This window comes from Falsiruegeria mediterranea M17, from assembly GCF_900302455.1.
In the GTDB taxonomy this organism is placed as follows: domain Bacteria; phylum Pseudomonadota; class Alphaproteobacteria; order Rhodobacterales; family Rhodobacteraceae; genus Falsiruegeria; species Falsiruegeria mediterranea.
In genome coordinates this window covers 1-113162 of record NZ_ONZG01000010.1, presented here as the reverse complement: position 1 = coordinate 113162, position 113162 = coordinate 1, and the positions used below count along the sequence as shown (strand labels likewise).

At 60.2% G+C, this 113162-nt stretch carries 107 protein-coding genes, 2 tRNA genes, 1 pseudogene and 1 riboswitch (1 of these 111 running past the window's edge); of the genes and pseudogenes, 42 read left to right on the top strand and 68 right to left on the bottom strand.

The genetic code is table 11. From position 1 onward, the window contains the following. Positions 1–2430: the 5' portion of a bifunctional proline dehydrogenase/L-glutamate gamma-semialdehyde dehydrogenase PutA gene (gene putA / locus TRM7615_RS18605; RefSeq protein WP_108790408.1), read on the bottom strand. 972 nt of this gene lie to the left of the window's left edge; the window shows 2430 of its 3402 coding nt (coding positions 1–2430); the start codon lies at positions 2428–2430; its stop codon lies off the left edge, out of view. Between the two features lie 103 nt (positions 2431–2533). Between putA and TRM7615_RS18600 the strand changes: the two genes are divergently transcribed. From TRM7615_RS18600 to TRM7615_RS18580, 5 genes are all read left to right on the top strand, one after another. Continuing rightward, positions 2534–3022 (top strand): Lrp/AsnC family transcriptional regulator, encoded by a 489-nt coding sequence (locus TRM7615_RS18600; protein ID WP_108790654.1) that lies wholly within the window; start codon positions 2534–2536, stop codon positions 3020–3022. 30 nt (positions 3023–3052) lie between these two features. Then, positions 3053–3619 (top strand): tetratricopeptide repeat protein, encoded by a 567-nt coding sequence (locus TRM7615_RS18595; protein WP_108790405.1) that lies wholly within the window; start codon positions 3053–3055, stop codon positions 3617–3619. 111 nt (positions 3620–3730) lie between these two features. Continuing rightward, positions 3731–3815: transfer RNA gene (locus TRM7615_RS18590), tRNA-Leu, on the top strand. A 138-nt stretch (positions 3816–3953) separates the two neighbouring features. Further along, the gene (locus tag TRM7615_RS18585) at positions 3954–4346 is read left to right on the top strand and encodes a rhodanese-like domain-containing protein (protein ID WP_108790402.1); all 393 of its coding nucleotides are present in this window, start codon (positions 3954–3956) and stop codon (positions 4344–4346) included. Positions 4347–4418: 72 nt separating this feature from the next. After that, positions 4419–4601 carry a hypothetical protein gene (locus TRM7615_RS18580; protein ID WP_108790399.1) on the top strand — a complete coding sequence of 61 codons (183 nt, stop codon included), beginning with the start codon at positions 4419–4421 and terminating at the stop codon, positions 4599–4601. A 3-nt stretch (positions 4602–4604) separates the two neighbouring features. Here TRM7615_RS18580 and TRM7615_RS18575 read toward each other — a convergent pair whose 3' ends face one another. Then, on the bottom strand, positions 4605–5405 hold the full coding sequence (locus tag TRM7615_RS18575) for an alpha/beta fold hydrolase (RefSeq protein ID WP_235824138.1): 801 nt from the start codon (positions 5403–5405) through the stop codon (positions 4605–4607). A 45-nt stretch (positions 5406–5450) separates the two neighbouring features. Between TRM7615_RS18575 and TRM7615_RS18570 the strand changes: the two genes are divergently transcribed. The 4 genes from TRM7615_RS18570 to TRM7615_RS18555 all read left to right on the top strand — a co-directional run bounded on the left by TRM7615_RS18570 (position 5451) and on the right by TRM7615_RS18555 (position 7610). After that, a complete protein-coding gene (locus tag TRM7615_RS18570) occupies positions 5451–5825 on the top strand; it encodes a hypothetical protein (protein WP_108790396.1) in 375 nt (124 codons plus the stop codon). Between the two features lie 73 nt (positions 5826–5898). Next, entirely contained in the window at positions 5899–6489 is a 591-nt protein-coding gene (locus tag TRM7615_RS18565; RefSeq protein ID WP_108790650.1) for a TetR/AcrR family transcriptional regulator, read from the top strand. Positions 6490–6583: 94 nt separating this feature from the next. After that, on the top strand, positions 6584–7255 hold the full coding sequence (locus TRM7615_RS18560) for a PspA/IM30 family protein (protein ID WP_108790393.1): 672 nt from the start codon (positions 6584–6586) through the stop codon (positions 7253–7255). A gap of 70 nt (positions 7256–7325) precedes the next feature. Further along, positions 7326–7610: a YiaA/YiaB family inner membrane protein gene (locus TRM7615_RS18555; protein ID WP_108790390.1), complete on the top strand. Its 285-nt coding sequence runs from the start codon at positions 7326–7328 to the stop codon at positions 7608–7610. Between the two features lie 152 nt (positions 7611–7762). Here the strand turns inward: TRM7615_RS18555 and glyA are convergent, their stop codons facing one another. Then, complete coding sequence (glyA, locus tag TRM7615_RS18550) at positions 7763–9058, bottom strand: serine hydroxymethyltransferase (RefSeq protein ID WP_108790387.1); 1296 nt, start codon at positions 9056–9058, stop codon at positions 7763–7765. A gap of 170 nt (positions 9059–9228) precedes the next feature. Here glyA and TRM7615_RS18545 point away from each other — a divergent pair, with 170 nt between their 5' ends. Continuing rightward, the gene (locus TRM7615_RS18545) at positions 9229–9990 is read left to right on the top strand and encodes an NAD kinase (RefSeq protein ID WP_108790648.1); all 762 of its coding nucleotides are present in this window, start codon (positions 9229–9231) and stop codon (positions 9988–9990) included. A 436-nt stretch (positions 9991–10426) separates the two neighbouring features. Here TRM7615_RS18545 and TRM7615_RS18540 read toward each other — a convergent pair whose 3' ends face one another. The 3 genes from TRM7615_RS18540 to prpE form a co-directional block, all read right to left on the bottom strand. Continuing rightward, entirely contained in the window at positions 10427–11986 is a 1560-nt protein-coding gene (locus TRM7615_RS18540) for an acyl-CoA synthetase (protein ID WP_108790384.1), read from the bottom strand. A 25-nt stretch (positions 11987–12011) separates the two neighbouring features. Further along, the gene (locus tag TRM7615_RS18535) at positions 12012–13442 is read right to left on the bottom strand and encodes an amidase family protein (protein WP_108790381.1); all 1431 of its coding nucleotides are present in this window, start codon (positions 13440–13442) and stop codon (positions 12012–12014) included. A gap of 208 nt (positions 13443–13650) precedes the next feature. Next, the gene (gene prpE / locus TRM7615_RS18530) at positions 13651–15540 is read right to left on the bottom strand and encodes a propionate-CoA ligase PrpE (RefSeq protein ID WP_108790378.1); all 1890 of its coding nucleotides are present in this window, start codon (positions 15538–15540) and stop codon (positions 13651–13653) included. Between the two features lie 419 nt (positions 15541–15959). On the opposite strand from prpE, the gene TRM7615_RS18525 reads away from it, so the two are divergent. Continuing rightward, positions 15960–16325, top strand: coding sequence for an OmpA family protein (locus tag TRM7615_RS18525; RefSeq protein WP_108790376.1), 366 nt, complete (start codon positions 15960–15962; stop codon positions 16323–16325). A gap of 52 nt (positions 16326–16377) precedes the next feature. Here the strand turns inward: TRM7615_RS18525 and TRM7615_RS18520 are convergent, their stop codons facing one another. After that, the gene (locus TRM7615_RS18520; protein ID WP_108790373.1) at positions 16378–18651 is read right to left on the bottom strand and encodes an NADP-dependent malic enzyme; all 2274 of its coding nucleotides are present in this window, start codon (positions 18649–18651) and stop codon (positions 16378–16380) included. A gap of 157 nt (positions 18652–18808) precedes the next feature. Here TRM7615_RS18520 and TRM7615_RS18515 point away from each other — a divergent pair, with 157 nt between their 5' ends. The 6 genes from TRM7615_RS18515 (at position 18809) to upp (ending at position 24582) form a co-directional block, all read left to right on the top strand. Further along, positions 18809–19894, top strand: a complete 1086-nt coding sequence (locus tag TRM7615_RS18515; protein ID WP_108790370.1) for a cupin domain-containing protein — start codon at positions 18809–18811, stop codon at positions 19892–19894. Between the two features lie 163 nt (positions 19895–20057). Next, positions 20058–20450, top strand: coding sequence for a cytidine deaminase (locus tag TRM7615_RS18510; RefSeq protein ID WP_165821474.1), 393 nt, complete (start codon positions 20058–20060; stop codon positions 20448–20450). Positions 20451–20454: 4 nt separating this feature from the next. Then, complete coding sequence (locus tag TRM7615_RS18505) at positions 20455–21762, top strand: thymidine phosphorylase (protein ID WP_108790365.1); 1308 nt, start codon at positions 20455–20457, stop codon at positions 21760–21762. Then, positions 21759–22970 carry a phosphopentomutase gene (locus TRM7615_RS18500; protein WP_108790360.1) on the top strand — a complete coding sequence of 404 codons (1212 nt, stop codon included), beginning with the start codon at positions 21759–21761 and terminating at the stop codon, positions 22968–22970. The genes TRM7615_RS18505 and TRM7615_RS18500 overlap by 4 nt, the downstream gene beginning before the upstream one ends. Then, the gene (locus tag TRM7615_RS18495; protein WP_108790356.1) at positions 22967–23953 is read left to right on the top strand and encodes an adenosine deaminase; all 987 of its coding nucleotides are present in this window, start codon (positions 22967–22969) and stop codon (positions 23951–23953) included. The genes TRM7615_RS18500 and TRM7615_RS18495 overlap by 4 nt, the downstream gene beginning before the upstream one ends. Then, positions 23950–24582, top strand: coding sequence for a uracil phosphoribosyltransferase (upp, locus tag TRM7615_RS18490; RefSeq protein ID WP_108790353.1), 633 nt, complete (start codon positions 23950–23952; stop codon positions 24580–24582). Before TRM7615_RS18495 ends, upp begins: the two co-directional genes overlap by 4 nt. A gap of 308 nt (positions 24583–24890) precedes the next feature. Here upp and TRM7615_RS25975 read toward each other — a convergent pair whose 3' ends face one another. Then, positions 24891–25253 carry a hypothetical protein gene (locus TRM7615_RS25975; protein ID WP_235824137.1) on the bottom strand — a complete coding sequence of 121 codons (363 nt, stop codon included), beginning with the start codon at positions 25251–25253 and terminating at the stop codon, positions 24891–24893. Here TRM7615_RS25975 and TRM7615_RS25970 point away from each other — a divergent pair. Continuing rightward, positions 25237–26088, top strand: coding sequence for an SPOR domain-containing protein (locus TRM7615_RS25970; RefSeq protein ID WP_235824136.1), 852 nt, complete (start codon positions 25237–25239; stop codon positions 26086–26088). The genes TRM7615_RS25975 and TRM7615_RS25970 overlap by 17 nt on opposite strands. A 36-nt stretch (positions 26089–26124) precedes the next feature. Here TRM7615_RS25970 and TRM7615_RS18480 read toward each other — a convergent pair whose 3' ends face one another. After that, complete coding sequence (locus TRM7615_RS18480; protein WP_108790347.1) at positions 26125–27138, bottom strand: hypothetical protein; 1014 nt, start codon at positions 27136–27138, stop codon at positions 26125–26127. A 161-nt stretch (positions 27139–27299) separates the two neighbouring features. Here TRM7615_RS18480 and TRM7615_RS18475 point away from each other — a divergent pair, with 161 nt between their 5' ends. From TRM7615_RS18475 to TRM7615_RS18465, 3 genes are all read left to right on the top strand, one after another. Next, the gene (locus tag TRM7615_RS18475; protein WP_108790344.1) at positions 27300–28211 is read left to right on the top strand and encodes a DMT family transporter; all 912 of its coding nucleotides are present in this window, start codon (positions 27300–27302) and stop codon (positions 28209–28211) included. Positions 28212–28248: 37 nt separating this feature from the next. After that, positions 28249–28905, top strand: a complete 657-nt coding sequence (locus tag TRM7615_RS18470) for a sulfotransferase family 2 domain-containing protein (protein WP_108790341.1) — start codon at positions 28249–28251, stop codon at positions 28903–28905. A gap of 232 nt (positions 28906–29137) precedes the next feature. Further along, the gene (locus tag TRM7615_RS18465) at positions 29138–29812 is read left to right on the top strand and encodes a Hint domain-containing protein (protein WP_108790338.1); all 675 of its coding nucleotides are present in this window, start codon (positions 29138–29140) and stop codon (positions 29810–29812) included. Positions 29813–29910: 98 nt separating this feature from the next. On the opposite strand, the gene TRM7615_RS18460 is transcribed toward TRM7615_RS18465, so the two are convergent. The 8 genes from TRM7615_RS18460 to TRM7615_RS18425 form a co-directional block, all read right to left on the bottom strand. Then, positions 29911–32112, bottom strand: coding sequence for a 3-hydroxyacyl-CoA dehydrogenase NAD-binding domain-containing protein (locus TRM7615_RS18460; protein ID WP_108790335.1), 2202 nt, complete (start codon positions 32110–32112; stop codon positions 29911–29913). Between the two features lie 24 nt (positions 32113–32136). Then, positions 32137–33348, bottom strand: a complete 1212-nt coding sequence (locus TRM7615_RS18455) for an acetyl-CoA C-acetyltransferase (protein WP_108790332.1) — start codon at positions 33346–33348, stop codon at positions 32137–32139. Positions 33349–33360: 12 nt separating this feature from the next. After that, entirely contained in the window at positions 33361–33999 is a 639-nt protein-coding gene (locus tag TRM7615_RS18450; protein ID WP_108790330.1) for a glutathione S-transferase family protein, read from the bottom strand. Positions 34000–34184: 185 nt separating this feature from the next. Then, positions 34185–34397: a hypothetical protein gene (locus TRM7615_RS18445; protein ID WP_085796647.1), complete on the bottom strand. Its 213-nt coding sequence runs from the start codon at positions 34395–34397 to the stop codon at positions 34185–34187. A 58-nt stretch (positions 34398–34455) separates the two neighbouring features. Then, positions 34456–36234, bottom strand: coding sequence for an acyl-CoA dehydrogenase C-terminal domain-containing protein (locus TRM7615_RS18440; protein WP_108790327.1), 1779 nt, complete (start codon positions 36232–36234; stop codon positions 34456–34458). 51 nt (positions 36235–36285) lie between these two features. Continuing rightward, a complete protein-coding gene (locus tag TRM7615_RS18435) occupies positions 36286–36687 on the bottom strand; it encodes a MerR family transcriptional regulator (protein ID WP_108790325.1) in 402 nt (133 codons plus the stop codon). A 207-nt stretch (positions 36688–36894) separates the two neighbouring features. Further along, entirely contained in the window at positions 36895–37080 is a 186-nt protein-coding gene (locus tag TRM7615_RS18430) for a hypothetical protein (protein ID WP_108790322.1), read from the bottom strand. Between the two features lie 154 nt (positions 37081–37234). Then, positions 37235–37618, bottom strand: coding sequence for a MerR family transcriptional regulator (locus tag TRM7615_RS18425; RefSeq protein ID WP_108790319.1), 384 nt, complete (start codon positions 37616–37618; stop codon positions 37235–37237). A 117-nt stretch (positions 37619–37735) separates the two neighbouring features. Between TRM7615_RS18425 and TRM7615_RS18420 the strand changes: the two genes are divergently transcribed. Genes TRM7615_RS18420 through TRM7615_RS18410 form a run of 3 tightly spaced genes read left to right on the top strand, consistent with a single transcriptional unit; the run spans position 37736 to position 39982 of the window. Then, a complete protein-coding gene (locus TRM7615_RS18420) occupies positions 37736–38155 on the top strand; it encodes a PaaI family thioesterase (RefSeq protein ID WP_108790646.1) in 420 nt (139 codons plus the stop codon). Then, positions 38155–38667: a PaaI family thioesterase gene (locus TRM7615_RS18415; protein WP_108790316.1), complete on the top strand. Its 513-nt coding sequence runs from the start codon at positions 38155–38157 to the stop codon at positions 38665–38667. The genes TRM7615_RS18420 and TRM7615_RS18415 overlap by 1 nt, the downstream gene beginning before the upstream one ends. Before the next feature lie 4 nt (positions 38668–38671). Then, positions 38672–39982, top strand: a complete 1311-nt coding sequence (locus TRM7615_RS18410) for an MATE family efflux transporter (RefSeq protein WP_108790313.1) — start codon at positions 38672–38674, stop codon at positions 39980–39982. Between the two features lie 136 nt (positions 39983–40118). On the opposite strand, the gene arsC is transcribed toward TRM7615_RS18410, so the two are convergent. From arsC to TRM7615_RS18390, 4 genes are read right to left on the bottom strand one after another with little or no spacing between them, the layout of a single operon-like run. After that, positions 40119–40460, bottom strand: coding sequence for an arsenate reductase (glutaredoxin) (arsC, locus tag TRM7615_RS18405; protein ID WP_108790644.1), 342 nt, complete (start codon positions 40458–40460; stop codon positions 40119–40121). Then, positions 40457–41515, bottom strand: a complete 1059-nt coding sequence (locus TRM7615_RS18400) for a quinone-dependent dihydroorotate dehydrogenase (protein ID WP_108790310.1) — start codon at positions 41513–41515, stop codon at positions 40457–40459. The genes arsC and TRM7615_RS18400 overlap by 4 nt, the downstream gene beginning before the upstream one ends. Beyond that, positions 41512–41946, bottom strand: a complete 435-nt coding sequence (locus TRM7615_RS18395) for a DUF1330 domain-containing protein (RefSeq protein WP_108790307.1) — start codon at positions 41944–41946, stop codon at positions 41512–41514. The genes TRM7615_RS18400 and TRM7615_RS18395 overlap by 4 nt, the downstream gene beginning before the upstream one ends. Beyond that, positions 41943–42281: a DUF952 domain-containing protein gene (locus TRM7615_RS18390; RefSeq protein ID WP_108790642.1), complete on the bottom strand. Its 339-nt coding sequence runs from the start codon at positions 42279–42281 to the stop codon at positions 41943–41945. The genes TRM7615_RS18395 and TRM7615_RS18390 overlap by 4 nt, the downstream gene beginning before the upstream one ends. A gap of 143 nt (positions 42282–42424) precedes the next feature. Here TRM7615_RS18390 and TRM7615_RS18385 point away from each other — a divergent pair, with 143 nt between their 5' ends. After that, a complete protein-coding gene (locus TRM7615_RS18385; RefSeq protein ID WP_108790304.1) occupies positions 42425–44002 on the top strand; it encodes a bifunctional metallophosphatase/5'-nucleotidase in 1578 nt (525 codons plus the stop codon). A 397-nt stretch (positions 44003–44399) separates the two neighbouring features. Next, the gene (locus TRM7615_RS18375; RefSeq protein ID WP_108790299.1) at positions 44400–45089 is read left to right on the top strand and encodes an SOS response-associated peptidase; all 690 of its coding nucleotides are present in this window, start codon (positions 44400–44402) and stop codon (positions 45087–45089) included. Between the two features lie 27 nt (positions 45090–45116). On the opposite strand, the gene TRM7615_RS18370 is transcribed toward TRM7615_RS18375, so the two are convergent. After that, positions 45117–45611 carry a MarR family winged helix-turn-helix transcriptional regulator gene (locus TRM7615_RS18370; protein ID WP_207775247.1) on the bottom strand — a complete coding sequence of 165 codons (495 nt, stop codon included), beginning with the start codon at positions 45609–45611 and terminating at the stop codon, positions 45117–45119. 141 nt (positions 45612–45752) lie between these two features. Between TRM7615_RS18370 and mnmH the strand changes: the two genes are divergently transcribed. Then, positions 45753–46805, top strand: coding sequence for a tRNA 2-selenouridine(34) synthase MnmH (gene mnmH, locus TRM7615_RS18365; RefSeq protein ID WP_108790638.1), 1053 nt, complete (start codon positions 45753–45755; stop codon positions 46803–46805). 169 nt (positions 46806–46974) lie between these two features. Here the strand turns inward: mnmH and selD are convergent, their stop codons facing one another. The 7 genes from selD to TRM7615_RS18330 are packed head-to-tail and all read right to left on the bottom strand — an operon-like array spanning position 46975 to position 55082. After that, entirely contained in the window at positions 46975–49131 is a 2157-nt protein-coding gene (gene selD, locus TRM7615_RS18360) for a selenide, water dikinase SelD (protein ID WP_108790296.1), read from the bottom strand. A 15-nt stretch (positions 49132–49146) separates the two neighbouring features. Next, a complete protein-coding gene (locus TRM7615_RS18355; RefSeq protein WP_108790292.1) occupies positions 49147–49539 on the bottom strand; it encodes a Na+/H+ antiporter subunit G in 393 nt (130 codons plus the stop codon). Positions 49540–49552: 13 nt separating this feature from the next. Then, the gene (locus TRM7615_RS18350) at positions 49553–49822 is read right to left on the bottom strand and encodes a K+/H+ antiporter subunit F (protein WP_108790289.1); all 270 of its coding nucleotides are present in this window, start codon (positions 49820–49822) and stop codon (positions 49553–49555) included. Beyond that, positions 49819–50316: a Na+/H+ antiporter subunit E gene (locus TRM7615_RS18345; RefSeq protein ID WP_108790286.1), complete on the bottom strand. Its 498-nt coding sequence runs from the start codon at positions 50314–50316 to the stop codon at positions 49819–49821. Before TRM7615_RS18345 ends, TRM7615_RS18350 begins: the two co-directional genes overlap by 4 nt. Continuing rightward, positions 50313–51875 carry a monovalent cation/H+ antiporter subunit D gene (locus tag TRM7615_RS18340; RefSeq protein ID WP_108790283.1) on the bottom strand — a complete coding sequence of 521 codons (1563 nt, stop codon included), beginning with the start codon at positions 51873–51875 and terminating at the stop codon, positions 50313–50315. The genes TRM7615_RS18345 and TRM7615_RS18340 overlap by 4 nt, the downstream gene beginning before the upstream one ends. Further along, positions 51872–52216 carry a Na+/H+ antiporter subunit C gene (locus TRM7615_RS18335; RefSeq protein ID WP_108790280.1) on the bottom strand — a complete coding sequence of 115 codons (345 nt, stop codon included), beginning with the start codon at positions 52214–52216 and terminating at the stop codon, positions 51872–51874. The genes TRM7615_RS18340 and TRM7615_RS18335 overlap by 4 nt, the downstream gene beginning before the upstream one ends. Before the next feature lies 1 nt (position 52217). Next, on the bottom strand, positions 52218–55082 hold the full coding sequence (locus TRM7615_RS18330; RefSeq protein ID WP_108790277.1) for a monovalent cation/H+ antiporter subunit A: 2865 nt from the start codon (positions 55080–55082) through the stop codon (positions 52218–52220). A gap of 225 nt (positions 55083–55307) precedes the next feature. On the opposite strand from TRM7615_RS18330, the gene TRM7615_RS18325 reads away from it, so the two are divergent. Further along, positions 55308–55778, top strand: coding sequence for a rhodanese-like domain-containing protein (locus tag TRM7615_RS18325; protein ID WP_108790274.1), 471 nt, complete (start codon positions 55308–55310; stop codon positions 55776–55778). Then, positions 55775–56596, top strand: a complete 822-nt coding sequence (locus tag TRM7615_RS18320; RefSeq protein WP_108790271.1) for a CE1 family esterase — start codon at positions 55775–55777, stop codon at positions 56594–56596. The genes TRM7615_RS18325 and TRM7615_RS18320 overlap by 4 nt, the downstream gene beginning before the upstream one ends. A 271-nt stretch (positions 56597–56867) precedes the next feature. Here the strand turns inward: TRM7615_RS18320 and mdoH are convergent, their stop codons facing one another. The 7 genes from mdoH to TRM7615_RS18285 all read right to left on the bottom strand — a co-directional run bounded on the left by mdoH (position 56868) and on the right by TRM7615_RS18285 (position 66369). Continuing rightward, positions 56868–58694, bottom strand: coding sequence for a glucans biosynthesis glucosyltransferase MdoH (mdoH, locus tag TRM7615_RS18315; protein ID WP_235824144.1), 1827 nt, complete (start codon positions 58692–58694; stop codon positions 56868–56870). A 41-nt stretch (positions 58695–58735) separates the two neighbouring features. After that, positions 58736–60238: an OpgD/OpgG family glucan biosynthesis protein gene (locus tag TRM7615_RS18310; protein WP_108790268.1), complete on the bottom strand. Its 1503-nt coding sequence runs from the start codon at positions 60236–60238 to the stop codon at positions 58736–58738. Continuing rightward, entirely contained in the window at positions 60235–61458 is a 1224-nt protein-coding gene (locus TRM7615_RS18305) for an OpgC family protein (protein ID WP_108790264.1), read from the bottom strand. Before TRM7615_RS18305 ends, TRM7615_RS18310 begins: the two co-directional genes overlap by 4 nt. A 22-nt stretch (positions 61459–61480) precedes the next feature. Then, positions 61481–62851, bottom strand: coding sequence for a tetratricopeptide repeat protein (locus TRM7615_RS18300; RefSeq protein ID WP_108790261.1), 1371 nt, complete (start codon positions 62849–62851; stop codon positions 61481–61483). A gap of 178 nt (positions 62852–63029) precedes the next feature. Next, positions 63030–64214: a CaiB/BaiF CoA transferase family protein gene (locus TRM7615_RS18295; RefSeq protein WP_108790258.1), complete on the bottom strand. Its 1185-nt coding sequence runs from the start codon at positions 64212–64214 to the stop codon at positions 63030–63032. Then, a complete protein-coding gene (locus TRM7615_RS18290; RefSeq protein ID WP_108790255.1) occupies positions 64201–65820 on the bottom strand; it encodes a thiamine pyrophosphate-binding protein in 1620 nt (539 codons plus the stop codon). Before TRM7615_RS18290 ends, TRM7615_RS18295 begins: the two co-directional genes overlap by 14 nt. 69 nt (positions 65821–65889) lie before the next feature. Next, complete coding sequence (locus TRM7615_RS18285) at positions 65890–66369, bottom strand: DUF302 domain-containing protein (RefSeq protein ID WP_108790252.1); 480 nt, start codon at positions 66367–66369, stop codon at positions 65890–65892. A 128-nt stretch (positions 66370–66497) separates the two neighbouring features. On the opposite strand from TRM7615_RS18285, the gene TRM7615_RS18280 reads away from it, so the two are divergent. Further along, positions 66498–68039, top strand: coding sequence for an acetolactate synthase large subunit (locus tag TRM7615_RS18280; protein WP_165821480.1), 1542 nt, complete (start codon positions 66498–66500; stop codon positions 68037–68039). A 518-nt stretch (positions 68040–68557) separates the two neighbouring features. Here the strand turns inward: TRM7615_RS18280 and cobF are convergent. The 6 genes from cobF to cbiE are packed head-to-tail and all read right to left on the bottom strand — an operon-like array spanning position 68558 to position 73725. Beyond that, complete coding sequence (cobF, locus tag TRM7615_RS18275; RefSeq protein WP_108790247.1) at positions 68558–69295, bottom strand: precorrin-6A synthase (deacetylating); 738 nt, start codon at positions 69293–69295, stop codon at positions 68558–68560. After that, on the bottom strand, positions 69288–70016 hold the full coding sequence (gene cobA, locus TRM7615_RS18270) for a uroporphyrinogen-III C-methyltransferase (RefSeq protein ID WP_108790245.1): 729 nt from the start codon (positions 70014–70016) through the stop codon (positions 69288–69290). Before cobA ends, cobF begins: the two co-directional genes overlap by 8 nt. Next, a complete protein-coding gene (locus tag TRM7615_RS18265) occupies positions 70013–71353 on the bottom strand; it encodes a cobyrinic acid a,c-diamide synthase CobB (RefSeq protein WP_108790634.1) in 1341 nt (446 codons plus the stop codon). Before TRM7615_RS18265 ends, cobA begins: the two co-directional genes overlap by 4 nt. After that, a complete protein-coding gene (gene cobM / locus TRM7615_RS18260; RefSeq protein ID WP_108790241.1) occupies positions 71346–72140 on the bottom strand; it encodes a precorrin-4 C(11)-methyltransferase in 795 nt (264 codons plus the stop codon). Before cobM ends, TRM7615_RS18265 begins: the two co-directional genes overlap by 8 nt. Further along, on the bottom strand, positions 72137–72517 hold the full coding sequence (locus TRM7615_RS18255; protein ID WP_108790238.1) for a cobalamin biosynthesis protein: 381 nt from the start codon (positions 72515–72517) through the stop codon (positions 72137–72139). Before TRM7615_RS18255 ends, cobM begins: the two co-directional genes overlap by 4 nt. Beyond that, a complete protein-coding gene (cbiE, locus tag TRM7615_RS18250) occupies positions 72514–73725 on the bottom strand; it encodes a precorrin-6y C5,15-methyltransferase (decarboxylating) subunit CbiE (RefSeq protein WP_108790235.1) in 1212 nt (403 codons plus the stop codon). Before cbiE ends, TRM7615_RS18255 begins: the two co-directional genes overlap by 4 nt. Here cbiE and TRM7615_RS18245 point away from each other — a divergent pair. Continuing rightward, positions 73724–74461 carry a cobalt-precorrin-6A reductase gene (locus tag TRM7615_RS18245; RefSeq protein ID WP_108790232.1) on the top strand — a complete coding sequence of 246 codons (738 nt, stop codon included), beginning with the start codon at positions 73724–73726 and terminating at the stop codon, positions 74459–74461. The genes cbiE and TRM7615_RS18245 overlap by 2 nt on opposite strands. Here the strand turns inward: TRM7615_RS18245 and cobJ are convergent. The 8 genes from cobJ to TRM7615_RS18205 form a co-directional block, all read right to left on the bottom strand. Beyond that, positions 74458–75219 (bottom strand): precorrin-3B C(17)-methyltransferase, encoded by a 762-nt coding sequence (gene cobJ, locus TRM7615_RS18240; RefSeq protein WP_108790229.1) that lies wholly within the window; start codon positions 75217–75219, stop codon positions 74458–74460. The genes TRM7615_RS18245 and cobJ overlap by 4 nt on opposite strands. Beyond that, positions 75216–75944 (bottom strand): precorrin-2 C(20)-methyltransferase, encoded by a 729-nt coding sequence (locus TRM7615_RS18235; RefSeq protein ID WP_108790225.1) that lies wholly within the window; start codon positions 75942–75944, stop codon positions 75216–75218. Before TRM7615_RS18235 ends, cobJ begins: the two co-directional genes overlap by 4 nt. After that, positions 75941–76570, bottom strand: coding sequence for a precorrin-8X methylmutase (locus TRM7615_RS18230; RefSeq protein ID WP_108790222.1), 630 nt, complete (start codon positions 76568–76570; stop codon positions 75941–75943). The genes TRM7615_RS18235 and TRM7615_RS18230 overlap by 4 nt, the downstream gene beginning before the upstream one ends. Then, complete coding sequence (locus TRM7615_RS18225; RefSeq protein WP_108790219.1) at positions 76570–77697, bottom strand: ferredoxin-like domain-containing protein; 1128 nt, start codon at positions 77695–77697, stop codon at positions 76570–76572. The genes TRM7615_RS18230 and TRM7615_RS18225 overlap by 1 nt, the downstream gene beginning before the upstream one ends. Further along, the gene (gene cobN, locus TRM7615_RS18220) at positions 77694–80987 is read right to left on the bottom strand and encodes a cobaltochelatase subunit CobN (RefSeq protein WP_108790216.1); all 3294 of its coding nucleotides are present in this window, start codon (positions 80985–80987) and stop codon (positions 77694–77696) included. The genes TRM7615_RS18225 and cobN overlap by 4 nt, the downstream gene beginning before the upstream one ends. 15 nt (positions 80988–81002) lie before the next feature. Beyond that, complete coding sequence (cobW, locus tag TRM7615_RS18215) at positions 81003–82058, bottom strand: cobalamin biosynthesis protein CobW (RefSeq protein ID WP_108790213.1); 1056 nt, start codon at positions 82056–82058, stop codon at positions 81003–81005. Positions 82059–82060: 2 nt separating this feature from the next. Further along, positions 82061–82444 (bottom strand): DUF1636 family protein, encoded by a 384-nt coding sequence (locus TRM7615_RS18210; RefSeq protein WP_108790209.1) that lies wholly within the window; start codon positions 82442–82444, stop codon positions 82061–82063. A 69-nt stretch (positions 82445–82513) separates the two neighbouring features. Further along, positions 82514–82726: riboswitch (cobalamin riboswitch) on the bottom strand. 72 nt (positions 82727–82798) lie between these two features. Then, positions 82799–83683 (bottom strand): LysR substrate-binding domain-containing protein, encoded by an 885-nt coding sequence (locus TRM7615_RS18205; protein ID WP_108790206.1) that lies wholly within the window; start codon positions 83681–83683, stop codon positions 82799–82801. Positions 83684–83806: 123 nt separating this feature from the next. Here TRM7615_RS18205 and TRM7615_RS18200 point away from each other — a divergent pair, with 123 nt between their 5' ends. Continuing rightward, positions 83807–84772 carry an NAD(P)-dependent oxidoreductase gene (locus TRM7615_RS18200; protein WP_108790203.1) on the top strand — a complete coding sequence of 322 codons (966 nt, stop codon included), beginning with the start codon at positions 83807–83809 and terminating at the stop codon, positions 84770–84772. Positions 84773–84841: 69 nt separating this feature from the next. Here TRM7615_RS18200 and TRM7615_RS18195 read toward each other — a convergent pair whose 3' ends face one another. Beyond that, a complete protein-coding gene (locus tag TRM7615_RS18195) occupies positions 84842–85258 on the bottom strand; it encodes a VOC family protein (protein WP_108790632.1) in 417 nt (138 codons plus the stop codon). 208 nt (positions 85259–85466) lie between these two features. Between TRM7615_RS18195 and TRM7615_RS18190 the strand changes: the two genes are divergently transcribed. Genes TRM7615_RS18190 through TRM7615_RS18180 form a run of 3 tightly spaced genes read left to right on the top strand, consistent with a single transcriptional unit; the run spans position 85467 to position 88002 of the window. Next, entirely contained in the window at positions 85467–86879 is a 1413-nt protein-coding gene (locus TRM7615_RS18190) for a cytochrome ubiquinol oxidase subunit I (protein ID WP_108790200.1), read from the top strand. A gap of 11 nt (positions 86880–86890) precedes the next feature. Next, positions 86891–87892 (top strand): cytochrome d ubiquinol oxidase subunit II, encoded by a 1002-nt coding sequence (gene cydB, locus TRM7615_RS18185; RefSeq protein ID WP_108790197.1) that lies wholly within the window; start codon positions 86891–86893, stop codon positions 87890–87892. Continuing rightward, positions 87892–88002: a DUF2474 family protein gene (locus tag TRM7615_RS18180; RefSeq protein WP_108790194.1), complete on the top strand. Its 111-nt coding sequence runs from the start codon at positions 87892–87894 to the stop codon at positions 88000–88002. Before cydB ends, TRM7615_RS18180 begins: the two co-directional genes overlap by 1 nt. Here the strand turns inward: TRM7615_RS18180 and TRM7615_RS18175 are convergent. The 7 genes from TRM7615_RS18175 to TRM7615_RS18145 are packed head-to-tail and all read right to left on the bottom strand — an operon-like array spanning position 87999 to position 94248. Then, the gene (locus TRM7615_RS18175; protein WP_108790191.1) at positions 87999–88790 is read right to left on the bottom strand and encodes an SDR family NAD(P)-dependent oxidoreductase; all 792 of its coding nucleotides are present in this window, start codon (positions 88788–88790) and stop codon (positions 87999–88001) included. The two genes, TRM7615_RS18180 and TRM7615_RS18175, sit on opposite strands and share 4 nt — an antisense overlap. 1 nt (position 88791) lies before the next feature. After that, the gene (locus tag TRM7615_RS18170) at positions 88792–89340 is read right to left on the bottom strand and encodes a DUF3833 family protein (protein ID WP_108790189.1); all 549 of its coding nucleotides are present in this window, start codon (positions 89338–89340) and stop codon (positions 88792–88794) included. Then, the gene (locus TRM7615_RS18165; protein ID WP_108790186.1) at positions 89337–90554 is read right to left on the bottom strand and encodes an MFS transporter; all 1218 of its coding nucleotides are present in this window, start codon (positions 90552–90554) and stop codon (positions 89337–89339) included. The genes TRM7615_RS18170 and TRM7615_RS18165 overlap by 4 nt, the downstream gene beginning before the upstream one ends. Beyond that, positions 90554–91072 carry a chalcone isomerase family protein gene (locus tag TRM7615_RS18160; RefSeq protein WP_165821473.1) on the bottom strand — a complete coding sequence of 173 codons (519 nt, stop codon included), beginning with the start codon at positions 91070–91072 and terminating at the stop codon, positions 90554–90556. Before TRM7615_RS18160 ends, TRM7615_RS18165 begins: the two co-directional genes overlap by 1 nt. Further along, positions 91065–92222 (bottom strand): SAM-dependent methyltransferase, encoded by a 1158-nt coding sequence (locus TRM7615_RS18155; protein ID WP_108790180.1) that lies wholly within the window; start codon positions 92220–92222, stop codon positions 91065–91067. Before TRM7615_RS18155 ends, TRM7615_RS18160 begins: the two co-directional genes overlap by 8 nt. Next, on the bottom strand, positions 92198–92971 hold the full coding sequence (locus TRM7615_RS18150; protein ID WP_108790177.1) for a DUF1365 domain-containing protein: 774 nt from the start codon (positions 92969–92971) through the stop codon (positions 92198–92200). The genes TRM7615_RS18155 and TRM7615_RS18150 overlap by 25 nt, the downstream gene beginning before the upstream one ends. Beyond that, positions 92968–94248, bottom strand: coding sequence for an NAD(P)/FAD-dependent oxidoreductase (locus TRM7615_RS18145; RefSeq protein ID WP_108790174.1), 1281 nt, complete (start codon positions 94246–94248; stop codon positions 92968–92970). The genes TRM7615_RS18150 and TRM7615_RS18145 overlap by 4 nt, the downstream gene beginning before the upstream one ends. 239 nt (positions 94249–94487) lie before the next feature. Here TRM7615_RS18145 and TRM7615_RS18140 point away from each other — a divergent pair, with 239 nt between their 5' ends. The 3 genes from TRM7615_RS18140 to TRM7615_RS18130 all read left to right on the top strand — a co-directional run bounded on the left by TRM7615_RS18140 (position 94488) and on the right by TRM7615_RS18130 (position 95946). Further along, positions 94488–95009 carry a sigma-70 family RNA polymerase sigma factor gene (locus TRM7615_RS18140; protein ID WP_108790171.1) on the top strand — a complete coding sequence of 174 codons (522 nt, stop codon included), beginning with the start codon at positions 94488–94490 and terminating at the stop codon, positions 95007–95009. Next, the gene (locus TRM7615_RS18135; RefSeq protein ID WP_108790168.1) at positions 95006–95641 is read left to right on the top strand and encodes a ChrR family anti-sigma-E factor; all 636 of its coding nucleotides are present in this window, start codon (positions 95006–95008) and stop codon (positions 95639–95641) included. The genes TRM7615_RS18140 and TRM7615_RS18135 overlap by 4 nt, the downstream gene beginning before the upstream one ends. Before the next feature lie 229 nt (positions 95642–95870). Then, positions 95871–95946: transfer RNA gene (locus TRM7615_RS18130), tRNA-Thr, on the top strand. A gap of 200 nt (positions 95947–96146) precedes the next feature. On the opposite strand, the gene TRM7615_RS18125 is transcribed toward TRM7615_RS18130, so the two are convergent. Further along, positions 96147–96494, bottom strand: coding sequence for a hypothetical protein (locus TRM7615_RS18125; RefSeq protein WP_108790165.1), 348 nt, complete (start codon positions 96492–96494; stop codon positions 96147–96149). A gap of 131 nt (positions 96495–96625) precedes the next feature. Further along, complete coding sequence (locus TRM7615_RS18120) at positions 96626–96952, bottom strand: hypothetical protein (RefSeq protein ID WP_108790162.1); 327 nt, start codon at positions 96950–96952, stop codon at positions 96626–96628. Between the two features lie 977 nt (positions 96953–97929). Here TRM7615_RS18120 and TRM7615_RS18110 point away from each other — a divergent pair. The 3 genes from TRM7615_RS18110 (at position 97930) to TRM7615_RS18100 (ending at position 102550) form a co-directional block, all read left to right on the top strand. Then, positions 97930–99765, top strand: coding sequence for a DUF3604 domain-containing protein (locus TRM7615_RS18110; protein ID WP_108790155.1), 1836 nt, complete (start codon positions 97930–97932; stop codon positions 99763–99765). Positions 99766–99769: 4 nt separating this feature from the next. Next, complete coding sequence (locus TRM7615_RS18105; RefSeq protein WP_108790152.1) at positions 99770–101560, top strand: DUF3604 domain-containing protein; 1791 nt, start codon at positions 99770–99772, stop codon at positions 101558–101560. A gap of 288 nt (positions 101561–101848) precedes the next feature. Further along, entirely contained in the window at positions 101849–102550 is a 702-nt protein-coding gene (locus TRM7615_RS18100; RefSeq protein ID WP_108790149.1) for a SphA family protein, read from the top strand. 585 nt (positions 102551–103135) lie between these two features. Here TRM7615_RS18100 and TRM7615_RS18095 read toward each other — a convergent pair. The 8 genes and pseudogenes from TRM7615_RS18095 to TRM7615_RS18060 form a co-directional block, all read right to left on the bottom strand. Beyond that, positions 103136–103828: pseudogene (locus TRM7615_RS18095) on the bottom strand (SDR family oxidoreductase). Positions 103829–103832: 4 nt separating this feature from the next. Continuing rightward, entirely contained in the window at positions 103833–104672 is an 840-nt protein-coding gene (locus TRM7615_RS18090; protein WP_108790146.1) for an NAD-dependent epimerase/dehydratase family protein, read from the bottom strand. Continuing rightward, positions 104669–105883 carry a pyridoxal phosphate-dependent aminotransferase gene (locus tag TRM7615_RS18085; RefSeq protein WP_108790143.1) on the bottom strand — a complete coding sequence of 405 codons (1215 nt, stop codon included), beginning with the start codon at positions 105881–105883 and terminating at the stop codon, positions 104669–104671. The genes TRM7615_RS18090 and TRM7615_RS18085 overlap by 4 nt, the downstream gene beginning before the upstream one ends. Beyond that, positions 105880–106653: an HpcH/HpaI aldolase family protein gene (locus TRM7615_RS18080; RefSeq protein WP_108790139.1), complete on the bottom strand. Its 774-nt coding sequence runs from the start codon at positions 106651–106653 to the stop codon at positions 105880–105882. Before TRM7615_RS18080 ends, TRM7615_RS18085 begins: the two co-directional genes overlap by 4 nt. Beyond that, on the bottom strand, positions 106653–107864 hold the full coding sequence (locus tag TRM7615_RS18075; RefSeq protein WP_108790136.1) for an NAD(P)/FAD-dependent oxidoreductase: 1212 nt from the start codon (positions 107862–107864) through the stop codon (positions 106653–106655). The genes TRM7615_RS18080 and TRM7615_RS18075 overlap by 1 nt, the downstream gene beginning before the upstream one ends. Beyond that, complete coding sequence (locus TRM7615_RS18070; protein WP_108790133.1) at positions 107861–109570, bottom strand: hydantoinase B/oxoprolinase family protein; 1710 nt, start codon at positions 109568–109570, stop codon at positions 107861–107863. The genes TRM7615_RS18075 and TRM7615_RS18070 overlap by 4 nt, the downstream gene beginning before the upstream one ends. Then, the gene (locus TRM7615_RS18065; RefSeq protein WP_108790130.1) at positions 109567–111654 is read right to left on the bottom strand and encodes a hydantoinase/oxoprolinase family protein; all 2088 of its coding nucleotides are present in this window, start codon (positions 111652–111654) and stop codon (positions 109567–109569) included. Before TRM7615_RS18065 ends, TRM7615_RS18070 begins: the two co-directional genes overlap by 4 nt. A gap of 84 nt (positions 111655–111738) precedes the next feature. Beyond that, positions 111739–112671: a LysR family transcriptional regulator gene (locus TRM7615_RS18060; RefSeq protein WP_235824135.1), complete on the bottom strand. Its 933-nt coding sequence runs from the start codon at positions 112669–112671 to the stop codon at positions 111739–111741. Positions 112672–113002: 331 nt separating this feature from the next. Here TRM7615_RS18060 and TRM7615_RS18055 point away from each other — a divergent pair. After that, on the top strand, positions 113003–113162 hold a 160-nt coding region (locus TRM7615_RS18055; RefSeq protein ID WP_133241813.1), incomplete at its 3' end, for a transposase.

The following is a 113162-nucleotide window of genomic DNA, read 5'->3' as shown; positions in this document are numbered from 1 at the left end:
GGTCAGCACGTCATCGGCGATGTCTTCTTGCAGATAAAGACAGCGCAGGGCCGAACACCGCTGCCCGGCGGATTGAAACGCGCTTTCGATGATCGACTGCACGGCCTGTTCGGGCAGGGCGGTGCTGTCGACGATCATGGCGTTCAACCCGCCGGTTTCCGCGATCAGCGGCGCGCCGGGGCGCAGGTTGTGGGCCATTGCGGCACGGATCTTCAGAGCGGTGGCGGTGGACCCAGTAAAGGCCACACCCGAGATGCGCGGATCGGACGTCAGGCGCGCGCCCAGCTCTCCGCCCCCCGGCAGAAGTTGAAGTACGTCACGGGGCACGCCAGCCTCGTGCAATAGTTGAACGGCGCGATGCGCGATCAGTGGCGTTTGCTCGGCAGGTTTCGCAAGGACCGCGTTGCCGACGGCCAAGGCGGCCGCGATCTGGCCCGAGAAAATCGCCAGCGGGAAGTTCCACGGGCTGATGCAAGTGAAGGTACCAGCAGGTTCCGCGTCAGGGATATTGGCGGCGTAGTAGCGCAGGAAGTCCACCGCTTCGCGCAACTCGGCCACGCAATCAGGCAGGGATTTGCCCGCCTCGCGTGCCAGCAGGGCGAACAACTCGCCATGGTGCGCTTCATAAAGGTCGGCAGCGGCGTTCAGGATCGTTGCACGCTCAGCGGCAGGAGCGGTCCAGGGGGTGGCCGATGCCATGGCAACCTCAGCATCCGTGGCGCTTGCAGGCGCGACAGTTCCGGGATTGTCTTCGGGCGTCGAGGGGTTTGTCACAGGCGCCGTGGCCAATGGCGCAGCGTCGGTGGCCAGCAAGCGGGTCGCGTTCCATTGATGCTCTTGAAAGGCTTCTCGGGCCTTGTCCACGGCGTCCAGCGTGGGGGTGTGATGGAGGTCGAACCCGATGGAATTTCGACGCTCGGGCGCAAAAAGGTCGGGACCGTTCGGAATGCGTCGCACCGGATCGTTCACTGTCGCAAAGGGATCGGCGGCGACCTCTTCCGGCGGCACGGCCTCATCCACGATCTGGTTGACGAACGAGCTGTTGGCGCCGTTTTCCAGCAGGCGGCGAACCAAATAGGCCAGCAGGTCGCGATGCGCGCCGACGGGGGCATAGATGCGGCAACGGCTGTTGGCCTTGGCCTTGACCAACCCATGCAGCGTCTCGCCCATGCCGTGCAGGCGTTGAAACTCGAACGGCTGGTCGTCGGCCATATGCAGGATGGCGCTGACGGTGTGTGCGTTGTGGGTGGCGAACTGCGGATAGATACGGTCAGTCATACCCAGCAGTTTGCGGGCATTGGCGATGTAGGAGATGTCGGTCGCTGCCTTGTTGGTGAAAACCGGGAAACCATCGACCCCTTCAACCTGGGCGCGCTTGATCTCGGTGTCCCAATAGGCGCCTTTGACCAGGCGGACCATCAGCTTGCGATCATGACGCTCGGCCATCTCATGCAGCATGTCCAGCGCCAGACCGGCGCGCGGGCCATAGGCCTGCACCACGATGCCGAACCCGTCCCAGCCCTTGAGCGCAGGATCGCCCATCACCTCTTCGATCACCTGCAGCGACAGCGACAGGCGGTCGGCCTCTTCGGCGTCCACGTTCAGGCCCATGCCCGCTGCCTTGGCCAGCAGTGCCAGGGCCTGCAGGCGAGGCACCAACTGGTCCATGACGCTTTGTTCCTGCGCGATCTCATAGCGCGGGTGCAGGGCCGACAGCTTGACTGAAATACCCGGGTTGGCGCGGATATCGTCGTGAATGCAGGCCTCGGCAATGGCCGCAATGGCGCGGGAATAGCTCAGGTGGTAGCGGGCGGCGTCGGCCTCGGTCCGGGCCGCTTCGCCCAGCATGTCATAGGAATAGGTGTATCCCTTGTCCTCCATCCCTTTGGCGCGGGCCATGGCGCTGTTGATGGTTTCACCCAGAACGAACTGACGACCCATTTCCTTCATCGCGCGGCTGACGGCGGTGCGAATCACAGGCTCGCCCAGACGTTTGATCGCGGACCGCAGCGCGCCCACGGGCGAGGGGCCATCATCGTCCAGAACCTTGCCAGTCAGCATCAACGCCCAGGTCGAAGCGTTTACCAGCGACGAGGACGAATGCCCCAGATGTTTGCCCCAATCGGAGGGTGCGATCTTATCCTCGATCAGCGCGTCGATGGTGTCGGCATCCGGCACGCGCAGCAGCGCCTCAGCCAAGCACATGAGTGCGATCCCTTCGTCGGTCGACAGGCCATATTCAGCCAGAAAGACCTCCATCATGCCAGGGGCCGTGCTGCTGCGAATGTCGCGTACCAGATTGGCCGCATCCGCGCATATGGCAGAGCGGTCCGCCTCGCTCAGAGCGGCGGTTGTGACAAGGGTGCTCAGGACTGTGTCCTGATCGGTGTAAGTTTGGCTGTCCAGGCGCAGACGCAGTGATTTTGACATTTTGCCTCCGGTCGTTTTGGGTAGTATACTGTGGACCTTGCGGGCGATTTTCCCGAATGTGCGCTCGCAAAGGTCAAGTGGACTGAAAAATGGGGGTTTGGCGGTGCAAACGGACTTTTCCGAGTTGGACTCATTTGATCGGGCGATTCTGGCGGTTCTGAACAAGGACGGCCGAATCTCGGTCGCTGATCTTGCCCGGCAGATAGGGCTGTCTAAATCGCCGACTCAAGCGCGGCTCAAAAGACTGGAAGGCGAGGGGATCATCACCGGTTACCGGGCCTTGATCGACCCGATCCGCCTGGGGCTGGATCACGTGGCCTTTGTCGAGGTCCGCCTGAGCGACACGCGCGAGGCGGCATTGCGCGCCTTTAACGACGCGGTGTCGAAGATTGGCGAGATTGAGCAAGTTCATATGATTGCGGGAAATTTCGACTACCTGATGAAGATCAGAACCGGGTCGATGAGCGAATATCGCGCGGTTCTGGCCGAAAAGATCTCGACCTTGCCGCATGTGGCCAGCACATCAACCTTTGTGGCAATGCAGGCCGTGAAAGAAACGGCGACGATGGGGGCGCTCGAAAACGTGAGTTGACCTGTGATTGTTTTGCGTCAGCATTTGAGTATGCGACAGATTACCCATATCACAGCCGCTTTGGTCCTAATTGCAACGCCTGTCTGGGCCGATATTTGCCCGCAGGCGCCTGATCATTCCGAGAACCTGGCCGCGTTGATCACCGACATCCAAACAGCCGAAACAGAGCGCGAGGCCCGCATCGTATCCAACAAGATGTGGAGCTATTGGGCCGATGCGCCCAACGAACAGGCGCAGGCGATTCTGGACAGGGGCATGTCGAAACGCGCCGCCTGGGACTTGCTGGGCGCGCGCGAGGATTTCGACGCCTTGATCACCTATTGTCCGAACTACGCCGAAGGGTACAACCAGCGGGCCTTTGTTCACTTCCTGAACCATAACTTTCAGGCTGCCCTTGTCGATCTGGATCAGGCCTTGGCGCTGTCACCGGACCACGTCGCCGCGCTCAGCGGGCGGGCCCTGTCCTTGTTGGGGTTGAGCCGCATTGACGAGGCGCGCGAGACGCTTCAAACGGCGCTTGAACTGAACCCTTGGTTGCCCGAACGCGGGCTGCTTGACGCGGGCGGTGCGCTTGCCCCAAAAGGAAAGGACATTTGACGTAATTCGAATATGTTTGACCATTTGGACAAAAAGTTGTGAAAAAACCAAGTTATCAGATTGAGGTCACGTCACAGCCCGTCTAGAGCTATGGATACCGGTTGCCGGTGTGCGGGCGTGATGGAATGGTAGACATATCGGACTTAAAATCCGAAGGCCCTAGGCCGTGTGGGTTCGAGTCCCACCGCCCGTACCATAAAACTCCAACATTGCAGTGAAGTGTGTTTTCCAGTGCCGATTCGTTCAGCCAGTCTTGGGTATGTCATCCCGTCAGCACTACACTTGCAGAAAATTGCATGTTATGGATCGAGCAATCGACATGAGGAGAGTTTTGATGGCGTTGACAGTGCAAGAAATGATGGCTGCGGCAAATGCAGCCGTTGAGCGGATCGACGGAAAGAAGGCGCAGGAACTGGTGGCCCAAGGGGCGCTTTTGTTGGATGTGCGTGATGCTCTGGAACTGGAAAATGCAGGCCGCGCGCAGGGTTCGCACCACATCTCGCGTGGGATGTTGGAGTTTCGCGCCGACGATGCAACGCAATTCCATGACCCCGAATTGCGCAAGGATCGGGTGATCGTCATCCATTGTGCCAGCGGTGGTCGGGCGGCTCTTGCAGGCAAGCTGCTCAAGGATATGGGATATCAGACCGTGTACAACGTGGGTGGGCTGTCAGATTGGCAGGCGTCAGGCGGCGCCATGGTCGAACCCGCCGATCCCGGAATGTGACCCAGAACAAAGTAGCCAGGCGGCGCATTGGCTAGGGTCCGGTCAACACAGTCAAACCCGGAGATCCAGTCCATGTTCCGCCTTGCATCCATGCTTTATGCCCTTGTTGCCACAGCCATCGCAGGCTCGGCCGTGATTGCGGTTCTGGCCGCGGGTATGGTCACGGTTCCCGCGATTGTCGGCGCGGCTGCCATCGGCGCCGTGATAGCAGCACCTGCATCCTGGCTGATCGCCCGCAAGCTGTATCAGTATTAAACGTCAGGCATTCAGGAACAGCCGCGCGGCCGCCTCGAACTCGCGCGGTTTTTCTGCATGCAACCAATGGCCCGCACCTGGGATTTTGGCAAACCGGGCCTGTGGGAACAGCGCCTTGATCCGATCGCGGTGCTCCGGCAGCACATAGTCCGAGGCTGCGCCCGAAAGAAACAGTGTTGGGCCGGGCCACGACGTTGATACATCCGGAAAACCCATGATGTTGGGCATCTGGTCGGCCAGCGTATCCAAGTTCAACTTCCACCCTTTGTTGGGAATATCCAGTGATTGGGTGAAAAAGCTCTGGAGCGCTTTTTCTACACCCAGCTCTGCCAGCTGCGCCTCGGCGTCCGAGCGACGCTCGACGCGGTTCATGTCTACGGCGCGCATGGCCTCGATGAACTGGATCTGTGTGTGCGTATAGGCGACCGGGGCGATGTCGGCTACGATCAGTTTGTTCACCGTTGCGGGATGTGTCAGCGCCAAAGTCATCGCAGATTTGCCGCCCATGGAATGTCCGATGACGTCTGCTGTCCCGCCAAATTCACCGATCACCTCGGCCAGATCACCGGCCAATGCGGGGTAATCGTGCACTGTTTCGCGCGGGCTGCTACCGTGGTTGCGCATGTCAACGGCGATCACTTGCCGTTCATCCGACAGGCGCTTGGCGATGACGCCCCAATTGCGGCCCGAGCCATAGAGGCCATGAGCAATGACGAGGGGCGGGCGGTCAGTCGGCGTGCCGTGGGTGATCCAGTTCAACATGCCCCGGTGATACCCGCAGGGCGCCTCCGCGACCACCCCCATTGAGGCCGCCTCTCAGGCAGGGTAGGGTGCCCGCCGGAGGTCAACATGTCAGAACCCATCGCCGTTCAGGATCAGATCGCGGAAACCGTCGCCCTGCTCAGGGCGCAATTGGGCGTGAGCGGCAAGGATCTGACCAAGGCCCTGCGCAAGGCGCGCCACCGTTTGCCGCGCCGGATCTATCGCCAGGCGACTAAGTTGGCGAAAGTCGAGGGATTAGCAAGCCACCCGAAACTGCGTCTGACGCTGGACACGCCCGCCTTGGCCAAGGCCGCGCGCGAAGTTCAGGAGCATCTTCGTGACATCGACGTGGCCGACCGCCGCAAGGGCTGGTGGCTTGGTGCGCTTGGGGCATTGGCCTTCAACATTCTATTGTTTGGCGCAATCGTCTTGGGCTTCATGATGTGGCAGGGGCTCATCTAAACAAGACCTGGGCACTTTCCCCTGACCCGATCCTGAGATATTGCTGAACGTGGTTCACGAAACAGGGGTGCCCATGTCGACCAAATCGGAACAGCGCAAGGCGGCGTTGCGGGAAAAGCTCGTCCACTCGGCCAAGGTACGGATCGAAAGTGATGGCATGGCGGCTCTGCGGGCGCGTGATCTGGCTAAGGATGCAGGCTGCGCTGTTGGTGCCATCTACAACGCTTTTGAGGATCTCAATGACATCGTCATGGCGGTGAACGGACTGACCTTTCAGGCATTGGGGGAAACAGTGCGCAGCTCGTTCGATGGGATCGAGCCGCCGGTGGATCGCCTGATTCTGATGAGCCACGCTTATCTGGGTTTTGCAGTGGACCACACCAACCTGTGGCGTGCGCTGTTTGATCTGGACATGTCCGAAGATGGCCCAGTGCCCGCTTGGTATCGCGCTGCCCTGGCGGATCTGTTCAGCAATATCTCGCGTCCCTTGTCCGAGCTTTTTCCCGAAATGACCGAACAAGAACTGTCCCTGATGACCCGCGCGATGTTCTCGTCGGTGCATGGGATCGTCTTGCTGGGCCTGCAAAATCGTATCTCGGGCGTGCCCCCGGAACAGATCGAGCAGATGATCGCCGCAGTCTTGCGCCGAATTGGAAACGAATAGTTTCCTGAACGTCGTTCAAAAAAGTTCTTGAACGACGTTCAGGAAATTGCTACCTCTAGTTTTTGAACGTTGTTCACGATTTGGAGGATGCGAAATGTTCAGAACTTTGAAGACATTGGTTGTTGGTGCGAATGCGCGGGCCGAGGAAAGGCTGCGTGATGAATATTCGATCGAATTGATTGATCAGAAGATCCGCGACGCGGCACAAAGCCTCAAGGCGGCCAAACTGTCACTCGCCAGTCTTATCCAGCAGCAGCGTGCCGAGCAGCGCCAGTTGGATGGTCTGAAAGATCGGGTCGACGATTTGCTCTCCCGCGCCAAAGAGGCGCTGAATGCAGGGCGCGAGGATCTGGCGCAAAGCGCCGCCCAGGCGGTGGCGGATCTGGAAAATGAAAGCATGATGCGCCAGCAGACGGTCGATCGCCTCGACATGCGCATCCTTCAGCTGCGCCAATCGATCGAGACCGCAAACCGCCGCCTGATCGACCTCAAGCAAGGGGCGCTGTCGGCCCGGGCCGTGCGCCGCGAGCAGGGAATGCAGAAGCGCCTGAACCGTCATCTGGGCGGGGACAGCCCGATGGATGAAGCGCAAGAACTGATCGCGGGTGTTCTGCAGGCTCAGGACCCCTTTGAGCAAGGTCAGATCCTGGCCGAGATCGACCAGGGATTGGATCACACCAACATTGCTGCCCGGATGGAAGAGGCCGGATTTGGTGACAAGACCCGCTCGACCGCTGCTGATGTTCTTGGTCGTTTGAAAGACTGAAACCCAACCTAATCTCGCCAGAACAGATGGCTAATTCTCAACTCATTTGGAAAACCGGAGTACAAGTTCCATGACTGATCGTAATGACAATGCACTGATTTTGATGCTGAACGGTGCGGGCGTGTTGCTGGCCTATGGCCTGCTGGGTGTATCACTGTGGCTTTCGACCGAAGTGCCGCTGGCCACCAAAGGGTACTGGGGTATGGGCATCCTGCTGCTGACGATCAGCCTGATCAACGTGGTGAAGTACCGCTTTGATCACCGCTCGTCCGAAGACCGCATTCGCCGCATCGAAGAAGCGCGCAACGAAAAGATGCTGGAAGAGGCGATCCTGGACAGCAAATCCGACATCTGATTCCGGTCGGTGGCGCGCCGGGCTGCAGGCCCGGCGCGCGGCCCAACGCTTTTGCGGGCATCTTTGATGCAGGCACAAGGGGCGGGAGCACACCCGGAAACGAAAAACGGCGCCCGATTGGGGCGCCGTCTTCATGTCATGATCGTAAAGGATCAGAGGTTCGGGTACAGCGGGAAACGGGCGCAGAGTGCTGCCACTTTTCCGCGTACCGACGCTTCCACGTCGCCATTGGCGTCTGCGCCGTTGGCTGCCAGACCGTCGACCACTTCGATGATCAGGTCGGCAATCTCGCGGAACTCGGCCTCACCAAAGCCGCGGGTGGTGCCCGCAGGGGTGCCCAGACGGATGCCCGAGGTTACGGTGGGCTTTTCCGGGTCAAACGGGATGCCGTTCTTGTTGGTGGTGATATGCGCACGACCCAGGGCCGCATCCACGATGTTGCCGGTCACTTTCTTGGGACGCAGGTCCACCAGCAGAACATGGGTGTCGGTGCCGCCGGTGACGATGTCCAGACCACCTTTGACCAGTTGGTCGGCCAAGGCCACCGCGTTTGCACGCACCTGCTTCTGATAGGTCTTGAATTCGGGACGCAGAGCCTCGCCAAAGGCGGCGGCCTTGCCTGCGATCACGTGCATCAGCGGACCGCCCTGGATTCCGGGGAAGATCGCCGAGTTCACTTTCTTGGCGATCGCCTCGTCATTGGTCAGGATCATGCCGCCGCGCGGACCGCGCAAGGTCTTGTGCGTTGTGGTGGTCGCAACATGGGCGTGCGGGAAGGGCGAGGGGTGCTCGCCAGCCGCAACCAGACCCGCGATGTGGGCCATGTCGACCAGCAGGTAGGCACCAACGCTGTCGGCAATTTCGCGGAATTTGGCGAAATCGATCTGACGCGGGATGGCCGAGCCACCGGCGATGATCAGCGCGGGCTTGTGCTCGTTGGCCAGTTCCTGGATCTGCTCATAATCGATCAGGTTGTCCTGCTTGCGCACGCCATAATGCACGGCGTTGAACCATTTGCCCGACTGGTTCGGCTTGGCACCGTGGGTCAGGTGGCCACCGGCCGACAGGTCCATGCCCAGGATGGTGTCGCCGGGCTTGATCAGCGCCTGAAACACACCCTGGTTGGCCTGGCTGCCCGAATTCGGCTGAACGTTGGCAAAGCCGCAGCCAAACAGCTCTTTAGCGCGGTCGATGGCCAGATTTTCGGCCACATCCACATATTGGCAGCCGCCATAGTAGCGACGGCCCGGATAGCCTTCGGCGTATTTGTTGGTCAGAACCGAGCCTTGCGCCTCCATCACGGCAGCAGAGACGATGTTCTCCGACGCGATCAGCTCGATCTCGTCGCGCTGGCGACCCAGCTCGGACGTGATCGAACCAAAGAGTTCGGGGTCGCGTGTGGCGAGCGATTCAGTGAAGAACCCGGGGTCACGAATTTCAGCAGTCATTGTGGCTCCAATCAGCTGGGGGTGTCTGTTGGCGGATTTCCTATCGGAAACCATGGGAGCAAGAAAGGCCGTAAAGCGACGAATTGGCCAACTGCGGCGTCAAGGCTGGTCTCTGGGGGAAAGGTATGATTGTTTCGGAACAAAATGCGCAACACCGGAAACCCGATAACATGACCAAGAGAATCGCCTTTCTGGCCAGCGACGCTCCGGTGGCGCAAACCGCCCGGGCTGCTTTGATTGGCCGATACGGCAATGCAGCACCACGGGATGCTGACGTTGTTGTCGCCTTGGGCGGGGACGGGCACATGCTGCGCACGCTGCACAACACACAGCATCTGCCAGCTCCGGTCTATGGCATGAACCGCGGCACCATCGGGTTTCTAATGAATGAATACAACGAGGCCGATCTGCTGGAGCGGCTGGATGAGGCCGAGCTTGAGATCATCAATCCGCTGTCGATGCGCGCGATGGATCAGGCCGGGCAGATGCATGAGGCGCTGGCCATCAACGAAGTCTCGTTGTTGCGGGCCGGTCCTCAGGCCGCGCGGCTCAAGATTTCCGTCGACGACCGGGTGCGTCTGGCCGAGCTTGTCTGTGACGGGGCACTGGTGGCAACCCCGGCGGGATCGACGGCCTACAATTATTCCGCGCACGGCCCTATTCTGCCGATCGGGTCTGACGTTCTGGCGCTGACGGCAATTGCCGCCTTTCGCCCGCGTCGCTGGCGCGGCGCGCTGCTGCCCAAGACCGCCAAGGTACGTTTTGATGTCGTGGACCCGAGCAAGCGCCCGGTCATGGCAGATGCAGATTCGATCTCGATCAACGATATAGACTGGGTCGAAATCCGGTCCGAACCCTCGATCAGACACCGCATTCTATTTGATCCGGGCCACGGGTTGGAAGAGCGGCTGATTTCGGAACAATTTACCTGACCTGGGCCTTGGTCCTCTAAATTCAGTCATGCGTGTTAGGAGAAAATTCGTGTTTCTGTGAACAAACTCACAGTTACAAGAGTATGTCTCGAGTAACCTGATTTCAGGTTGGGTGTAGCGATGCACGACAAGTTGTGAGTGGTTTGTTCGTGTCGTGTTTCTCAAGAGTTTGCATTGGTACGCAAACGCGGGCGCGATTGGGTTCGCGCTCGCACGTAAAGTGGCCTGACTGAGTGTTTCAGCACCATCGGCCCTGTTGCCGCTGTCGGTGACAGGGCAATTTGTTGAAGTCCGTCTGAGCAATTGCTTTCGTTTTTCATATGATGGCCGGATCTGGCGGAAAGGGCGAAATGCTCCCGCCCGTCGTCGATGCTCCTCGCGGGACACCTCCTCCCGTTGGGCCGGGCGCGTCGGCGCGTGATCCTCACGACCAACCTCAGGAGATCTGCCGATCTCGACCTTCCCAATAGGGTTTGCGCAACTCGGTTTTCAGCACCTTGTTGGCCCCAGATAGCGGAAAAGGCTCGGTCCGGAAATCAATGCTGCGCGGACATTTGTAGCCTGCGATCAACTCATGGCAATGCGCCATCAACTCTTCGGCGGTTGCCTGGGCCTCGGGGTGCAGTATCACGATGGCATGCACGCTTTCGCCCCATTGCTCGGACGGCACGCCGATAACCGCACTGGTGACCACGGCAGCGTGTTGGGCGAGGGCGTTCTCTACCTCGGCCGAATAAACGTTCTCGCCGCCCGAGACGATCATGTCTTTCACCCGGTCCATCAGAAAGACGAACCCTTCTTCGTCCATATAACCGGCATCCCCGGTCATGACCCAGCCGTCTCGGATGGTCTCGTCTGTCACATCGGGCTTGTTCCAATAGCCCAGCATGGTGATCGGGCCTTTGACTGCGATCTCGCCAATCTCTCCGGTCGGTAGTGTTTGCCCATCCTCGCCAACAATCTTGATCTCGCAGACCCGAGTCGCGCGCCCTGCCGAGCGCAGTTTGCCCGCATGAGGCCCGTCCAGCGTATGGTACTTGCTGTCCAGAACCGTGGCGACGGGGCTGAGCTCGGTCTGGCCAAAGGCCTGCATGAACGCAGCCTTGGGAAAGGCCTTGAAGGCATCGGCAAGCGTGGCCTCGGTTATGGGCGAGGCGCCGTATCCGATGAGTTCCAGCGATGAGATGTCGGTGTCGGCGAGATTGGGCGAGGCCAGCATCATCTGTAGCATCACAGGCACCAGCAGGGTGTGGGTCGGTTTGTGCTGCTCGATGGCCTCGAGCGTGGCCTCGGGCGTGAACATCGGGATCACAACATGAGTGCCCGCGACAAAGGTGATGGCCATGAACCACAGAAGGTCGGCGATGTGGAACATCGGTGCGGCGTGCAGATAGATCGTGCCATCCACCACCTTGAGCTCTTGCGCGTTTGAGATGCCGCTGACGTAAAAATTGGCCTGCGACAGCATCACGCCCTTGGGAAAGCCTGTCGTGCCGCCGGTATAGAAGATACCCGCCAGATCATCGTGGCTGCGATCTGCGTCCGGGACTGGGGCGGCAGACGCTATGATCTCTTCATAGTTCACCATGCCTCCGGGTGTGTCGCCGTCACCGCAGAAGATCAGCGTCTTTAGACCTGGAACTTGCGCCTGAATGGCTGGGGCCGCGGCGGCAAAGGCGTCGTCGACCAGCAGGATTTCAGCGCCGGCATCATTGAGTGCATAGGCGCATTCGGCAGGAGCCCAACGGATGTTCATCGGCATCATTGCACCACCGCCCCACACGGTGGCAAAGAAGTATTCGATGAAGCGATCCGAGTTCAGCGACAAGAGCGCGACCCGATCGCCGGGCTTCATACCCAATTCTTGCAGGGCGCCCGCCAGTCGCTGGACCCGGTCCAGCAACTGCGACCAGCTTTGCGAGCGGTCCTTGAAAACGGTGGCGGTGCCCTTTGGGTTCACCTGAACGGCGCGGCGCAGCACGGATGTGATCTGCATGTCTCTTCTTCCCTTTTTTCCGATCTCAGCCCATGCGTTGCCAAAGCAGGTCGCACATGCGACCCAGGCGGGCCTCGATGGCGGCGCTGGCGTCGACGGCCAGGTCTTCGCGCCAGCGGCGGGCCACGATCTGCACGCTCATCGGCTGCGGCCCTTGCGGCAGCTCGGCCACATGGGTTGGCACGCAGGCGGCGGGCAGCCCCATAAAATTCATGGAATAGGACCAGAGCGCAGAGCCCAGAACCTCTTGTACACCGTCTGCACCTTGGGTGTCACGATCAGGTGCAAAGAAGGGCTGTGGCAGGAAGGGGCAGAGCACCAAAGGGTAGCTGTCCAGGAACACCGACCATTCGCGTGCATAGAAGCTGCGTTTGGCCATCATGCGTAGAATGTCAGTCCCTTCATAGGGGGGGAACTGTTCGAAATACTCGTCAAAGACCGCACGGATGGTGGGTGAGCCGTATTTGTCTATGTCGGGTCCCATCAGGGCCAGCACTTCGCCCATCAGGGTGCGATACCCGTCCATGCCGCAATCGCGCAGATGGGGCGGTTCGACCTCGACCACCTGGAATCCTGCATCGGTGAGCGCATCGCGGGCCATGTCGAGGGCGCGAGAGACCTCGGGGTGCAGGTCGAATTCGTAGGTTTCTTTGGTGAAACCCACCTTGATTGGTCCATCGAGCGCCTCGCCGCGCCAAGGCAGGGGCGCGTGGAAGGGGTCGCGCGCGTCGGGGCGGATCATCGTGGGCATGGCCAGATGCAGGTCATCGGCGGTGCGGCATATCAAGCCCTGAACAGACATGGATTGCGCCAGCATGCCGCGTTCGGCGGTTTGGCTGGGGTTCCAGGCGGGGACGCGACCCAGGCCGGGTTTGACAGTGACTGCTCCATTGGCGGCGGCGGGAAAGCGCAGTGAGCCGCCAATGTCATTGCCATGAGCCAGTGCGCCGATGCCCGCCATTACGGATGAGCCCGCCCCGCCCGAAGAGCCGCCGGGCGAGACATGTTTGCCCCAGGGGTTATGGGTGCGTCCGTGTAGCGGGTTGTCGGTGTCGGCGCGAAAGCTGAATTCAGGCGTATTGGTCCGACCGATTATGACGGCGCCGGCATCCTGCAGATGGCGCACCAGGGGGGCGTCGTCGGGGGCGATCAAGTCTTTGAGCGCGGGCACACCGTTGCTGCTGGCATAGCCGATCTGATCGACGTTGATCTTGATGGTGACGGGCACACCGTGCAGCGGGCCGGTGGGCGCGCCAGATGCGCGGGCCTTGTCCAGATCAAGCGCACGTGCCCGGGCATCGTCGGCGCAGGACACCACCACGGCGTTGAGGTCCGGGTTGACCGCACCCATGCGGGTCAGGGCGGCGTCCACAGCGGCCTCGGCTGTCAGGTCTCCAGAGGTGGTGCGGGCAACGGTTTCAGAGGCGCTGAGGCGCCAGGTATCGGTATCGGTCATGAAAAATCTCCCGCTTGCAGGTTAGGCGCGGGTCAGGAGAAGGCAAGCGAAACCATGGACGCCGCAGCGTCATTTTTCGGAGGTTTGCTGTTCAGGAAATGTGGTGTCGCGACGGGGGAACTCCCGCCCCTTGGGGACGCATCAAAGATGCGCCCCCAGAAGCGTTGGGCCGGGCGCCGGACCTGCCGGTCCGGCGCGGTCACGTGTGTCAGCTGGCGTAGCCAATGGTTTGCAACGCCGTCTTGATCTCGTCCAAGATCGCCGGGTCGTCGATGGTGGCGGGCATTTTGTAGTCCTGGCCATCGGCAATCGACACCATCGTGCCGCGAAGGATCTTGCCCGAGCGGGTCTTGGGCAGCCGGTCCACAACCACAGCCAGCTTGAAGGCCGCCACCGGTCCGATTTTCTCGCGCACCAGTTTGACCACTTCGGCCACCACTTCGCCATGATCGCGGCCCGCACCAGCATTGAGGCACAGGAAGCCAACCGGCATCTGCCCCTTGAGCTGATCCGTCACGCCGATCACTGCGCATTCGGCGACATCGGGGTGGCCCGCCAGGACCTCTTCCATGCCGCCCGTCGACAAACGGTGGCCGGCAACGTTGATGACGTCATCAGTGCGCGCCATGATGTAGAGGTAGCCGTCCTCGTCGATCATGCCTGCATCGCCGGTTTCATAGTAGCCGGGGAACTGCTGCAGATAGGACTTCTTGAACCGCTCTTCGGCGTTCCACAGACCCGGCAGGGTGCCTGGGGGCAGGGGCAACTTGACGGCAATCGCGCCCAATTCGCCTGCTTTCATCGGGTGGCCGCCTTCGTCCAGGATCTGTACGTCATACCCAGGCATCGGCTTGGCGGGCGAGCCCAGCTTGGTCGGCAGTTCTTCGATCCCCAGCGGGTTGCCCGCGATGGTCCAACCGGTTTCGGTTTGCCACCAGTGATCGATGACCGGTACCTTCAGCGCGTCCTGTGCCCAGACGATGGTGTCCGGGTCGGCACGTTCGCCCGCCAGATACAGAGCCTTGAGGCAGGAGATGTCGTAATCCGCGATCATCTCGCCCTTGGGGTCTTCGCGTTTCACGGCGCGAATGGCAGTGGGGGCGGTGAAGAAGCTTTTGACCTTGTGCTCGGAAATCACCCGCCAGAAGGTGCCCGCATCGGGGGTTCCGACAGGCTTGCCTTCGAACACGATGGTGGTGTTGCCGTGGATCAGCGGGCCATAGCAGATGTAGGAATGCCCCACGACCCACCCCACGTCCGAGGCGGCCCAGAAGACATCGCCCGGATCGACGTTATAGATGTTCTTCATCGACCAGTTAAGCGCGACCAGGTGACCGGCAGTTGGGCGTAGAACACCCTTGGGCGCACCTGTGGTGCCAGAGGTATAGAGAATATAGGCGGGGTGATTGCCTTCGACCGGGACGCATTCGGCGGGTTCCACGCCGTATTGGAAGCCGTGCCAGTTGTAGTCACGCCCTTCGATCAGTTGAGCAACTTCCTGCTCGCGCTGGAAAATGACGCAGAAGTCGGGCTTGTGTTCTGACAGGTCGATGGCGCCGTCTAGGAGCGGCTTGTAATGAACGACGCGACCCGGCTCCATCCCGCAAGAGGCGGCGATGATCGCTTTGGGTTTGGCGTCGTCGATGCGTACGGCCAGTTCATTCGAGGCAAAGCCACCAAACACCACGGAATGCACCGCACCCAAGCGGGCACAGGCAAGCATGGCCTCGAGCGCTTCGGGGATCATTGGCATGTAGATGATGACCCGGTCACCCTTTTCGATGCCCTTGGCGCGCAGCGCGCCTGCCAAGGTAGCCACCCGATTGCGCAGCTCGACATAAGAAATCTCGCGCTTGGTATGGGTGATCGGGCTGTCATAGATGATGGCGGTCTGCTCTCCGCGCCCAGCCTCGACATGGCGGTCGACTGCATTCCAGCAGGTGTTGACCTTGGCATCGGTGAACCATTCATAGAGCGGAGCATTGCTGCCATTGAGCGCCTGTGTCGGGGCCTCGACCCAATCGATGCCCTTGGCAGCCTCAAGCCAAAAAGCCTCGGGGTCCTGTTTCCAGCTGTCGTATACGTCCTGATAGGCCACGGCGTCCTCCTCACTTTATGCTTGGCGAATGTGTTACGCCCGGGCTGGGCAGGGGAGCAAGAAAATAGAGGAACGCAGCGTCAGATTATCGCAACAAATTTGCAGATAGCTCAAAAAAATACTGCAAATTTTTGCAAATCCCTCATTTCGCTAAGCAATTCATGCAGGCTTTGCTGACTTTGCAAAGTCATAAAATTGCGTGGCCAATTGGCTGTATTGAATCTGTTAGGGCCCGAGCAGATTCGAGGCCCCTTGGCGGGTACCTGCCAGAGTGCCGGGGATATCCGAGAATTATTTATTGTCATTATTGATTGGTAAAGTGGGGCGCATATGGGGGGGCCACAGGGAAGGCCCTGTTTTCAAGAACACGGAGCTGAGTGCAGCTGCTGCAGTCAGCGATCAAAAAGAAAGACTGAAACATGCATAAGATTGTGTTTGTCGCGCTTCTGGGGTTGGCTGCGTGCGGTGGCTATCCCAGCTCACGCCCATTGGCCGTGGATGGCACTCGGAATGCTCACTTTGGCCAGGATGAAGTCGAGTGTCGGGCCTTGGCCGCAAACTACAATCCACAGCAACAAGCGGGCGCCATTGGGGCGGGTGCCGTTTCTGGCGGTCTTATTGGTGGTTTAACCTCGGCAAGCGGTGAAAGCACTGAGGGGGCGCTGGTTGGTGCCGCGATTGGCGGCGTGCTCGGCGCTGCCGAAGGGGCGCATTCCGAAGACGAAGCACGTCGTCAGGTATTGATCAACTGCATGCAGGGCCGTGGGCACCGCGTCATCGGCTGATCACACCGGGCGCTCTGAAATCCATTTACCTCGGTCAGAGCGCCCGATTGTCTTACCCGTATTGGGTGACCGGGGTACCGGCGATGGCCGCCATGTTCAGCAGGCCGCGTGCGGTGATCGAGGGCGACACGATATGGGCCTTGTTGCCCATGCCCATCAGGATCGGGCCAACTTCGATGCCGTCTGCTTTCATCTTGAGCACGTTTCTTACACCACTGGCCGCGTCCGCATGAGCAAAGATCAGCACATTGGCGGCACCTTGCAGACGCGAGTTCGGGAAGATCCTCTGGCGCAGTTCTGGATCCAGCGCGGCATCAAGGTTCATCTCTCCTTCATACATGAAGTCTCGCGGTTCCGCGTCCAGCAGGGCGATGGCGTCGCGCAGGCGCTTGCCCGATCCCTCGGCCTGATTGCCGAATTGCGATTGCGAGCAGAACGCGATCTTGGGCTCGACGCCGAAACGGCGGGCGTGACGGGCGGCGCCAATGGTGATCTCGGCCAGTTCTTCGGGCGTTGGCAGTTGGCGCACATGGGTGTCGGCAATGAAGAGTGGTCCGTCTTCGAGGATCATCAGAGACAGCGCCCCGTGCGGGTGCAGATCGCCATTGCCCAAAACCTGTTCGACATAGTTCAGATGCCAGCGATATTCGCCAAAGGTGCCACAGATCAGGCTGTCGGCATCGCCTCGGTGCACCATGATCGCGCCAATGGCGGTCGAGTTCGTGCGCATAATCGCCTTGGCCAGGTCAGGCGAAACACCACGCCGCTGCATCAGTTCGTGGTAGGAATTCCAGTACTCGTAATAACGCGGATCGTTTTCCGGGTTCACGATCTGGAAATCCTGCCCGGGACGGACGGACAGACCAAGGCGTTCGCAGCGCGCCTCGATCACCTCGGGGCGGCCGATCAGGATCGGGGTTTCCGTCGTTTCCTCCAGTATCGCCTGAGCTGCGCGCAAAACCCGTTCGTCTTCGCCCTCGGCAAAGACGATCCGGCGCGAGGCGGCGCTGGCGGCCTCGAATACTGGTCGCATTAGGAGGGCTGACTTGAACACTGTTTGGTTAAGTTGCTCTTTATAGGCTTCCAGGTCCTCGATGGGCCGTTTTGCAACGCCACTCTCCATCGCGGCTTTTGCGACCGACGAAGAAACAACACCCACCAAACGCGGGTCAAATGGCTTTGGAATCAGGTAATCTGCGCCAAATGTCAGCTGCTCGCCCTTATAGGCAGCAGCGGCTTCGGCGCTGGTGGTGGCGCGGGCCAGATCGGCGATGCCGTCGACACAGGCGATCTGCATTTCGTCATTGATCTCGGTCGCGCCCACGTCCAGCGCGCCGCGGAATATGAAAGGGAAACAGAGGACGTTGTTGACCTGATTGGGAAAATCGCTGCGGCCCGTGGCAATGATGGCGTTGGGGGCCACTTTGCGGGCGTCTTCCGGCAGGATTTCGGGCGTCGGGTTGGCCAAGGCAAAGATGATCGGACGATCGGCCATCTTCTGCACCATTTCGGGTTTCAGCACGTTGGGGCCCGAGAGGCCCAGAAACAGGTCGGCGCCGTCGATCACATCATCCAGCGTGCGCAAGTCCGAAGCTTGAGCAAAAGCCGCCTTGTGCGGATTCATGTCTTCGGTCCGACCCTCATAAACCAGCCCATGGATGTCGCACAGCCAGACGTTTTCACGTTTCACACCCAGTTTCAGTAGCATATTCAAACAGGCAATGCCTGCCGCGCCACCACCGGTCGAGACGATCTTGATGTCCTCGAACCGCTTGCCTGCCACATGCAAGGCGTTCTTGGCAGCCGCGCCAACAACAATCGCTGTGCCGTGCTGATCGTCGTGAAACACCGGAATGTTCATCCGCTCGCGGCAGATCTTTTCCACGATGAAACAGTCGGGCGCCTTGATGTCTTCGAGGTTGATGGCCCCAAAAGTCGGTCCCAGTGCGCAGACAATATCGGCCAGCTTTTCCGGATCGCTTTCGTCTACCTCGATGTCGAAGCAGTCGATGTTGGCGAATTTCTTGAACAGGACGGCCTTGCCCTCCATCACCGGCTTTGAGGCGAGCGCGCCGATATTGCCCAGACCCAGAACCGCTGTTCCGTTCGACACAACCGCCACCAGGTTTCCACGCGCCGTGTAGCGGGACGCGGTTGCCGGATCTTCCTTGATCTCGATACAGGCCTCGGCCACACCCGGCGAATAGGCGCGTGACAGGTCGCGACCATTGGCCATCGGTTTCGTCGCCTTGATCTCAAGCTTTCCGGGTTTGGGAAACTCGTGATAGTCCAGTGCGGCTTGCCGCTGGCTCTGGTTATCGGACATATAAAACACTCCTCCGGAAATTTAGTTTAGCGTTAAACTATTTTTGACGTCGGGGAAACCCCGTGAGAGGTCGAGTGGCCGGGAAATCCTGTCGCAGGCGACTTCTTGCAAATCCGTCTGCTCGGCGGCACTGTCCGCGCCAGAGGAGAAAGAGCCAATGCCCGACACAATAGCCGAAATGCGCTTGCCGACCAAAGAGTTGCGCGATGACATCCCGTTTTTCACCAAAACCTTGGGGATGCGGATGGATTCCATCTATCCCGCTGATGACCCGCGCACAGCAGTGTTTTCGGGGCATGGGCTACGCGTGCGCGTGGAAAAGGACGCCACCGAAGCGCCCGGAACGATCCGAATCCTGACCGACGCACCGGATGAGTTTGCAGGTGGCGATCGCCGCCTAGTTGCCCCCAACGGCACCGTGATCGAGGTCGAAGAGCGCAATCCGCCGATGGTGATGCCAGAAACCGTGCATTCCTTTGTGGTGCGCCGCCTCAAGGATCAGGCGCCTTGGATCATCGGACGGGCGGGGATGCATTACCGTGATCTGGTGCCGGATCGTTTGGGCGGTTCGATTATCGCCAGCCACATCCGTATTCCTGATGGCGGGCCGGTACCGGACATGGTGCATTTCCACAAGGTGGGGTTTCAGCTGATCTTTTGCATCCACGGCTGGGTTGATGTCGTTTACGAGGACCAGGGTGACAAGATGCGCCTGACTGCGGGGGATTGTTTCATTCAGCCGCCCGAAATCCGCCACCGCGTGCTCGAGGCGAGCGACAATGTGCAAGTGATCGAGATCGGCGTTCCAGCCGAGCATGTGACCGAGATTGACCACGACATGCAGCTGCCAACACCACATTACCGCCCGGAGCGGGAATGGGACGGGCAGCGCTTTGTCTATAACTGCGCTGACGGGGCCGAATGGGCACCGTTTCGTCTGCCGGGCTACATTTGCCGTGACACGACGATTGCCGAAAACACCAAGGGCGTTGCCGGCGTACAGGTCGTACGCCGGGGCGAGGGCGCGCCGCAATGGGCCAGCCATGACACTGACATCCACTTCACCTTTGTGATGAATGGAACGCTGACGCTCGAAGGGGAGGGGCGCGAGCCGTTTGCCTTGGAACAGGGCGATGCCTTTGTCATCCCCCCGGGCATGAAGACCCGTCTGTCGGATCCCAGTGATGATGTCGAGCTGCTCGAAGTGACCTTGCCCGGCACGTTCAACACCACTTTGGCCTGACCTTTTAGACCAAGTGAAACGATCCAGGTGGCGGTTGTTAGACTCGCCGCCACTTTCTGCCAAATGCGAAAAAACCTTCCCCGTAGTGACCTCTTCACCTCTGCGGTCAATTCGGATTATGGTGGCGTACTCTGACCAATTGATCAAAATTCGGGGAATCGCCATGAGCTTGAAAGATGCTGCAGAAAAGGTGCGCGAAAAGGCCTATGCGCCCTATTCGAAGTTCAAGGTGGGCGCTGCTATTTTGGGCCAAGATGGCCAGGTTTACTCTGGTTGCAACGTTGAAAACGTAGCCTACCCCGAAGGCACCTGTGCCGAGGCCGGCGCAATCGCAGCCATGGTGGCCGCGGGCGAGACCCGCCTGACCGAAGTCTATGTCGTGGCGGACAGCCCGTTTCCCGTTCCCCCTTGCGGTGGTTGCCGTCAGAAGCTGGCCGAATTCGGTTCGCCGGGCGTGGTGGTGACCATGGCTTCCGCAGACGGTATCGAAAAATCCATGACGATCGGAGAGCTTTTGCCCGGTGCCTTTGGGGCCGAGCATATGGAGGGCAACTGACTTGATGGATGCCCGCTCGATCATTGCGAAACTGCGTCGCCACGATGTGCCTGACGCCGCAGAGCTCAGCTGGTTTGCCCAAGGTCTTGCCGACGGCGGTGTCAGCGATGCACAGGCCGGGGCGTTTGCCATGGCCGTCTGCATGGGGGCACTTGGGGCCGAGGGGCGCGCGGCGCTGACACTGGCTATGCGCGACAGCGGCGATGTGTTGAGCTGGGATTTGGACGGGCCGGTGATCGACAAGCATTCGACCGGCGGCGTGGGCGATTGCGTCTCGCTGATGCTGGCCCCGGCACTGGCGGAATGCGGGGCCTATGTGCCGATGATCTCTGGCCGGGGATTGGGCCACACCGGTGGCACGCTCGACAAGATGGAGGCGATCCCCGGCGTGACCACGCAAGTGGGGCAAGAACGCCTGGCTGACATCGTGGGCAACGTCGGCGCCGCGATCGTTGGCGCCACGGCGCAGATCGCGCCCGCGGATAAGCGGCTCTATGCCATTCGCGACGTGACGGCGACGGTCGAAAGCCTTGATTTGATCACCGCCTCAATCTTGTCCAAGAAACTCGCCGCGAGCCCCGATGCGCTGGTGCTGGACGTCAAGGTGGGTAGCGGGGCCTTCATGAAAACACCGGACGAGGCGCGGGCGCTGGCCACGGCGCTTGCCGACACCGCCAATGCCGCTGGATGTCGGACGTCTGCCGTGATCACCGACATGAACCAGCCACTGGCACGTTCCTTGGGCAACGCGTTGGAGGTGGCCGAGGTCATGCGCGCGCTGACCAGCGGCGAGGTGAGTTTGTTGTCCGAGCTGTCGTCGGCTCTGGGGGGTGTTCTGTTGAAGGATGCAGGCCTGTCTGCATCGGTCGAAAAGGGCACCGCCAAGGTTGCCGAGATTATCCGCGATGGTCGCGCTGCTGACCGGTTCGGGCGCATGATCGCCAGCGTTGGCGGTCCGGTACAGTTTGTCGAAAACTGGGACCGCTTCCTGCCCGAGGCCAACGTCATCCAAGAGGTCACGGCGCGCGAGAGCGGCTACGTGGCAGCCATTGATGGCGAGGCGTTGGGGCTGGCCGTCGTGGCGCTTGGTGGCGGGCGTCAGGTCGAAAGTGACGAGATTGACCCGGCGGTTGGCCTATCCGGTGTCGTGCGTCTGGGGACCAAAGTGAGCAAGGGCGAGCCCCTGGCTGTGATCCACGCCAGTCGCGAGGATGCGGCGCGCCGGGCCGAGGCAGCTTTGCGTCAGGCCATCACGCTCGGTGACACTGCACCTGATGTGCCGCCTCTGATCCATGAAAGGATCGGTGCATGACACGGGCCTTTCTTGTGGTGATGGATTCGGTGGGCATTGGCGGCGCGCCGGATGCTGACCGGTTCTTCAATGGTGATGTACCAGACACGGGCGCAAATACAGTGGCGCATATCGCGCAGGCCTGCGCCGCAGGGCAGGCGGAAGAGGGGCGCAGCGGGCCGTTGAGCCTGCCCAATCTTGATCGGTTGGGATTGAGCGCGGCGACCCAAATGGCATCAGGTGACAAAACTCCCGGGTTAGAAGGAACTCCACGCGGCCTTTGGGGCTGTGCGCGTGAGCATAGCCTGGGTAAGGATACGCCCTCGGGCCATTGGGAGCTGGCGGGGCTGTCGGTGCCGTGGGATTGGCATTATTTCCCCGATACTCCGCCCGCATTCTCTGCCGATCTGACCCGCGCTGTGGCGCAAGCCGCCGGAACCGGTGGCATCCTGGGCGACTGTCACGCCAGCGGCACAGTCATCATCGATCAGCATGGCCCAGAACACATGCGCAGCGGTTGGCCGATCTGCTACACCTCGGCCGACAGCGTCTTTCAGATCGCCGCGCATGAGGAAACTTTCGGCCTCGATCGCCTGCTCCAGCTTTGCGCTGATGTGGCCCCACTGCTGCATGAGATGAAAGTGGGCCGTGTCATCGCGCGGCCCTTTGTCGGCACGCCTGAGAACGGCTTTACCCGCACCAACAACCGCAAAGACTATGCCATCGCACCGCCCGCGCCTGTTCTGACCAATTGGGTTCAGGACGCGGGACGCAAAGTTCACGCAATCGGCAAGATTGGCGACATTTTCACCATGCAGGGCATCGACACGCTGACCAAGGGCTCGGATGCCGAGCTGATGCAGGCCCTGGCCGATAAAGTCGAGACCGCCGAAGATGGCAGCCTGACTTTTGCCAATTTCGTTGAATTCGATAGTCTTTATGGTCATCGCCGCGACATCAGCGGCTATGCCCGCGCGTTGGAATGGTTCGATGCCCAGATCGGGGCCATCCTGCCAAAAATGCGCGACGATGATATGATGGTGCTGACCGCGGACCACGGCAATGACCCCAGCTGGATCGGCACCGATCACACACGCGAACAAGTTCCGGTGCTGATCGCCGGGCGTGGCAGCGGTCGGATTGGTCAGATTGATTTTGCCGACGTTGCCGCCAGTATCGCACTTCACCTCAACATCCCGGCCAAAGGTCCGGGACGGAGTTTCCTATGACGGTCGCTGACCTGCCAAAGATAGAACTGCATCTGCACCATGAAGGGGCCGCGCCGCCCGCCTTCATTCGGCAGCTTGCACATGAAAAGAAGATGGACCTGAGCGGCATCTTCAAGCCGGACGGCTCTTATGATTTCCGTGATTTTGCGCATTTTCTGAGCGTGTATGAGGCCGCCAGCGAGGTGCTGACCGGACCCGAGGAATTCCGCCGTCTGACGCTCGCCATTCTGGAAGAGAGCGCCGCAAACGGTGTGGTCTATTCTGAGACCTTTCTAAGCCCCGATTTCTGCGGGGGCGGCGATGTGGCTGCCTGGCGCGACTATCTGGCGGCCATCCAGGATGCCGCGGATGAGGCTGAGGCCAAACTGGGCATCACGCTGCGCGGCGTTGTCACCTGCGTACGCCACTTTGGACCGGAAAAGGCCAAGGCCTCGGCCATCTGCGCGGCCGAAACGGCGGGCGACTGGATCGTGGGTTTTGGCATGGGCGGCAACGAAGGCGTGGGCCGTCAGGGTGATTTCGCCTGGAGCTTTGACTGCGCGCGCGAGGCCGGATTGCGTCTGACCACCCATGCGGGCGAGTTTGGCGGACCGGAAAGTGTCCGTGATGCCGTGCGTGACCTCAAGGTGGAACGCGTGGGCCACGGTGTGCGCGCGATCGAAGACGCTGATCTGGTGCACGAACTGCAAGATCGCGGCACTGTGCTCGAGGTTTGCCCCGGCTCGAACGTGGTCTTGGGTCTTTACCCCGATTTTACGGCTCACCCGATTGCGCGGCTGCGCGATGCGGGCGTCAATGTGACCGTTTCGACCGACGACCCGCCCTTTTTCCACACGACGATGCGCCGCGAATATGAGATGCTGGCGCAGGCCTTCGACTGGAGCGAACAGGATTTCGCCGACCTCAACGCCACGGCGCTTGATGCGGCATTCTGCGATGAAGACACCCGTGCGCGGGTCAAGAAACGATTGGAGATGAAATGAGCGACCACCTGACAGTTGTCGATCACCCGTTGGTGCAGCACAAACTCACGCTGATGCGGGACAAGGGCACATCGACCGCCGGGTTCCGGCAGTTGCTGCGCGAGATCACGCAGCTTCTGGCATATGAGATCACGCGCGAGATGCCGCTGACCACGCGCACGATCCAGACCCCGATGGAAGAGATGGAAGCCCCCATTCTGGCAGGCAAGAAAATGGCGCTGGTGTCGATCTTGCGGGCGGGCAACGGAATGCTGGACGGCGTGCTGGAACTGGTGCCCTCGGCGCGCGTGGGCTTTGTTGGTCTCTATCGGGATGAAGAGACGCTCAAGCCGGTTCAGTATTACTTCAAGGCGCCCGAAGGTCTGAAAGATCGCCTCGTGATTGCGGTGGATCCGATGCTGGCCACCGGCAACAGCTCGGCAGCGGCGATTGATCTGCTCAAGGATGCAGGTGCCACCGACATCCGTTTCCTGTGTCTGCTGGCGGCGCCCGAAGGAGTGGCCCGGATGAAGGAAGCGCACCCCGATGTGCCCATCGTCACCGCCTCGCTTGATCGTGAGCTAAACGAAAAAGGCTATATCATGCCGGGACTTGGCGATGCTGGCGATCGGATGTTCGGGACGAAATAAGGCGAATCAGAGGCAACTGAGTCCTTTACTCAAGAGCTGAATTGCTGCATCCTGCCTGCACATCTTGTGGGGGCAGTCATGAGAATTACAAGAGTTATTGCAGTAACCATAATGGCCGCGACGGCCGGATTGACGAGTTTGAACGCCCAAACTCTGCGGAAATCGTCTCCACCGGCGGAATTTCCACCTGCGTCCTACAAAGGTAAACAATATGTTGACAGCCGCGGGTGTATCTACATCCGCGCTGGAATTGACGGCAATGTGACATGGGTCCCGCGCGTGTCGCGCGATCGTCGTCAGGTGTGCGGCTACAAGCCAACAGCGGTGGCTGGTGCGACGGCGCGTCCGACACAGACCGCCAACCCCAAGCTGATCACCATCGAACCGACCGCGCCCACTGCGACGGCGACGGCTGCTGCAACCGCCGCACCAAAACCGAAACCCAAGGCCCAGGCGAAGCCTAGCCCAGGACCAAAGCCCACTGTTGTCTCGACCCCGAAACCGAAGACAACGTCCACGCCCACAACGACTGTGCGCACCACGACGCGGACCACAACTGCGCGTCCTGCCACAGCAACCACAGCGGCTCGTCCAACGACTACACGCCCGGCCACCACAGTTGCGCCCAAACCCACAACCGCCGCTGCGCCGGTGGTGGCACCACGCCGCACGGCACCGGCTGCAACGGGTGGCGGATGTTCCAACGCGTCGGCCTTCAGTCAGCAGTTCATCAACAAATCGGGCGTGCGCTGCGGTCCGCAGACGGAATCTCCGATCACCCATGGCTCTGGTACCAGCCGCAAGTCGTCTAGCTTGAACACGGCTCCGACCAACGCGACCCCGGCCAGCACAGGGGTCAAGGTCTCGCTGAACACCCGCGTCGCGCCGCGCCACGTGTATGATAACCGCCAGAATACTCGTAACGTCGAAGTACCCAAAGGGTTCCGCTCAGTGTGGAAAGACGACCGCCTGAACCCGCATCGTGCTGAACGTACCCTGCGCCCGGCGATTACTGTCAGCCGGTTCGAGCCGCCCACAGGGTTCCGCGCTGTTGAGCGTGAAGATGACCGATTGAACCCAAACCGCGGCCTGCGCTCTGCGGCGGGCGATGCACAATCTGATGCGATTTGGGAACGAACCATACCGCGTACGCTGCGCCGGGTTCCGACCGATGTGCCGATTATTCCGGTTGAGGGTGTTGAAAATTCCTACACGAATTTGGCCACGCGTCCGAACCGGTTGACCTTCTCGACACGCTCTGGACCAACAGCGCCGGTCGAAGCGCGGTATGTCCGGGTTGCGTCTTATCAAAACGATGCAGCCGCGCGCCAGGCAGCGCAGAGGCTGTCGGGTAGCGGGTTGCCCATGAATGTGGGCACCGTGCGCCGTGGATCAGGCACCTACAAGGTGGTTCTGGTCGGCCCATTCAATTCGCAGGCACAGGCTGCATCAGCACTGAACCAGGTGCGCGGCGCCGGGTTCTCGGGCGCACGTCTGACCAAGTGATCCTGAACTGTTAGGGTGTTAAGCGAGACTGCGGCCTTACTGGTCGCAGATGCTTTGCAGCAGCACCCAATCGCGATCCGGAAGCACCGGCTCCAGTGTCCGTCCCGCCATCGGGTCAGCTTCGATCAGACCAAGAACCGTCTCGCCGGTGACATCCAGCGCATAGGCATAGGGCGACGAGGGGATCGCGGCCTGAGCAAAAAGCGCCAGTGTCGCATCCTCGTCCAAGGCCGGCCGTGGCTCTGCCAAAGCATATTCGGCATAGCGGTCCAGCACATTAGGGGCGATGTCGCCTGTGGTCAGAAGGCGAAAGGACGGCCAGGCACCGGCAAAGTCCAGGATCTCGTCCAGCGGGTCCGTTTGTTCGGCGCGGGCCCGTTCGGCCAAGACAAAGCCCGCAGCCACGGCCGGGTCTTCGTGATCTTCGATCAATGTGCGATTGAGCAGCACGATGCCACCCGGCAGATGCAAGCTGTCCGCGACGCCTGCGGGCACAACGGCCAGCCGGTCGACACCTGTGCGCGCCGCCAATTGGCGCAGGATCGGATCGGCATCGGGTTCCGAGCACTCTCGCCCCCCAACGCGCTCGATCCGGTCCAGCAGGGCGCGACCGATCTCTTGCCGTTTGATGTCGGGCACCACACTGACAGTGTGCCGCTTCATAGCGCCCGGCAGCCAGAACACCAGCACGGCCGCCAGAGCAGCACCGACGCCCAAAATCGAGACCAAACGCAGGCGCCCGGGATGCGGGCGGGCACGGTCGATGGCGCGTTGCAGCCGCTCGATGGCCTCGATCATTGTGGTTTCGCTCTCGGCCAGTTCCAACGTCTCACCAGGGTCGCCATCGGGGTGATAGACGGCCGGAAATTCACCGGGGTTTTGGCGCACCAGGGCCGCCAGCGACCAGTGTGTCAGGGCACTGTCGTTGAAATCCGAGATGGTCAGCGTCGCCTCGCCGATGGACACAACGACCTCGCGGCGCTGTTCTTCGGCTGTGGGTCGCCACAGACCGGTTGCCTCGATCCGTTCATATTGCTTGAGAGCGGTCATTCGTGCTGGATCTGCTCGCGTTGTCTTTTGCCCTTGTTTAGCATGTCCCGAGCCTGCGCCGCAAACGACTAGCGGGAGATTTCCTTTGGTATGCTGTCGGAAATGTGCACCAGCGTCGCGCTTGGGCTTGCTAAGGGGCAGCAAACCGCCGAACAAGAGCCATGCAGGCGGAAATCAAGAACTCTCCCATCGCGGCGGCGGCCTTTATGGTGGCGGCAATGGCCTTGATCGGGGTCATCGACAATTTCATCGTGTATTTGGCCGATAGTATCGGATTGTGGCAATTTCACGTGGTGAGATCAGCCATGATGTTGCCCATTGTCTTTCTGATGTCGGTTATCGGCTTGGGCCAGTTCGGCCCGCAGCGCCTGTGGGCTGTTGTCGTCCGTAGCCTGCTGATTGCCACTGCGATGTTGTTTTATTTCAGCGCCTTGGCCCTGATGCCGATTGCTCAGGCTTTGGCCGGGCTCTTTACCTCTCCGATCTTCATTTTGCTGATCACCGGGGTGGGCATGGGACAAAAGATCGGGCCGTGGCGCGTTTTGGCCGTGGCCATCGGGTTCACCGGTATCCTGTTTGTCCTTCAGCCCGATCCGGCGGACTTCGACTGGAAAATCCTGATCCCGGTTGTCGGCGGGTTTTTCTACGCCTTGGCCGCCATCGCCACCCGCAGCCTGTGCGGTGGCGAAAGCACCGTTGCCTTGCTGGGCGGCATGACCATCACGCTTGGTTTGATGGGGGTGGCGGGTGTCACCGTGCTGCATTTTTTTCCGATGGACAGCGTCGATGGACCCGCAGGTTTTGTCACCCGCGGTTGGATCTGGCCCATGGACGAGGCGCTGGTTTGGGTGGTGGTGCAGGCGGTCGGGTCGGTGACGGCCGTCTTCATGTTGATCAAGGCGTACCAACTGGGCGAGCCGTCTTACGTGGCCGTGTTCGAATACTCGGTGATGATCTTTGGCCCGGTCTTTGCCTGGGCGGTTTTGGGGCAGGGGTTGGGTCTGTGGCAGATTGCAGGCATCGCGCTGATTGCCTTTGCGGGCAGCATCATCGCCGTAAGGTCAAAGGCCTGAGGGTTTTTCCCGCATCACAACGTGGTATGGCTGTTTCATGATCATCTCGACCGGCCGCAATTACATCTTTGTTCACATCCCCAAGACCGGCGGCACGTCCTTGTCCCTGGCGTTGGAAGCGCGGGCAATGAAGGATGACATCCTTCTGGGCGACACGCCCAAGGCGCTGCGGCGCAGGCCGCGGGCAAAGGCCCTAGCGGATCAGGCACGGGGGCGGCTGTGGAAACATGCGACCCTGGCGGACATGGAAGGGGTCGTTGCCGGGGACATTCTGGACCAGATGTTTGTCTTCACACTGGTGCGCAACCCGTGGGACCGCGCCGTCAGCTACTATCATTGGCTGCGCGAGCAGAGCTTTGAACATCCGGCGGTAACCTTGGCAAAGGCGCTTGAATTCAAGCCATTCCTTTTGCACCCGGACACACAAGCCGGGTTTCGTCAAATGCCTGCCTCGGCCTATGTGCGACGCTCGGACGGGCGCGAGCAATGTCAGGCCTTTGTGCGGATGGAGCATTTGGCGCAGGACCTGAAACCGGTCGAGGCGCATCTGGGGTTTTCCTTGGACATTCCCCACATCAACCGGTCCCGGCGCGGGGAAGACTACCGGGTCTATTTCGATGACGAGACGGCCCAGGCGATCCAGGACATGTGCGCCCCGGACATCCAACGGTTCGGGTATGCTTTCGACGGATAACGCGCGTTTGTTGAAAATTTGAAGTCAATCACCCCCAACTGGCCCGCATTGTCGGAAATTGCCCGGGCAATGCCACATTCTTGCCCTTGTTCTGACCTCACAGCGGCACTCGAATCGGGCCTGCTGTTTGGACATCATAGTTAATCCGGCATGCTTGTGACTGCTGCTGCCACATACAAGGAATAGGCTTGTGTTCGGATGGAAAGAAAAACGGGGTCGAGGGACCTCGCGTATGGCCGAGACCAGCGCTGCGCTGGACGGTCTGCTAATCACCGGTCAGGCCGGGTTTCTCAGGGGCACGCATGTGGCCTCGAACCTGGGCTGGCGCGCGGTTGAAGCCCTGTCGGTTGGCGACCGGGTGCTGACCTTTGATCATGCGATGCAACCCATTGTCGATATCCAGCGCGAAACGTTGATCATGCCCGAAGGGAACGTCGCAGGACAGCGGCGCCCGGTTCTGGTGCCCGACGGCGCGCTGTTCAACCGGCGCGAGCTTTGGCTGATGCCGGATCAGGGGATGCTGATTGAATGCGACGCAGCGCAGGACGCTGTTGGTGATCCCTTTGCCGTTGTGCCGGCTCGCCTGCTGAACGGGCTGCGAGGGATTTCCCTGGGGTATCCCGGCGAGCAGATCGAAGTGACGACAATCGGCTTCAACAAAGACGAAGTGATCTATGTCGAGGGGGGCATGCTGGCGCATTGTCCCAGCCCGCAGCCTTTGTATTCCGAAACCGGAAAGCCTGTTCAGGGACTGTATGATGTTTTGAGCGGACCTGCTGCGCAGTTTCTGGTGAATTGCATCATCGAAGATGACGACGCCTTGGCCGTGGCCTCGGACCCAGCAGAGTTGCCGGGCGGGTTCCACGATGGGCCGGTTCGTCCCAGCCGCCCTGTAAGGGCCACCTAGTCCCCGAGTGTTCGGGGTTTGGAGTTTCGATACCCTCGGTCTCCAACATGAAACCGGCGCCCCTTGGGACGCCGGTTTCTTTGTGTCTGTGATCAGCCTTAGGCTGCTTTGGCTTCGGGGTTGAAGCGGCCATAGAAGGTCTGGCCCTTTTCAGCCATTTCGCGCAGCAGCGGCGGGCAGGCGAACCGCTCGCCATACTTCTCGGACAGCTGATCGCAACGCTCGGCCGCGTAAGGCGCGCCGATGATGTCCAGCCAGCTCAGCGGACCACCGGACCAAGGCGCAAAGCCCCAGGCCAGGATCGCGCCCACGTCGGCTTCGCGGATGTCTTCGACCACCCCCTCTTCCAGCGCGCGAACGGCTTCCAGAACCTGCGCGAACATCAGACGTTCCTGCACCTCGATCAGGTCGGGCTGCTCATCCGCCAGCGGATACTTGTCGTGGATACCTTTCCAGTATCCGGTGCGCTTGCCCTTTTCGTCATAGTCGAAGTAGCCCGCGTTAGCCTTGCGGCCCAGACGACCTTCTTCTTCCATCCAGACGATCAGATCGTCGGCTTCAGACGCGGGGTATGCATTGCCCATGGCGGCCTTGGTGGCCTTCATGATGCGCACGCCCAGGTCGATCGAAGTCTCGTCGCCCAACTGCACCGGACCAACCGGGAAGCCCAGCTGACGCGCCGCGTTGTCGATCAGAACGGGCGCCACGCCCTCGGTGATCATACGGGTTGCTTCGTTGCCATAGGGGATGATGCAGCGGTTGCAGTAGAAGAAGCGCGCATCGTTGACCACGATCGGGGTCTTGCGGATCTGGCGCACATAATCCAGCGCCTTGGCGACCGCGCGATCCCCGGTTTCCTTGCCCTTGATGATCTCGACCAGCAGCATCTTCTCAACCGGCGAGAAGAAGTGGATGCCGATGAACTGCTCAGGACGCACGCTCGCCTTGGCCAGATCGGTGATCGGCAGGGTCGAGGTGTTCGAGGCAAAGATGCAATCCTCGGGGATGATCGCCTCGACCTTTTTGGTCATCTCGGCCTTGACGGTAGGGTCTTCGAACACGGCCTCGATGATCAGGTCACAGCCCTTGAGCTGCTCCAGATCCGGGGTCGCGGTGATCAGACCCAGCATCGCGTCTTTCTTGTCCTGGGTGACCTTGCCGCGCTTCATGCCCTTGTCGAGGTAAGCTTCGGTATAGGCCTTGCCCTTGTCGGCAGCAGCCTGGTCGCGGTCGATCAGAACCACTTCCATACCGGCCTGCGCCGACACCAGCGCGATGCCCGCGCCCATCATGCCCGCACCCAGAACGCCCAGCTTCTTGACGCGCTGATCCGGCACATCCTTGGGACGCACAGCGCCTTTTTCCAAAGCTTCCTTGTTCAGGAACAGCGAACGGATCATGGCACCCGACGATGGGTTCATCAGCACGGATGTGAACCAGCGCGCTTCGATCTTCAGCGCGTTGTCAAAGTCGACCAGAGCACCTTCGTAAACCGCGCTCAACAACGCCTTGGCCGCCGGGAACGCGCCTTGGGTTTTGCCGTGTACCATGGCCGATGCACCCACGAAGGTCATGAAGCCAGCGGGATGATAGGGCGCGCCTCCGGGCATCTTGTAGCCCTTGGCATCCCAGGGTTTGACGATGTCGGCGTCCTTGGCATTCAGCACCCATTCGCGCGCTGCAGCCACCGGATCGGCAACAACTTCGTCCACAAGACCGGCGCCTTTGGCCTTTTTGGCGTCCAGCATCTTGCCTTCAAGCAGCAGCGGAGAGGCCGCCATCGCGCCCAGCTTTTTGGCGAGACGGGTGGTTCCGCCGGCACCCGGGAAAATCCCAACCAGAATTTCAGGCAGGCCATATTTCGCCTTGGGGTTTTCGCTCACAAAGATGCGGTGCGTGGCCAGCGGCAATTCCAGACCGATGCCAGCAGCGGTGCCGGGCAGGGCCGAGGCAATCGGTTTGCCGCCCTTGTTGGTCTTCTTGTCCATGCCGGCGCGTTCGATTTTGCGCAGAAGGGCATGCATCTGCATGGTGCCCTCGAACAGGCCCTTGGCCGGATCGTCGCCAGCTTGTTCTTTCATCACGGCCAGCAGGTTCAGGTCCATGCCACCTGCAAATGAGCCTTCTTTGCCCGAGGTCACAACGATGCCCTTGACCGCATCATCGGCCAGCGCGTCGTCGATGCAGGCGTTCAGCTCTTCGAGACCGGTGAACGACATCACGTTCATGGTCTTGCCGGGCACATCCCAGGTGATGGTTGCGACGCCGTCTGCGTCTTTGGTCAGTGTAAATTCAGCCATTTTCTTGTTCTCCAGACGCCGTTCTTACACGCGCTCGATGATGGTCGCTGCACCCATGCCGGATGCGATGCACAGGGTTGCCAGACCGGTTTCCTTGTCCTGACGCTCCAGCTCGTCCAGCAGGGTGCCGATGATGATCGCACCGGTGGCGCCCAGCGGGTGGCCCATGGCGATCGAGCCGCCGTTGACATTGACCAGTTCAGGATCAACATCAAATGCCTGCTGGAAGCGCATCACGACCGAGGCGAAGGCTTCGTTCACTTCGAACAGGTCAAAATCGGAAATAGCCATGCCATTGTCGGCCATGATCTTTTGCGTCACAGGCACCGGACCTGTCAGCATGATGGTCGGGTCCAGACCGATCTTGGCAGTGGCCTTGATGCGCGCGCGCGGTTTCAGGCCATGCTTTTCACCAAATTCCTTGTTGCCGATCAGAACAGCCGCAGCACCGTCCACGATGCCGGACGAGTTGCCCGCATGGTGGATGTGGTTGATCTTTTCCAGATGCGGGTACTTCAGCATGGCGATCTTATCAAAGCCCGGCATCTGCTCGCCCATCATCTGGAACGCAGGGTTCAGGCTGCCAAGGCTTTGCATGTCGGTGCCCGGGCGCATGTATTCGTCGCGGTCCAGAATGGTCAGGCCATTCTGATCCTTGACCGAGATGACCGACTTGTCGAACCGGCCTTCTTCCCAGGCCTGCGCTGCGCGGCGCTGCGATTCCATCGCCAGAGCGTCGGCCTGATCGCGGCTAAAGCCATACTCGGTTGCGATGATGTCGGCCGAAATGCCCTGCGGCACGAAATAGCCGTCGATGGCGATCGACGGGTCAACAGCAATCGCTGCACCATCGCTGCCCATGGCCACGCGGCCCATCATTTCGACGCCACCAGCGATATAACCGTCGCCTGCACCACCACGCACCTGATTTGCGGCCAGGTTCACGGCTTCCATGCCCGAGGCACAGAACCGGTTGATCGACAGACCCGGGATCGACTCGTCTAGGTCCGAGGCCAGCACGGCCGAACGCGCCAGACAGCCGCCCTGTTCCATCACTTGGGTGACATTGCCCCAGATCACGTCTTCGACGGCGTGGCCTTCGAGGTTGTTACGCTCTTTGATGGCGTTCATGGTCAACGCGGACAGGCGCAGGCTGGTCACCTCGTGCAGGCTGCCATCCTTGCGGCCCTTGCCGCGCGGGGTGCGCAGGGCGTCATAGATATAGGCTTCGGTCATTGTTTACTCTCCTCAAGCGCGGTCCGACGGATTGCCGGGCATCAGGTCATAGGGGTGTTTCCAGCCGGGCAGGGCGCTGATGCGGTCCAGCCAGGCGTTTATGTGGGGCCACTCGGCGCGGTCAAAGCCGAAGGGTTCGGGGTAGTAGAGATAGCCGCAGCAGCTGAGATCGGCATTGGTGATCCCGTCACCGACGATCCAATCACGACCATCCAGGTGATTGTTCAGCAGCTCATAGGCACCGCGCAGGCGGCCCTGATTGAAAGCGATCACCTCGGCGGGGCGTTTGTCTTCGGGCAGGAAGTTCATCAAAAAGCGGGTGACACCGGCCATTGAGCTGAGCTTGTGGTTGTCCCACAGCACCCAGCGAAAGATCTCATAGTTCTCTTCGTGGGTCTTGCCGCCGAACTTGCCTGATTGCTCAGTGATATAGGCTTGGATCGCGCCCGACTGCCCGGTTTTGAATTCGCCATCGACCAGCACCGGTGCTTCGCCCAACTCATTTACGTTGGCGCGGTATTCAGGCGTGCGGGTCTCGCCCTTGAAAAAGTCGACAAACACCGGCTCCCACTGCAGCCCGCTCAATTGCAGGGCCAAGGCCGCCTTGTAGGAATTGCCGCTTTCTCCGAAGCAGTAGAGTTTCATTGTCATGGCGATGCCCCTCCCGTGGCTGATCGTGGAGTTTGAGTATTTTCAAAAGGGTGAAGCCGTCGTGGTCCTGATGGCAAGCGCACCCGGTGGTGAGCACGACTTACATTTCACCCCTTTGAAAATACTCCCGCCGGAGGCATCCAGCGGGTTGAATGATTGCATTGCTTTTCTTGGAGCCCGCGGCCTCACCGCTTGCGATCTTCTAGCTCTGCGTTGAACAGGCGCAGTCTGTGGGTCAGGTTCTCCTCATTGATCACGCTGTTGAAGTTCTCGAACAAAAAGGACAAAGCCTCGCCTTCGTCCAACCCGGCCTCACGCGCGAAATTCTTGAGTTTGCGATAGGCATCCTCGGTCATGGCGCAGGGGAAACGGCGGGTCAGTTTGAAACGTTTGGGCATGGGCGTCCTTTGGAATGTTTGGCTTCGGGCGGCGGGCCGCCCGAAGCCGATCTTCCGCTTAGAAGCTGGCGGCGTCCAGTGTCATAACGGTGTCTCCACCGCTCTGGATGCGGGCCAGGTGCATGCCGGTCGCGGGCAGGCGGCGCGCCATGTAGAAGCGGCCTGTTACCAGCTTGGTCTCGTAGAACTCCTTGTCCTCGGCACCGGCGGCCAGAGCGTCCAGCGAGGCTTTGCCCATACGCGCCCACATCAGGCCCAGGCAAACGTGGCCGAACATGTGCATGAAGTCATACGAGCCCGACAGCGCATTGTTGGGGTTGGTCGCGTTCTGCATGAAATACATGCCCGCGGCCTGCAAATCCTTGGAGGCTGCTTTCAGCGGCTCCAGGAAATCGCGATCGAACGCTTCGTCCTGACCGGAGTTGTCCTTGATGTAGGATTTCACCAGCTCAAAGAAGGCCATGACGTGCTTGCCACCATCAGCGGCCAGCTTGCGGCCCACCAGATCCAGCGCCTGAACGCCATTGGCCCCTTCGTAGATCATCGCGATACGGGCGTCGCGGGTGTATTGCGACATGCCCCATTCTTCGATGTAACCGTGGCCGCCGTAGACCTGCTGGGCCTGAACGGTCATGTCATAGCCCTCGTCGGTCAGGAAGCCCTTGATGACGGGCGTCAGCAGCGAGATCAGGCCGTCGGCGTCCTTGTCACCCTTGCGGTGTGCGGCGTCGATCATCGAAGCGCCCCACAGAATGAACGCGCGGGCGCCTTCGACAAAGCTTTTCTGGTCCATCAGGTTACGACGGATGTCCGGGTGCACGATCAGCGGATCAGCCGGGCCATCGGGGTTCTTGACACCGGTCACGTCGCGGCCCTGCAGGCGGTCCTTGGCGTATTCAACGGCGTTCTGATAGGCGGCGTCGGCCATCGACAGACCCTGCATACCTACACCCAGACGCGCTTCGTTCATCATGGTGAACATGGCGCGCATGCCCTTGTGCTCTTCGCCCAGCAGATAGCCGGTCGCATCGTCATAGTTCATCACGCAAGTCGAGTTGCCGTGGATGCCCATTTTCTCTTCGATCTTGCCGACGGTTGCGGGGTTGCGGTTGCCCAGCGAGCCATCTTCGTTGACGATGTACTTTGGCACGATGAACAGCGACACGCCCTTGATGCCCTCGGGGCCACCAACGATCTTGGCCAGCACCAGGTGCACGATGTTTTCGGCCATGTCGTGATCACCCGACGAGATGAAGATTTTTTGGCCGGTGATCTTGTAGCTGCCATCTGCCTGCGGTTCCGCCTTGGTGCGCATCAGGCCCAGGTCAGTGCCGCAGTGCGGCTCGGTCAGGTTCATGGTGCCGGTCCAGTCGCAGCTGACCATGTTCGGCAGATAGGTGTTCTTCTGCTCGTCCGTGCCGTGCGCCAGAATGGCCGAGGCAGCACCATGGGTTAGACCTTGGTACATGGTGAACGCCTGGTTTGCGGCCGAAAACATTTCGCCCACTGCGGTGCCCACAACGTAGGGCATGTTTTGGCCGCCATACTGTTCGGGCATGTCCAGGCCAGTCCAACCGCCTGCCTTGACCTCTTCAAACGCCTCTTTGAAGCCGGTCGGGGTGCGGACAACGCCATTTTCCAGCGTACAGCCTTCGGTGTCACCCACGGTGTTCAGCGGATGCAGCACATTGGTGGCCAGCTTGCCGGCCTCTTCCAGAACGGCGCCGGTGAATTCGCTTTCCAGCTCGTCATAGCCGGGAATGTCGGATTGCGAGACCTTTAGGACGTCATGCAGAACGAATTGAGTGTCCTTGGTCGGGGCGTTGTAAATGGGCATGAGGAGCTCCCTGGGTGAATGAATGTTGGTGGGACCATAAGGCCGACGGCGTTATTCGGCGGCCTTCTTGTTTTGCTTGTTCGAGGTGATGATCTTTTCACCCCACTTAAGTTGTTCCTTCAGATCGTCGATGGCCTGGTTCAGTTCATCGCGCTGAAGTTCCATGTCGGCCAGACGTTCGCGCCCCAGCTCATAGGTGCGTTCCAGTTGAACCTGTTGTTGGTCACCTGCGTCGTACAGATCCAGCAGTTGGCGGATCTGTTCCAGGCTGAAGCCAAAGCGCTTGCCGCGCAGGATCAGCTTGAGCCGCGCACGGTCTCGTTTTGTAAACAGGCGCTTTTGTCCCTCGCGGATCGGGAACAACAGCTCTTTGGACTCGTAGAACCGCAAGGTCCGAGGAGTCACATCATACGTGTCGCACATCTCGCGGATGGTCAGTGTGTTGTCAGTCATAATGTCAAACTCTCATCACAAGTGTTGTGAACCTGAGGTGATCAGTGTTGTCGCTGTTTACAACATCAGCTTGACGTTTACGTAAGTCGAACGCTGCGTCACGAAATTCTTGACGTAAGATCAATTAAATTTTTGCCTGATTTCGGCATGAAAATTGCCGTGGCGTCACGCGGGCCAACGCCTATTTCAGCTGCTTTGTCGTGTGAATCACCGGCCCGAAGCACCGCCACGTGGACCGGCATAATGCTGTCGCCGGGCCGATCGATTTGCCTCAATCTGTGCATCCCACTCGGCTTGGGATACACCGGCAGGTGCAGATCCATAGCCATTTGGACCGACATCGCAAGCGGTCAGGACAAAGCACGAGATCACGATCAGAACTGAAAGTTTCATTGGCCACCTCTCACCAGAATGGGTGCGGCACTGCAGTGAACCCTGGTCACCAGTAGCAAGGCACCGATTACAAGAATGTAGCCGCAAGTTGGACAGATCAACGCCGCTTGCGGCATCTCACGTGTTTTTGAGTATGGGGCAAGCGCCTCAAATCTTACTCGATCTTGCCGTCCTGCAGGTCCTTGGCGGTTTCTTCGCGCAGTTGGATGAGTTCGGACATGGCCTCTTCGAGTTGCTGTTTCTGCGACTCGAGTTCGGTGAGCTGAACACCAGCATTGCGGACAAACGCCTCCATTTGGGCGCGATTGCCTTCGTGTTCATAGATCAACAGCCACTGGCGAATCTCTTCCAGTGGAAACCCAAAGCGACGGCCGCGCATGATCAGTTTCATGCGGGCGCGTTCGCGTGCGCCATAATAGCGCGAGCGGCCTTCGCGGTCGGGCTGCAATAGCTCGATGTACTCGTAATACCGAAGCGTGCGCGGTGTGACGTCGAACTCGGCGCACATCTCCTTGAATGACAGGCGGATGTCAGACATTCTCAATCTCCTTGGCGGCAACCTATGGTGTCGTTGCGACAAGCGCAACAGGTGGGCTTGCCCTTTTGGCGGGCGCAGGCTCATAAAGAGACAAAGCCCACGCATAAAGTGCAAGCGATGACAGACAAGACAAAAATTGCGGCCCAGTTCATTCAGGCCATCCCTCATGCCAACGCGCTTGGCCTGCAGTTGACCCATATCGGGCACGGCGAGGCAGAGATCACCATGCCTTACAACGAGGCGCTAATTGGTGATCCCAAGACCGGCGTGATTCATGGTGGAGCTGTCTCTGCAATGATGGACACCTGCGCGGGGGCTGCGGTGATGAGTCACCCCGCCGCACCCGGAGGGACCGCGACGATCGACCTGCGGATCGACTACATGCGGGCGGCCACCCCAGGGCAGGCGATCACCACCAAGGCTGAGTGCTATCACATCACCCGCAACGTGGCCTTTGTGCGCGCAACTGCGACGGATGAAGACACGGATCGCCCCGTGGCCACGGCCTCGGGCGCATTCACGGTGGAGAAACGCTGATGGCCCGTTCCAAGCCCGAACTGATGCAAGTGGTGAAACAACGCCGCGATGCCACTTTGAACGCGCTGGTGGGGGGCGTGCCCTACATACAGTTTCTCGACATCACTTTTGATCGGCGCGGGGATGAGCTGACCGGGGTGCTGAATTTCGACGACAAGCTGATTGGCAACCCGTTTCTGCCCGCGATCCATGGCGGCGTGACGGCCGCGTTTCTCGAAGTGACGGCGGTGATTTCTCTCAGCTGGTCGCACTTGTGGCCGCTGATCGAAAGTGGCGAGCTGTCGCCTGAAGACATCGAAGCCGGCAATATGCCTGCGTTCCCAAAGACCATCGACCTGACAGTGGACTATCTGCGCTCGGGCCTGCCGCGCGACGCTTATGCCCGCGCCTACATCAGCCGGGCCGGTCGGCGTTATGCCTCGGTCCGGGTCGAAGCCTGGCAAGACAACCACGACAAGCTCTTTGCGCAGGCCAGCGGACATTTCCTGATGCCGCAACTCAAGACCGAGTGAACCGGTGAGCGATCAGATCACCCATCGGCGGGTTCTGAACATCGCCATCCCCATCGTGATTTCAAATGCCACCGTGCCCATTCTGGGCGCGGTGGATACGGGTGTTGTGGGACAGATGGGGGCGGCAGCCCCTATCGGGGCCGTTGGGATCGGGGCAGTGATCCTGTCTGCGCTTTACTGGATCTTTGGCTTTCTGCGGATGGGCACAACCGGGCTGGCCGCCCAAGCCCGCGGCGCAGGCGACGTGGGCGAGACCGGAGCATTGCTCATGCGCGGCTTGCTTCTGGGGTTTGCGGCCGGAGTGTTGTTCATCCTCGGTCAGGCCATGCTGTTTGCAGGCGCGTTTTGGTTGGCCCCCGCCAGTGCCGAGGTCGAGCGGCTGGCGCTCGATTATTTGTCGATCCGCATATGGGGGGCACCCGCCACAATCGCACTCTACGCCATCACCGGCTGGCTGATCGCGGTCGAGCGCACGCGAGGCGTCTTTGTCCTGCAGCTGTGGATGAACGGGCTCAACATCGTGCTGGACCTGTGGTTCGTGCTGGGGCTGGGTTGGGGTGTCGAGGGCGTGGCCATAGCGACGCTGTTCGCCGAATGGACCGGGTTGGCGCTTGGGCTGTGGCTGTGCCGCGATGCCTTTGCGGGCGATCAATGGCGCAACTGGGCGCGGATCTTCGACCCTGTTCGTTTGCGCCGAATGCTGACCGTGAACGCGGACATCATGGTGCGGTCGGTTCTGCTGACGGGATCGTTCACGACGTTCCTGTTCATCGGCTCGGATCTGGGTGATGTGAACTTGGCGGCCAACCAGATCCTATTACAATTTCTGGAGGTGACTGCGTTTGCACTCGATGGCTTTGCCTTTTCGGCAGAGGCTTTGGTCGGTGGTGCCGTTGGCGCAAGAGATCGCGCGCAGGTGCGTCTCGCGGCTGTGGTGGCTTCGCAATGGGGCGTTGGCGGCGCGGTAGGGCTTGGCCTCGTGTTCTGGTTGGCAGGGCCTGCGATCATCGACTTGATGGCCACATCGCCGGAGGTTCGAGAGGTCGGGCGCGATTTCTTGTTCTGGGCGGCTCTGGCCCCGGTCCTGGGCGTTGCCAGCTGGATGTTCGATGGCATCTACATCGGCGGCACCTGGACCCGCGACATGCGGATCGCGATGATCCAATCCGTAACGGCCTATGTGGTGGCACTGGTGGTGCTGGTGCCGATCTATGGCAACCACGGCCTGTGGGCGGCGCTGATGGTGCTGAATGTGGCGCGCGGCCTGACCATGTGGCTGCGCTACCCCCGGCTCGAGGCGCAAGTCGCAAGCTAGTAGGGGGTGCTCCCGCCCGTCGTCGATGTTTCTTGCGAAACACCTCCTCCCGTTCGGCCAGGCTCTTGCGGGCTTTGCCCGCAAGAGCCTGGCCCCCGCCGTCCGCAGGACGCAAGGCCGACAGGCCGCGCAGGGTTTAAAGCAGGTCGAGCAGGTTCTCGGGCGGGCGACCAATCACGGCCTTGTTGCCAGTTTTGCCCAAGGGGCGTTCAATCAGGATCGGGTGGTCCGCCATTGCTTGCAACAGGATTGCGTTGTCGGCCTCCTTGCTGAGCCCCAACTCCTTGAACGTCTTTTCCCCCGTCCGCATCATCGCAATCGCAGCAACGCCAAGCGCGGCTTGCGCGGCACGCAGCTCATCCAACGAAGGGACATCTTCCAGGTATTTTCGTACAGTGAGTTCCGCGCCCTTCTCTTCGAGCAAAGCCAACCCCTGACGGGACTTGGAACAGCGTGGGTTATGCCAATATTCGATCACAGCCAATCCTCTCGTTTGCTGCCAACGGCCTCGGCGACCGAGGCAAATCCATCGCGCTTGAGAAGGTCATCCAGACCGCGCGCGATATCTCCTGCGAGCGACAATCCTCCAAAGACCATGGCCGTGTAGAATTGCACGGCCGAGGCACCGGCGCAGATCTTGGCATAGGCTTGCTCGGCAGTGCTGATCCCGCCAACACCGATCAGCGGTGTGCGCCCGTCGGTCAAGGCAGACAGCCGCGCCAGGACGCGGGTCGATTTTTCAAACAGCGGTGCACCGGACAGACCGCCAGCCTCGCCCTTGTGTGCACTGGCCAACCCGTCTCGCGAGAGGGTGGTGTTGGTTGCAATCACCGCATCTACGCCAGTTTCATGTGCCACCGCGGCGATATCTTCGATCTCGGCTTCGGTCAGATCCGGCGCGATTTTCAGGAACACAGGCACCTTGCGCTCCAGTCCGTTGCGGGTCTCGATGACGCCAGCCAAAAGCGCGGTCAGCGCCTCTTTGCCTTGCAGATCGCGCAGCTTTTCGGTGTTGGGAGAGGAGACGTTGACGGTGGCAAAATCCAGATGTGCCGCGCAATGCGCCAGCACGCGGGCAAAGTCGGCAGGCCGGTCTGTGCTGTCCTTGTTGGCGCCCAAGTTCAACCCGATCACGGCATCCTTGGGACGTTTGGCCAGGCGCGCGCCGATGGCTTCCATCCCTTCGTTGTTAAAGCCGAAACGATTGATCGCGGCCTGATCTTCGGTCAGGCGAAAGAGGCGCGGTTTCGGGTTGCCGGGCTGTGGGCGCGGCGTGGCTGCGCCCACTTCGATAAACCCAAACCCGGACTGCGACAGCGGGGCCAGCACCTCGGCGTTTTTGTCGAACCCTGCCGCCAGGCCGACCGGATTGGGCAGATCAAGCCCGGCGACTTGCGTGCGCAAGCGTTGCGACGTGACTGGCCCGGGGGTGGGCGTCAAACCCATCTTGAGCGCCTTGATCGACAGGCCATGTGCGGCTTCGGGGTCCATCCGATGCAGTGCGGACAAGCCAAGTTTCTCGGTCAGTTTCATCCAAAAGCCTTTCCGCCGGCCGCTGGTGCACAGCGGATCAAACGTGAGGTTTCGACGGCCGCTTGCCGGTGAATGACGGCGCGCTGATAATCGGGGTCGGTCACCATTTCCAGAAACGCATGCGCGGTTGGGTAACGGGCGACAAAGACCTCGTCCCAATGCTCATCGCTGGGGCCGATCAGCACGGCTTGCATGGAGCCGCGCCAGACAATCGAGGCGCCAAGCCGCATGATGATCGGCGCGGTGTCGATGCCATAGTTGCTATACGCCTCGGCGCCGGTCAGCCCGGCCGAGGCCAACGGATGCTCCGCGGGATAGGCCGCGCGCTCGCGAAACTTCACAAGGTTCAGCATCTCGATCGGCTGATCCCGATCGAGCGCCTTGAAGGCCTCGAACTGTTCACGTTCCGGATCGATGTACTTGGTGGTCATTCCATATCCTCGGGGAATTGATGCGCACCGTCTGCAAGTGGCAGGGGCTTGGCCCACAAAACGTCGGTCATGTGCAGCTTGCGATAGAGATGCGGGAACAGAGCGCCGCCGCGCGACACCTCCCACTTGAGCGCCTCGCCCAAGGCGTCAGCGTCGCAGGCAAGCAGGGTCAGACCCTCGGCATTTGCGAAATGTTTGGCAGCTGTCTCGGCTGCTTGTTCTGCGGTCGAGAAGTGAACAAACCCGTCACTGACATCAATTGGTGCACCGTCGGTTTCGCCAGCGGCCTGCAATGCGGCCCATTCGTCCGCGCGAAAGATTTTATAGATCAGCATGGTTTGGGTGATGCCTTGGGCAGGCTTGGGAATCAAGAACCAATGCAGCGTGACCTCTCCTTACGTCGCCCATTTCTGTCTTTGACTCTGGGGCCCAAACGGGGGCACGATCTGTCCAAAACCAACAATAAGGGAGTTCATTGATGTTGACCCGATTTTTGATGTCCGCTGCCGCACTTGGCCTGACGGCCGGGATGGCGGCAGCCGAATACAAACTGACCATTCTGCATACCAACGATTTCCATTCCCGGTTCGAGCCGATCAGCAAGTATGACAGCGGCTGCCGGGAGGGCGATAACGCTGAAGGTAAGTGCTTTGGTGGGTCGGCCCGTCTGGTGACGGCCATTGCCGAGGCGCGCGAACGAGCGGAAAATTCGGTACTGGTGGACGGCGGGGATCAGTTCCAGGGCTCGCTGTTCTACACCTACTACAAGGGCAAGGTCGCCGCCGAGTTCATGAACAAGCTGGGCTATGACGGCATGACTGTCGGCAACCATGAATTCGACGATGGCCCCGAAGTGCTGCGTGGTTTTATGGATGCAGTTGATTTCCCTGTTTTGATGTCAAATGCGGATGTCTCGAAAGAGGAACTGCTGGCCGACACGTTGATGAAATCGACCGTCATCGAAAAGGGCGGCGAAAAGATCGGCCTGATCGGTCTGACCCCGCAAGACACCAACGAGCTGGCCAGCCCGGGCCCGAACGTGACTTTCAGCGATCCGGTTGCTGCGGTTCAGGGTGAGGTCGACAAGCTGACTGCAGAGGGTGTCAACAAGATCATCGTACTCAGCCACTCGGGCTATGGGGTCGATCAGCAGGTCGCTGCGGGAACCACCGGGGTGGACGTGATCGTTGGTGGGCACTCGAACACCTATCTCAGCAACGTTTCAGATCGTGCTTCGGGTCCGTATCCGACCGTCGTGAACGACGTGCAGATTGTGCAGGCCTATGCCTATGGCAAGTTCCTGGGCGAGCTGAACGTCACATTTGATGACGCAGGCAACGTGATCGAGGCCAAGGGCGAGCCGCTGGTTATGGATGGTGCCGTGGTCGAAGATGAGGCCACCGTTGCGCGCATCGCCGAACTGGCACAGCCCCTGGACGAAATTCGCAACAAAGTTGTGGCAAGCGCTGCCTCTCCGATTGAAGGGGACCGGGCTGTTTGTCGCATTCAGGAATGCCCGATGGGCAACCTGGTGGCAGACGCTATGCTGGATCGCGTCGCAGATCAGGGTGTGACCATCGCAATCGCAAACTCGGGTGGGATCCGCGCCAGCGTTGATGCGGGCGACGTGACCATGGGCGAGGTACTGACCGTGCTGCCGTTCCAGAACACGCTGTCGACCTTTGAAATCAGCGGTCAGGGGGTAATTGACGCGTTGGAAAACGGCGTCAGCCAGGTCGAAGAGGTCAAGGGTCGCTTTCCTCAGGTATCAGGGATCACCTTCACGTTTGATGCATCGGTTGCTCCGAACGAAGGCCGTGTGAGTGATGTCATGGTGGCCAGCGAGGATGGCTTTGTGCCAATCGACCCGGGCGCGACCTATCTGGTGGTAACCAACAACTATGTCCGCAACGGTGGCGACGGATACAAGGTGTTCTCGGGCGATGACAAAAACGCCTATGACTATGGTCCAGATCTGGCCGATGTGACAGCAGAGTACCTCGCCGCCAACGCGCCGTATCAACCCTATGTGGATGGGCGCATCAAGCAGAAGTAATCAGGCTTGATGTCGGTCTGGAGAGCGCAGGGAAACCTGCGCTCTTTTTTTGTCTGGCGTTTCACTTCCAAGGGCTCTGCAGCTTTTGGTGCGAACGCGGCGCTCCCGCGCCCGCACGATCCCGACTTCGTCGGCACCGCTGGCGGCCTTGGGCCGGGCGCCTCGCCTGCGGCTCGGCGCGGTCGCGTTTAGGGCATCTGTTTCGCCGCTCTCGCCAACTGCCGAGCGTAGCGAGGCCCGGCCCAACGGGAGGAGGTGCCCGTTAGGGCATCGACGACGGGCGGGAGAGCTTCCGGGGCAGGCAAACGCGACCTTCATGGCGCCGGTTTGTGAATGAGGCGGCACGCGTCATCAATCTGTGTTGAAATTCGCCGACCCCAAACCTTAGAGTACGGGCATGTGCGGACGATTTGCGATCACCCTGCCAAGCGATGCGATGGCGCAATTATTTGCGGCGCAGCCGTCGAACACGTTGCCATCGGTACCGAATTTCAATGTTTGCCCCACCAATCAAGTGCACGTGGTGCGCACGGGTGAAACCGGACGGCAACTGCTGCCAATGCGATGGGGGTTTCTGCCGCACTGGTACAAGGTGGAAAACGCTGGTCCCCTGTTGATCAACGCTCGGGCCGAGACCCTGGCAGAAAAACCCGCCTTTCGCGCAGCCTGTCGGGAACGGCGCTGCCTTCTGGTCGCGACCGGGTTCTATGAATGGACCAAGTCAGCGCAGGACACCCGGCTGCCGTGGTACATTCATCGCCGTGACGGAACACCCATTGCTTTTGCCGGCGTGTGGCAGGATTGGGGGCCGCCCGAGGCGCGGCAGGCCACCTGTGCGATCGTCACGACCCAGGCCAACGCCCACATGGCCTCGATCCATCACCGTATGCCCTTGATCCTGGAGCCGGATGATTGGGCGTTGTGGCTGGGGGAGCAGGGCAAGGGCGCAGCCCGTCTGATGCGGCCCGGAGCAGAAGAGGTGCTGGATTATCACCGCGTGGATCCAGCGGTAAACTCCAACAGGTCTCAGGGGCCTGAACTGATCGAACCTTTTGAGGACGAAGGAAGTTTTCCTCGAGAGGGGTGAACACGCCCTGTGTCAATTTGGGGCAGCTCAGCCCCGGCTGTACTGATCAGATTTGAGTTGGTCCTGCGTCGCGGCAGCCAAGGGCGCACGACTCAGGGCGTTGCCGGCATCTGTGGTCTTCTTCAAAAGCGCAATCAGTTGCTCTTGTTCTGTTGGACTCAGTCCGGACAGCATTTCGGGTTGCACGGCCTCGACAAGGGGACGTGCAGCATCCAACAGCTCATTCCCGGCGTTCGTCAACTGCAGACATCTTGCGCGGCGGTCGTGCACCGAGATCGTCCTGCAGACAAGTCCGCGCGCGGCCAGCCGGTCGATGACCTTGCCCAGAGTGGCTCGGTCGTATGCGATCAGGCCTGCGAGCGAGGCCTGGTCTAGCCCCGGGTTCAACCGGATCGTTGTCAGGGTCGCAAATTGTACAGGGGTCAACTTGATGTCGGCCTGCGCCATTCGGTCCATGAACAATGCAACGGAGATCTGGTTGAGCCGCCGGATCAGGTGGCCGGGCATGGCATAAATGGTCATCTTTTCTCTTTTTTCTTGTCACTTGCGAAGTGCGATTCTGATGTAAGTGATCTGAAATGACAAGGTACTGGATGCCTCACCATGTCTCGGATACCCCACGATAGGGTTTTCCTTGCCGACTATGCCGGTTAGATGCTTGGCATGGCCATTTCCTTTGCTTCCCTGCCGGATCTTTATGCGCATGGTTTCGATACCGTGATCGATGTCCGCAGCCCCGCTGAACATGCCGAAGATCATCTGCCCGGTGCCATCAATCTGCCGGTTCTGGATAATGACGAACGCGCGCGTGTCGGCACCATCTATGTACAGGAAAGCCCGTTTCTGGCGCGCAAACTTGGGGCGGCATTGGTTTTTCGCAACGCCGCAAATGCCATCGAGCAGAGCCTGAGTCACCATGAGGGCGGATGGCGTCCGCTGGTCTATTGCTGGCGCGGTGGTCAGAGGTCGGGATCGTTCACTTGGATGTTGCAGCAGATTGGCTGGCGGGCCGAGGTGATTGAGGGCGGCTATCGCACCTATCGGCGGCTGGTGAACCGGTATCTGTATGATGATCCTTTGCCGCACCGGATGGTGGCGCTCGACGGGTTCACCGGAACGGCCAAGACCGACCTGCTTCAGGTGTTGCACGAGCGCGGCGTTCAAGTTCTGGACCTCGAAGGTCTGGCCAACCACCGCGGCTCGATGCTGGGGGCGATGCCGGGCGGGCAGCCCAGTCAGAAAGCCTTCGAATCCGCGTTGGCGGGGGCGCTCTGCGCGCTGGATCCTGCGCGTCCGGTGTTGATCGAGGCGGAAAGCAGCAAGATCGGCGAGCGGATCCTGCCGCCGTCGCTGTGGGCGGCAATGAAAGCCGCGCTCAGAATTGAGGTTCAGGCCTCGATCGAGGCGCGGACAGAGTACCTGGTGCAGGCCTATGATGACATCCTGTCCGATGCCGCAGGGCTGCGCGAGCGGTTGGGGTATCTGCGGCAACATCGCGGGCATGAAGTTGTCGACGGCTGGTTTGCGTTGATCGTGGCTGGAGACAAGGCCGGGGTGACCCGGGCCTTGATGGAGCAGCACTATGATCCGGCGTACCTGAAGTCGCGCAAGGCCCATGATGCACAGGTGATCGGGCAGGTTCAGGCCGGTCGGTTGGACGGGCCCGGTTTGGAGACTGCGGCGTCGCAGATCGAGGATATGCTGCATAAGGCGTGATGATTTGCTCCGTATGGTGGCCCGGGGGGCTCCCGCCCGTCGTCGTCACCCCTAGCGGGGTGCCTCCTCCCGTTGGGCCGGGCGCCGCGCTGTGCGCGGCGCGGCACTGCAGAACATTGCCCTTGCATGGTGTCGATATCGGCCATGGGGAAAAAAGCTGGACCGGGCGCTAGTCCGTGACGTTCAATGCGGCTGCTTTGGTCAGGACCCCAATGCGCGCCGCGGGATACCCTGCAGCATGCAGTTCGGTTAGCAAGTCGTCAGCCTCTTCAAGTGAAACCGCAGCCAGCAGCCCTCCGGCCGTTTGCGGATCGAACAAGAGGTCGGCTTTGCCACCTGTTGAAAGCTCAGGCGCAAGGTTGCGGTTATCGGCATAGAGCGTTGAACGTACGCCTTGGGCCGCCAAAGGCTCGGCACCAGGCAAGGTCGGAATGGCAGTCAGGTCCAGATCTGCACCGCAGCCCGAGGCCTCGGCCAGGCCTTGCAAATGGCCCGCCAATCCAAATCCGGTGACATCAGTCATCGCATGCGCATCTTTCAGAATACGGGATGCCTGGCCTTGCGGCCTGGTCATGTGATCCAGCGCGGATGCCACCCATTCGCCGCGGGCTTGTCCCGCCATTTCGGCGGCCATGATCACACCGCTGCCTATGGGTTTGGTCAGGATCAGAACGTCACCGGGTTGTCCGCCGCCTAGGGTGATCGGGGGGCGAGGGCAGAGGCCGGTCAGGGTGAACCCGATGGTCAACTCATCCCCGACCGAGGTATGCCCGCCGACGATTTCAGCGCCCGCCTCCATGAGCACCTGGTCGGCCGTCGTCATGATTTCGGTCAGCGTGCGTTGCTGTAGGGCAGGCGCTAGGCGCGGCAGGATCAGTGTGACTGTCGCGGCCTGCGGTTCGGCGCCCATGGCCCAGATGTCGCCCAAGGCATGCACGGCGGCAATGCGGGTCATCACCACCGGGTCATCAGTCAGGCTGCGCAGGTGGTCCGAGGTCATCACCTGTCGCGCGCCGCCCGTTTGTAACAGGGCTGCGTCGTCCCCTGGCAACGGGGTGACATCAGCGCGACGCGGGACCATAGGCGCCAGCGCCTGTCGCAGTGCGCCGCGCCCGACCTTGGCTCCGCAGCCCCCGCACATGGGTTTGTCCCCGACCGCCTCGGCCATCCCGGCCGCATGCTCTGCCGGCAGTTTGGTGGCGGGCATTTCGGGCAGATCGCGGAATCGGGTCATGAAAGTTTGATCGATGTGATCTTTCCACCGCCACATCAACCCTCCCTGAACGGCGGTGCCCAGACGTTCGGCCAGGGCAGATTTGCCGCCCAGTGAAATCAGCTTGAGGTAGTCGCGTTGTGGCTTGTAGGTCTTTGGTCGGCCGACACCCATGGCAGCACGCAGGTTGTTGAGCAGGATCGGGGCCTCGCGGACGGCATAGACGCCAGCCTTTGGGCGGGGATCAAAGCTGAGATGGGCGCAATCGCCTGCGGCAAACACGGATGGGTCGCTGGAGCGGAGATGAGCATCGACCGAGATGTATCCCTCGTGCAGGTCCAGGCCACAGTTGGCGGTCCAATCATAGGGCCGCGCACCGGCGGCGCCGGTGATGAAGTCGGCCTCGATTTCTTGCCCGGTACTGAGAACCAGCTTGTCGTGGTCGATCCGAGCCACGCCGGTGTTTTCAATCAGGCTCACACCCAGTTCCGCTATGGTCTGACGGATCAGACGGGCAGCCTTGGGGCCGGTGGCGCTGAGCGCTTGGGCCTGGTCAACCAGGGTAATTTCAGCCAGGCGCCCCCGTGATTTCAACGCATGCGCCATGGCCATGACCAGTTCTGCCCCGGCAACGCCACCGCCGATGACGGCAACGCGGGCAGGACCGGTGCCTGCCAGATAGGCGGCCCATTTTTCTGCGAAAGGTCCCAGAGGCTTGGCAGGCACCGCATGCTCGGCAAATCCGGGTACGGCAGGCATGTCAGAGGTGATACCGACGTTGACCGAAGCCACGTCATAGGCAATCGGCGGACGCCCTCCGACAGATACCGTTTTGGCGGCAGCATTCATGCCGGTCACGGCGCCCAGAACCAGCCGAGCGCCGGCATACCGCGCCAACCTCACCAGGTCGATGTCCAATGCGTCCCGTGTGTAATGGCCTGCGACAAAGCCCGGCAGCATGCCCGAATAGGGCGCTGTGGGACCAGGGTTGATGAGGGTCAATCGAGCGCCGGGCAGGGGCGACATGCCCCATTTGCGCAGCACCAACGCATGGCTGTGGCCCCCGCCAATCAGCACCAGGTCACGGGTCAGGGGCAGGGGGGGCTGGTGCATTTGTCGGCCTTTGCGTCAGGCGTTGGAATCCTTGTCGCCTTCGGTCTCATCGTCCCCAGGCACATCATGAGTGGCCCATATGCCGTCTTGTTCCGCGCCGGGCAAGGTCTCGGGTGTCTCGCTCATGTGGATGTGAGCCTTGGCGATGAAATGCGCCGTCACCGGGGCGGTCAGGAACAGAAAGAGCGTGATCAGCAGCTCGTGCAGGGACAAGTGATGTTCGATGGCGATCGAGTGAAAGATTGACGCCAGCAACACCCCGCCCACGCCAAGCGTTGTCGCCTTGGTGGGCGCATGCAGCCGGGACATCGAGTCTTTGAGTTTCAAAAGGCCGTAAGAACCGACAAATCCAAACACGCCGGACACGATAAGGAAAAAGGCGATGAGGGCTTCGAATGCGGTTTCCATGTCTTCCCCTCCCTTATTCGATGATGTTGCCGCGCAGCAAAAAGCGCGCGTATGCGACGGTTGAGACGAAGCCCAGCATGGCGATGATCATGGCGGCCTCAAAGAACACCTCGGTCCCCAAGGCAAGGCCATAAAGGATCATCAGGGCGATGGCGTTGATCACCATCGTATCAAGCGCCAGAACCCGGTCGCCGACGCCTTTGGCCGTGGCGATCTTGTACAGGTTCATCAATAGGCCCGCGCCGAAACAGGAGAAGGTGAAGTAGATAGCGTAGGTGATCATTCGAAAATCTCCTTCAGGCGGCGTTCATAGCGCTGTTTGATCTCGTCCCGCACGGCGTCGGGGTCGGGGGCGTCCAGGCAGTGAACCAGCAGGTTGTGACCTTCGGACGACAGATCGGCGGTGACCGTGCCAGGGGTCATGGTGATGGTGCCTGCCAAAACCGTGATCGCCTCGGGCGTGCGCAGCTCCAATGGAACACAGATCCAGGCGGGTTGCCGGTCCTGGTCGCGTTTGAACAGGATGACGCGGGCCACGACGATGTTCGCAACAACGATGTCATAGAGCACAACGAGGATGTATTCGATGATCATCAGCCAATTGCGCAGTTTGGGTTGGTCGGGCCAATAGGGTTGCGTGACAAAGGGGATCACCACGCCCAGGAAAAGGCCGAACACCAGCGAATTCAGCGACAGCGAGTTGGCCAGCAGCATCCAGACCAGCGTCAGCAGCAGGGTCAGATGCGGGTGGGGAAATATCCGACGTAGAACCTTCATTTCTGTCCCCCATGCAAAACGGCGTCGATATAGGCGGACGGATCAAAAAGCTGTGCGGCTGTCTCGCCTGTGAATTCCAGTACGGGCCCGGCAAAGATAGTGAGCAGAACCAGCAGGGCCACCAATCCGAAGACGGACGAGAAAGCGAGGCCGGGGTACGGTTCAGGCGCGGGCTCCTTGGCGTGCTCGTCTTCGGTGCCTTCAATTTCGACTTCGGGTTCGGGTGCGTCGATGAAATCGGGGTCGTGGCTGCGCCAGAAGATGATCGAGCCTGAGCGGGCAAAACCCACGATGGTGATGAACGAGCTGATCAGGATCACGGCCCAGATCACGCCGAAATCGGTGCTTTGGCGGGCGGCATCCATGACCAGCAGCTTGCCGACAAAGCCAGACAGCGGCGGCATCCCTGCCATTGCGATGGCCCCTACAAAGAAGAGGCCTGCCAGCAACCCGGCCTGCGGCATCGGGCTGTGCGAGCGGATGCGGATACCGCGTCGCTCGCGTACTTGATCGGCCACCAGAAACAACAGTGCCGTCGCGATGGTCGAGTGGATCGTATAGTAGAGCGCAGCGCTGGTTCCTATGGGGGTGAAGAGCGCGATGGAAATCAACAGCGTCCCCATCGAGGCGATGGCGCCGAAGGCGATCATGCGGTTGATGATCCTTGTGCCCAGGATACCGATGGACCCCACAATCAACGTCAGCATCGCAGCAGGCAGCAGCCAGTCGCCGACCAACCCGGCGGTTGCCTCAACCTCGGGGCCAAAGACCAGCGTGTAGATGCGCAGGATCGAATAGGCGCCGACCTTGGTCATGATCGCAAACAGCGCTGAGACGGGCAGCGGCGCGTTGGCATAGCTGGTGGGCAGCCAGAAATGCAGCGGCAGGACCGCGGCTTTGACGCAGAACACCAGCAACAGTAGCACCGCACCCACGCGCAGCAGGGCGGTGTCATCTGCGGGCATCTCACCCACGCGCACGGCAAGATCCGCCATGTTGAGCGTACCGGTCACCGCATAAAGCGTGCCAAGGGCAAACAGGAACAGGGTCGAGCCAAGCAGGTTGTAGACCACATATTGAACGCCCGCCCGCAAACGGCGCGGGCCACCGCCGTGGATCATCAGGCCGTAGGATGCGATCAGCAAAACCTCAAAAAACACAAAGAGGTTGAAGGCGTCACCGGTCAGGAAGGCACCACATACCCCCATGAGCTGGAATTGCAAAAGCGCATGGAAATGGCGCCCTCGGTTGTCCCAGCCAGAACCGATGGAATAGAGCACCACCACCATGGCCAGCACCGCCGTCAGCAGCACCATCAGGGCCGAGAGACGATCCAGCACCATGACAATGCCAAAGGGCGCTGGCCAATCGCCCAACTCATAGACGTGCACCTGCCCGTCCAGTGTCATCCCCAGCAAAGCAAGCGAGATCGCCAACAGCATGACCGTGCCGGCCACGGAAAAGATTCGCTGCAAGCTCAGGTGATGGCGCAGAACCATGATGATGAACGGCGCCAGCACCGCTGGCAGCACGATCGGGGCGACAATCAGGTGGCTCATACGTCGTCCCCCGTGTTCTCGGACATGTCGATGCGGTCGTTTTGCGACGACAGATAGGCGCTGAGCGCGATCATCACGACCACTGCGGTCATCCCGAATGAGATCACGATGGCCGTCAGAACCAGCGCCTGCGGCAGCGGGTCAGTATAAGGCACATCGGCATATTTGTTCAAAACGGGAGGTGCGTTCAACGCCAATCGTCCGGTCGCAAAAAGGAACACATTCACCGCATAAGACAACAGCGAAATCCCCACAATTACCGGGAACGTCCGGCGCCGGAGCAACAGATAAACCCCAGCGGCGGTCAACATTCCAACAGCACTGGCCAGAAGGAATTCCATCTCAGACCTCCTTCTTTTCTTCGGTGTCTTCATCATCGCGGGCGGGGTTGATGTCCATCGCGTGCTCTGACGCAATGCCAGGCTGCCAGGCAAAGCGCGACAGGCTTTCCAGCGCCAGCATCACCGCGCCCACAACGGCCAGGAACACGCCCAGGTCAAAGCCCATGGCGGTGGCCCATTCGAATTCCTCCAGCGGTGGCCAGTGGATGTAGCCGAAATCGCTGGTCAGGAACGGTTTGCCGTTCAACCACGCGCCCATGCCGGTGATCGCGGCGATCAACACGCCCGAACCGATGATGCCGTGATAGAACACCTTCTGCCGCTCTGCCGCCCAGCTGAACCCGCTGGCCATGTACTGCATGATAAAGGCGATTGCAGCGATCAGGCCGGCGATGAAGCCGCCTCCAGGCAGGTTGTGACCCCGGAAGAAGATATAGGCCGCCACCATCAGGGCAATCGGCATCATCACGCGGGTGACCACCACCATCATCAGCGGGTGGGCATCACCCGATTGCGGCATATCCGGCTTGCGGTTCAGCAGATAGGCCCGCACGCGGGTGCCCAGCACCGCTTCGGTCAGGGCATAGATCACCAGCGCGGCGATCCCCAGAACGATGATCTCGCCAAAGGTATCAAAGCCCCTGAAGTCCACTAGGATCACGTTGACCACATTGGTGCCGCCGCCGCCCTTGTAGGAGTTCGCCAGGTGGAATTCCGAGATCGTCGGGAAGGCAAAATCGCGCATCATCAGCGCATAGATCAGCCCGCCAACGCCCAGACCAGAAATGCCGGCGATGATCACATCACGGAACCGCCGCTCGTTGGTGGTTTCCCACGGGGTTTCCTTGGGCATGAAGTTCAGCGCCAACAAGAGCAGGATGATCGTCACCACCTCGACCGAGATCTGTGTCAGCGCCAGGTCGGGTGCGGACAGGTAGTTGAACCCGATCGAGATGATCAGACCCACGACACCCACCAACACCAGCGAGACAAAGCGGTTGTGGTGGAACACCACCAGACAGATCGTGGCCCCCATCAGACAGATCCAGCCGATGATCGGCATGACGCCAGCCTCGATCCCGATCCGCGTCGGAACCGAATCCGTGCCCGTATAATAGCCATAGCCCGCCAGCGAGACGACAAAGACAACAAAGATTGCCGAATACCGCGCCATCGAGCGGTTGTGCAGCCCCTCGGTGATTTTGCGGCTGGTGGCCGTCAGACAGCCGATGACTGCATCAAAGATGACCTTGGCTTCGGGACGGGGAAGGGCGTTCCAGACCCGCTCGAACCGCCCGTGCATCGCCAAAAGGATGACAGCACCTATGGTGGCCACGATGGACATGTAGAGCGCCGCGTTGAACCCATGCCAGATTTTGAGCGAGTAGTAGGGCAGCTTTTCTCCACCAATCACCGCGCCAGAGGCAACAGCGACCAAGGGCCCGACAATGGCGCTGGAAAAGAGGCCGATCAGGACAACAAGCGTGACGAGAAACGCGGGTGCCAGCCACATGCCAACGCCCGGATCATGCGGTTTCGCGGGATAGTCGTCGCGGACCGGTCCCAAGAAGACATGCGCGATGTAGCGGAAAGAATAGGCCGCCGAGAACAGAGCCGCAATCAGCACCACGCCAGGCACCAGATAGGGCGAGTTCAGCCACGTGGTGTGGACCGCCGCATCCAGCATCATCTCTTTCGACAAGAAGCCGTTGAGCGGTGGAATACCGGCCATCGACAGTGACGCCACCGTGGCGATGATGAAAGTCACCGGCATCAGGTGTCGCAAGCCGCCCAGTCGTTTGATGTCGCGTGTGTGCGTCTCGTGATCAACGATACCCGCCGACATGAAGAGTGCCGCCTTGAACGTCGCGTGGTTGATGATGTGGAACACTGCAACCACCGCTGCAAACTTGGTGCCAAAACCCAATAGCATGGTGATCAGACCCAGGTGAGAAACCGTCGAAAAGGCCAAAAGCGCCTTTAGGTCATCTTTGAACAGGGCGATCACCGCACCCAGAAGCATGGTGATAAGACCAGTTGTGGCCACAATGTAGAACCAGGCGTCGGTGCCCGCCAAAACCGGCCACATCCGCGCCATCAAGAACAGGCCCGCCTTCACCATCGTGGCCGAGTGCAGATAGGCCGAAACCGGTGTCGGCGCGGCCATCGCGTGCGGCAGCCAGAAGTGAAACGGGAACTGCGCCGACTTGGTGAAGGCCCCGATCAGGATCAGGATCAGCGCTGGCATGTAATACGGCGAGGCCTGGATCAGCTCTTTGTTCTGCAAGATCACGGTCAGGTCATAGCTTCCGACGATATTTCCCAGGATCAGCATGCCCGCGATCATCGCCAATCCGCCTGAACCTGTCACGGCCAGCGCCATGCGGGCGCCCTGTCGCCCGGCGGGTAGGTGCTTCCAATAGCCGATCAGCAGGAACGAACTGAGCGAGGTGAGTTCCCAGAAAATTAACAACAGCAGGATGTTATCGGACAGAACGATGCCCACCATCGCACCCTGAAAGAGCAGAAGATAGGTATAAAACTGACCCATCGGGTCTTCGCGTGACAGGTAGAACCGCGCGTAGAGGATGATCAACAGGCCAATGCCCAGGATCATCCCGGCAAAAAGAAAACCCAGACCGTCGAGGTAGAAGTTCGCGTTCAACCCCAATCCGGGCAGCCAGTCAAAACGTGCGGTGACGACCTCTCCGCGAAACACGGCGGGGGCGTTGACCAGCAATCCCAGCAGCGCCAGAAACGTCGTCGCCCCGGCAGAGGCGGACGAGGCGTTGCGGCCAGCTCGGATCAGCAGGGCGGGAAAGACCGCTCCAAGAAATGGCAAGGCTGCTATCAGGAACAGGGACACAAGCAATCCTCCGCTATTTGCCTGGTTCGGACGTAAACCTGTATTTTGAGTAAGGATATTTCGCCGCCTGTCCAGACCTTGAAATATTTACGATTTTGGTCCGATACCGATTCTGGGTGGTTTTTGGCGGTTCTGACGGGAACTTGAGTGGATTTCTCGCCGGTTCGCGTCCTAGATAAGTCCAGTTGTTCCGATTGCTTCAGAAACAGGTCAAGGCGCGCTAACATGACGCGGCAAAGAAATTTTCCCACACGACGAATGGTGCTATTTGGCGGCGCGGCGGCGCTTGCTACTGGCGTTTATTGGTGGCGCGCAACACCACCTCACTATGGGGGCGCCAAGCTGACGGTGACGCAAGCGCATGAGGCCGCAGCGCAAGGCGATGTTGTGCTGGTGGATATCCGTACACCGCGTGAATGGATGGCCACCGGGGTTCCATCCGGGGCCCATCCAATCGACATGCGACGCGACGACTTTCTGACGGCACTTGCGCAGGTCGCAGGCGCTGACAAGACCCGCCCCATCGCCGTGATCTGCGCGCGCGGTGTGCGCTCGGCCCGTCTGAGCCGCGCGCTGACCGAGGCGGGCTTTTCCAACATTGTTGATGTGCCCGAGGGGATGCTGGGTTCGGCCGCCGGTCCGGGCTGGTTGAAAACCGGCCTGCCGGTTACGCAAGTTGAGGGAGGATCGGGATGATCCGGCGTTTTCTGATGGGCCTGGGTCTGATCGCAGCGGGTCAGGGTGTGCAGGCAGCTTGTGGTGGGCCGGAAGACGCGTGTGAGATCGAAGGCGGCAGCTATCACATCGAGCTGCCGCGCGCAGAGACGCCGCCGCTGGTGGTATTCCTGCACGGCTATGGCGGCAATGGAGCGGCCACGATGCGCAACCGAGCCATGGTGGATGGCCTGCTCGGGCGGGGGTATGCGGTGATGGCGCCCAATGGCTCGCAACGGATCGGATCGAACCGGGGTTTGAGTTGGAATTTCTACCCCGGCTGGGAGGGGCGCGACGAGACGGGGTTCTTGAAATCCGTGGTGGCGGACGCGGTGGATCGTTTTGGTGTGGATGAGGGGCGGGTGATGCTGGGTGGGTTTTCCGCGGGCGGCTTCATGGTCAATTACCTGGCTTGTGCAGCGCCCGAGGCGTTTTCGGCCTATGTGCCGGTGTCAGGCGGGTTCTGGCGTCCGCAGCCGACCGAGTGCAATGGTCCGATCCGGATGCTGCACACCCATGGCTGGACAGACAATGTTGTCCCGCTGGAGGGCCGCGTGTTGGGTGGCGGGCGCTTTGTTCAGGGCGACATCTTTGCTGGCCTCGAGATTTGGCGCAACGTCAACGAATGCACGGACCACAAACCCGCGGGGTTTAGCCGGAACGGAGACTTCATGCACCGCCGCTGGAGTTGTGGAGCGGACCGTGCGCTGGAATTTGTTTTGTTTCCCGGGGGCCACCAAGTGCCCAAAGGATGGGCGGATCTGGTGGTGGATTGGTTTGAAGGCCTACCTGGAAGCTAGGAGGCGTCTCTTGACACGGGGGTGCTCCCGCGCCCGAGCAGACCTGACTGCGTCAGCCCCGCCAACGGCCTTGGGCCGGGCGCCTCGCTTGTCGCTCGGCGCGGTTGCGCCTGTGGTGAATGCTTTTTCTTTTGGTCAAATTGCCTGGCACCAAACGCCAACCGCCGGGCGCAGCCCGGCGCCCGGCCCAACGGGAGGAGGGCATCTTTGATGCACGAACGACGGGCGGGAGCGTCCCTGAACTGCAAAACAGGTCGACACCGTTTGGTGATCACTCTGCCGGAGTGGCCGAGGAGTTGTTGTCCAGGAGCGATTTCAGTTCTGTTCGGTAGTGCCGCGCAGCCTGTGCAATGGCAGGCTCGCGAAAGTCTTCGCGCAAGCCCAAAAGATTGCGCGCCGTTTTTGCAGTCACTCCGCTCAGGGCGGACAACGGAATGGCCAAAGCCAAGCTGAGAGCAATTGGCGCAAGCCACACCGAGACCAACCCTGATATGATCCCCGTGGTCAGCACCAATCCACTGATCGTTTCCAAAGCGTGACACATGGCCAGCGTTCTCAGGCCGTAAGTTCCGCCGTCGCGGGCCTGGGGCGACCAGCCCTTTTGCAGACCCAGCATCGTGCGGAACACGGCGATCATTTGCTGCACCATCAGGATTGGAGCGTAGATCACCGACAGGATCACCTCGGACATAAATGACAGTGTGAACCGCCAACCACCGCCAAACTCGGTATAGCGCGCGCCGGTCAGGGGCAGGGCCGCAGCACCCATCAGCTTGGGTACCAGCAGCATGGCGTACATCAGCACGATGATCAGCACGTGGCGCCCTTCGGTCATTTCGGGCCACTGGGGGAACAGCGGGTTGTCGGGACGGAAGTAGTGCAAAACGCTTGCATCCTCGCCCTGACCAATCAACGCCCACATCACCAACAGAGCAAACCAGATGGGCGACATCAGGTAGCCGATGGCCCCATGGAACAGATGAAACCGCGAGATCGAGCGGAACCCACGCGCACCCAGCAAGTTCAGGTGCTGCAGGTTGCCCTGACACCAGCGACGATCCCTCAACACATGATCGATCAGGGTCGGGGGCGTTTCCTCATATGACCCGCGGATGCGCGGCAGGAACCGTACGGACCACCCCGCACGGCGCAGCAGGCCTGCCTCGACAAAGTCGTGGCTCATGATCAGTTGTTCCTTGCCACGGAAATTGCGTAGCCGGGGCAGCCCCGCGCAATTGGCGAATGCAGCCGTTCGGATGATGGCGTTGTGGCCCCAATAGTTGCCCTCTTGCCCGCACCAGCGCGCCACACCTTCGGCGAGCGCTGCGCCGTAAACGCCGTTGGCGAATTGCTGCATCCTGGCAAAGACGGATTGTGCACCGGTCAGCTGGGGAAAGCTCTGGATCAGGCCTGCACCGGGATCGCGGGCCAGTGCATCCGTCAGCCGGGCAATGGCGCGGCCGGTCATCAGGCTGTCGGCATCCAGCACCAGCATCGCCTGATAGGCACCGCCCCAGCGGCTGACCCAATCTGCGATGTTGCCGACTTTGCGATCGGTGTTCTGGGGGCGACGGCGATAGTAAAGCTCGGTTCCTGGCATCAACGAGGCGCGCAAGGCCTCGACGCTGGCCTGCTCCTGCGCGGCAATCGCGTCGTCTCGGGTGTCGGACAGGATGAACATCGCATACCGGTGCACCCCGCCGCGGGCGCGCAGCTCTTCCAGCATGGATCGCGCATTGCCCAGCACATACCAGGGCACCTCGTTGTAGACCGGCATCACCAGCGCCACGTTCAGTGGTTCGGGCTTTGATGGGCGGGCGGCGGGCGCTTGGCGCGACAGAGAGATCAAGCCGATCGACACGGTCGAGACGGTAAAGGCGATCCAGAAAAAGTTGAATGAGATCAGCGTCAGAAGCGTGCCCTCAACCACACTGATGCCTTCGTCTGCGAACCAGTCCTGCATGAGCCACAGCAGCCCGAGCGTGGCCACAAGGGCGGGCACAAAGGCCAGGAACCGCCAACCGCCAACACCCGCCGCATGGCGCGCCTCTGGCGCGTCGGCGTCCCGAAACGCCGCGCCAAAGTCCTGCTCTGGCATGGCCAACGGCGCCTCGGGGGGCACTATGTGCAGATCGCGGTTCAAGCGGTCCACCGATAGAGCCAGACCTCGGACGCTGCTGCGCCGTCTTTGCGCAGTTGTGCGCGCAATTCAACATGATCGCGTTCGCCCGGATCGAAGGAGAACGCCAGTCGCGCGCCGCCGGTGTCCGGGTTGCGTTGCAGCACCCCCTTGGAGGTTTCGACATGCGGCGATTGGGTAAAGATGTCGATAGCGTCGAGATCATCGAACAGGTCTGACGCTTCAAAATCGATCACCGCAACACGGCCTTCGGCAAAATGGCGCTTGCCCATGGCCGTGTTGATGACAGCGGGCAGGGGTGTGCGATAGGGGTGCTCGCCCCAAGTCAGGCGATAGGCGATATCGACCTGTTGACCGGGCGCATAGGGTTCAGAAGGGCGCCAGTAGGCGACGATGTTGTCATAGATTTCCTGATCCGCCGGGATTTCCACCAGACGTACGGTGCCCTTACCCCAATCGCCCTTGGGTTCGACCCACAGGCCGGGGCGGCGATGGTAATGCGCCTCGAGATCCGCAAAATTCGAGAACTCGCGCGAGCGTTGCATCAGGCCAAAGCCACGCGGGTTGGTGTCGACAAAGGACGACACTTGCAGGTGCTTGGGGTTGGCGAGCGGCCGCCAAAGCACCTCACCCGCGCCATTGTGGATCATCAGCCCGTCGCTGTCGTGCACAGCCGGGCGGAAGTCGTCGAACCGAGTCGGGTTGGTTTCGTCGAACAGGAACATTGAGGTCAACGGGCCAAGGCCTACATGGTCCATCTCTTCGCGAGCAAAGAGCGTGGCCTCTACCTCCATCACGCAGTCTTCGCCCGGAGTCACGTCAAACCGATAGGCACCGGCTACACTGGGGCTGTCCATGAGGGCGTGCACAACCATGTTGCGCTGGCCCACTTTGGGGCGTTCCAGCCAGAAGCGGATGAAATCCGGGAATTCCTCGCCCTCCGGATCGCCGGTCTTGAGCGCAAGACCACGCGCCGAGAGGCCATAAGCCTCGCCAAGACCGATGGCGCGGAAATAGCTGGCGCCTTGGAAGACGCAGAACTCATCCGTTTTGCCGGGGCGGTGCAGCTCGGTGCGAAGGCGCAGGCCGGAAAAGCCGAGCGTGTCGGCATCCACGGGCAGATCGGGCACCTTGTCGGATTTCTTGAACATGTCCAGGCTGAAGGGCACGGGCGTCGACAGACCGCCCTCGACCGAGAACACCTTGACCGCCTGCGGGAAGTACAGACCGGGGGTAAAGAAATCGACGTTATAAGGCGTGTCAGTTCCGTACCACAGCGCCTTGTCCAGGCGGAACCGGATCTCGCGGTATTGCTCGTAGCTCAGGTTCTGCCAGGCTTCGGGCACACGCGGGCGCGGCGCGTAAGGGCGGCTGGCCAGATCGCGGGCCTCGGCCACAACCGTCTCGCGATCAAAGGGCACGCCTGCGCCGGTGGCACCCACAGCGGGGGCCAGAGCAAGGGCCGAGGCAGAGGCGAGGAAGTGACGACGAGTGAGCTTCATTTCTTGGCCTTCCAAGGTTGCGATTTGAACCAGCCCGCCAAGTAGGCAACGCCGATGATCAGCGCAAAGCCAAGCAAGTTGGCAAAGAGAACGGGAAAGAAGTCACGCCCGGTTTGATCCAGCAAGACACCCAGGATGCGTGCGGCGGCCATCGAGAAAACAAAGACTGCAAGCGACTGCTGTCCGACCTTTGTGATCAGGGTCAGGACGACTTGCCAGAGTTGCGCCAGCGCGCCGGTCCCGGTGGCGATCAGGCGGGCGCCCTTTTCACCTGCGACGACCCAACCCAGATAGGCCAACGCAAGAAAGTGCACGTAGCGGAAGAGGCCAAACTCGGTCTTGTCGCGGAGCTCCTTGGTCAGGGGCCAGACCTTGCGGATCTGATCAGCGAGATCGCTGTTCCACGCATCGATCCACAGGAACACCTTCCACGAACCAAAGGGCGCGGACAACACCAGAAACAGGGCGCTGACCCAGATCAGGGTCTTGGACACCGTTGGAGCAGGGATCCAGCCGCGCATGAAGGCAAAGCCGGTAAAGAACAAAAGCTGCCAGCCGAAGGGGTTGAAGAACCACTCTCGGGTTGACCAAGGCTCTGCCGGAAGGGCCAGCATGCCGGTTTGCGCAACGGCCCACAGTGCGACCGACGCCAGAGCAGCGGCCCAGAACCCCAGCTTTTGTTGCAGACCAACAAAGATTGGCATCAGCGCCAGCACCACCAGATACATCGGCAGGATGTCAAAATAGTTGGGCACGTATGTCAGCGTAAAGATCCCCACCATCTGCGAGGCCGGATCCTTGAAGAAATGCTGCAGATTGAGGGAGTTGATGTAGGTCTTTTCGAACAGTCCCGACTGGTCCAATGCCGCCATCGACATGGCGACAAAGAAGAACAGCCCGATATGCGCCCAATAGACCTGCCAGATGCGGAAGGCCACGCGGGCGGTGCCCATCCACCAACCCTTGCGCACAAATGCCCCGCCAAAGGCAATGGCCGAGGCCATGCCCGAACAGAACACAAAGATCTCGGTTGCGTCCGAGAACCCGAAGCGGGCCGGGATCCAGCGTGCCCAGGGGTCACCCGGGATATGCGCAATCAGGATGATGAACATCGCGATGCCGCGATAGAAATCCAAACGTGGATCACGCACGCGCACCGCTGGCGTCGCGGTCGAAGCCGCGACGGGGGCAAAATCAGTTGAGGGCGAAACGGTCGCCATATCGGGTACTGTCCTTAGTTTTTTATTCTGCCGGGACGCTTTGCGCGTTCTCACTGCCACGTCCAGAGGCAATCAGTGCTCGGCGGGCCAGGGCATAGTTGTCTTCACCACCGGCGCGCTGGGCTTGGCGGTCATCCAGAATTCCTTCCACCGCGTCCAAGCGGCCCGCACGCAGGCCTGCGTCGATGGTCAGGCGCTCAAACACATCGCGCTGGGCGTGGCTGCCACCGGCCAGCTGCATCGACCCGCGCGCATTGGCAAGGTGATCAAACGCCAGCCCATAGTCGCCGTCGCCAAAGGCGTGCAGGCCAAGGGCTGCGTCCATGCCCGGCTGCGCCATGCGGCGGGTGGTATCGCATTTGTTTTGTTGGGCGTCTCGCGCGATCCGGCGCAGCATCGATGTCGCCGCGTCCTCGCGTTTGTCACCGGTCAGGGCCAGCAGATAGTGCAGATCGGCAAAGATCAGGCAGCCATCTTCGGTCCGGGCGGCGCTGAATTCGGCCAGCTCTTCCCACCGGTCGCCAACGTTGACACCTTCAAGCTCGAGTCGCGAAAGCAGCGAGGTTGCGTTGGAAATGTCACGGTAGTCGTCGGTCTTGTTGGCGCGAATTTCCGCATCATAGAGCGCCATCACCTCGTCGATCTGGCCCAAGTCCAGATGCATCAGCGCCTTGTGCCACCAGACGTGGTAGCGGAAGTTGTTGCAGTGGGTAAAGGCATCCTCGCGCCCCGCCAGCCATTCCAGGCCCTGCGCCGCATTGCCGGTCATATCGTGCACATGTGCCACCGCATGCAGACCCCAGGCATCGTCTGACACCATCCACAGCGCCTGACGGCCTGCAATCTCGGCCTTTTCATAAGCTCCGGTTTCCTCAAGTGCAAAGGCGTGGCAGCCCAGCAGATAGCCGCGACCCGCGTGATCGGGGGCGTAGGTGGGCATCACCCGCTCGATGGACCGGCGCATGCCCTTGGCATCCCCCAGCACAAAGCGCGCCGCGTGGCTGAGTTTCATGGCCAGCGTGTCTTCGGGGCGAGAGCGCAGCACTTCTTCGAACTTTTGGACCGCACCGGTCGGGCTGCCAGCCAGCCAGACCTGCAAGGCTTCGACAAACAGCATCTCACGCGCGCTCACCGGGCGGGCCTGCATCGCGGCCTGTGCGTCCTTCAGGGCTTGCTCGGCCACCGAGTAAAGCTCACGCCGACCCAGCAGGATGGTGAAGATCCCTTTGACCGCGTGGCCCAAGGCAAAGTCCGGTTCAGACGTCAGCACGGCGCCCAGATGTTGCGGCGTGACAGCGGCATGCGCCATGAACCCGAGCAGAACACCGTTCCACGCTTCGACGCTGTCGTCGCGGGTCAGGCTGTTCATCTGTCCGAAAATGTCTTGTTTCATGCTGGGTCCGATCCTTGTGTGAGTGCTGGCTCTTACGGCTTAGCAAACTGTATAGGCGGCCAGTAACAGTATCGACGCCGCTCGCGAATTGGTGAAAACCCGTGTGTGCAAAATGTGAGATTCGCCGCCGATTCAGGCAGTTGTTTCAGCAAAACCCCGCGCAAACAGCCGATGTGTTTCAGTCCTTGAAGGGGGTTTTGCTGTTGAGAACGGCTTCGGTGTCCGCCCCAAAGGTCGGCGGAGCATGGCGATATGTTACAGGTGTGCGGCTGAAATTGAGCGGATTGCCGATCAGATGCACAGGGCCAGGGGTGGCCTCCATGTCGATCTGCATCGTGCGCGCAGTGACCTGATCGCTGTCGAACACCTGATCCAGCGTCTGTACCGGACCAACCGGCACTTTGCGCGCTTCAAGTTCGCGAATCACTGTTTGCGTGTCGTGGTTTAGCAAAGTGGGGCGCAGGATGGCATTTAACGCATCACGGTGTTCCAGGCGGGCGGGGTTGGTGGCAAACCGTCCGTCTTTTGGCAGTTCGTTCAAACCCAGAAACCCGCAAAACCGGGTGAACTGGCTGTCATTGCCCACGGCCAGGATCACGTGATCATCGGCGGTTTCGTAGACGTCGTAGGGCACGATGTTGGGATGTCCGTTGCCACGTCGCTCTGGAACGTTGCCGCTGGTCAGATAGTTCACACCCTCGTTGATCAGCCACGACACCTGTGCATCGACCAGCGCGATGTCGATCTGTTGGCCTTCGCCTGTGCGTTCGGCATGGCGCAGGGCGGCGAGGATTCCCACGGTTGCATACATTCCACACATCACATCCGCGATGCCAACACCCACCTTCATCGGCGCGCCTGTTGGTTCGCCGGTCAGCGACATGATCCCGCCATAGCCCTGCGCCATCAGGTCGTATCCGGGTTTCGCGGCATTTGGGCCGGTCTGCCCGTAGCCCGAGATCGAGCAATAGACGAGGCCCGGCACCTCTTTTGAGATGGTGGTGTAGTCCAAGCCGTATTTGGCCAACCCGCCGGGTTTGAAATTCTCGATCAGGATATCCGCTTCGGCCGCCAGACGGCGAATGGTGGCCTGGCCATCCAGCGTGGTTATGTCCATCGCGACAGATTTCTTGTTGCGATTGGCGGACATGAAATAGGCGCTCAGGTCGCTGGCGTTGCCTTCTGCATCTGTCACATACGGCGGCCCCCACTGCCGGGTGTCATCGCCGCCCGTGACCGGATTCTCGATCTTCAGGACGCTTGCGCCCAGATCGCCCAACAGCTGCGTACAAGTGGGACCGGCCAGAATGCGGCTGAGGTCCAGAACCTTGACGCCTGTCAGCGCGCCCTCAGATACGGCCATCGTACCCCTCCCGTTCGATCTCGGCTGCGATCACGGTGAAAGTGCCAGCCTGTTGCGCCTGTCCCAAGGCGGCTCGCAGTTCGGCGCGGTTGCGCACAGTGTGACCTGCGCCGCCAAAAGCGCGGCCCATGGCGGCAAAGTCGTGGTGGCCGAAATCGACGCCCCGGTTGGTCATCTGACGCTGGCGTTGTTTCAACTCGATGAGCGCAAGGCTGGCGTCCACGAACACGACAAAGATCGCGCGAGTGTCCAACTCGGCAGCAGTGGCCAACTCTCCGGCAACCATCAGCAAACCGGCATCGCCCGAAAAGCTGACCACTGGCCGATCCGGTTGCGCCAGTTTGCGACCGATCGCCATCGGCACGGCGCAGCCCATGGTGCAAAGCGCCGAGCTTTGGATCAGGCCCCGCGGTTCGGTGCAGTCCCACATTTGGCTCAGCAGAATGCGATGCGCGCCGCTGTCAGCGGTGGCCAGCGTCTCGGGTGGCATCACGGCGCGGGTTTCTGCGATGACGGCAGCAGGACCCCAGTCGTCGCCCTGCGGAAACGCTTGCGCCAGCGCCGTCTTGGTCGCCTGCGGCTCTCCCCCTGACCAGACCGCGCGCGCGGCGTTGCCTTTGGCAAGGACTTCAAGCGTTTCGCCCACATGGGCGACAAAGTTCAGGCTGGCCTGGTGCATGTAGTGGTCGTTGGGCACGGTGGCGATGTCGATGACACGCTGTTTCGACGGGTCCCAAACCTCGCGCCAGCCGGGCCGCATTTCGATGGGGTCATAGCCCAGACACAGGATCAGATCGGCCTGTTCAACGAGCGGCAACAGATGCTTGTCCGCCAAAGGCGACAGGCCTGCACCACCCAGGCACAAGGGATGATCCTCGGGCACGATGCCTTTGGCCTTATAGGTGGTTACAAAGGGGATCTGGTAGTGCTCAAGGAATGCCCGCAACACGCAGGCAGAGGTTTCGGCCAGCAGGTCCAGACCGACAATGGCGAAAGGGCGCTTGCTGTCGGCCAGCCACTCGCGAGCTTGGGCCAGTTTTGCGCCTTGAGGCACCACCCGGGCCGCCGGGGCCAGTCGCCGCAGGGGAACACCCGTCACGCGCGTGTCTGCGACCGAGATCGGAACGTCGATGTGCACCGGACCGGGGCGGGGCTGCATCGCAAGCGAAACCGCCTTGTCGGCGATGATGTCGGCACCTTTGGCGGTCAGGCGAAAGCTGCCCTTGGTGATGGGGCGAAACACTGCCTGATGATCCATCACCTGATGGGTGTAGGTCAGCGCTTCGTCTTCGTCCACGCAACCCGACAGTACAATCATCGGCACCCGATCCTGTAGGGCATTGGCAACCACATTGATGCCGTTCATCGCCCCCGGCCCAAGCGTGCCCACCAGAATGGCGGGCGCGCCATCAGCGTGATGCACCCCTTCGGCCATGAAACCGGCTGCGTTTTCGTGCTTGGCCAGATGAAAGGTGATCCCTGCCTTCTCCAGCGCATCCACCAGAGTCAAAACCTCACCCCCCGGCATCCCGAACGCATGGCGGCATCCGGCTTCGTACAGGCGACGCGCCAAAAGATCGGCGGCACGGGGGGAGGAGGTGGACATGCGGGGTTCTCCGAGTTGTTTCAGGATGCGAGATTGCGGAGAGAGCGGGCAGGCGCAAGCCCGATCACGTCAGTGTGACCCGGTTATGGCGGCCTTGGCGATGGCCTGAAACGCGGCGTCCAGTTCTTGGGCAATCGCCGCAAGCGCCGCGCCGCCTTCGTCCGTATAGGGGGCCATGACATGCGAAGGCAGCTTATAGGATAGCGTGGCGGTGCCATCTTCGTTTTCAGTCACATAGATGCGGATCGGGGCCTCGATCATGGCCGCGGTCGAAGTTTCCAGAACCCGCACTGCGAAGTCGTTGTTGAAAACACCGATGACCCGGTTGCCCGGGATAGTGATGCCGCGATTGGCAGCGGCCTTGGTGGGCCCAGCTTGGGTGACCACAATAAGCCCGTTGGATTTGACAGCCGCTTTTACTGCTTTGGTCAGAGCATCATGGGTCTGGGTTGTGGGGTGAACCGCCCAACCATCACGCGGCTGTAGATCGCCCGCCCACGCTGGCAGAGAGAACACAAAAGCACTCAAGAACATAATAGATCGAAACATTGCCTCTCTCCTTCACGGCCCCGCCTTTGTGCCATCAAACACCGCTTGGGTGTGGTCACGATTGCGTGGTTCAAAATGTCACCCTAAGGTCGCCGGGAACATCAGCGGGAGAGGCAGGGATGGCGGACATGAATGGGGCTGAGAGCCTGGTGCACACGCTCTTGGACAGCGGGGTCGAGGTCTGTTTCACCAACCCCGGCACGTCAGAGATGCATTTTGTGGCCGCGCTGGATCATATCCCTGGCATGCGTTCGGTTCTGACACTATTCGAAGGCGTCGCGACAGGAGCCGCCGATGGCTATTACCGGATGGCAGGTAAACCGGCTTCGACCCTGCTGCACCTTGGGCCGGGGCTGGCAAACGGGATATCCAACCTGCACAACGCCAAGAAAGCCGGATCAGGTGTCGTCAACATCGTGGGCGAACACGCGGCCTCTCACCTGGAGCTGGACGCGCCACTGACGGCAGACATCGAAGGATTGGCGCGACCGGTTTCCCATTGGGTGCACAGCGCAAAATCGGCCGCGGATGTTGGGGCAGATGCCGCGCGATCGGTGCAAGCGGCAAACACTGCGCCAGGTCAGGTCGCGACGTTGATCCTGCCATCTGACACGGCCTGGACCGACGGCGGTCAGGTGGCAGCGCCCCTGGCACCTCCGATCCGTGTGAAGCCCGCTGAGGCTGACATTGCCGCAGCCGCAGGCGCTTTGGATGGAGCGGAGAGCCTGCTGCTGTTGGGCGGCGAGGCCTTGACGGCAGAAACCTTGGAATTGGCGGGACAGATCGCGGCGCAAACCGGATGTGCGCTGTTGTCGGAATGGTCCAATGCTCGGATGGAGCGTGGGGCAGGGCGGGTGCCGGTTCCCCGGGTCCCCTATCCAATTGATCTGGCGGTCGAGGTTTTGGCGCCTTTCAAGCGCATCGTTCTGGTCGGCGCGCGGGCTCCGATAGGGTTCTTTGCCTATCCCGGCAAGCCAGCGGTTCTGAGCGCAGACGGGGCTGAGATCATTGAATTGGCAGACTGGAGCGCTGATTTGCATGGCACGCTGGAGGGGCTTTGCGTTGCAGCGGGTGCCGAGGGAGCCAAGCCAGATCTGGCCACGCGCAATCCAGAAGCTTCGGTAAGCGGGCCGTTGAACCCGGACAGTATTGCACAGGTCTTGGGGCAGAAAATCCCCGAAGGTGCCATCGTTGTGGACGAATCAATCACCACGGGCCGTGCCTTTCATCCCGTGACCAAAGGGGCAGCGCCACACACCTGGCTCAACAACTGCGGGGGGTCTATCGGCTATTCGCTGTCTTGTGCCATCGGGGCTGCGATTGCCTGCCCGGATCGCAAGGTGCTGACGTTGACCGGGGATGGATCGGCGCTCTATATGCCACAGGCGCTGTGGACAATGGCGCGGGAACAGTTGGACATCACCGTGGTGATCTGGGCTAACCATTCCTATCAGATCCTGCGCGGCGAGTTGATCAACGTCGGCGTTCAGAACCCCGGTCCGCGCGCCATCGACATGCTGACGCTGGACCGCCCTCGGATCGACTGGATCGCGCAGGCCCGTGCCATGGGTGTTGATGGCGTTCGGATAGACAGCGCCGAGGCATTCTCGGATGCGCTGGAAGATGCCTTTGACTCAACTGGCCCACGTTTGATTGAGGTATCGATGTGACAAGGGCGCCTTTGTGAGGAACAACAAAGCAGTGATGCACTGCAATGATCGGGGCGGCAGCGTAAGTCTGTCCGGAAGCATGGACCCGGCTCCCGTTCCGCTTAAGAAATGCCGGTTCCCAACACTCCGGGGGGCTCCCGCGCCCGAGCAGACCTGACTGCGTCAGCCCCGCTAACGGCCTCGGGCCGGGCGCCGAGCAAAGCTCGGCGCGGTCCCGTGTTTGGCAGGTGGTGTTCTCGTTCGAAACAGGGGATGATGTTTTGCGTATGCGAGGGGGCAGAAGCGTGCCAACCGCCGCGCGAAGCGCGGCCCGGCCCAACGGGAGAAGATGCCCTGCCAAGGGCATCAACGATGGGCGGGAGCACGCCCGTGTTTTTGATATCGACATCACTGCTTTTGAGACGCAGTTCAGACCTGCCGCATAATCGGCCCACTTGGTCAGATGTGTCCAAACCGGGCGGATAACGAGACCTAAGGCAAGTGCCTTATCCACCAACACAATTTTGTACGAGTAACGCTTACAGTTTTTGAAGCAGGTAGATATCCATGATCCAGCCATGGTCTGCCCGCGCCTTGGCTCGGGTTTCGAGAATCTTGGCAGCTACTTTGTCCAAAGGCCCAGATACGAGAACTTGTTCCTTCATCCCCACATAAGCCCCCCACCAGATGTAAAAGTTGCTCATCTCAAGGCTCTGAAATGAGCATTCACCATCCAGCATGACCGCCACCTTGCCCGTCCCTTCGGGCCAGCCGTCGTCTCGGATGCGTCGTCCGGTTGTGACCACATAAGGCGCACCAATGTCGTTGATAGGGATCGCGTGGGCGGCCGTCAGCGCTTGCAGCGCGGTGATGCCTGGGATCACACGGGTCGTTGGGTAAGGGGTCAATCGCGACGCAATTCTCAGAGAACTGTCATAAAGCGACGGATCGCCCCAGATCAGCAGCGCCACCTGTTTGGCCTGCGGGTGCGATGCGATTGTGTCCTGCCAGCGCAGGGCAATGGCGTCGTGCCATTCGTCGACGCCGCGCAAGTAACCATCTTCGGCACGGCGTTTGGGGATATCGAAATAGGCAGTCTCGGGTGGTGTTTCAGTCACCTGTGCGATGATCTGTTCGCGCAGCCCCGCCAGATCGGCCTTGTTCTCTCCCTTGCGTGGGATCAGGATCAGGTCGGCCTCGCGGATCGCCTGAGCGCCTTGAAAGGTCACATGATCGGGGTTGCCGGTGCCGATGCCGATCAGGTTCAGCTCATACATCGTGCAGCTCCGCCAACGGGCCATATAGAATCAGCGCCGGTGCCGACCCGATCTCGGCACTCAGGCGCTCGGCCAGCTCTCCCATCGTGGATCGATGCAAGGCCTGGTTCGTGGTTGAAACCGCCTCGGCCAGCAAGGCCGGGGTGTCGAGCGGCAGGCCATGTGCCTCCAACGCTTGAACGAGCAGGGGAAAAGTGCGTTTGCCCATGAAAACGACCGTCGTCGCCTGGTCGTCGGCCAAGGCCTGCAGGTTCAGGTCATCGGGTAGTTTGCCGCTAACGTCGTGACCGGTGACGAACTGCACGCGGCGTGCCGTCAGGCGACGGGTCAGCGGGATCCCTGCGGCGGCCGCGGCCGCAACGGCCGAGGGGATGCCAGGTATGATCTCGTATTCGATCCCGGCCTCTCGCAAGGCGACCAGCTCTTCTTCCAGTCGTCCGAACATCCCACCATCGCCGGATTTCAGGCGCACCACCTTGGCTCCGGTCTGGGCATAGTCCACCAGCAGGCGGCTCACATGGTCTTGCTTGGGCGAGGGGCGACCGGCGCGTTTGCCAACGCCCACCAGGTCCGCATCCTCGCGCGCATGGCTCAGGATCGGACCGCTGCTCAGGTCGTCAAACAATACGGCATCGGCCTTGCCCATCCGGTCCACAGCCTTGAGCGTCAAAAGCTCTGGGTCGCCGGGACCAGAGCCGATAAAGGAAACAAAACCAGTCATTTGCTGTCTTCTGCAATGAGGTGAAAGAAGGTGCCGGTGACATGACCGCGCACCGATCCGGTCTGCGGCCCTTCGGCGCCTTCAGCGTCAAACACACGCGCAAGCGGTGCATCGGGCTGCTCCACGATCGAGGAATAGTGGAATTCATGCCCACGCAGTTCCGTGCCGACGGCAAAGCCGGGCATTGGTGCCACCAGTTGGGCCTTGCGATAGCCCAGGTTGAACTTGCGCTTTTCGTAGGATGTCACGAGGCCAAGTAGCCCGGCCATCTGATGCCGCGTGCCGTCCTTGTCGACCAGCGCTTCCCCTAAAGCCATGTAGCCCCCACACTCGCCATGTACGGGCTTGGTTTCGGCGTGTCTGCGTAGACCCGTGCGGAAAGTTCCTGCCGCAGCCAATGTGCCCGCGTGCAGTTCCGGATACCCGCCAGGCAGCCAGACCAGATCAGCATCCGCGGCAGGTGCTTCATCGGCAAGCGGTGAAAACGGCAGGATCTCGGCCCCAGCCTCACGCCAGCCTTTCAGCAAATGTGGGTAGGTAAAGGAAAACGCAGCATCGCGGGCCAGAGCGATCCGTTGCGCCGGGGGGCGAGGCAGCGCGGCCGACGATGGCCCGCCCGAATTCGGGGTGAGGCCTGAGGAGGCCGCCGCCCGGATCGCGTCCAGATCGACATGCTCGCGTAGGAATGCTGCATAGCCGGTGATCGCGGCCTCCAGATCGGGGTGTTCCACCGCCTGGATCAGACCCAGGTGGCGTTCCGGAAGTGTCAGGTCGCCGCGTCGGGGCAGAACGCCCAGAACCGGAAGGCCCGCGCGCTCCATGCCCAGACGGGTCAGCCGTTCGTGGCGCGGGCTGGCGCAGCGGTTCAGGATCACGCCCGCAAAGGGCAGGTCGGGGTTGTACATCCGAAAGCCCAAAGCAGTCGCGGCCGCAGACTGCGCCTGTCCGCCCACATCCAGAACCAGAACCACGGGCCATCCCATGCGGAGCGCCGTTTCAGCGCTGGTGCCATGCCCCACGGCACCTGGTTTGGCAACGCCGTCAAACAGGCCCATCGACCCCTCGGCGACCACGATGTCGGCGCCTTGGGCCTGGGTTGCGATGGCGCCCAACAGGTCCTCTCCCATCGCCCAGCTGTCGATGTTGAACGACGGACGCTTGGCAGCGGCCAGGTGAAAGGCCGGGTCGATGTAGTCCGGTCCGCTTTTGAAGGGTTGCACGGCCAATCCATCCTCGGCCAACGCGCGCAGCAGGCCCAGCATGACAGTGGTTTTGCCGGTTCCCGAGGAGGGGGCGGAAATCAGAACGCCGGGTGGGTTTGTATGTACTTCAGTCATCACCATGACTCCAGCTCGACCACGGGCTCTCGGCGCTTTGCGGACGATAGCGGCGGTCGTAGTCGGTGGAATAGAGGCAGCTTTCGTCGAAACCTTCGCCCTTTAGAACCGGACCTACCAGAATTAGCGCCGTGCGTGAGATCTTCTCGTCCAGCGCATCCTTCAGTGTCTCCAGCGTGGCACGGAGGATCTGCTCATCGGGCCAGCTGGCGCGATAGACCACCGCCACAGGGCAACCCGCACCATAGTGCGGGGTCAAATCCGCAATCACCTTGTCCAGATTGCCGATCGACAGGTGGATAGCCAGCGTGGTGCCGGTGCGTGCGAAGTTTTCCAGGCTCTCGCCTTCGGGCATCGACGATGCGCGCCCCGGTGTTCGGGTCAGAACCACCGACTGTCCCAGGCCGGGCAGGGTCAGTTCAGTTCCCAAAGCAGCAGCGGCAGCAGCAAAGGAGGGCACGCCGGGCGTGACGCTCACCGGGATACCTTCGGCCTTCAACCGGCGGATCTGCTCGCCCATGGCGGACCAGACCGACAGGTCACCGGAATGAAGCCTTGCTACATCTTGGCCCGCAGCATGAGCAATCTTAATCTCGGTGACAATCGCATCCAGGTCCATCGCCGCCGTGTTGATCACCTTTGCGTCGTCCGGGCAATGGCTCAGGATTTCCTCTGGCACCAGCGACCCGGCATAGAGGCAGACAGGGCAGGACGCGATGATGTCGCGGCCCCGCAGGGTCAGCAGATCGGCGGCGCCCGGTCCGGCGCCGATGAAGTGAACGGTCATGAGGGTACTCCAATTGCGACCGCGCAGGTGGCCAGGCGGTCGGTCGAGATATGTCGGGGCGCCAGCAGTCGGGCGCCAGGGCCAGCGGCAGACAGGGCGGCGGCTTCGGCGACACTGCCGGTGCCATAGGTGGCGCGGCTGCGCGGCGAACAGGTCAAAGTGCGTTGCCCGGCCAGATCATCAGCGGGCAACAGGTGCAGGGGCAGGTTCAGGTGCTGCGCAAACTCGGTCAGCGCCGGGTGGCCGTCTTTGTCGGCCACGGTCGCAAGCGCGGTTACGTCATGCCCGGCACTGGCAAGTTCATAGGCCGCGCGCAGGCTGTGCGCAGTTGCTTGCGAGGAGAACCCAAGGCCGGCAACAATCGGGGCAACGATCATAGCGTCACGCTCCACTGCACCACCGGATAGGCTGATTTCCAGCCCCTACGCGGTCCCAGAGGCGCTGATTGGGCGAGCTCGATCCGCAGCAGGTCACCGCCAAGTTTTTCGTGCCACTGGGCCAGAACCGCCTCGCTTTCCAGCGTTACGGCATTGGCGACAAGGCGGGTTCCAGCATCAAGATTATCTTTGAGCCAGCCCATCAATTCATCACTCAAGCCGCCGCCGATGAACACAACGTCCGGTAGATCGAGACCGTCGAGCACGGTGGGGGCGATGCCATGCACCACCTCCAGCCTGTCCTGCCCAAGGGCGTCGGCATTGCGCCGAATGCGCTCGGCTCGGTCGGCGCGGGGTTCGATCGTGGTTGCGGTCAGGCTGGAATGACTCATCAGCCATTCGATCCCGATGGAGCCAGTGCCGCCGCCGATGTCCCACAGGTGCTCGCCCCGCTGCGGGGCCAACGCCGACAGAGTAAGGGCGCGCACCGGCCGCTTGGTGATTTGCCCGTCGGTTTCAAAGATCGCGTCGGGCTTGCCGCTGGCCTTGGGCAGGGTCAGGCCATCGCCTGCCACATCAAGCCCTACGCAGACCGGATGCTGGATGTCATCAAATTCCAGATCACATGCTTTGCACACGCGCAGACGTTGGCGCGGTCCACCAAGCGCCTCCATGACATTCAGTTTGCTTTCGCCAAACCCAAGTGCCGTCAGCCAATCCGCCAGTTCCAGCACCGCGTCCCCATTGCGCAGCAGCACAATGGCGCGCAGACCGGGGGCCAGATGCGGGCGCAACCGGGTTAGCGGGGCGGCGTGCAAACCCATGGTCAGGGTCATTTCCAGCGGCCAGGCCAGTTTCGCGGCGGCCAGGGCAAAGGTCGACGGGCCAGGCCGCGCGGTCCATTCGCCCGGGGCCAGATTGCGCGCGATGACAGAGCCCGCGCCGAACCAGAACGGATCGCCCGAGGCCAGAACCACCACGTGTCGCCCACGCAGGTCCAGAAGCTTGGCGAACCCGTCCGCATACGGCACCGGCCATTCGACGCGCTCTTGATGCCCTGCGGGCACCAGCGACAGGTGGCGGGGCGGGGCCATGATCACCTCGGCCGCGTCCAGCACTTGACGGCTTGCGGGCGACAGGCCATCCAGTCCATCTTCGCCCAACCCGATCACGGTGAGCCACGGTTTTTCGAACGGAACGTCAGACATGTCCAACCTCCTTATTCTTGGTGGCACAACCGAGGCCAACGCTCTGGCCAAAGCTGTGGCAGAACAGGGGCTTAACGCGACCTATTCTTATGCGGGGCGCGTCGATAATCCGCGCCCTCAGCCGCTGCCAACCCGCGTTGGCGGCTTTGGTGGGGCCGAGGGGCTGGCGCGTTACATCAGCGACCATGGCGTGACCCATGTGATCGATGCCACGCACCCCTTTGCTGCGCAGATGAGCGGGAATGCCGCGCAGGCCTGCGCCCAGACAGACACGCCGCTGGCTGCATTGACGCGTCCGGCATGGGTGGAAGGAGAGGCTGACAATTGGATCCATGTCGCGAATGTCGACACTGCTGTCGAGGCGTTGAGCGGTCCTGCTCAGCGCGTGTTCCTTGCCGTGGGCCGCATGCATTTGGCGGAGTTCGCGGCCCAGCCCCAGCACCACTACCTGCTGCGTCTGGTGGACGAACCGGGCAGTGTGCCGATACCCAATGCCGACGTAGAGGTCTCGCGCGGGCCGTTCACTGTTGAGGGCGATGTCGCGCTGATGCGCCGCCATGGCATCCAGTTGGTTGTGTCCAAAAATGCCGGTGGCAGTGGCGCGCGGGCCAAGCTGGATGCGGCGCGCACCTTGGGGCTGCCCGTCCTTATGATCGATCGACCCAAAGTTCCGGAACGAACGGAACTGGGGACCACGACGCAGGTTTTGGACTGGCTGACGCATAACGGGTTCTAACCCTCGGCCTTCGCGATGAAGCGCGGGGTATAGACGATTGGGTCGCCGTCTCGATCAATGGTGCGTGTCAGCGAAGACCCGACGATCACCATCGTCTGCATATCCGCCATCTCGGGCGTGGCCTCGCCCAATGTCGACACCTTGATCGCCTCATCTGCCCGCGACACGGCGCGGGCAAAGATGATCAACCGTTCAGGCTCACATTCCTCGCGCAGGATTTCCAGCGTGCGTTCAAACTTGCCGGGCCGGGATTTGGCGCGCGGGTTATAAAAGGCCATGGCGAAATCGGCTTGCGCAGCAAGACGCAGGCGCTTTTCGATCACCTCCCACGGTTTCAGGTTGTCGCTGAGGTTGATGGTGCAGAAATCATGGCCTAGGGGCGCGCCCACACGGGCTGCAGCCGCCAGCATCGCGGTGATGCCGGGTAGCACCTGAATGTCCAGATTGCGCCAGTCGGAGGGGCCGTTGTCCACCGCCTCGTAGACTGCAGAGGCCATGGCAAAAACACCCGGATCTCCGGAGGAGACAACGACCACGCGCTTGCCTTCGCTTGCCATATCCAGCGCATGTTGCGAGCGGTCGATCTCGACCCGATTGTCGCTGGGGTGCAGGGTCAGGCCCGGGCGTTCAGCCACACGCGCAACATAAGGAATGTAGCCCACGATATCCGTGGCCTCGGCCAGAGCGGCCGTCACTTCGGGCGTCACCAAAGCCTCATTCCCCGGTCCAAGACCTGCGATCTTGACCCAGCCGGTCATGGTCTGCGCCCCTGACCGTGCACGATGATGATCGAGAAATAAGGGGTCAGCCCGTCGCAGTTTTCACTCAGCTTGCAGACGCGCTGATTGGGCATTTGGGCAAATTCCACGATCCAGGCACGGTCATAGAGGCCGGATGCCTTTAGCGCACGCGTCACCTTATCGATGTTGCGTCCGATTTTCATCACCACCAGCGCGTCGGTGTCGGACATGCGGCGGGTCAACTCATCCTCGGGCAGGGTGCCAACCAGCACGGTCAGCACATCGTCGCCCCAAGTGATCGGATCGCCGGTTGCGGTCCAGGCACCGGACATGCCGGTGATGGCGGGCACGACCTCAACCGGGGCCTGATCGCGCAGACGGGAATAGAGGTGCATGAACGAGCCATAGAAGAACGGGTCGCCTTCGCAGAGCACCACCACGTCTTCGCCCTGATCTGACAGCTCTTTGAGGCGCGCGGTGCAGTCTTCGTAGAAGCTGGCCAGCATCTCGTTGTAACGCGGGTCGGTCAGCGGGATTTCGGTTGTGACCGGGTACTCCATAGGAAACTCGATCACGCTCTCGGGCAGCATGCCGTTCACGATGCCCCGTGCTTGACCGGATTTACCGGCCTTGCGGAAATAGGCCACGTGGCGCGCATTGCGCAGCAAACGGTCCGAGCGGACGCTCATCAGGTCCGGGTTTCCGGGGCCCAGACCCAGGCCGTATATAGTGCCTTTGCTCATTCCGCGCGGCTCGCGATGGCGTTGATGGCGGCGACGGTGATGGCGCTGCCGCCCAACCGGCCCTTGACGATGCAGGACGGCACGGGTTGTGCCTCCCACAGGGCGTCCTTGGATTCCACCGCACCGACAAAGCCCACCGGGCAGCCGATGATGGCAGCGGGGCGGGGGCAGTCGGGGTCTTCAAGCATGTTCAGCAAGTGGAACAGCGCGGTGGGGGCGTTGCCGATGGCCACAACCGAGCCTTCGAGCTTGTCGCGCCACAGTTCAAGTGCAGCGGCCGAGCGGGTGTTGCTCATCTTTTCGGCCAAGGGGCGCACGCGCTCGTCGTGCAGGGTGCAGATCACCTCGTTGTCGGCGGGCAGGCGAAAGCGTGTGACGCCTTCGGAGACCATGCGCGCATCACAAAAGATTGGTGCACCAGCTTCCATCGCGTCGCGGGCGGCCTTCACAAAATTGGGTGAGAAGTGAACGAATTCTTCCAGCCCAACCATGCCTGCGGCGTGGATCATGCGCACCGCGACCTGCTCTTCGTCGGCATCAAAACGGGCCAGATCAGCCTCGGCCCGGATCGTCGCAAAGGACTGTTTGTAGATGGCCGCGCCGTTGGTTTCGTATTCATAAGGCATCAGGTCAGATCCATGCTCATCAGTGTTTCGGGTGTCAGCCCACGTTGACAGGGCACATCCCCTGCGCGGCCATGTTTTACAAGATCAAATCGTCCGTTGGCGCCGATCAGGGTGACATCGGCAGGCAATTGACGCGCGCAGCCTTTGGCACAGCCCGAGACATGCAGGCTGCCTGCGACCTTGGGGGCCAGAGTGAGGGCGATATCGCGCGTGGCGACCTCTGCCTGCGGACAGAAGGGCGCGCCGGGGCAGGCATCGGTGGTCAAAAGCGGATCGTTTGCGGTTGTGACAAAGGCGTCTGTGGTCGCGTTTGCGCCGCCTTCCAGAAGGAAGAGCCGCCAAGGGGTCACGCGCAGGGCAATCGCCTTTGCACTTTGCATCAGGTCAGCCAAGGCCCGAGCGGGCAGGGCACCAAAGGGCGCGCCATAGAGGGGGCCAATGTCTGTGGTTCCCGGTTGCAGGGCTGACCCAATGGGGCCCGGCGCTGTGCCTTGCCAGATCGAAGGCAGCGGAACATCCCGCGTCAGTCGGGACATACGGCGCGTCTCAGCCCCGTAATTTTCGCAAAACCAATGGGTCAGTTCGATGAGCCGGTCAATGGCCTCAACTTCGGTCATGTGACGACCGGAGGGAACTCCGTCCGCCCGCAAGATCAGGCCGTCCTGCCCGCGCTCCAGCCGAATATCGGCAGAGTTGGATGTCAGCAGCCGGGATGTGCCGGTGTCGACGGCAAAGCCGAATTTTGCGGGGATGTCAGGCAGTTCACCAAGTCGCGCGATCAGTTCGTTGGTCAGCCGCGTAGTCAGATCGCCATCCTGATAAAAAGGCGAGATCAGGATGTTGCGCTTGGTCTCAATCCCGGGCTCTGCATCCAGCAGATCAAGAGCCGCCAATTCAGACAGCAGCTGTTGGTGATCCTGCTCTGCGACGCCGCGTACCTGCAAATTTGCACGATTGGTCAGGTCGATGGTGCCGTTGCCAAACCGCTCAGCCACATCACACAGGCCAAGGACCTGTTCCGCCGTCAGTCGCGCCATCCGGGGACGCACGCGCACCACCAACCCGTCACCCGACATCATCGGACGATGGGCGCTTGGGCACCAACCACGGACCAGAGGGTCTGTCACAGCAGCCCCTCCATTTCGGCCCGCAAGGAGTTGCGGCGAGTGTCCCACAGCCCGGCCTCATAAAGCGCGCGGAACTTGTCGAGCATCGCCTGATGCGCTTGCGGGTTGGCCTCTTGCAGGAAGGCATCGACCTGCGCGTCGCCCAAGGTGGCGTCGTGGTAGAGGTCAAACAGATGCGGTGCGACGGTTCCCGAAAGATGGGCAAAGCTGGCCATGTGATCAAGCGTCGCCGCGATCTCGGCCGCCCCTCGGAAGCCATGGCGTTGCATGCCCGCGATCCAGCCGGGGTTGGCGGCACGAGCGTGGACGACGCGGCTGATTTCTTCGGGCAGGGTGCGGGCGCGCGGGTTTTCAGGATTGGTGTTGTCCAGGTGGTACAGCTGCGCGGTGCCGCCGGTTACTTTCTTGGCGGCGGCAAACCCGGCCTCGTGGGTGGCATAGTCATTGGCCAGCAGCAGGTCGGTTTCGGTCAAATCCTGCAGGTGGACAAAGCTGTCGGCTTTGGCCACGCGATCGGTGATCCCGTCGAGGTCCTGCGCGACATGCTCGCCTTCCAGCGCAAAGGAACTGGCGTTGAGCCAAGCCTTTCCGGCGGCCTCGCGCGCCTCATCCGTATAGGTCTCACTGTGTTCCCCAATGCCCAGGCCATAACTGCCGGGCGCGGGGCCATAGACACGCGCGGCGGGTTTCTGACCGGCGTAGGGGTTCCAGTCGGGTGCTTCGTCGCGGGCGCACAGCGCGCGAATGGCTTGGCCGTATAGTGCTGACAACGTTGGGAAAACATCGCGGAACAGGCCGGATACACGCAGGGTGACGTCCAAACGGGGGCGGTCCAGATCGGTGATCGGCAAAACCTCGATTCCCGACACGCGCTCGCTGCCCGCATCCCAGATGGGTTTCACGCCCAACAGATGCAGCGCCATGCCAAACTCTTCACCGGCTGTGCGCATGGTTGCCGAGCCCCAAAGGTCAACGATCAGCCCGCGGGGGTAGTCGCCTTCTTCCTGCAGGTGCCGCCGCACCAATTCTTCGGCCAAATTGACGCCGTGCGCGTAAGCCGCACGCGTTGGTACCGAACGTGGGTCAGTGGTATAGAGGTTGCGACCTGTGGGCAGCACGTCAGTGCGCCCGCGATAGGGCGAGCCTGAGGGCCCGGATTCGATCCGTTTGCCCGCCAGTGCGTCCAGCAAGCCCTGCCGTTCCGCATGGGCCGAGGCGGTGGGGTCGAAATTGCCTGTCACCTCGGGCACGCGTCCATAGATGTGCAGCCCGTCGCCGAACTGGCTTTCCTTGATGTCACAGACAAAGCGGTCGATGCGCGTGATCGCCTCGGCTGTGTTTGTTGCGCGGTCGAGACCCAGATCGTTTTCCAGACCAATCGCCTGCGCCTCGTCCCGGATGTCCGATTGCAGCCGGTCGCGGCGTTTTGGGTCAAGCCCGTCGGCGTTCGAAAACTCGTCCAGCAGCGCCTCAAGCCGAACCATTCGGTCCGGCGTGCCACTTTCGCGCATTGCGGGCGGGATGTGGCCAAGGGTGACGGCACCGATCCGACGTTTGGCCTGCGCGGCCTCGCCCGGGTCGTTGACGATGAACGGGTAGATGACGGGTAGGTTGCCCACCAGTGCTTCGGGCCAGCAGTCGTGTGACAGGGCCACGGATTTGCCGGGCAGCCATTCCAGCGTGCCATGTGCGCCGATGTGGATGAGGGCGTCAGCGTTCAGTGCATGGCGCAGCCAGAGGTAGAAGGCGACATAGGAGTGACGCGGGGTACGGCCCAGATCGTGGTAGTCATCGTCGCGCAGATCAGGCGTGCCGCGTTCCGGTTGCAAGGCGATGATGGCCTTGCCGCGTTTGAGAGCGGTGAAGTGGAATGCCCCTTGCGAAAATGCCGTATCGTTTTCGGGTTTACCCCATGTGTATTGCAAATTTTGGCGTAACTCAGGCGAGACTGTGGCAAGGGCCTGGCGGTAATTTTCAATCGGCCATGAAATCGCCGCATTTTGCAACTCTTCGGCAATGGGTGCTTTAGGGGCGGTTTCGTAGCCCTGAGACTGCAAGTCCGCCAGCATGGCTTCGGCCGAGGCCAGAGCATCCAGGCCAACAGCATGCGCCATCTGCCAGTCTTTGCCGGGATAGGTCGACAAAACCATCACTGGCACCTGTTCCGCCTTGGGTTTGGCGCTCAGGTTCAGCCAGCCGCTGACCCGGTCAATGACAGCTTCGATCCGGGCTGCATCGGGGCGGTGGGTAAAACGGGAATACTCCAGATCCGGGTCTTTCCGACCGGGTTCCTTGAAGGACACAACGCCGGTGTTGATGCGCCCGTCCACCTCGGGCAGCACCACATGCATGGCAAGGTCGGCGGGTGACAGCCCACGCTCGGCCTCGGCCCAGGCTTTGCGGCGCGAGGTAGACAACGCAACCTGGAACACAGGCGCATCTGCGGCGTCGAGAGGCGAGGTGCCCGAGGCTCCACGACCCGAGAAGGAGGTGGCGTTGATGATTGCGTCCGGCGCCAGGGTTTGCATCTGTTCGCGCAACCACTCGGCGGCCTTCGGGGCCTTGAGCGACGGGGCAAAGAGCCCCAATGCGTCGTAGCCGCGTGCGCGCAGGGCCTCGATCATGGCCTTCACCGGGGCGGTGTCGGCAGAGGTGAGGTAGGCGCGATAGAATGTGACCAGCACGCGCGGCTTGTCGCCGTCACACGCGGATAAGGCGTCGATGACACCGCGATCCGGGCACCAGGCGCCGAACTCAGGCAGGGATTTCGACCCCATGACCGGACCCGCGTAAAGCCCGGTTGCCAACGCCATCTGTGCCAAAGCTGCCTGTGCGGCAACTTCGCCGCCCGTGTCACACAGATGCGCCAGACGGCGCAGGGTCGAGACGGGTAGGGTGGAATAGTCATCCAGCCGCGCATCCTCGCGCCCGTCAGCGGGCAGCACGGCCAGGGCCAACCCCTTGGCCTGCGCCAGGGCCAGAACTTGTTGCAGCCCGTAAGCCCAATAAGGCACCCCACCGATCAGTCGGATCAGGATGCCCTTAGCCCCTTCGAGCGTCTGTTCCACGTAAGTGTCCACAGACAGGGGATGTTTCAGTGCGGCCAGGTTTGCCAGCCGCAGCGAGGGCATGCGTCCCTCGGGACCGCCGCCACGATGCCAGCCTGCTGCAAAAGCCCCCAGATCACTGTCCGAGAACGACAGCACAACCAGGTCCCCGGGCGTCTGGCCCAGGTCCATCGGTGTATCGGCCTCATCCAGACCGTGGCTTTCGCGAAAAACGACATGCATGGGCGGTCTTGGTCCTTATTCTGCGGCTTCTGTCTGACCGGCAAGGATGTCGCGAACGCGGGCTTCCTGCACATCGTCGTGTTCACCAATGACGACCACGCGACCCAAACGGCTTTCGTCCGCCTTCCAGGGGCGGTCGAACTGGTGACGCACACGTGCACCCACGGCCTGCACCAGCAGGCGCATCGGTTTGCCCGCAACCGCAGCATAGCCTTTGACGCGCAGGATGTTGAGCTCGTTGGCCAGACGCTCGATCCGGGTGACCAGCTCTGCCGGGTCGTTCAGTTCGGGCAGCTCGACGACGATAGATTCAAAGTCGTCATGTTCGTGATCGTGGTGGCCGTCGTGATGGCTGGGACGGGCGTCCATGTCGTCTTCGGCAGCCGCTTCCAGGCCCAGAACCACGCGCACGTCGACCACGCCTTCGGCAACCTCGACCACCGGCAGCGGGCGTGGGGCCTCGGCGGCGATAACTTCCTTGGCCTTGGCGATGCCCTCAGGGCCGGCCAGATCCGGCTTGGTCAGCAGAATAATGTCCGCGCAGGAAATCTGATCTTCGAAGACTTCGGACAGCGGGGTCTCGTGGTCGATGCTGTCGTCCGCCAGTCGTTGGGCGTCTACAGCTTCGACATTCGGAGCAAAACGACCCGCGGCGACGGCTTCGGCGTCGGCCAAAGCGATCACGCCATCGACAGTGATCTTCGAGCGGATATCGGGCCAGTCAAAGGCTTTGAGCAGCGGCTTGGGCAGGGCCAGACCGGATGTTTCGATCAGGATGTGCTCGGGGCGCGGCTCCAGCGCCATCAGAGCCTCGATCGTGGGGATGAAGTCATCGGCGACGGTGCAGCAGATGCAGCCGTTGGCCAGTTCCATGATGTTCTCGGCGGGGCAATCCGGGATCGCGCAAGATTTCAGGATCTCACCGTCAACGCCTACATCGCCAAATTCGTTTACGATGACAGCCAGACGCTTGCCTTGCGGGTTTTGCATCAGGTGGCTGACAAGTGTGGTTTTGCCCGAACCAAGAAAGCCGGTGATGACAGTGACGGGGAGTTTTTCAAGGGTCGACATGGTCAAGCTCCAATCGGAGGGATGCGTGCTGCGCAGTTTTTTCGGAAATGGACGGGACGCTCGCGCCAGGGGACGATGCCGTCGGCGGTGGCGTGGTATTTGGTGGCGCCTTCGACGATCACGTCGACGTCGTCGGCCTCGTTCAGGTTTTCATAGACAAAGGTCCAGCGCGACGGCCCGCCGCGCAGCACGACCGAGCAGCCCTGATCGCAATTGGACAGGCATTCGACGGCCTTCAGCTCGACGCCTGTAGGCAGGTCCGCCTGTTCCAGTGCCTTGTGCAAAAGCGTGCCGGGTCTCTGCGCATCATCTTCGATGGGCAGGCCACGGCGGCATGTGGTGCAGACCAGCAGCTCTACCGGTGCAAAATCACTCAACTCTCTCATCCCCCCTTGGGTTTTGGGGGACGGGGTATGCGCGGGCCATTGGCCCGTCACCGGAACACCCCGTCCGGTTTGGTCGTTCATGTGTTGGCAGGTCTCCCGGCTTGCGGATGTCAGATGGTGGCCCATCTGTCGGATGTCCCGCCTTCCCGGCCTGATTGGCCAGTGGCTTGGGCACCCTCTCCGGTCACGGTCGCGGGGGCGGCTGTGTTTGATCGACTGGGCGCCGAATGACACATTCCCTTTTCATCTGTTTGCACAGACACCAACGCAAGCGACATGGGGCATGGGGGCGGGCCTTGTCAAGCTTGCGGCGGGGGCCAGAGCGGTAGGGCAGAAAAAAGCGACCGGATGCGGTCAGCCAGCGGCATGACTGTCGATCCTGGCACGCAACCAGGCCATGAACAACTGGGCTGAGGCGGATTGTGTCGCGGGTTCTTCGGCGTGAATCAGATAGTGTGACTGTGCAAAGGGAATCGCAGGCCCCGCGATTTGCAATGGCGCGCCCTGGTCGATGGCGTTCTGGGCAAATCGGCTTAGGATCGTGGCATAGCCTGCTCCGCCCATCACCAGTTGCAGGGCGGCGACCGTTGTGTCCACTGAATGACGGGGCGGTTGTTTGGCAGGGGGTAGGCCTTGCGCCTCGAAGTATCTGGCCCAGTTGTCTTCATAACCTAGGATGTGGATCAGTGATCCCAATTGTAGCGCGTCGAGGTTCGGCTTTGGGCTGTCAGCGCGACAGACCGGGACAATGGTTTCGTCACACAATTTCTCGGCCCGCAACCCCGGCCAATCCCCATACCCCAGGCGGATTTCCACATCGACATCGTCCACCTTGGTGCTGTCGGCCCAGATGTTGGACACGAGGCGCACAGGGATGTCGGGGTAGAGGGTGTTGAAGGCGGGCAGTTCTGCCGCGATCCAATAGGTTGCTGTCGAAATGGCGGCGCGGATGGTCAGTGTCTGGCGACTGTCGCCGCCAAACAGCGCATTGGTGCTGAGCGAGATGTCTGACAAGGCCCGGCGCACCGTCAGCGCATAAGACTGTCCCAGCTCTGTCAACTCCAACCGGCGCGCGGCGCGGGTGAAAAGCTTGGCTCCCAGATTGCCCTCAAGAGAGCGGATGTGCAGAGACACAGCGGTCTGGGTCAGCCCCAGTTCGCGCCCGGTTTCGGTAAAATTCAGGTGCCGAGCGGCGGCTTCGAACGTGCGCAGCCAGATCGGGTTGGGAAGTCGGTTCATAAGTCACCAAAAATTTTTGGGTATTTACTACATTATTATTCGTTTCTCTTGGCGCATGTCACGCGGAATACTTCGCTCCAGAATCGTATACGCGGGCATGCTGCCCGTTTGGGAGGATACATCATGAAAGTTGGCTTCATCGGTCTGGGCAACGTGGGCGGCAAGCTCTCGGGCTCGCTTCTGCGCAATGGCATTGACCTAACGGTGCACGATCTAAATGCGGCTCTGGTCGATGACTTTGTAGCGCGCGGCGCGGCGCGGGGGAAAAGCCCGGCGCAGCTTATGCGGGACTGTGATGCGGTGATCACCTGCCTGCCGTCGCCCGCAGCATCCGACGCGGTGATGCAGGAAATGCTGCCCGAGGTCACCGAAGGCAAGATCTGGATGGAAATGTCGACCACGGACGAGGCTGAAGCCAAACGTTTGGGTGCGATGGTGATTGAGCGCGGCGGGGCGGCCGTGGATTGCCCTGTGTCTGGTGGGTGTCACCGCGCCGATACCGGCAATATCTCGATCTTTGCGGGCTGTGACCGCGACACGTTCGAGCGCATCCTGCCATTCCTGACCACAATGGGCCGTCGTGTCCTGCACACGGGCGAATTGGGTTCGGCCTCAATCCTGAAGGTTGTGACCAACTATCTGGCGACCGCGAACCTGGTCACCTGCTGTGAGGCACTGGTGACGGCCAAGGCGGCGGGCATGGACCTGAACACCACTTATGAAGCGATGAAGATCAGCTCGGGCACGTCGTTTGTGCATGAAACCGAAAGTCAGGTGATCCTGAACGGCTCGCGTGACATTTCCTTCACCATGGACTTGGTCAAAAAAGATGCGGGCCTGTTTTACGAGGTGGCAAAGCGCAACAATGTACCGCTTGAGGTTGCGCCGATGCTTGTCGACATCTTTGACGACGGCATTGCGCGCTTTGGTGAGCGTGAATTGTCACCCAACATCATCAAACGATTGGAAGAAGCCACGGGCCTCGATATCCTGGCGCCGGGTTTCCCACCCGAAATGCTGGATGACGAGCCGGAAGAGCCGGGATACGAAGTGATCCCTCAGGGAAAGGAACAGCAGGCGGCGGAATAGCCCTGCAGCTTCTCGCGTAGCCTGACGCTGTCAGATCAAGAGTGCCGAACCCGGATGTTCGGCACTCTGTTACCCGTCTCGGCCCGGTTCGTCCGGGTTGCTCGAAAACAGGGCGATCTTGTTGCCTTGGGGATCGCGCAAGTAGCACACATAAAACCGCGGTCCGTAGGCGTCGCGGAAACCCGGCTGACCCTCATCCTGGCCCCCGGCGGCGAGCGCTGCCGCATGCAGATTGCGAACCTGGCTTTGGTTTTGCGCCTCAAAGGCGACCATCACACCATTCCCGGTAGAGGCTGAACCGCCGTCAAAAGGGGCTTTGACATAGAAATCGGGCGACACAGGTCGCTGGCCGGGCGCAACCGGAAGAGCGTAGCTTAGATCTCCGTGATACCATTCCAGCTTATACCCAAGTGCAGGCAGGAAGGCTGAATAGAACCGTTCTGCACGCGTCATATCGTCAGCGCCCACCGTGACATAAGCGATCATCTGTGTTCGATCCTTTATGGTTTTGGCGCGATTGTATCGCATTTTCAGCAAGCCACCACCGGTCAAAGCAACCCTCGGGAAGGTCAAGACCATGGTGGGATGCGGCATCCTAACCATTGAAAACTGCGGGTTTTATAATAGGCTCCTCCCTGTCTCACCCAAGACGACATGTTCATCCCGGTGCTTTGTTCCAGATAGGGGGGTCTGAATGTTCGACGGATTTTCAGCCGAGACACTGGCGCGGATTCAGTTTGCCTTTACCGTGTCCTTTCACATCATCTTTCCAGCGTTTTCGATTGGGCTGGCGAGTTACCTGGCCGTGCTCAACGCACAGTGGTTGCGGACGCTGGATCAAGTCTATCTGACGCTGTTCAACTACTGGAAGAAGATCTTTGCCGTGGCCTTTGGCATGGGCGTCGTGTCGGGCATCGTCATGTCGTACCAGTTCGGGACCAATTGGGCGGTGTTTTCCGAAAAGGCCGGGCCGGTGATTGGCCCGCTCATGGCGTATGAGGTGCTGACCGCTTTTTTCCTCGAAGCCGGGTTTCTGGGCATCATGCTCTTTGGTCGCGACAAGGTGGGCGAGGGGCTGCACATGATGGCCACGGCCCTTGTCGCGATTGGTACGCTGACCTCGGCCACCTGGATCTTGAGCGTCAACAGCTGGATGCAGACGCCCGCGGGGTACGACATCAACGATCTGGGGCAGTTCATCCCGGTGGATTGGTGGGCCATCGTGTTCAACCCGTCCTTTACCCACCGTCTGGTCCACATGGTGTTGGCCGCTTACCTGACCACAGCATTTGTCGTTGCGGGCGTTGCCGCTTGGCAGTTGCTGCGCGGGCGGGCAACAGAGGGCACCCGCAAGATGTTCTCGATGGCGATGTGGATGGCGGCCATCGTGACCCCAATTCAGATTTTTGCAGGGGATTCCCACGGGCTCAACACGCTGGAACACCAGCCCGTCAAGGTCATGGCGATGGAGGGGCATTTCGAAAGCCATCCCGACGGCGCGCCGCTGATCCTGTTCGGGTTCCCGAACCAGAAGGAAAAGCGCGTCGATTACGCCATCGAGATCCCCAAGCTGTCGTCGCTGATCCTGAAACACGACCTGAACGCGCCGCTGGATGGTTTGGATACGGTACCCGATGACGAGGAACCGCCCGTGGCCATCGTATTCTGGTCCTTCCGTGTCATGGTGGGGATCGGATTCGCCATGTTGGGCGTGGGGCTCTGGAGTTTGCTGCAACGGATGCGGGGGCGGCTCTACACCTCACCCTGGCTGCACCGCGCCGCCGTGTTGATGGGGCCAACCGGATTTGTCGCCGTGTTGGCAGGCTGGATCACGACCGAGGTCGGACGGCAGCCTTATACGGTCTACGGACTACTTCGCACGTCTGACTCACTGTCTCCGGTCGAGGCGCCGGCAGTTGCGACATCGCTGATCATGTTCATCGTGGTCTATTTCTTCGTCTTTGGGGCGGGCACGTATTACATCCTGCGTCTGATGCACAAGGCACCCGGAGAGGGCACGGATGACCCGACGCGCGCCGGACCGTTGCGAACAGCCGGGATCGTACCGCCTGCGCAATACGACGCATCACAAACGCCGGGCGAGTAAGGAGGATGGACATGCTGGATCTTCCAACAATTTGGGCGGGGATCATCGCCTTTGCCGTGCTCACCTATGTGGTGCTGGACGGGTTCGACCTGGGCATCGGCATCCTGTTTCCCTTTGCCAAGGTCAAAAAAGACCGCGACGTGATGATGAACTCGGTCGCGCCGGTCTGGGACGGGAACGAGACCTGGTTGGTGATGGGGGGTGGCGGGCTTTTTGCCGTCTTCCCCGTGGCCTACGCCATCGTCATGCCCGCGCTCTACATGCCGATCATCGTCATGCTGCTGGCACTGGTGTTTCGCGGCGTGGCGTTTGAATACCGCTGGCGGACCGAACGCTGGCGCGGCGTTTGGGATGCAGCCTTTATTGGCGGGTCAACCGTCGCGGCCTTTTGTCAGGGCGTGGCCCTTGGTGGGCTGGTGCAGGGGATCGAGGTAGTGGATCGCGCCTATGCGGGCGGCTGGTGGGATTGGCTCTCGCCGTTTTCGATCCTCACCGGATGTGCGTTGGTCGTGGGCTACGCCCTATTGGGCGCGACTTGGCTGGTGATGAAAACCGAAGGCGAGCTGCAAGCAGCGATGCGCGCACGGGCCTTGCCATTGGGTGTTGCCACCTTTGCCCTGATCGGCGCGGTGAGCCTGTGGACCCCGTTCCAGGATCCGGCCTATTTCCAGCGCTGGTTCACCTTCCCGGCGATCCTGTATTCCGGAATCGTGCCGGTGCTTTTGGCCTTTGGGGGATACATGTTGTACCGCGGCCTGACATCCGGTCGGGATGTGATGCCGTTTCTGGCCAGCCAATCCGTGTTCGTGATCAGTTTTATTGGCATCGGGATCAGCTTTTACCCAGACATGGTGCCGCCTTCGGTCACTATCCATCAGGCTGCGGCTCCGGATGAAAGCCTGGCTTTCGCCCTGGTTGGGACGGTCATTCTGGTGCCGATGATCCTGGCCTATACGGCCTATGCCTATTGGGTGTTTCGCGGCAAGATCGACCCCGACGCGGGCTATCACTGATGATGCGTCAGACGTGGAAACGCCTTGCATGGTTCGCCGCCATCTGGGCGGCGTCCGTCCTGTGCATTCTGGTCGTGGCCTGGGTGATCCGCTTGATGATCCCGGCTTAGGCGCTTGGCCCCAAGGTGCCGGTGCCGCGCGGTTTCGCGCCGGAACCGGGTGTCGTGTTTTCGGGTTTGCCGAACAGCCGCCAGAACAGGGTCTTGGGCAGGCGCTTTCCAAGCGTGAAGAGAAGAGAGAAGGGAGCCGGGAAATTGGTTTCCAGCCGGTTCGAGCGCATGGCGGTCATCACATTTTGCGCCGCCACCTCGGGCGTCTGGATCATCGGCATGCGAAAGCCGTTCTTTGCGGTCAGTCGGGTCTGGATGAAACCGGGGTTGATCACTTGCACCTTCAGGTCTGTCTCGCGCAGATCGGCTTGCAGGGACTCTCCCAAATGCATCAGGGCTGCTTTGCTAGCGCCATATCCCACCGATCCGGGCAGACCGCGGTGTCCTGCAAGCGAGCCGATCAGCACGACATGGCCTTGCCCCTTGGCAACAAAGCGCGGCACCACATGGCCAAGCACGCGCACGGCCCCCATGAAGTTCGCCTCGCACATGGCCTCGACCGCCTGGGGCTGCCAATCGGTTGCGGGCACCGGGTCATATTGGCCAACGCAATAGATTACTCCATCCAGATCGCCGATCCGTGTCATTGCATCGTTGACCGAATTTGTATCGGTGACGTCCAAGGGCACCGTCCGGGCACCTCCTGCGGCCTTGGCGACCGCTGCCAGACGTTCGGCGTTGCGGGCGGACAGGATCAGCTTTGCACCGTCTTGGTGAAGCTGCTTGGCCAGAGCTTCTCCCAGCCCTTCGCTGGCGCCGATGATCCAATAGGTCTTGGATTTGAACATGTCAGTTCCCCTTGGGGCGAATGGTGGCGATCAACTCGGCCACCTTGATGCCGAACTTGCGCATTTCCGAGCGGTTCATGATCGTGCCGTTGTCCATCAGGTACATCCAATCAACGACGTCCAATACATGACCACCTGCAGCCTCGGTCAGGCGAATGGAGTAGGTCAGGCGCACAGTGGCCCCGCTGATGTGGCCCTGACCCTCGCCGATGATGTCATCCGCTTTGGCCGTGAATGTCCCATCGTTGCCAAGGGTCAGAAACCATTTGCGGTTTTGAACCGTGCCGTTGTCATAGTTGAAAACCTCGCCCAACTCGCCACTCGCGCCATTCCAGATGCCGGTGAAGTCCGCCACAAACCGCGACGTGGCCCGGCCGTTGGGACCAAAGATGACGCCCTCGGATTCCAGCTCTCCCGACAGATGCTGCCGCAGATCGAAGCTGGGGTTCGTGTCTTTGTAGTCCTCGGGTTTTTGTGCGCGAAACGTAAAGCCCGGACGCCATAAGATCAGCGCGAACAGGCCCAGCAGGATGATCAGTGCGATTTTCATTGGTCCAGAACCTGTGATGGAAGGTGAAACAGAAACCAGATCGCGACCGCCTTGATCAGGCAGGGCAACACGGCATAGGCAAAGTTCAGTGCATTCAAGGCGTCAGTGGAATTCTGCTGGCCTGCTTGGAACCCAGCCCAGTTGAGGTAGGGCAACACCAGTGCCGCGGCCAGGGCGAGCGACAGTTTCAGGGTGAAAGACCAGATCCCAAAGGCTTGCCCTGCTTTCAGGTTGGCCCGTTGCAGGGTTGCCGAGAAGAGCACGGGCAGGATCACCATATCGGCTCCCAATGCGGCGCCCGAGGCGATGCAGATCACGGCAAAGGGCAAGGCCGCTCCGGCAGGCAGGATCGCTGCCCCCGCAAAGCTGAGGATGGCGAGCATCATCGCGGGGATCAGGATGCGGCGGGGGCCGTGGCGGCGCACAAGACGGGTCCAGATCGGGATGGACAGGCCAGAAGCCACGAAAAACAACAGCAGGAAGGGACCAGCCAGGCCCGCGAGCATCAACCGATCTTCGACAAAGAACAAGAACAGGGTCGACGTGATGGCGACCGGCAGGCCGTTGATGAGCGCCAGAAGAAGCAGTTGTCCGATGCCGGGTTGCTTGAGGTTGGCCAAGCCAAAGCTAGAGGCAGATTGTGTGGCGGTGCTCCACAGCCCCCGGGTCGTCAGGGCAACACCCCCCAGGAACAGGCAGAGCAACACGCCAAAAGCGGCATAGCCCTGACCCAGGGCAATCAGAACCGTCGGCGCGGTGGTCGCCAAGATGATACCAAGGATCGCACCGCCCTCGCGGTATTTGGCAAGATCATAGAGTGCCGCGCTCTGGTCGCTACCGGCCAGGGCCACGGTTTGCCCGTAAAACAGGATCGAGCCAAGGCTGTAAGAGGTGAAGAGCAATGCCAGCGAAGCTACCACCCAAGGCCCCACGGAAATGGGTGCGGTTATGGTAAACAGGCACAGGAACCCCACGCACATGCCAAGTAGGGCCACCGTGGCAAACCCCCTGCGAAACGCAGGCCAGCGATCCACCATCCAGCCCAAGGCCGGGTCCTGCACGAAATCCAGCACCCGGATGCCAATCAGGAGAATGCCGATGGCCGACAGGCTGAGCCCCAATTCGCTGGCAGCAAACCGTGGCAAATGGATGTAGAGCGGCAATCCCGCGGCAGCCAATGCCATGGAAAAAAGAGAGACCTGCGCGCGTTGCATTATTCCCCTCGGAGGCGCTTGGACAGGCGCACGGAACGGCTTTGATCCGACAGCCAGATGCCAAGAAAGCGTTCGCGGATTTGTGGATGCCTGAGGGTGCAGGTTCTGGTGCCGTTGAACCAAAGGGTCACCTGGCTCGCGTTCTCGGATTGGGCGATGAAGTGATCCCCGGCCGACGCGTCGCGATAGCAGGGCGCCAGCTTGCGGGCGATCTGCGCGTGATCGGCGCGCTTGCCCTCGATGCGTTCAAGCTCAGCCATGGTGGCGGTCAGAAAGGCGTCCTGCTTGATGGTGCGGGCGTAGACCAGGCGCAGTGCGACCGGGTTTCTCCAATCAAACCGCGCCCCTGAGGGAGTGAACAGTGTCGCGTCGTAGAGCGGAAAGCCGTACCACCGCATTGTAACCTCGCCGCGGGCCGCGGCTTGGGGTACGGCCGAGGTGATGACGTTCATGCCTTTTTCTGCCCAGGCGGGCAGGGCCGTCATGGTGATCAGGACGAGGGGCAGGAGGTTACGCATGAGACAGCTCCACTTGCACCACATCCGTGCCCTTGGTCGCAAAAGACGCGGCACAGATTTCCAGGTAATACCGCCAGCTGCGGACAAAGCGGTCCGAGAAGCCAAGCGCCTTGATCCGGGCGATCTGATCGTTCAGGCGCTCGGCCCAGATCCGGCAGGTGGCGGCATAGTCGGCGCCAAAGGAATAGCTGTCGCGCACATCCAGCCCGACCTCGCGCGCGTGATGGGAAATCACGGCGTCAGACAACAGCATGCCGCCCGGGAAGGTGTATTGACGGATATAGTCCGAGCGGCGGCGGTACATGTCAAAGTTGCTGTCAGGCACGGTGATCGCCTGCACCACGGCGCGGCCATCTTCGGCCAGACAGGACTTGAGCTGCGCAAAATACTGTGGCCAGTACTTCTCTCCGACGGCCTCGATCATCTCGATTGAAACGATGTTGTCGTATTTGCCGGTCTCGGAGCGATAGTCCCGCAACGCAATGTCGGCGCGCCCGTCCAGACGGGCGTCAGCATAGCCCTTTTGCGAGCGCGAGATGGTGAGACCCGTCACATGACGCCCGCGTTCGGCCGCCCGTTCTGCGAATCCGCCCCAGCCGCAGCCAATTTCCAGCGTGCGCTCTCCGGCGCTCAACTTGTCTAGCACGCGGTCATATTTGCGTTGCTGCCCGCGCTCCAAGTCCATGTCGCCTTCGGAGAAGAGCGCCGAGGAATAGGTCATCGAACGATCCAGCCAGAGCTGGTAGAACTCGTTGCCCACATCATAATGCGCGCGGATGTTGCGCGACGATCCACGTTTGGAATTCGCCCGCAGCAGGCGGTCGACTGCCCGAAACTTGAGCCGGTTGAACGCGCTTGGCTCGACATAGTCTGCAAAGTGATCCGCATTGCCCAAGGCCACGGTCGCCACATCTTCTATCGAGGGCGTTTCCCAAAGGCCGTCGACATAAGCCTCGCCCAGTCCGACATCACCGCGCGCGGCCAGGGCCGAGATCACCGACCAGTCGCGGATCACCATCTCGGATTCCACGCCGCCCGAGCCGAACTGATGCACGCTTCCTTCGGGTGTGTGGATCGTCACGCGGCCGGTCTGGATCTGGCTGCAGGCGTCCAGAAAGTTGTGCTTTACACGTTTGCTGACATAGAACACGCGCTCGTCTCCTGTTCGGGTGGGGTGGGGTTCGGGCGATAGCTGGCGCCCTTGAGTTTCAGTTTGAGGGCCTGCCAGTAGATCAGCGAAATCGTCCTGAGCGCCCCGAATGGTCGCCTGGCCAAGGCTGCAAGGATCGACGTGCTTGTTATCGGCTTGCGCGCGCCCATGAGCGTCGCAATCACGCCCTGATCGCCATTCTCATGGGCGATGCGGATCGAGATGCGGTCGCTATCCACCAGAAAATTGAACCGATAGGTGCCTTCGACGTCTTGAAACGGCGACACATGCATCAGTTTTACGGCCGTGATCGTGTCCGCGGCGGAAATCGCTGCAAAACCAGGCAGGTGACACATATAGCTGTGGCGGTCGCCAAACGTGTTGTTGGTCTCGGCAATGACGGCGATCAACGCGTCACCGTCCTGCGCCAACCAGAAACTGACAGGGTTGAATTGATACCCCAGACAGGTGGGCTGTGTCAGCAGATGGACGCTGAATGGGCGGTTCAGACCAGCCTTGCGGAACTGCTCAATTGCCCAGATTACACCTGCTCCGTTCCCGCGTTCGCCACCATGATGACGGTCGTGAACGGCAAACAGATTGAACCGGTTGCGCGAAAACAGGGCAGGGCCTGCGTTCTGCTCCGGGTCCAGCAATACGAAATCGACCCCGTAGCGGAAGGCGTTTGAAATCTCTCCGCGTCGGGCGTGCGTGGTGTACCCTGCGATATGATCCGGCCAGCGGGTCATACCAGCTCGGCCTCAAGCTGGCGGGCGACGCGCACGGCGCTGGCAAATCCATCCTCGTGAAAGCCATTGCGCAGCCACGCACCAGTGAACCAGGTGTTGTTCTGCCCTTGCATCGTCGCGATCCGCTTCTGCGCCTTAAGGGCCGCGCGATCAAACACCGGGTGACGGAACACCGTCTGATCATAGATCAAGGCCTCGTTCACTGGGCTCGCGGGGTTAAGCGAAACAAACAAGGGGTCGCTGTCGGGGATGTTCTGAAGTCGGTTCATCCAATAGGTGACGCCGATGGCGCGGTGGGTGTCGCTGCTATCGGCCTTGTAAACCCAACTGGACCAACACGCCCGCCGATTTGGCATTTGGGTGGTGTCACGGTGCAGGACCATCGTGTTGTCCTGAAATCCGATATCCGACAAGGTAGACTGTTCATCGGCCGTGGGGCGCGCCAGCATCTTTAGCGCCTGATCCGGGTGGCAAGCAAAAACCACTTGATCGAACCGCTCCAGCTCTTGTCCTGCGACCTTGATGTTGGCGTCTACGCCATTGCGCTGAACAGCTTGCACCGGTGTGTTTGAACGCAAGGTGACACCGTTGAGGCTCAGGTGATGGATCAGGCGAGAGACATACTCGCGGCTGCCACCTTTGACCGTCCACCACTGATGCTGACCTCTGACATTCATCAAGGCATGATTGCGAAAGAACCGCACGAGGGATTCCGCCGGAAAGTTGCGAATTTCCTGAGCAGGCGAAGACCAGATCGCACCGCAAAAGGGCATTAGATAATAGTCCTGAAACCAGCGGCCCAAATTCAGCGCGTCCACCAGCTCGCCGATGGTGATGTCGTCATTCTCCGCCATGTCCTCCGCTTGTGCGTTGAAGCGGAAGATATCGTTGATCATGCGATAGAAGGACGGTTTGAACATGTTGCTGCGCTGGCCAAGAAGGGCGTCGAGGCTGCGCAACGCATACTCGACGCGACCGTTGTCGACGCTGATACCAAAGCTCATGTCGCTTCTTTGAACCGGAACATCGAGATCCTGAAACAGACGCGTCAGGTGAGGGTAGTTGGCATAGTTGAACACGACGAAGCCAGTGTCGACCGGCTGATCCCCACGAATGCCGGCCGTCACGGTCCTCGCATGTCCGCCAAATCGTGGCTCGGCTTCGAACAGAGTGACACGATGGGACCGCGACAGCAGGTAGGCGGTCGCCATACCGGAAATTCCACCGCCTATGACTGCGATTTTTCGGCTTGGCTGCGGTGATAAATCGAATGACATGAGCGATCCTGTTTGGTGATTTGAATTGGGTACGCCCAGCTAATGCGTTTGGATCATAAATAATTGATCCAATTGTTCTCTTCGCGCGTAACCGGTGTATGATGACCTTCGAACTGGACTATGCATCGGACGAGGAACAGGCGGAACACACGCCGCTAGAGCGTGTTCTGCGGACAAACAGGGCTGCTCGACACGTGACTTCAGAGCCAACGAAAGAGTACTCGCTTGAGACGCAATGGATGATTGCGGTCAGGGATCAGCGTGACAAAGATGCCTATCTTCAGCTGTTCGATCACTTTGCGCCCAGGCTGAAGGGATACCTGATGAAGTCGGGCATGTCTGATGCCCAGGCTGAAGATATCGTTCAGGACGCGATGCTGTCGGTGTGGCGCAAGGCGCATCTTTTCGATCCGCACCGGGCCGCCGTGTCCAGTTGGGTCTATCAAATCGCAAAAAATCGTCAAATCGATGTGATCCGAAAGGAACGCCGCCCCGTACCAGAAGAGTTGCGGCAACCTGAGGAGACGGATGAAGACGCCTCGCAGATCGTCGGGCTGGAGCAGGAATTGGGTAAACTGAGGGATGCGTTGCAGACCCTGTCGCCGGATCAGCGACAGATGATTGAACACGCATACCTGGGCGAACTCAGCCACAAGGACATACAGGAAAAGACGGGCTTGCCTTTGGGCACCATCAAATCACGTATTCGCTTGGGGCTGACACGGTTGCGCCACGAATTGAAAGGATTGAACAGGTCATGACGAGCATTGCTCATCATATCCCAGATCATCTGTTGCAGGCCTATGTGGCCGGGTCGTTGAATTATTCGATGGACATGGTGATCGCAGCCCATGTGTCGATGTGCGACGAATGCCGGTCCAGACTGGCCGCACATGAATGCGCTGGTGGCGCAGTGTTGGAAGAGACCCGCTCGGTTGGTGTGTCTGGAAGCATGCGCGCCAATGTGCTCGAGGCTCTGGATGCTCCCTGCAGCACGCGCGCGCCGCGGCGCGCATCAGGCGTGTTCCCGGCCCCGGTGATGGAAGCTTTGTCGGGGCAGCCGCCAAAGTGGCAGAAGATGGGAGCTGGCGTGCGTCAGTCTGTTCTGCACGCAGATAAGGCTGGCAGTGTGCGACTGTTGTACATCCCCGGCGGTCAGGCCGTGCCCGACCATGGTCACCACGGTTTGGAACTGACTCTGGTTCTGCAAGGGGCCTTTGCGGACGAAGGCGGCCGATTTGGTGTTGGTGATGTCGAGGTCGCAGATGACAGTGTCGAGCACACTCCAATCGCCGAGATGGGCCCGGCCTGCATCTGTCTTGCCGCGACCGAAGGCTCTTTGAAGTTCAACGCCTTGATTCCAAGGTTGTTGCAACCGTTCCTGCGCATTTGACCTGACTGCACTGCTGCCGTTGGGTATTCGATACGCCTGATTGTCACTCGCACCGTTTTCGAGCCCCCCTTTGGCAGACTTTCGCTCTATCACTGTGCGCGCCTGTGTTTGCGTGGGCGCTTCCAATCAAGTCACTGTATCCTTCGCAGTAAAATTGCATCCCGAGATTGATTTTTGACCCTTGCAGTCCCTCCCGAAATGGTGCTAATCGCCCCGCATCAGCAAGAGTGCCCCTATAGCTCAGCTGGTAGAGCAACTGATTTGTAATCAGTAGGTCCGCGGTTCGAGTCCGTGTGGGGGCACCATTTCACCTTAGCAAGCACCTGAAAGCTAAGGAAATAAGGCCTTCCACGTCATTCCTGTAACACATTGTGTAACACAGGGCGGACACATATATGGCTCTCATGACCAAACTAAAGCACGTAGATCGCCTCAAGGACGGGTCTCTCAGATATCGCCGAAGGATTCCCCTAGAAGTTCAAGAGGCCGTGGGAAGGAAGGTCTTTCAACGGCGCCTTAGGGCCAAGGAAACGGCTTTGGCTCCTGCCGCCACAAGCGCAGACAAGACTTCGGATTGTGAGATTTCTTTGCCGATCACTTCCAAGTGCTGCTTCTGCAGCAAGGCCAGTGTGGCTGTTACTTCGGGCCTGACGCGCATGCTGACCCACGGTGAAGGGTTCACATTGCCGGTGCGTTCAAACTGCTCAACCTTCCAGCCATCAATCTGGGCCTGGAAGGTGACGTAGCCAAACACACCAAAGCCTGCCTGGCGAAGGTGACGGGTGAACCGGATGCGTTTGTCAGCGCCCACCTTGCGGGCTTCTTCATCCGGTCGTTTATGTGATGTGATCATAGTTGATGTTCCTTGTGTATCAGAATGACCATCTGGGACTCTCTAGGTAGCCCAACAGGCCCCTGCGGTCTCCAGAGGGTGGAGAGGCACCGGCGGACCTGCTAACGGCGCTGTGTGAGTCCGTGGGCGGCCTAGGCGGTGGTGCGCGTGAACAGGTTCGCGATGGTGATGCGCAGAGACGGCTTGGGATTGTCCCGCCGCTGGCATGCCTGTTCGTATGCGGCAGGGTCGATCACGTCGACTTCATCGTCCGAAGGCAAGACATTGTTGCGGGCTGCCTTCCTCGTTGCCGGAAGTGGCAGACCAGCTTCTTCAATCTGTCGTCTACGTGTCCGCATCCGCTTGACGGTTGTTCGTGTTACGCCAGTTTCGGCCACAACTTCTGGCTCCGATAGGAAGGCACAGTGACGGGTCAGGGTCCATGCGGCTTGGGTTCGTTCTTGTGTCTTGGTTGTCATGGTTTTTCTTTTATGGAAATCCCAAGACCGCCGCCGGTTCAACGGCAGGGGTCTCTCGTTGTGTTTGTTGGTTAGGCTTCTGCGATCGTTATCTATGCTGCCAGCCTCTTCCCCTCTATCCACGAGGTGAAAGGTGAGAAGTCATCGCCATCATCAAGGACCGAGAGATCGACATCCCAATGGAAGGCATCGACGGTGATGGGCCGAGCCTTGCCATATCCATCACATTCAAACTCGACTTCATCAGGACGGAGAGGACCAAGGGCTTGAAGACCATGGTAATCACCTCGGGGGCGTCGAGGGTCCACCTCATTGCCTTCACTGTCCTCGTTAGCGGGAGCCGTTATGACGTCCCTGAAGACAGGTTCAAGGGTCACCTTAGGAGGGCGTGAAGGTGATGCTGTCTCTGCTGTGAGACCAGCAGGGTAGCGGACTTCGAAGTCGTTCAGCATTGCCGCGGCGCGGCTTTCCAAAAGCGGCCGTTGATAGTCAGTGCAGCATCCCCAAGGGGCAAATAGCGGTTCAGCGGGACAAAGCTGCCAGATGCCGATGCCGCGAGATGTGCCAACAATCGATGGCTTCATCGCACGAGCCATTGCGGTGGTCCGCCGCAGATCCCCCAAAGCGGCCCTCGGACATTGCCAATCTGCCTGGAGCACGAACGCCAGGCAGAAGAGTGAGCATGCCTGCACCTTGGGGCCTTGGCTATTTCAAATTTCTTGGAACAAAAGCAGCACAGATCGAAAATGCGTATACTGTCTGCGTAAGAAGTGGCCCCATTGTTTTGTGGAAGGAGCTTTGATCAAGTATACCTATATCGAGAATACGGCTTTCTCGATTGCGAACGAACCGTATTTAGGGGCTCAGTTAGAACGGCGATGTTTGAGGAGGTTTGAATGAATTTTAGACACTGGATTGCCGCGGTCGTTCTATTTCCAGCAACAGCGATTGCTCAAGACGCCATTAACCCATAAGGTTTGCCGGGCCAGACGGGCAGGCCGTACTCACCCTATGCTGACCGCGCTTACCCGACGCAGGTCTATTTCGGCGATACTCATGTACATACTGGCCTTTCGGGGGACGCCGGCGGCGGAGGCACTCGGCTCATGCCCCGCGACGCCTATCGGTTTGCCCGTGGTGATCAGGTAACATCGAATACTGGTCAGCCTGTAAAGCTTGCGCGCCCGCTCGACTTTTTCATGATCACTGATCATTCCGATGCGATGGGTGCGATAACTGACATAATTGGCGGCGCTCCTAATATCATGGCGGATGAACAAGGACGCTATTTTAACGAAAAATTCAATGCTGGCGGAGAAACCGCGATGCGAGCCGCTCAGGAACTCGTGGCGGCCTTTGCGCAGGGCAATGTGTCTCCGGCACTCAATTACCAGCCCGGCAATCCTGCCTATGCCCGGGTTTGGGACGACATCATTGCGGCAGCCGAAGAGTTCAATGACCCCGGCCACTTCACCACTTTTATCGCCTACGAATGGACTTCGCTGGTCAAAGGTAACAACTTGCACCGCAATGTTATCTTCCGGGACGGTCCCGAGCGTACCAGGCAGATTGTACCCTATACGACAACGCCACCTGTGGGTTCGCCCAACCCGCGTGATCTTTGGGCCTGGATGGAAAATTATGAGGAGCAAACCGGCGGAAACGTATTAGCCATTCCGCACAACGGAAATCTATCAAATGGCTGGATGTTCTCGCAGAAAGACGACTTTGCCGAAGGGGCCCCTTTGGACGCGGCCTATGCCGAAGCGCGCCAGAAATGGGAGCCGCTCTATGAGGCGACACAAATCAAGGGGGACGGCGAGACCCATCCCATGCTCTCGCCGGACGATGAGTTCGCTGACTTCGAGACCTGGGATTATGGTAATCTCGACGCCTCAGAGTTAAAAACCCACGAGATGCTGCCGGCTGAATACGTACGGTCCGGTCTCCAGCACGGGCTGTCCATGGAGGCGGAACTTGGCGTTAATGCGTTCAAATTTGGTCTTGTGGGCGCCTCGGACACCCATACCGGTCTGACTCCCCCTGACAATGACAATTTTTTTGGCAAGTTCACGGCTTATGAGCCAAGCTCTCACCGGGCCGAGCACGTGTCCAAGACTTTTGCCAATGGGTCGGTCGCGCTCATGTCGCACCAATACATTACAGGAGGGCTAACTGCGGTCTGGGCTGAGAGCAACACCCGCGGTGCCATCTGGGACGGCATGAAACGTCGTGAAACCTATGCCACAACCGGTCCGCGCATGCGGGTACGCTTTTTCGGGGGCCGGTCCTTTGAGGCAGCCGATGCCCTGCGCCGCGACTTGGCCCTCGTAGGATACAGCAAGGGTGTGACAATGGGAGCTGACCTGCCTGCTGGTGAAGGTGCCCCTTCATTTCTTGTCTACGCGCTGCGTGACCCGATGGGAGCAAATCTTGACCGCATCCAGATCGTAAAAGGCTGGCTCAACGAGACCGGAGAGCAGCTTGAGAAAATTTATGACGTTGCCTGGTCAGATGATCGCGTGCCAGATGCTGATGGCAATTTGCCACCGGTCGGAAACACGGTCGACCTGATGATCCCAGCATGGACCAATACCATTGGCGCATCAGAATTAGGTGCAGTTTGGGAAGATCCTGATTGGGATCCTAGCCAAGGCGCGTTCTACTATGCACGCGTGATCGAGATTCCGACGCCACGCTGGACGGCTTATGATGCAGTGAAATTCAATGTCGAGATGGACGACGACGTGAAAATGATTTCGCAAGAACGGGCCTATTCGTCCCCGATTTGGTATACCCCTCAAAAGGATTAATCCGATGCTCAAACTTCTGCTTGCAGCCAGTGCGTTGGTTGGTACGACCAGTCTTGCGATTGCTGAGCCCAACCCCCTGCGCGATGCCTATTTCGGTGAAACGCACCTGCACACGGCCTTCTCACTTGATGCGTATATCGGCGGTACGCGGCTGATGCCGGCCGACAGTCTTGCCTATGCGCGCGGAGAAAGCGTTACGCTGCCTGACGGCACAACTGCCCAGCACAAGCGCCCGCTTGATTTCGCAGCTGTGACGGATCACGCGGAATACATGGGTGAGATGTATTCGACGATGTTCGAAGGCGCGCCTGGACACGACAACGATGATTTGGTGCAGCTGCGCGAGTTGTCAGACCTTGAGGAACGACAGAATTGGTTCATCAAGTACGTCGTCTCTTCGAACCGCTCCGCTACCCCCCAACACCCGCCCTTCTTTGCTGGCCCAGAGACATCCAAATCGGCCTGGCAGGTGATCGTCGACGCCGCACAGGAAGCCAATGATCCGGGGACCTTCACCGCGCTGATCGGGTTCGAGTGGTCCGCCGCTCCCAATGGCGCCAACTTGCACCGCAACGTGCTGTTTCGCGACGACAACGTACCGGCGAGCGTGCCGAGCTATATCGACATCAACGAGGAAGAAAACCTCTGGGCCTGGATGAAAGAGCAGGAGGCCGAGGGACGTCGGCTCCTGGCAATTCCCCACAATTCCAACGCCTCCAAGGGACGGATGTTCCCCGACATAGACAGTTTTGGCGAACGGATGGATCTGGAATATGCGCGCACCCGACAAACCTATGAACCGCTAATCGAGATGATGCAGGTTAAGGGTAATTCCGAGGTGCACCGCAAGTTCTGGGCTGCCGACGAATTCGCGGGATTCGAAAACGCGAATTCGATTCAGAAGAATTCAGGCCGCGTTTTCCGACAGCGCGATTTTGTCCGTGGCGGGTTGATCGACGGTATCGGTTATGCATTCGCGCTTGGGCTGAACCCATTCAAATATGGCTTTATCGGCAGCACTGACAATCACAACGGGATGATGTCGGCCGTTGCCGAGGACAGCTTCATCGGTGCACATGGTCCAGAAGACGGTAGCGTTGAACGGCGCCGCTCTGGCAGCGTGGCTGGCTGGATAGACGGGAAGGACTTGTCTATCGGGTCACTTGCGGGTGTGTGGGCCACTGAAAACACCCGCGCCGGGATCTGGGACGCGATGAAGCGGCGCGAAACCTTTGCAACTTCCGGACCTCGCATCAAAGTGCGAATGTTCGGCGGCGTGGAGCTTTCGCCGCCGACAGATCCGATTGATATGGTGCAAAAGGGCTATTTGCTTGGCACCCATATGGGGGGCACCATGGAGTCGGCCGGTGCGCCGCCGACCTTCACGGTTTATGCTGAAAAGGACGCCCTTGGGGCAAATCTAGACCGGATACAGATCATCAAGGGCTGGGTCGACGAATATGGCGACGCCAACGAGAAGATCATTGATGTTGTCTGGGCGGGCGACCGCGAAATCGACCCGAGCACGGGCAAACTGCCCGCCGTTGGCGACACGGTGGATCTGTCAACGGCACTGTTCACCAATGAAATCGGCGCACCAGTGCTGATGGGCAGCTGGACGGACACGGATTTCAATCCGCAGTCGAACGCCTTCTACTACGCCCGGGTGCTGGAGATTCCGACCCCGCGCTGGACAACTTACGACGCAGTGCGAAACGGGCTGCCCTTGCTGGAAGATGTGCCGGCCACGATACAGGAACGTGCCTGGGGTTCGCCGATCTGGTACAACAATTAGGGACAGGACTATGAAAATAAGTCACTGTATCGCTTTCACGGCCGCATTGAGCGCAAATGTCCCTGCCGCATGGGCTGTTGAGGGCGGTTTGGGTGCTTACCTTCTCGGTTCCCGAACAACTTTCGCGGGTATCGTCCCAGGGCCAGGATCCTATCTTGGCCTCGACATCGTGACCTCCAGCGGTTCTGTTGATGGTCTCTCGCTGGGTGGGCTTCCGATCCGTGCCGATACCGACCTCGACCTCACCTTCGCCAAGCTCAGTTACACTTACGTGTTCGCCTCCGAACTATGGGGGGAACCCCAGCGCTTAACGTCAACGTACCGCTGGTGCTTGACGCAAATCTTACCTATACCGGCGTGACGCCACCCTTAGTTGGCGTGCCCATCAGTGACAGCACATCGGGTATCGGCGACATAACTGTGACGCCAATGATCGGCTGGCATTCCGGGATGTTGCACTACAGTGCAGGCTTATCCATCTTCGCTCCGACAGGGTCGTACAGAACGGCGTCCATCGATGTTCCAGCCAGAACGATCAATGCCCTAAACACCGGCAAGAACATCTGGTCTCTCCAACCCGTTCTTGCGGCCACGCACATGAACCCTAAAACCGGACTTGAGTTATCCGGTGCTGCAAGCTTGCTCTTCAGTACCAGAAACAAGGACACTGACTACCAGAACGCACCTGCGCTTAGTCTCGAGGGAACTGTGATGCAGCACTTGCCTTCGGGCTGGGCCATCGGAGCGGTAGGCTATGCCTACCAGCAAATCGGTGAGGATTCTGGCAGCGGCGCGGCTGCCACGCGAGCAGCTCTGGGCGCGTCGAGCCTGAAAGCGAGAGTATTCGGCGCAGGTCCTATTATCAGCTATTCAAGCGCCTCCGTGTTTGGCCAACAGGCCAGCTTTCAACTAAAATACTTCACCGAGTTCGGAGCAAAGCGCCGGTTCGAAAGCGATACCTTGTGGTTCAATATGTCTTTGACGTTCTGACCAAACAAGAATGCGGGTCAAGTTCTTGCCTTAGACGCAGTGATCCCTGACTACAGATAGCGGCCGCACGATTGATAGGTCCAAATGTCAACTTGGCCCTCCTGATCCATAACCCGGTCATCGGCATCGGAAAGCTAGCCGCGTTTTGCATGAACAGCCGCTTTTCTTACAGCGGAACGTCTGATGGCCCGATTGGCTGTATTGCTGCATCCACGAGCAACGGATACGGGTCATGTCCGGTATGTGCTCAGAGCCACCGTGCGGCAGCGCAGAATTGAACTGAGATATGCACTTTGGCATGTCTGCTTCGTTTGAGGGGGCCTGAGTACCTCGCGGTCGCAGCTAAGGTCCGGTGTCCGCCCTTCCTGCATGGTGGGTATTCGAAACTATTGTTGACCACTCATGTCCGCTTTGGGCTGCCAGCCGCCACCCACGCATGAGGCGGCGAACGACTACTTTGAGCCCGAAATCACCGATGCTGCAAGATGCATAAATGACAACCAAGCACGGAAAGCCGACATCGTCGATGACAAGCCCTAATCGGGCCGACGACCAGCGGTGCTCTCAGCCTCGTTATCGTTGGACCTAAACCGACCGAGTAATTCCCCCATCAGTCCGGATATTCTGACCAGTGATGTAGGCTCCGCCATCCGAAGCCAGAAACGCGACGACACTTGCGATTTCGGCAAACGAGTTTCCGTAGCGACCCATCGGGATCATCGAGCGGAATTCTTCTTTCTCTGGCAGGCTGTCTATGAACCCCGGCAGCACGTTGTTCATGCGGATGTTTTCGGCTGCGTATTTGTCGGCAAAGAGTTTTGTGAAGGCAGCAAGCCCGGCGCGCATCACGCCTGAGGTTGGAAACACCAGGTTCGGCTCAAACGCGGCAAAGATCGAAACATTGATGATCGCACCGCCACCCTGTTTTTGCATGATCGGGGTGACGAGACGCGATGGGCGCACGGCGCTCAGAAAGTAGACTTCCATGCCCTCGTGTCAGTCCTCATCGGTGAGTTCGAGGACCGGTGCGCGCGGTCCGTGACCGGCAGAGTTTACCAAAACACCAATACGGCCCCAGTGTTTCATCGCCGCATCGACCAGCTTTTGCAGGTCTGCTTCAGACTTGTTTGAGCCGGTGACGCCAAGTTCTTTGGCAAGCGCTTCGGCTTTTCCGGAAGACGACAGAATTCCGGCTTTGAAGCCATCTGCGGCTAAGGCGCGCGCGCTGTCTGCACCCACGCCGGGGCCGCCTGCTTTGATCAGAGCAACTTTTTCTATGTGCTTAGTGCTTTCCGGTATCGTCCGTGTCGAGGTTTAGATGGGCCATGCCGCTATTGCCGAGCTCAACGGCAGCAAATGGGCCACCGTGGTGTGTGTTGGCGGGATCGTGAGGATCGAGCGGGCCATCTGTGGAATAGATTTCTGCGGCGAATTGCTCGCCGTTGTCCTTGGGACGGTAGCCGAGGTGCTGTGCCTTGGCGTTATCGACTGGCGCTCGGTCGTTGTTTGATACGCCGTAAACCACGCTGAAGCCTGTGATGGGCGTGTTGATCGCGCGTTCGACCATGTGGATCAGGTCGTCATAGCTGAGCCAGGTCCCCACAGCGCGTGAATTGGTCGGCTGCGCGCAAGACAGGATGCGCATGCAGACGGATTCCAACCCACGTTTATCCCAGTAGAGAGAGGCGAGGTCTTCGGCAAAGCACTTGGCAAGCCCGTAGAAGGTGTCGGGTTTGTGTGGGGCATCAATGCCAATGAAATCCGTCTTCTTGTGCATGCCAACCGCGTGGATGGACGAGGCATAGACAACCCGGCGCAGCTTGTTGCGATAGGCGGCCTCCCACACGGTATAGGCTCCGTAGAAGTTCGGCCCCCATAGCACGTCCATGGGCGCTTCATCGCCCACAGCCCCGAAATGCACCACCATATCCGCCCCTTCCAGAAGCGTCGTCATGGCATCAAGGTCGGTGATGTCCGCCTTAACGTAGGTTTCATTCTGCGCGAGGTTGGAAACGTTGTCGGCAATGTCCGACGAGACGAATTCATCGCAAAGTTGTGACAACGGTTCCCGCAAGTACGAGCCAAGGCGGCCAGCAGCGCCGGTGAGGACTAGCTTTTTCATTGATTGGGTCCTTTTAGGTCGGCAACAGCGCGGGAGATGCGATCCATCGCAGTGCCCAACACCTCTTCCGAGGCAGCTGTTGAAATTCGGAAAAACGGCGAAAGGTCATAGGCGTTGCCGGGAACGGCGGCGACACCAGCAGCTTTAAGAAGATACGCTGTAACATCTGTATCGTTTGCAAGCGTCTCGCCCTGAGGGGTTTTGGCCCCGATCAGACCAGCGCAGCCGATCAGGCCGTAAAACGCGCCGCCGGGTGCGTCGAGCGTCAAGCCCGGAATCTGTGCCACACGCGCGACCACAAGATCACGGCGCGCCTCGAACGCCTGGCAAAAGGCGCGGACATCATCTTGCGGCCCGTTCAATGCGACCGCGGCAGCAGCTTGGGCAATGGAACACGCTCCTGACGAAATTTGGCTTTGCACCTTGGTCATCGCCGTGATCAGATCTCTGTGCCCAGCACCATAGCCGATGCGCCAACCCGTCATGGCATAAGCTTTGGACACGCCGTTGACCGTCAAGGTACGGTCTTTCAGATCCGGGCAAAGCGCCGCAAACGATCTGAACACACGCCCATCAAACAGTATGTGTTCATAGATCTCATCTGACAGGACCAGCACGCGTTCATAATCGGCCAACACATCGCCTAGTGCCGCAATCTGGGCATCTGAATAAACCGCGCCCGACGGGTTCGACGGCTGGTTCAAGAGCAGCCAACGGGTCTTGGGTGTGATGGCGTCACGCAATTGGTCGGGCGTCAGGAGAAAGCCAGCCTCAGCCGGACATTCCAGCGGCACCGGTACACCGCCGAGGATGACCACGATGTCCTTGTACTGACCGAAATAGGGCGCGCAGAGCAGCACTTCGTCGCCCGGCTCCAGCGTGGCCATGAAGGCATTGAACAGCACCTGTTTGGCCCCGTTCGACACGATTACTTCGTTTAACGCGTAGTCCAGAGCGTTTTCGCGTTTGAGTTTGTCCACGACGGCCTGCCGCATCACGAGCGTGCCATTCGTGGGCGGATACTTTGTCTCGCCTCTGAGAGCTGCCTGATGTGCGGCCTCTTTGATATGGTCGGGCGTGTCGAAATCCGGCTCGCCAAGACCAAGATCAATCACATCTTCACCGCGCGCCTTGGCCTCTTTCGCAGCCTGGCTGACCCAGGCGGAAGCGGACGGCTTGACCGGTGCCAATCGCGACGCGGCAAAGCTCATCGCAACGCGCCTTTTGTTTTCGCCAAGGCCGCATCGGCGGCCCGCGCCAGAAGCCCCGTGTCTGTCGCAATGGCCACAAAGGTGAAGCCTTCGTTCAAAAGGTCAGCCGCAAAAGCGGGGTTCGTGACCAAGGTGCCGACCGGCATACCTTTGGCAATCAGCTTTTGCGCTGCAGGTTTGATCAAGGCCCAAACATCCGGGTCCATCGGTTTTCCGAGTTTGCCAATATCGGCGGCAATGTCTGCGGGTCCAAAGAAGATGCCACTGACACCATCAACCGCGCCAATCGCTTCGGCTTGTTCTACGGCAGCGCGAGTTTCCAGTTGCAAGAGAACGGCGGTTTCTTCCTCAACCCGCGCCACATAGTCGGAAACGCGCCCAAAGGCTGTTGCCCGCGTCACACCAGACACTCCGCGAATGCCGCGAGGCGGGTAGCGTGTTGCGGCAACCGCTTGTTCGGCCTCTTGAACTGATTGGATCATCGGAAACAAAAGGCCCGGCGCACCCAGATCCAACAGCCGCTTGGCGGCGACTGCGTCGTTCCATTCCACACGCACGAGGGCCGTGGTCGGGGACCCCGCAAAGGCCTGAAGCTGACCCAGCACGCTAAAGTAATCGTTGGCGCTGTGTTCCATGTCGATCAGCGCCCAGTCGTATCCAGCGGTTGATACCACCTCTGCGGCGAAGTTGCTGCACAGGCTGATCCAAAGGCCGACTTGTTTCTCTCCCGCCGCAATGGCGCGGGTGAAGGAATTGGCTGGTAGGTTCATCAGATAATGGCTTTCTCGATGATCGGCCTATTTGCCGGAATCCGCTCGAAATGGAACGGTGACAGATCAAGAGCGCGGTATTCGCCATAGGTCAGCCATTCGGCAGTCCCGCGCCCCATCGCGGGCGACTGCTGAAGCCCGTGACCGGAGAAACCATTGAGAAAGATGAAGTTCGAAAGCTCTGTGTGCGGTCCCATGATCGCGTTGTGATCAAAGGTGTTCATTGCGTAGTGTCCGCCCCATTCGGATTGCACTTTGATCGCCTCGAATTGCGGGATACGGGTCGCAAGGATGGGCCAAACGTGGCTTTCCCACATCGAGTGATCCATCGCGTAGTCGTCAAATTCCACAGCCGGGTCATAGTCGGAATGCCCGCCACACTGATATGTCCCGCCGCCGTTTTCGCGGACGTGCACACCTGACGGGTCAATCGTCAACGGCAGGTCCTGATCAAGTGGCTGTTCGGCTTTGAAAATCCAAGAATAGCGCTTGCGCGGCTCGACCGGCACGTCGATGCCCGCCATCTGGGCGGTGCGCGCAGCACGGGGACCCGAGGCATTGACGACCTGACCGCAGGCGACCACCTCGCCTGAGGCAAGAGTGACGCTTTCGACCTGTGTTCCGGCGGCGTTGCGGGTGATCGCCACTACTTCGTTCTGGACCCATTCGACACCACGCTCGCGGCTTTGGCGTCGCCACCAGTCATTTACGGCGCCCCCGTCCCAATACCCTTCGTCCACCAGGTTGATAGACCCCAGCATGATGTCATCAACATTGTAAAAGGGATAAGCGGCCTTGATCTCTTCGGGCGTCATAAGCTGAGTGGCAGCACCGGCAGCCAGTTGCACCTGCTGACTTTCACGCAGCACATCGGCAAAGCCGTCGTTGTCCGCAAAGTACATGTAACCGAAAGAGCGGATGCTGAGTTCCGGTATGCGTTCATCGCCGCCCATATAGCTGCGGATATTCTTTACGAAGTCGGCAGCGAACTGGCTGATACGGACGTTCAACTCGGCTGAGAATTGTTGTCGCATGCAGGAGTTAGTGTGCGTAGTGGAGCAGTTTTCAAAGGTCATGTCCCGTTCGACGACAAGGACCGAGCCGTTGAAGTCTTTGTTGTCCGACAAGAACCACGCGGTCGAAGCACCCATGATGGCGCCTCCGATGATGATCACGTCATAACTTTGCTTTGATGGACTTTGGTTGCTCATATCTGTTCCCCCCTTGCGACAGCTAATTGCACCGCCGCGATGTCCTCCTCTAACAGACCATAGTCTGTCCGAGCCGTTTCTTCAGAAATATATCCCCGCGCCAGATCGCGTTTCACAAGCTCTTTTGGGCGGCCCAATGGATCGCCGTAGCCAGCGCCTCCCGGAAAGGCCATCACCACCTTACGCCCGTGTGGGACGAACTGCTTGCCCTTGACCCGCATGGCCGATCCATCGTCCTGAGCGATGGTCGTTGGTGCGCCGTTCTGGCCGCCTCGGCGGCCCCGAGCGGGGTGCTGGCTGCGGTCAAACATGGCTTGGATGTCAAACTCGTGGCCTTCCTGCGCGCCGACTTCCATGTACTGCCCCAAACCGCCGCGCGTCTTACCTGCGCCGCCGCTGTCGGGGCGCAATTCCTTGCGCCAGATGATGACGGGACCTGCGTGTTCCGTGGCCTCGATGGGCATCGTCATCACGCCCGATGGGAAGGCTGTCGCGTTCATGCCGTCGTGTTCGGGCCGTGCACCAGAGCCACCCGAGTTGAAGGTCAAAACCTCGGACCGACGCGCATCAGCTGGCACAGGTGCATCGCTGCGCGGGCGCAGGCTGACCTGGAAGTTGCACAGACATCCCGCGCCTTCGGCAGGCACCAAACCGGGAACGATCTTGTCAAAGGCGTCGTAGACCGCGTCCGGCACAAAATGCCCCACGATGTGACGCAGAGCGACCGGAGCGGGGTGCAGCGCGTTGACGATGGAGTTTTTGGGCGCTGTGATTTCAAATGGTGCGAGCGAGGCAGCGTTATTTGGAATTTCTGGCGCAATCGCCACTTTGAGCGCATAGCAGGCATAGGCCTTGGTGTAGACGAGCGGGCAGTTGATGCCCTTTTTGTCGAGACCAGAGGTTCCAGTGAAGTCGGTGACGATACGGTCTCCTTCGACGCTGATCTTCACCTTCAGCGTGATAGGCACATCAAAGCCGTCCATCGTCATCTCGCCGGTGGCAGAGGTCTGTGGCAGAGCTGCAATCGCCTCAACTGTTGCGCGGCGCGAGTTTTCGAGGATGAAATTTGCGATGCCGTCCAGATGGTCAAGGGCGAACTCTTCCATCATGTCGATCAGGCGTCGGTGGCCAATCTCGTTGGATGTGGCAAGAGCATAGATGTCACCGATCAACTGATCCGGTTCGCGCACGTTTCCGCGTATGATCCGCACCAGAGTTTCGTCGACCTCACCACGATCTGCGAACTTCATGATCGGTATGTAGAGCCCTTCCTCATAAACGCTCTGCGCGTCCGCCCCGAAGCCACGCCCCCCGATATCCACAATATGCGCCGTGCAAGCAAAGAAGCCGACCAAAGTGCCATTGTGGAACGAGGGCGTGACCATCGTGATGTCATGCAGGTGGCCTGTGCCTTCCCACGGATCATTGGTGATGTAGACATCGCCCTCAAACATGTTCTGTCGCCCAACCCGACGGATGAAATGCGCAACCGCATCGGCCATTGCGTTGACATGGCCCGGGGTGCCCGTGACCGCCTGCGCCAGCATGTTGCCATGGGTGTCATAAACGCCTGCCGACAAGTCCCCGGCTTCGCGCACTGAAGTCGAGAAGGCCGTGCGCACCAGCGCCTGTGCTTGTTCTTCTACGACAGAAATCAGGCGGTTCCACATAACCTGATAGGCGACTTTCGAGTGTTCTTGGGTCATTGGACAGGTCCCTTCGCCACGATGTCGATACAACCGTCCGGTTGGCAGATGGCATCCCGACTGGCGGGCACGATAATGGTCGTCTCAGCTTCGGTCACGGCGGCTGGTCCATGTGCGCGCTGGCCTGCCTCCATGAGACTTCTGTCAATGACATGGGCATCGAGGTGTTTGCTGGACGCCGCATCAAAGAGCTGCCTCGTACCGTTTAGAGCGACAGGCGTGCTGCCGTCTGTCGTTTCAATGCGCCCGACGACTTCGGGCGGTGTCGTGGCGTTCACCGACCAGACGGTAATCTCGATATCCATGCCTGCGACGGGACGACCGAAAAGCTTGGTGTAATCCTCTTCGAACCGCGCTTCAAATGTAGCCGCGTCCGGATTCATCACCTGCTCTTCGGTGAGGTCAACCGGGATTTCCCAACCCTGACCGGTGTAGCGCATGTAGACCTTGAATTCTGAAAGGATCGGGCTGACTTCATCGCAGGTGCGCACGAAGCCTGTCGCTTCAGCCTTGAGATCGATCAGGAGGCCCTTGATTCTGTCCGCATCGAAATCGCTCAGCTTCATGTAGACTGAACGATTGGCCTCAAAGCTGAAGGGCGCGCGCAGGAATCCAATGGCAGAGCCGACACCCGCGCCGGGCGGTACAAGCAGCCGCTCAACCCCGAGTTTTTCGCAAAGACGCCCAGCATGTAAAGGGGCGGCCCCCCCAAAGGCGATCATAGTATAATCGCTCAGGTCTTCGCCATTCTCGACTGCATGGACACGCGCCGCATTGGCCATGTTTTCATCGACTACTTCGGCCACGCCAAAGGCCGCCTCGACCGCGTCCATGTCCAGAGTGTCTCCGACGTACGCGCTCAACGCTTGTTTTGATTGATCCGGATGAAGGGTGATCGAGCCTCCAGCGAAGTTATCCGGGTCCAGTTTGCCAAGAACAAGGTCTGCATCCGTCACACCTGGGCGTTCACCTCCGCGCCCGTAGCAGGCAGGCCCCGGCTCGGATCCGGCACTTTCGGGGCCCACACGGATTTGCCGCATGCCGTCCAAATGGGCGATGCTGCCGCCGCCCGCGCCAATCTCCACCATGTCGATCACCGGAATCGAAATCGGCATACCTGACCCCTTCTTGAACCGGTAGGTGCGCGCGACCTCAAAGACACGACTGGTTTTTGGCGTCTGATTTTTGATGAGACAGATCTTCGCCGTGGTCCCGCCCATGTCGAACGACAGCACTTTGTCCAGGCCATAACGGGCCGCTATGTGGGCCGCGAAGACCGCACCACCCGCCGGCCCACTTTCTACCAGTCGCACCGGAAAATCGGCCGCATTCTGGATCGAGATGATCCCACCACCAGAATGCATCAGGAAAATGCGACAGGCGACACCTTCGCCGCGCAGCCGATCCTCCAGCCGTCCAAGGTAGGAGGCCATCAGCGGTTTGATATACGCGTTGGCCACGACAGTGTTGAAACGTTCGTATTCACGCATCTGCGGCGATACCTCGGACGAGATGGACACCGACACGTCGGGCAGCCTCTCTGCCAAAACCTCACGCACCAACTGCTCATGCTTGGGGTTGAGGTAAGAGTGGATCAAGCCAACCGCGACGCTTTCGAAGCCGGCTTCTGCAATGCGATCCACAACGGCTTCGACATCTGCACGCTCAAGCTCTACCAGGATTTCTCCTTTGGCATTCACGCGTCCGGGGACGGTGAATCGCATCTGACGCGGCAACAGCGGATCAGGAAGACTGAGGTTCAGATCATACTGCTCAAACCGGCTTTCGGTACGCATCTCGATCACATCGCGGAAGCCTTCCGTCGTGATCAACGCCGTTTTGGCACCGCGTCGCTCAATCAGCGCGTTGGTGGCCAATGTGGTCCCATGAATGATCTGTTCGATCTGCGAAGGCTCTACGCCCGCCTTAGCGCAGACCTGATGTATTCCGTCGATGATCGCGTTTTCGGGAGCCGCATAGGTCGTCAGGACTTTCACCGAATGCTGTTCGCCGACCTTTTCCAGAACGACATCTGTGAATGTGCCGCCAATATCGACGCCCACTCGAATAGGTTCTGCCTTCATCTGTCTCTCCACATGCGCACAAGATCAGTATGTCGATATGGGACCATGGCAGATTAGAATTCAAATCAATTGATTTTCTACACCCTATAGATTTAATTTATCCTCCGTTGCACTCGGCCGAATAGTAGCCGCAATGTCACTCGCCTTTTCGACAAACCGCGGCGCCCGATTTGAGTTGAAGCGCGCGAAAAATGTCAAAGGCGGCGCAGTCCAATCCGAAATGGGCGATTTCAACCGGCCTGCGTCCAACTCGCCTTGCACAAGCGACCTTGGAAGAAGCGCCACACCCATCCCCTCACTGACCATCGGCAGACACGCTGACAACGCGCTGGAATGGACGATCTTGCCAGCATCGTACCCACGCTCTCTCGCCAATTCATGCAAGGCATTCCCCGCGGCCGTGTGGCGCGCATGGGTCAAGACAGCGCGGTCAAAGAAACGCCCGACCGAGGCTCCCTCCGCAAGGCCATCTACGACTTCTTCATTCGCCACCCAGACATATGTTTCGCTGGAAAGCATTCTTTCGCCCGACGTCCGCGAAACAAACGGGGCATTCTGAAGGGCAAGGTCAAGCTGCCCTTCTCGAAGGCGCTCTTCGATTTGGCGAGACAAGTCGACCTGAAGTTCAACCCGAAGGTTGGGATATTCTCGCCGCAGCTGACGGAGGAAGGGTTGAAGCCAAGTACAGGCGACCAGTTCTGTCACACCAAGCCGTAAACGTTCTTCGATAAGCTCCTGCCGACCCGCCGCTTCCAGCAACGCCTCTCCCGCCCTAAGCACGTCCCGCGTCCGCTCAAGAAGATCTTTGCCTTTGGTGGTCAGACGTACGGAACCGGCGTCGCGATAAAGAAGCGTGACATCTAAGGCGGCTTCTAATGCAGATATCCGCGATGAGATGTTGGGTTGAGTTGTGCCAAGGGCAGCGGCTGCTGCTCTAAAGGTTCCCATGTCCACAACAAATGAGAAGGCTTCGAGCTGCTTGAGTGTGATCCGGCTTTTTATCATCTTCAATCTCATGATCAGTTTTCATGATCATGCACGGCACCGATTTTTCAGCAACTTCAATCGAGAAGACACCACTTTTTAATCACATGACTTCGTCCGAAAGGAGTGTTGAGCAGACCTTAGTTTCTCCGAGGGCAAAGTCTAGTTTATCCGCATCGCGGTCCTTTGTGTGTGGCGGACGTCAATGTCAGCTTCGGGCTGGAAGCTGCCGTTAGACAGGTTTTGTTCGAGTGGCCGGTAAAGCCGGAACTACTCTTGAGCCCTTGTATGCGCCATCTAGGCTCAGGCCCCATTGATTTTCACTGTGCTGCGTGATTCACCACGCCCAAAACGAGCGGTGAACATGTCTGATCTTTTCTGGCTAAACAACGAGCATATGGCCCGTCTGGAGCCCTTCTTCCCCAAGTCCCACGGGAAGCCTCGCGTGGACGACCGACGCGTCCTGAGCGGGATTATCTTCATAAACCGCAATGGGTTACGGTGGCGGGACGCAGCCAAGGAAT

Excerpts from the sequence above, each read along its gene's own strand:
- TRM7615_RS18595 (WP_108790405.1), top strand. The coding sequence starts at position 3,053 with ATGCGACAGATTACCCATATCACAGCCGCTTTGGTCCTAATTGCAACG.
- TRM7615_RS18585 (WP_108790402.1), top strand. The coding sequence starts at position 3,954 with ATGGCGTTGACAGTGCAAGAAATGATGGCTGCGGCAAATGCAGCCGTT.
- TRM7615_RS18580 (WP_108790399.1), top strand. The coding sequence starts at position 4,419 with ATGTTCCGCCTTGCATCCATGCTTTATGCCCTTGTTGCCACAGCCATC.
- TRM7615_RS18575 (WP_235824138.1), bottom strand. The coding sequence starts at position 5,405 with ATGGGGGTGGTCGCGGAGGCGCCCTGCGGGTATCACCGGGGCATGTTG.
- TRM7615_RS18570 (WP_108790396.1), top strand. The coding sequence starts at position 5,451 with ATGTCAGAACCCATCGCCGTTCAGGATCAGATCGCGGAAACCGTCGCC.
- TRM7615_RS18565 (WP_108790650.1), top strand. The coding sequence starts at position 5,899 with ATGTCGACCAAATCGGAACAGCGCAAGGCGGCGTTGCGGGAAAAGCTC.
- TRM7615_RS18560 (WP_108790393.1), top strand. The coding sequence starts at position 6,584 with ATGTTCAGAACTTTGAAGACATTGGTTGTTGGTGCGAATGCGCGGGCC.
- TRM7615_RS18555 (WP_108790390.1), top strand. The coding sequence starts at position 7,326 with ATGACTGATCGTAATGACAATGCACTGATTTTGATGCTGAACGGTGCG.
- glyA (WP_108790387.1), bottom strand. The coding sequence starts at position 9,058 with ATGACTGCTGAAATTCGTGACCCCGGGTTCTTCACTGAATCGCTCGCC.
- TRM7615_RS18545 (WP_108790648.1), top strand. The coding sequence starts at position 9,229 with ATGACCAAGAGAATCGCCTTTCTGGCCAGCGACGCTCCGGTGGCGCAA.
- TRM7615_RS18540 (WP_108790384.1), bottom strand. The coding sequence starts at position 11,986 with ATGCAGATCACATCCGTGCTGCGCCGCGCCGTTCAGGTGAACCCAAAG.
- TRM7615_RS18535 (WP_108790381.1), bottom strand. The coding sequence starts at position 13,442 with ATGACCGATACCGATACCTGGCGCCTCAGCGCCTCTGAAACCGTTGCC.
- TRM7615_RS18525 (WP_108790376.1), top strand. The coding sequence starts at position 15,960 with ATGCATAAGATTGTGTTTGTCGCGCTTCTGGGGTTGGCTGCGTGCGGT.
- TRM7615_RS18520 (WP_108790373.1), bottom strand. The coding sequence starts at position 18,651 with ATGTCCGATAACCAGAGCCAGCGGCAAGCCGCACTGGACTATCACGAG.
- TRM7615_RS18515 (WP_108790370.1), top strand. The coding sequence starts at position 18,809 with ATGCCCGACACAATAGCCGAAATGCGCTTGCCGACCAAAGAGTTGCGC.
- TRM7615_RS18510 (WP_165821474.1), top strand. The coding sequence starts at position 20,058 with ATGAGCTTGAAAGATGCTGCAGAAAAGGTGCGCGAAAAGGCCTATGCG.
- TRM7615_RS18505 (WP_108790365.1), top strand. The coding sequence starts at position 20,455 with ATGGATGCCCGCTCGATCATTGCGAAACTGCGTCGCCACGATGTGCCT.
- TRM7615_RS18500 (WP_108790360.1), top strand. The coding sequence starts at position 21,759 with ATGACACGGGCCTTTCTTGTGGTGATGGATTCGGTGGGCATTGGCGGC.
- TRM7615_RS18495 (WP_108790356.1), top strand. The coding sequence starts at position 22,967 with ATGACGGTCGCTGACCTGCCAAAGATAGAACTGCATCTGCACCATGAA.
- upp (WP_108790353.1), top strand. The coding sequence starts at position 23,950 with ATGAGCGACCACCTGACAGTTGTCGATCACCCGTTGGTGCAGCACAAA.
- TRM7615_RS18480 (WP_108790347.1), bottom strand. The coding sequence starts at position 27,138 with ATGACCGCTCTCAAGCAATATGAACGGATCGAGGCAACCGGTCTGTGG.
- TRM7615_RS18475 (WP_108790344.1), top strand. The coding sequence starts at position 27,300 with ATGCAGGCGGAAATCAAGAACTCTCCCATCGCGGCGGCGGCCTTTATG.
- TRM7615_RS18470 (WP_108790341.1), top strand. The coding sequence starts at position 28,249 with ATGATCATCTCGACCGGCCGCAATTACATCTTTGTTCACATCCCCAAG.
- TRM7615_RS18465 (WP_108790338.1), top strand. The coding sequence starts at position 29,138 with ATGGCCGAGACCAGCGCTGCGCTGGACGGTCTGCTAATCACCGGTCAG.
- TRM7615_RS18460 (WP_108790335.1), bottom strand. The coding sequence starts at position 32,112 with ATGGCTGAATTTACACTGACCAAAGACGCAGACGGCGTCGCAACCATC.
- TRM7615_RS18455 (WP_108790332.1), bottom strand. The coding sequence starts at position 33,348 with ATGACCGAAGCCTATATCTATGACGCCCTGCGCACCCCGCGCGGCAAG.
- TRM7615_RS18450 (WP_108790330.1), bottom strand. The coding sequence starts at position 33,999 with ATGACAATGAAACTCTACTGCTTCGGAGAAAGCGGCAATTCCTACAAG.
- TRM7615_RS18445 (WP_085796647.1), bottom strand. The coding sequence starts at position 34,397 with ATGCCCAAACGTTTCAAACTGACCCGCCGTTTCCCCTGCGCCATGACC.
- TRM7615_RS18440 (WP_108790327.1), bottom strand. The coding sequence starts at position 36,234 with ATGCCCATTTACAACGCCCCGACCAAGGACACTCAATTCGTTCTGCAT.
- TRM7615_RS18435 (WP_108790325.1), bottom strand. The coding sequence starts at position 36,687 with ATGACTGACAACACACTGACCATCCGCGAGATGTGCGACACGTATGAT.
- TRM7615_RS18430 (WP_108790322.1), bottom strand. The coding sequence starts at position 37,080 with ATGAAACTTTCAGTTCTGATCGTGATCTCGTGCTTTGTCCTGACCGCT.
- TRM7615_RS18425 (WP_108790319.1), bottom strand. The coding sequence starts at position 37,618 with ATGTCTGACATCCGCCTGTCATTCAAGGAGATGTGCGCCGAGTTCGAC.
- TRM7615_RS18420 (WP_108790646.1), top strand. The coding sequence starts at position 37,736 with ATGACAGACAAGACAAAAATTGCGGCCCAGTTCATTCAGGCCATCCCT.
- TRM7615_RS18415 (WP_108790316.1), top strand. The coding sequence starts at position 38,155 with ATGGCCCGTTCCAAGCCCGAACTGATGCAAGTGGTGAAACAACGCCGC.
- TRM7615_RS18400 (WP_108790310.1), bottom strand. The coding sequence starts at position 41,515 with ATGAAACTGACCGAGAAACTTGGCTTGTCCGCACTGCATCGGATGGAC.
- TRM7615_RS18395 (WP_108790307.1), bottom strand. The coding sequence starts at position 41,946 with ATGACCACCAAGTACATCGATCCGGAACGTGAACAGTTCGAGGCCTTC.
- TRM7615_RS18390 (WP_108790642.1), bottom strand. The coding sequence starts at position 42,281 with ATGCTGATCTATAAAATCTTTCGCGCGGACGAATGGGCCGCATTGCAG.
- TRM7615_RS18385 (WP_108790304.1), top strand. The coding sequence starts at position 42,425 with ATGTTGACCCGATTTTTGATGTCCGCTGCCGCACTTGGCCTGACGGCC.
- TRM7615_RS18375 (WP_108790299.1), top strand. The coding sequence starts at position 44,400 with ATGTGCGGACGATTTGCGATCACCCTGCCAAGCGATGCGATGGCGCAA.
- TRM7615_RS18370 (WP_207775247.1), bottom strand. The coding sequence starts at position 45,611 with ATGACCATTTATGCCATGCCCGGCCACCTGATCCGGCGGCTCAACCAG.
- mnmH (WP_108790638.1), top strand. The coding sequence starts at position 45,753 with ATGGCCATTTCCTTTGCTTCCCTGCCGGATCTTTATGCGCATGGTTTC.
- selD (WP_108790296.1), bottom strand. The coding sequence starts at position 49,131 with ATGCACCAGCCCCCCCTGCCCCTGACCCGTGACCTGGTGCTGATTGGC.
- TRM7615_RS18355 (WP_108790292.1), bottom strand. The coding sequence starts at position 49,539 with ATGGAAACCGCATTCGAAGCCCTCATCGCCTTTTTCCTTATCGTGTCC.
- TRM7615_RS18350 (WP_108790289.1), bottom strand. The coding sequence starts at position 49,822 with ATGATCACCTACGCTATCTACTTCACCTTCTCCTGTTTCGGCGCGGGC.
- TRM7615_RS18345 (WP_108790286.1), bottom strand. The coding sequence starts at position 50,316 with ATGAAGGTTCTACGTCGGATATTTCCCCACCCGCATCTGACCCTGCTG.
- TRM7615_RS18340 (WP_108790283.1), bottom strand. The coding sequence starts at position 51,875 with ATGAGCCACCTGATTGTCGCCCCGATCGTGCTGCCAGCGGTGCTGGCG.
- TRM7615_RS18335 (WP_108790280.1), bottom strand. The coding sequence starts at position 52,216 with ATGGAATTCCTTCTGGCCAGTGCTGTTGGAATGTTGACCGCCGCTGGG.
- TRM7615_RS18325 (WP_108790274.1), top strand. The coding sequence starts at position 55,308 with ATGACGCGGCAAAGAAATTTTCCCACACGACGAATGGTGCTATTTGGC.
- TRM7615_RS18320 (WP_108790271.1), top strand. The coding sequence starts at position 55,775 with ATGATCCGGCGTTTTCTGATGGGCCTGGGTCTGATCGCAGCGGGTCAG.
- mdoH (WP_235824144.1), bottom strand. The coding sequence starts at position 58,694 with ATGCCAGAGCAGGACTTTGGCGCGGCGTTTCGGGACGCCGACGCGCCA.
- TRM7615_RS18310 (WP_108790268.1), bottom strand. The coding sequence starts at position 60,238 with ATGAAGCTCACTCGTCGTCACTTCCTCGCCTCTGCCTCGGCCCTTGCT.
- TRM7615_RS18305 (WP_108790264.1), bottom strand. The coding sequence starts at position 61,458 with ATGGCGACCGTTTCGCCCTCAACTGATTTTGCCCCCGTCGCGGCTTCG.
- TRM7615_RS18300 (WP_108790261.1), bottom strand. The coding sequence starts at position 62,851 with ATGAAACAAGACATTTTCGGACAGATGAACAGCCTGACCCGCGACGAC.
- TRM7615_RS18295 (WP_108790258.1), bottom strand. The coding sequence starts at position 64,214 with ATGGCCGTATCTGAGGGCGCGCTGACAGGCGTCAAGGTTCTGGACCTC.
- TRM7615_RS18290 (WP_108790255.1), bottom strand. The coding sequence starts at position 65,820 with ATGTCCACCTCCTCCCCCCGTGCCGCCGATCTTTTGGCGCGTCGCCTG.
- TRM7615_RS18285 (WP_108790252.1), bottom strand. The coding sequence starts at position 66,369 with ATGTTTCGATCTATTATGTTCTTGAGTGCTTTTGTGTTCTCTCTGCCA.
- TRM7615_RS18280 (WP_165821480.1), top strand. The coding sequence starts at position 66,498 with ATGAATGGGGCTGAGAGCCTGGTGCACACGCTCTTGGACAGCGGGGTC.
- cobF (WP_108790247.1), bottom strand. The coding sequence starts at position 69,295 with ATGTATGAGCTGAACCTGATCGGCATCGGCACCGGCAACCCCGATCAT.
- cobA (WP_108790245.1), bottom strand. The coding sequence starts at position 70,016 with ATGACTGGTTTTGTTTCCTTTATCGGCTCTGGTCCCGGCGACCCAGAG.
- TRM7615_RS18265 (WP_108790634.1), bottom strand. The coding sequence starts at position 71,353 with ATGACTGAAGTACATACAAACCCACCCGGCGTTCTGATTTCCGCCCCC.
- cobM (WP_108790241.1), bottom strand. The coding sequence starts at position 72,140 with ATGACCGTTCACTTCATCGGCGCCGGACCGGGCGCCGCCGATCTGCTG.
- TRM7615_RS18255 (WP_108790238.1), bottom strand. The coding sequence starts at position 72,517 with ATGATCGTTGCCCCGATTGTTGCCGGCCTTGGGTTCTCCTCGCAAGCA.
- TRM7615_RS18245 (WP_108790232.1), top strand. The coding sequence starts at position 73,724 with ATGTCCAACCTCCTTATTCTTGGTGGCACAACCGAGGCCAACGCTCTG.
- cbiE (WP_108790235.1), bottom strand. The coding sequence starts at position 73,725 with ATGTCTGACGTTCCGTTCGAAAAACCGTGGCTCACCGTGATCGGGTTG.
- cobJ (WP_108790229.1), bottom strand. The coding sequence starts at position 75,219 with ATGACCGGCTGGGTCAAGATCGCAGGTCTTGGACCGGGGAATGAGGCT.
- TRM7615_RS18235 (WP_108790225.1), bottom strand. The coding sequence starts at position 75,944 with ATGAGCAAAGGCACTATATACGGCCTGGGTCTGGGCCCCGGAAACCCG.
- TRM7615_RS18230 (WP_108790222.1), bottom strand. The coding sequence starts at position 76,570 with ATGCCTTATGAATACGAAACCAACGGCGCGGCCATCTACAAACAGTCC.
- cobN (WP_108790216.1), bottom strand. The coding sequence starts at position 80,987 with ATGCATGTCGTTTTTCGCGAAAGCCACGGTCTGGATGAGGCCGATACA.
- cobW (WP_108790213.1), bottom strand. The coding sequence starts at position 82,058 with ATGTCGACCCTTGAAAAACTCCCCGTCACTGTCATCACCGGCTTTCTT.
- TRM7615_RS18210 (WP_108790209.1), bottom strand. The coding sequence starts at position 82,444 with ATGAGAGAGTTGAGTGATTTTGCACCGGTAGAGCTGCTGGTCTGCACC.
- TRM7615_RS18205 (WP_108790206.1), bottom strand. The coding sequence starts at position 83,683 with ATGAACCGACTTCCCAACCCGATCTGGCTGCGCACGTTCGAAGCCGCC.
- TRM7615_RS18200 (WP_108790203.1), top strand. The coding sequence starts at position 83,807 with ATGAAAGTTGGCTTCATCGGTCTGGGCAACGTGGGCGGCAAGCTCTCG.
- TRM7615_RS18195 (WP_108790632.1), bottom strand. The coding sequence starts at position 85,258 with ATGATCGCTTATGTCACGGTGGGCGCTGACGATATGACGCGTGCAGAA.
- TRM7615_RS18190 (WP_108790200.1), top strand. The coding sequence starts at position 85,467 with ATGTTCGACGGATTTTCAGCCGAGACACTGGCGCGGATTCAGTTTGCC.
- cydB (WP_108790197.1), top strand. The coding sequence starts at position 86,891 with ATGCTGGATCTTCCAACAATTTGGGCGGGGATCATCGCCTTTGCCGTG.
- TRM7615_RS18180 (WP_108790194.1), top strand. The coding sequence starts at position 87,892 with ATGATGCGTCAGACGTGGAAACGCCTTGCATGGTTCGCCGCCATCTGG.
- TRM7615_RS18175 (WP_108790191.1), bottom strand. The coding sequence starts at position 88,790 with ATGTTCAAATCCAAGACCTATTGGATCATCGGCGCCAGCGAAGGGCTG.
- TRM7615_RS18170 (WP_108790189.1), bottom strand. The coding sequence starts at position 89,340 with ATGAAAATCGCACTGATCATCCTGCTGGGCCTGTTCGCGCTGATCTTA.
- TRM7615_RS18165 (WP_108790186.1), bottom strand. The coding sequence starts at position 90,554 with ATGCAACGCGCGCAGGTCTCTCTTTTTTCCATGGCATTGGCTGCCGCG.
- TRM7615_RS18160 (WP_165821473.1), bottom strand. The coding sequence starts at position 91,072 with ATGCGTAACCTCCTGCCCCTCGTCCTGATCACCATGACGGCCCTGCCC.
- TRM7615_RS18150 (WP_108790177.1), bottom strand. The coding sequence starts at position 92,971 with ATGACCCGCTGGCCGGATCATATCGCAGGGTACACCACGCACGCCCGA.
- TRM7615_RS18145 (WP_108790174.1), bottom strand. The coding sequence starts at position 94,248 with ATGTCATTCGATTTATCACCGCAGCCAAGCCGAAAAATCGCAGTCATA.
- TRM7615_RS18140 (WP_108790171.1), top strand. The coding sequence starts at position 94,488 with ATGATTGCGGTCAGGGATCAGCGTGACAAAGATGCCTATCTTCAGCTG.
- TRM7615_RS18135 (WP_108790168.1), top strand. The coding sequence starts at position 95,006 with ATGACGAGCATTGCTCATCATATCCCAGATCATCTGTTGCAGGCCTAT.
- TRM7615_RS18125 (WP_108790165.1), bottom strand. The coding sequence starts at position 96,494 with ATGATCACATCACATAAACGACCGGATGAAGAAGCCCGCAAGGTGGGC.
- TRM7615_RS18120 (WP_108790162.1), bottom strand. The coding sequence starts at position 96,952 with ATGACAACCAAGACACAAGAACGAACCCAAGCCGCATGGACCCTGACC.
- TRM7615_RS18105 (WP_108790152.1), top strand. The coding sequence starts at position 99,770 with ATGCTCAAACTTCTGCTTGCAGCCAGTGCGTTGGTTGGTACGACCAGT.
- TRM7615_RS18100 (WP_108790149.1), top strand. The coding sequence starts at position 101,849 with ATGGGGGGAACCCCAGCGCTTAACGTCAACGTACCGCTGGTGCTTGAC.
- TRM7615_RS18090 (WP_108790146.1), bottom strand. The coding sequence starts at position 104,672 with ATGAAAAAGCTAGTCCTCACCGGCGCTGCTGGCCGCCTTGGCTCGTAC.
- TRM7615_RS18085 (WP_108790143.1), bottom strand. The coding sequence starts at position 105,883 with ATGAGCTTTGCCGCGTCGCGATTGGCACCGGTCAAGCCGTCCGCTTCC.
- TRM7615_RS18080 (WP_108790139.1), bottom strand. The coding sequence starts at position 106,653 with ATGAACCTACCAGCCAATTCCTTCACCCGCGCCATTGCGGCGGGAGAG.
- TRM7615_RS18075 (WP_108790136.1), bottom strand. The coding sequence starts at position 107,864 with ATGAGCAACCAAAGTCCATCAAAGCAAAGTTATGACGTGATCATCATC.
- TRM7615_RS18070 (WP_108790133.1), bottom strand. The coding sequence starts at position 109,570 with ATGACCCAAGAACACTCGAAAGTCGCCTATCAGGTTATGTGGAACCGC.
- TRM7615_RS18065 (WP_108790130.1), bottom strand. The coding sequence starts at position 111,654 with ATGAAGGCAGAACCTATTCGAGTGGGCGTCGATATTGGCGGCACATTC.
- TRM7615_RS18060 (WP_235824135.1), bottom strand. The coding sequence starts at position 112,671 with ATGAGATTGAAGATGATAAAAAGCCGGATCACACTCAAGCAGCTCGAA.